This window comes from Actinoplanes sp. NPDC048988, assembly GCF_043197815.1.
Taxonomy (GTDB): domain Bacteria; phylum Actinomycetota; class Actinomycetes; order Mycobacteriales; family Micromonosporaceae; genus Actinoplanes.
Genome location: NZ_JBICTW010000012.1, coordinates 1 through 113,243, shown reverse-complemented (window position 1 = coordinate 113,243; position 113,243 = coordinate 1). Strand labels below are relative to the sequence as shown.

At 71.2% G+C, this 113,243-nt stretch carries 100 protein-coding genes and 1 pseudogene (1 of these 101 running past the window's edge); 53 read left to right on the top strand and 48 right to left on the bottom strand.

The genetic code is table 11. The features are described from left to right. Together ACGFJ7_RS31035 and ACGFJ7_RS31030 are read left to right on the top strand one after the other, a co-directional pair. Positions 1-618, top strand: partial view of an ATP-binding cassette domain-containing protein gene (locus ACGFJ7_RS31035; protein WP_360260962.1) — the 3' portion only. Its footprint begins 261 nt before the window's first position; only the last 618 of its 879 coding nucleotides appear in the window; its start codon lies off the left edge, out of view; its stop codon occupies positions 616-618. Next, positions 615-2,207 (top strand): hypothetical protein, encoded by a 1,593-nt coding sequence (locus tag ACGFJ7_RS31030; protein ID WP_392645259.1) that lies wholly within the window; start codon positions 615-617, stop codon positions 2,205-2,207. The genes ACGFJ7_RS31035 and ACGFJ7_RS31030 overlap by 4 nt, the downstream gene beginning before the upstream one ends. A 194-nt stretch (positions 2,208-2,401) precedes the next feature. Here the strand turns inward: ACGFJ7_RS31030 and ACGFJ7_RS31025 are convergent, their stop codons facing one another. Both ACGFJ7_RS31025 and ACGFJ7_RS31020 read right to left on the bottom strand, forming a co-directional pair. Further along, the gene (locus tag ACGFJ7_RS31025; protein ID WP_392645257.1) at positions 2,402-3,190 is read right to left on the bottom strand and encodes a maleylpyruvate isomerase family mycothiol-dependent enzyme; all 789 of its coding nucleotides are present in this window, start codon (positions 3,188-3,190) and stop codon (positions 2,402-2,404) included. Positions 3,191-3,199: 9 nt separating this feature from the next. Then, positions 3,200-3,820, bottom strand: a complete 621-nt coding sequence (locus ACGFJ7_RS31020; RefSeq protein ID WP_392645256.1) for a hypothetical protein — start codon at positions 3,818-3,820, stop codon at positions 3,200-3,202. A 212-nt stretch (positions 3,821-4,032) separates the two neighbouring features. Between ACGFJ7_RS31020 and ACGFJ7_RS31015 the strand changes: the two genes are divergently transcribed. The 3 genes from ACGFJ7_RS31015 (at position 4,033) to pepN (ending at position 9,417) form a co-directional block, all read left to right on the top strand. Beyond that, positions 4,033-5,244: an anti-sigma factor RsbA family regulatory protein gene (locus ACGFJ7_RS31015; RefSeq protein WP_392645254.1), complete on the top strand. Its 1,212-nt coding sequence runs from the start codon at positions 4,033-4,035 to the stop codon at positions 5,242-5,244. A 129-nt stretch (positions 5,245-5,373) separates the two neighbouring features. Next, positions 5,374-6,948, top strand: a complete 1,575-nt coding sequence (locus ACGFJ7_RS31010; RefSeq protein ID WP_392645252.1) for a cellulase family glycosylhydrolase — start codon at positions 5,374-5,376, stop codon at positions 6,946-6,948. A gap of 54 nt (positions 6,949-7,002) precedes the next feature. Beyond that, positions 7,003-9,417, top strand: coding sequence for an aminopeptidase N (gene pepN / locus ACGFJ7_RS31005; protein WP_392645250.1), 2,415 nt, complete (start codon positions 7,003-7,005; stop codon positions 9,415-9,417). A gap of 2 nt (positions 9,418-9,419) precedes the next feature. Here pepN and ACGFJ7_RS31000 read toward each other — a convergent pair whose 3' ends face one another. Together ACGFJ7_RS31000 and ACGFJ7_RS30995 are read right to left on the bottom strand one after the other, a co-directional pair. Next, the gene (locus ACGFJ7_RS31000) at positions 9,420-11,798 is read right to left on the bottom strand and encodes a tetratricopeptide repeat protein (RefSeq protein WP_392645248.1); all 2,379 of its coding nucleotides are present in this window, start codon (positions 11,796-11,798) and stop codon (positions 9,420-9,422) included. Between the two features lie 22 nt (positions 11,799-11,820). Further along, complete coding sequence (locus ACGFJ7_RS30995) at positions 11,821-12,192, bottom strand: hypothetical protein (RefSeq protein ID WP_360260947.1); 372 nt, start codon at positions 12,190-12,192, stop codon at positions 11,821-11,823. Positions 12,193-12,572: 380 nt separating this feature from the next. On the opposite strand from ACGFJ7_RS30995, the gene ACGFJ7_RS30990 reads away from it, so the two are divergent. After that, positions 12,573-15,698, top strand: coding sequence for a N,N-dimethylformamidase beta subunit family domain-containing protein (locus tag ACGFJ7_RS30990; RefSeq protein ID WP_392645246.1), 3,126 nt, complete (start codon positions 12,573-12,575; stop codon positions 15,696-15,698). Between the two features lie 157 nt (positions 15,699-15,855). After that, positions 15,856-16,212: a nuclear transport factor 2 family protein gene (locus tag ACGFJ7_RS30985; RefSeq protein ID WP_360260943.1), complete on the top strand. Its 357-nt coding sequence runs from the start codon at positions 15,856-15,858 to the stop codon at positions 16,210-16,212. Here ACGFJ7_RS30985 and ACGFJ7_RS30980 read toward each other — a convergent pair. Beyond that, positions 16,209-16,814, bottom strand: a complete 606-nt coding sequence (locus tag ACGFJ7_RS30980; protein WP_360260941.1) for a TetR family transcriptional regulator — start codon at positions 16,812-16,814, stop codon at positions 16,209-16,211. The genes ACGFJ7_RS30985 and ACGFJ7_RS30980 overlap by 4 nt on opposite strands. 85 nt (positions 16,815-16,899) lie before the next feature. Between ACGFJ7_RS30980 and ACGFJ7_RS30975 the strand changes: the two genes are divergently transcribed. From ACGFJ7_RS30975 to ACGFJ7_RS30955, 5 genes are all read left to right on the top strand, one after another. Beyond that, positions 16,900-18,051, top strand: coding sequence for a glycosyltransferase (locus ACGFJ7_RS30975; RefSeq protein ID WP_392645244.1), 1,152 nt, complete (start codon positions 16,900-16,902; stop codon positions 18,049-18,051). A 12-nt stretch (positions 18,052-18,063) separates the two neighbouring features. Further along, positions 18,064-18,372 (top strand): PadR family transcriptional regulator, encoded by a 309-nt coding sequence (locus ACGFJ7_RS30970; protein WP_392645460.1) that lies wholly within the window; start codon positions 18,064-18,066, stop codon positions 18,370-18,372. Then, positions 18,369-19,259, top strand: a complete 891-nt coding sequence (locus ACGFJ7_RS30965) for a hypothetical protein (RefSeq protein WP_392645242.1) — start codon at positions 18,369-18,371, stop codon at positions 19,257-19,259. Before ACGFJ7_RS30970 ends, ACGFJ7_RS30965 begins: the two co-directional genes overlap by 4 nt. A gap of 144 nt (positions 19,260-19,403) precedes the next feature. Further along, positions 19,404-20,099, top strand: coding sequence for a hypothetical protein (locus tag ACGFJ7_RS30960; RefSeq protein ID WP_392645241.1), 696 nt, complete (start codon positions 19,404-19,406; stop codon positions 20,097-20,099). Continuing rightward, positions 20,014-21,315, top strand: coding sequence for a glutamate decarboxylase (locus tag ACGFJ7_RS30955; RefSeq protein WP_392645459.1), 1,302 nt, complete (start codon positions 20,014-20,016; stop codon positions 21,313-21,315). Before ACGFJ7_RS30960 ends, ACGFJ7_RS30955 begins: the two co-directional genes overlap by 86 nt. A gap of 11 nt (positions 21,316-21,326) precedes the next feature. Here the strand turns inward: ACGFJ7_RS30955 and ACGFJ7_RS30950 are convergent, their stop codons facing one another. Next, entirely contained in the window at positions 21,327-22,844 is a 1,518-nt protein-coding gene (locus tag ACGFJ7_RS30950) for a hypothetical protein (protein ID WP_360260934.1), read from the bottom strand. Position 22,845: 1 nt separating this feature from the next. Next, entirely contained in the window at positions 22,846-24,882 is a 2,037-nt protein-coding gene (locus tag ACGFJ7_RS30945; RefSeq protein WP_360260932.1) for a hypothetical protein, read from the bottom strand. Between the two features lie 120 nt (positions 24,883-25,002). Here ACGFJ7_RS30945 and ligD point away from each other — a divergent pair, with 120 nt between their 5' ends. Then, positions 25,003-25,953, top strand: a complete 951-nt coding sequence (gene ligD, locus ACGFJ7_RS30940; RefSeq protein WP_392645239.1) for a non-homologous end-joining DNA ligase — start codon at positions 25,003-25,005, stop codon at positions 25,951-25,953. Between the two features lie 4 nt (positions 25,954-25,957). On the opposite strand, the gene ACGFJ7_RS30935 is transcribed toward ligD, so the two are convergent. The 5 genes from ACGFJ7_RS30935 to ACGFJ7_RS30915 form a co-directional block, all read right to left on the bottom strand. Further along, positions 25,958-27,259 (bottom strand): lipase family protein, encoded by a 1,302-nt coding sequence (locus tag ACGFJ7_RS30935; RefSeq protein WP_392645237.1) that lies wholly within the window; start codon positions 27,257-27,259, stop codon positions 25,958-25,960. A 98-nt stretch (positions 27,260-27,357) separates the two neighbouring features. Continuing rightward, on the bottom strand, positions 27,358-28,509 hold the full coding sequence (locus ACGFJ7_RS30930; RefSeq protein ID WP_392645235.1) for a cellulose-binding domain-containing protein: 1,152 nt from the start codon (positions 28,507-28,509) through the stop codon (positions 27,358-27,360). A gap of 73 nt (positions 28,510-28,582) precedes the next feature. Then, positions 28,583-29,542, bottom strand: coding sequence for an ABC transporter substrate-binding protein (locus ACGFJ7_RS30925; protein WP_392645233.1), 960 nt, complete (start codon positions 29,540-29,542; stop codon positions 28,583-28,585). A 54-nt stretch (positions 29,543-29,596) separates the two neighbouring features. Continuing rightward, a complete protein-coding gene (gene murQ / locus ACGFJ7_RS30920; RefSeq protein WP_360260921.1) occupies positions 29,597-30,502 on the bottom strand; it encodes an N-acetylmuramic acid 6-phosphate etherase in 906 nt (301 codons plus the stop codon). Then, positions 30,499-31,380, bottom strand: a complete 882-nt coding sequence (locus tag ACGFJ7_RS30915) for a MurR/RpiR family transcriptional regulator (protein ID WP_360260919.1) — start codon at positions 31,378-31,380, stop codon at positions 30,499-30,501. The genes murQ and ACGFJ7_RS30915 overlap by 4 nt, the downstream gene beginning before the upstream one ends. A 38-nt stretch (positions 31,381-31,418) precedes the next feature. Here ACGFJ7_RS30915 and ACGFJ7_RS30910 point away from each other — a divergent pair, with 38 nt between their 5' ends. Beyond that, positions 31,419-32,450, top strand: coding sequence for a BadF/BadG/BcrA/BcrD ATPase family protein (locus ACGFJ7_RS30910; RefSeq protein ID WP_392645231.1), 1,032 nt, complete (start codon positions 31,419-31,421; stop codon positions 32,448-32,450). On the opposite strand, the gene ACGFJ7_RS30905 is transcribed toward ACGFJ7_RS30910, so the two are convergent. Both ACGFJ7_RS30905 and ACGFJ7_RS30900 read right to left on the bottom strand, forming a co-directional pair. Next, on the bottom strand, positions 32,390-33,682 hold the full coding sequence (locus ACGFJ7_RS30905) for an exo-beta-N-acetylmuramidase NamZ domain-containing protein (RefSeq protein WP_392645229.1): 1,293 nt from the start codon (positions 33,680-33,682) through the stop codon (positions 32,390-32,392). The genes ACGFJ7_RS30910 and ACGFJ7_RS30905 overlap by 61 nt on opposite strands. Continuing rightward, the gene (locus ACGFJ7_RS30900; RefSeq protein ID WP_360260912.1) at positions 33,679-35,397 is read right to left on the bottom strand and encodes a glycoside hydrolase family 3 N-terminal domain-containing protein; all 1,719 of its coding nucleotides are present in this window, start codon (positions 35,395-35,397) and stop codon (positions 33,679-33,681) included. Before ACGFJ7_RS30900 ends, ACGFJ7_RS30905 begins: the two co-directional genes overlap by 4 nt. Before the next feature lie 109 nt (positions 35,398-35,506). Between ACGFJ7_RS30900 and ACGFJ7_RS30895 the strand changes: the two genes are divergently transcribed. From ACGFJ7_RS30895 to ACGFJ7_RS30870, 6 genes are all read left to right on the top strand, one after another. After that, a complete protein-coding gene (locus ACGFJ7_RS30895) occupies positions 35,507-37,156 on the top strand; it encodes a serine hydrolase (RefSeq protein WP_360260910.1) in 1,650 nt (549 codons plus the stop codon). A 9-nt stretch (positions 37,157-37,165) separates the two neighbouring features. Next, positions 37,166-38,566, top strand: a complete 1,401-nt coding sequence (ngcE, locus tag ACGFJ7_RS30890) for an N-acetylglucosamine/diacetylchitobiose ABC transporter substrate-binding protein (RefSeq protein WP_392645227.1) — start codon at positions 37,166-37,168, stop codon at positions 38,564-38,566. A gap of 1 nt (position 38,567) precedes the next feature. Further along, positions 38,568-39,473, top strand: coding sequence for a carbohydrate ABC transporter permease (locus ACGFJ7_RS30885; protein WP_392645226.1), 906 nt, complete (start codon positions 38,568-38,570; stop codon positions 39,471-39,473). Beyond that, positions 39,474-40,358 (top strand): carbohydrate ABC transporter permease, encoded by an 885-nt coding sequence (locus ACGFJ7_RS30880; protein ID WP_392645224.1) that lies wholly within the window; start codon positions 39,474-39,476, stop codon positions 40,356-40,358. 424 nt (positions 40,359-40,782) lie between these two features. Further along, positions 40,783-41,517 carry a DUF6082 family protein gene (locus tag ACGFJ7_RS30875; protein WP_392645222.1) on the top strand — a complete coding sequence of 245 codons (735 nt, stop codon included), beginning with the start codon at positions 40,783-40,785 and terminating at the stop codon, positions 41,515-41,517. 152 nt (positions 41,518-41,669) lie between these two features. Further along, positions 41,670-43,052, top strand: a complete 1,383-nt coding sequence (locus ACGFJ7_RS30870; protein WP_360254803.1) for a hypothetical protein — start codon at positions 41,670-41,672, stop codon at positions 43,050-43,052. Between the two features lie 58 nt (positions 43,053-43,110). Here the strand turns inward: ACGFJ7_RS30870 and ACGFJ7_RS30865 are convergent, their stop codons facing one another. After that, complete coding sequence (locus tag ACGFJ7_RS30865) at positions 43,111-43,497, bottom strand: TipAS antibiotic-recognition domain-containing protein (protein ID WP_392645220.1); 387 nt, start codon at positions 43,495-43,497, stop codon at positions 43,111-43,113. A gap of 279 nt (positions 43,498-43,776) precedes the next feature. Between ACGFJ7_RS30865 and bla the strand changes: the two genes are divergently transcribed. Together bla and ACGFJ7_RS30855 are read left to right on the top strand one after the other, a co-directional pair. Continuing rightward, positions 43,777-44,700, top strand: a complete 924-nt coding sequence (gene bla, locus ACGFJ7_RS30860; protein WP_392645457.1) for a class A beta-lactamase — start codon at positions 43,777-43,779, stop codon at positions 44,698-44,700. A gap of 150 nt (positions 44,701-44,850) precedes the next feature. Then, a complete protein-coding gene (locus ACGFJ7_RS30855; RefSeq protein ID WP_360254810.1) occupies positions 44,851-45,291 on the top strand; it encodes a nuclear transport factor 2 family protein in 441 nt (146 codons plus the stop codon). A 210-nt stretch (positions 45,292-45,501) separates the two neighbouring features. Here ACGFJ7_RS30855 and ACGFJ7_RS30850 read toward each other — a convergent pair whose 3' ends face one another. From ACGFJ7_RS30850 to ACGFJ7_RS30840, 3 genes are all read right to left on the bottom strand, one after another. Beyond that, the gene (locus ACGFJ7_RS30850; RefSeq protein WP_392645218.1) at positions 45,502-46,059 is read right to left on the bottom strand and encodes a hypothetical protein; all 558 of its coding nucleotides are present in this window, start codon (positions 46,057-46,059) and stop codon (positions 45,502-45,504) included. A gap of 125 nt (positions 46,060-46,184) precedes the next feature. Further along, a complete protein-coding gene (locus ACGFJ7_RS30845; RefSeq protein ID WP_392645216.1) occupies positions 46,185-46,403 on the bottom strand; it encodes a hypothetical protein in 219 nt (72 codons plus the stop codon). After that, positions 46,400-47,299, bottom strand: a complete 900-nt coding sequence (locus ACGFJ7_RS30840; protein WP_392645214.1) for an alpha/beta fold hydrolase — start codon at positions 47,297-47,299, stop codon at positions 46,400-46,402. The genes ACGFJ7_RS30845 and ACGFJ7_RS30840 overlap by 4 nt, the downstream gene beginning before the upstream one ends. Positions 47,300-47,389: 90 nt before the next feature. Between ACGFJ7_RS30840 and ACGFJ7_RS30835 the strand changes: the two genes are divergently transcribed. Further along, complete coding sequence (locus ACGFJ7_RS30835; RefSeq protein WP_360254818.1) at positions 47,390-47,848, top strand: MarR family transcriptional regulator; 459 nt, start codon at positions 47,390-47,392, stop codon at positions 47,846-47,848. Here the strand turns inward: ACGFJ7_RS30835 and ACGFJ7_RS30830 are convergent. Then, positions 47,845-49,425 (bottom strand): peptide chain release factor 3, encoded by a 1,581-nt coding sequence (locus tag ACGFJ7_RS30830; protein ID WP_360254820.1) that lies wholly within the window; start codon positions 49,423-49,425, stop codon positions 47,845-47,847. The genes ACGFJ7_RS30835 and ACGFJ7_RS30830 overlap by 4 nt on opposite strands. Positions 49,426-49,534: 109 nt before the next feature. On the opposite strand from ACGFJ7_RS30830, the gene ACGFJ7_RS30825 reads away from it, so the two are divergent. From ACGFJ7_RS30825 to ACGFJ7_RS30810, 4 genes are all read left to right on the top strand, one after another. After that, the gene (locus ACGFJ7_RS30825) at positions 49,535-50,089 is read left to right on the top strand and encodes a PadR family transcriptional regulator (protein WP_392645212.1); all 555 of its coding nucleotides are present in this window, start codon (positions 49,535-49,537) and stop codon (positions 50,087-50,089) included. Positions 50,090-50,608: 519 nt separating this feature from the next. Further along, complete coding sequence (locus ACGFJ7_RS30820) at positions 50,609-51,781, top strand: FAD-dependent monooxygenase (RefSeq protein WP_392645210.1); 1,173 nt, start codon at positions 50,609-50,611, stop codon at positions 51,779-51,781. Between the two features lie 11 nt (positions 51,782-51,792). Then, positions 51,793-52,407 (top strand): TetR family transcriptional regulator, encoded by a 615-nt coding sequence (locus tag ACGFJ7_RS30815; protein ID WP_360254826.1) that lies wholly within the window; start codon positions 51,793-51,795, stop codon positions 52,405-52,407. A gap of 53 nt (positions 52,408-52,460) precedes the next feature. Continuing rightward, positions 52,461-54,221, top strand: a complete 1,761-nt coding sequence (locus ACGFJ7_RS30810; protein WP_360254828.1) for an NAD(P)/FAD-dependent oxidoreductase — start codon at positions 52,461-52,463, stop codon at positions 54,219-54,221. Positions 54,222-54,310: 89 nt separating this feature from the next. Here ACGFJ7_RS30810 and ACGFJ7_RS30805 read toward each other — a convergent pair whose 3' ends face one another. The 9 genes from ACGFJ7_RS30805 to ACGFJ7_RS30765 form a co-directional block, all read right to left on the bottom strand. After that, positions 54,311-55,441, bottom strand: coding sequence for a hypothetical protein (locus ACGFJ7_RS30805; protein ID WP_392645209.1), 1,131 nt, complete (start codon positions 55,439-55,441; stop codon positions 54,311-54,313). A 10-nt stretch (positions 55,442-55,451) separates the two neighbouring features. Next, positions 55,452-55,859 (bottom strand): HIT family protein, encoded by a 408-nt coding sequence (locus ACGFJ7_RS30800; RefSeq protein WP_392645456.1) that lies wholly within the window; start codon positions 55,857-55,859, stop codon positions 55,452-55,454. Between the two features lie 41 nt (positions 55,860-55,900). Next, a complete protein-coding gene (locus ACGFJ7_RS30795) occupies positions 55,901-57,178 on the bottom strand; it encodes a cytochrome P450 (protein ID WP_392645207.1) in 1,278 nt (425 codons plus the stop codon). An 87-nt stretch (positions 57,179-57,265) separates the two neighbouring features. Beyond that, on the bottom strand, positions 57,266-59,878 hold the full coding sequence (locus ACGFJ7_RS30790) for an Ig-like domain-containing protein (protein ID WP_392645205.1): 2,613 nt from the start codon (positions 59,876-59,878) through the stop codon (positions 57,266-57,268). Positions 59,879-60,294: 416 nt separating this feature from the next. Beyond that, on the bottom strand, positions 60,295-61,005 hold the full coding sequence (locus ACGFJ7_RS30785) for an SDR family oxidoreductase (protein WP_360254838.1): 711 nt from the start codon (positions 61,003-61,005) through the stop codon (positions 60,295-60,297). Positions 61,006-61,058: 53 nt separating this feature from the next. Further along, positions 61,059-61,532 carry a MarR family transcriptional regulator gene (locus tag ACGFJ7_RS30780; protein WP_392645203.1) on the bottom strand — a complete coding sequence of 158 codons (474 nt, stop codon included), beginning with the start codon at positions 61,530-61,532 and terminating at the stop codon, positions 61,059-61,061. An 8-nt stretch (positions 61,533-61,540) separates the two neighbouring features. Continuing rightward, complete coding sequence (locus ACGFJ7_RS30775; RefSeq protein ID WP_360254842.1) at positions 61,541-62,788, bottom strand: NAD(P)/FAD-dependent oxidoreductase; 1,248 nt, start codon at positions 62,786-62,788, stop codon at positions 61,541-61,543. Positions 62,789-62,830: 42 nt separating this feature from the next. After that, a complete protein-coding gene (locus ACGFJ7_RS30770; RefSeq protein WP_392645201.1) occupies positions 62,831-63,508 on the bottom strand; it encodes a DUF899 domain-containing protein in 678 nt (225 codons plus the stop codon). 58 nt (positions 63,509-63,566) lie between these two features. Continuing rightward, entirely contained in the window at positions 63,567-65,093 is a 1,527-nt protein-coding gene (locus ACGFJ7_RS30765) for a hypothetical protein (RefSeq protein ID WP_392645199.1), read from the bottom strand. 203 nt (positions 65,094-65,296) lie between these two features. On the opposite strand from ACGFJ7_RS30765, the gene ACGFJ7_RS30760 reads away from it, so the two are divergent. From ACGFJ7_RS30760 to ACGFJ7_RS30745, 4 genes are all read left to right on the top strand, one after another. Beyond that, positions 65,297-65,680 (top strand): hypothetical protein, encoded by a 384-nt coding sequence (locus ACGFJ7_RS30760; RefSeq protein WP_392645197.1) that lies wholly within the window; start codon positions 65,297-65,299, stop codon positions 65,678-65,680. Continuing rightward, positions 65,673-67,160 (top strand): caspase family protein, encoded by a 1,488-nt coding sequence (locus ACGFJ7_RS30755; RefSeq protein ID WP_392645196.1) that lies wholly within the window; start codon positions 65,673-65,675, stop codon positions 67,158-67,160. Before ACGFJ7_RS30760 ends, ACGFJ7_RS30755 begins: the two co-directional genes overlap by 8 nt. A gap of 52 nt (positions 67,161-67,212) precedes the next feature. Continuing rightward, the gene (locus ACGFJ7_RS30750; RefSeq protein ID WP_392645194.1) at positions 67,213-68,121 is read left to right on the top strand and encodes a TIGR03619 family F420-dependent LLM class oxidoreductase; all 909 of its coding nucleotides are present in this window, start codon (positions 67,213-67,215) and stop codon (positions 68,119-68,121) included. A 77-nt stretch (positions 68,122-68,198) separates the two neighbouring features. After that, positions 68,199-70,244 (top strand): NACHT domain-containing protein, encoded by a 2,046-nt coding sequence (locus tag ACGFJ7_RS30745; RefSeq protein ID WP_392645192.1) that lies wholly within the window; start codon positions 68,199-68,201, stop codon positions 70,242-70,244. 2,298 nt (positions 70,245-72,542) lie between these two features. On the opposite strand, the gene ACGFJ7_RS30740 is transcribed toward ACGFJ7_RS30745, so the two are convergent. Further along, positions 72,543-73,448, bottom strand: a complete 906-nt coding sequence (locus ACGFJ7_RS30740; protein ID WP_392645190.1) for an N-acetylglucosamine kinase — start codon at positions 73,446-73,448, stop codon at positions 72,543-72,545. Between the two features lie 86 nt (positions 73,449-73,534). On the opposite strand from ACGFJ7_RS30740, the gene ACGFJ7_RS30735 reads away from it, so the two are divergent. The 5 genes from ACGFJ7_RS30735 to ACGFJ7_RS30715 are packed head-to-tail and all read left to right on the top strand — an operon-like array spanning position 73,535 to position 79,176. Further along, a complete protein-coding gene (locus tag ACGFJ7_RS30735; protein ID WP_360254858.1) occupies positions 73,535-74,455 on the top strand; it encodes a MurR/RpiR family transcriptional regulator in 921 nt (306 codons plus the stop codon). Between the two features lie 16 nt (positions 74,456-74,471). Beyond that, a complete protein-coding gene (locus ACGFJ7_RS30730) occupies positions 74,472-75,803 on the top strand; it encodes an extracellular solute-binding protein (protein WP_392645188.1) in 1,332 nt (443 codons plus the stop codon). A gap of 5 nt (positions 75,804-75,808) precedes the next feature. Then, positions 75,809-76,765: a carbohydrate ABC transporter permease gene (locus ACGFJ7_RS30725; protein WP_392645186.1), complete on the top strand. Its 957-nt coding sequence runs from the start codon at positions 75,809-75,811 to the stop codon at positions 76,763-76,765. Continuing rightward, positions 76,762-77,577 carry a carbohydrate ABC transporter permease gene (locus ACGFJ7_RS30720; protein WP_392645185.1) on the top strand — a complete coding sequence of 272 codons (816 nt, stop codon included), beginning with the start codon at positions 76,762-76,764 and terminating at the stop codon, positions 77,575-77,577. The genes ACGFJ7_RS30725 and ACGFJ7_RS30720 overlap by 4 nt, the downstream gene beginning before the upstream one ends. 3 nt (positions 77,578-77,580) lie before the next feature. Beyond that, positions 77,581-79,176 carry a beta-N-acetylhexosaminidase gene (locus ACGFJ7_RS30715; protein WP_360254866.1) on the top strand — a complete coding sequence of 532 codons (1,596 nt, stop codon included), beginning with the start codon at positions 77,581-77,583 and terminating at the stop codon, positions 79,174-79,176. A 268-nt stretch (positions 79,177-79,444) separates the two neighbouring features. Here ACGFJ7_RS30715 and ACGFJ7_RS30710 read toward each other — a convergent pair whose 3' ends face one another. After that, positions 79,445-80,629 carry a spore photoproduct lyase family protein gene (locus ACGFJ7_RS30710; RefSeq protein WP_360254872.1) on the bottom strand — a complete coding sequence of 395 codons (1,185 nt, stop codon included), beginning with the start codon at positions 80,627-80,629 and terminating at the stop codon, positions 79,445-79,447. 210 nt (positions 80,630-80,839) lie between these two features. Here ACGFJ7_RS30710 and ACGFJ7_RS30705 point away from each other — a divergent pair, with 210 nt between their 5' ends. Further along, positions 80,840-83,698 (top strand): BTAD domain-containing putative transcriptional regulator, encoded by a 2,859-nt coding sequence (locus tag ACGFJ7_RS30705; protein ID WP_392645183.1) that lies wholly within the window; start codon positions 80,840-80,842, stop codon positions 83,696-83,698. Here ACGFJ7_RS30705 and ACGFJ7_RS30700 read toward each other — a convergent pair whose 3' ends face one another. Further along, positions 83,699-84,172, bottom strand: a complete 474-nt coding sequence (locus ACGFJ7_RS30700) for a hypothetical protein (RefSeq protein WP_392645181.1) — start codon at positions 84,170-84,172, stop codon at positions 83,699-83,701. Between the two features lie 125 nt (positions 84,173-84,297). Here ACGFJ7_RS30700 and ACGFJ7_RS30695 point away from each other — a divergent pair, with 125 nt between their 5' ends. After that, a complete protein-coding gene (locus ACGFJ7_RS30695; protein ID WP_392645179.1) occupies positions 84,298-87,576 on the top strand; it encodes a TIR domain-containing protein in 3,279 nt (1,092 codons plus the stop codon). Positions 87,577-87,639: 63 nt separating this feature from the next. Further along, positions 87,640-87,885 (top strand): sigma factor-like helix-turn-helix DNA-binding protein, encoded by a 246-nt coding sequence (locus tag ACGFJ7_RS30690; RefSeq protein ID WP_360254881.1) that lies wholly within the window; start codon positions 87,640-87,642, stop codon positions 87,883-87,885. On the opposite strand, the gene ACGFJ7_RS30685 is transcribed toward ACGFJ7_RS30690, so the two are convergent. Then, positions 87,845-88,159 (bottom strand): hypothetical protein, encoded by a 315-nt coding sequence (locus ACGFJ7_RS30685; RefSeq protein WP_392645177.1) that lies wholly within the window; start codon positions 88,157-88,159, stop codon positions 87,845-87,847. The two genes, ACGFJ7_RS30690 and ACGFJ7_RS30685, sit on opposite strands and share 41 nt — an antisense overlap. Before the next feature lie 137 nt (positions 88,160-88,296). On the opposite strand from ACGFJ7_RS30685, the gene ACGFJ7_RS30680 reads away from it, so the two are divergent. The 4 genes from ACGFJ7_RS30680 (at position 88,297) to ACGFJ7_RS30665 (ending at position 90,002) form a co-directional block, all read left to right on the top strand. After that, complete coding sequence (locus ACGFJ7_RS30680) at positions 88,297-89,082, top strand: endonuclease I family protein (RefSeq protein ID WP_392645175.1); 786 nt, start codon at positions 88,297-88,299, stop codon at positions 89,080-89,082. Positions 89,083-89,167: 85 nt separating this feature from the next. Beyond that, positions 89,168-89,428 carry a hypothetical protein gene (locus tag ACGFJ7_RS30675; protein ID WP_360254887.1) on the top strand — a complete coding sequence of 87 codons (261 nt, stop codon included), beginning with the start codon at positions 89,168-89,170 and terminating at the stop codon, positions 89,426-89,428. 120 nt (positions 89,429-89,548) lie between these two features. After that, the gene (locus tag ACGFJ7_RS30670) at positions 89,549-89,758 is read left to right on the top strand and encodes a hypothetical protein (protein WP_392645173.1); all 210 of its coding nucleotides are present in this window, start codon (positions 89,549-89,551) and stop codon (positions 89,756-89,758) included. Beyond that, entirely contained in the window at positions 89,751-90,002 is a 252-nt protein-coding gene (locus ACGFJ7_RS30665) for a hypothetical protein (protein ID WP_360254889.1), read from the top strand. Before ACGFJ7_RS30670 ends, ACGFJ7_RS30665 begins: the two co-directional genes overlap by 8 nt. A gap of 1 nt (position 90,003) precedes the next feature. Here ACGFJ7_RS30665 and ACGFJ7_RS30660 read toward each other — a convergent pair whose 3' ends face one another. The 3 genes from ACGFJ7_RS30660 to ACGFJ7_RS30650 all read right to left on the bottom strand — a co-directional run bounded on the left by ACGFJ7_RS30660 (position 90,004) and on the right by ACGFJ7_RS30650 (position 93,773). Beyond that, positions 90,004-90,321, bottom strand: a complete 318-nt coding sequence (locus tag ACGFJ7_RS30660; RefSeq protein WP_360254891.1) for a MerR family transcriptional regulator — start codon at positions 90,319-90,321, stop codon at positions 90,004-90,006. Positions 90,322-91,009: 688 nt separating this feature from the next. Further along, entirely contained in the window at positions 91,010-92,077 is a 1,068-nt protein-coding gene (locus tag ACGFJ7_RS30655; RefSeq protein ID WP_360254893.1) for a magnesium and cobalt transport protein CorA, read from the bottom strand. A 4-nt stretch (positions 92,078-92,081) separates the two neighbouring features. Beyond that, the gene (locus tag ACGFJ7_RS30650; RefSeq protein WP_392645171.1) at positions 92,082-93,773 is read right to left on the bottom strand and encodes a long-chain-fatty-acid--CoA ligase; all 1,692 of its coding nucleotides are present in this window, start codon (positions 93,771-93,773) and stop codon (positions 92,082-92,084) included. Positions 93,774-93,903: 130 nt separating this feature from the next. Between ACGFJ7_RS30650 and ACGFJ7_RS30645 the strand changes: the two genes are divergently transcribed. After that, on the top strand, positions 93,904-95,295 hold the full coding sequence (locus ACGFJ7_RS30645; RefSeq protein ID WP_392645169.1) for an alpha/beta hydrolase family protein: 1,392 nt from the start codon (positions 93,904-93,906) through the stop codon (positions 95,293-95,295). Between the two features lie 851 nt (positions 95,296-96,146). Here ACGFJ7_RS30645 and ACGFJ7_RS30640 read toward each other — a convergent pair. Further along, a complete protein-coding gene (locus ACGFJ7_RS30640) occupies positions 96,147-96,374 on the bottom strand; it encodes a hypothetical protein (RefSeq protein WP_392645168.1) in 228 nt (75 codons plus the stop codon). Between the two features lie 132 nt (positions 96,375-96,506). Here ACGFJ7_RS30640 and ACGFJ7_RS30635 point away from each other — a divergent pair, with 132 nt between their 5' ends. Further along, positions 96,507-97,001, top strand: a complete 495-nt coding sequence (locus ACGFJ7_RS30635) for an RNA polymerase sigma factor (protein WP_392645166.1) — start codon at positions 96,507-96,509, stop codon at positions 96,999-97,001. After that, positions 96,988-97,599, top strand: coding sequence for a hypothetical protein (locus ACGFJ7_RS30630; RefSeq protein WP_360254903.1), 612 nt, complete (start codon positions 96,988-96,990; stop codon positions 97,597-97,599). The genes ACGFJ7_RS30635 and ACGFJ7_RS30630 overlap by 14 nt, the downstream gene beginning before the upstream one ends. Here the strand turns inward: ACGFJ7_RS30630 and ACGFJ7_RS30625 are convergent. The 3 genes from ACGFJ7_RS30625 to ACGFJ7_RS30615 form a co-directional block, all read right to left on the bottom strand. Next, entirely contained in the window at positions 97,556-97,951 is a 396-nt protein-coding gene (locus ACGFJ7_RS30625; RefSeq protein ID WP_360254905.1) for a DUF6069 family protein, read from the bottom strand. The two genes, ACGFJ7_RS30630 and ACGFJ7_RS30625, sit on opposite strands and share 44 nt — an antisense overlap. Before the next feature lie 5 nt (positions 97,952-97,956). Next, the gene (locus ACGFJ7_RS30620; protein ID WP_360254907.1) at positions 97,957-98,922 is read right to left on the bottom strand and encodes an RNA polymerase subunit sigma-70; all 966 of its coding nucleotides are present in this window, start codon (positions 98,920-98,922) and stop codon (positions 97,957-97,959) included. A gap of 64 nt (positions 98,923-98,986) precedes the next feature. After that, a complete protein-coding gene (locus ACGFJ7_RS30615; RefSeq protein WP_360254909.1) occupies positions 98,987-99,502 on the bottom strand; it encodes a GNAT family N-acetyltransferase in 516 nt (171 codons plus the stop codon). A gap of 17 nt (positions 99,503-99,519) precedes the next feature. Between ACGFJ7_RS30615 and ACGFJ7_RS30610 the strand changes: the two genes are divergently transcribed. The 5 genes and pseudogenes from ACGFJ7_RS30610 (at position 99,520) to ACGFJ7_RS30590 (ending at position 104,206) form a co-directional block, all read left to right on the top strand. Next, positions 99,520-100,800 carry an alpha-hydroxy-acid oxidizing protein gene (locus tag ACGFJ7_RS30610; RefSeq protein ID WP_392645164.1) on the top strand — a complete coding sequence of 427 codons (1,281 nt, stop codon included), beginning with the start codon at positions 99,520-99,522 and terminating at the stop codon, positions 100,798-100,800. A 129-nt stretch (positions 100,801-100,929) separates the two neighbouring features. Beyond that, the gene (locus ACGFJ7_RS30605) at positions 100,930-102,177 is read left to right on the top strand and encodes a PQQ-binding-like beta-propeller repeat protein (protein WP_360254913.1); all 1,248 of its coding nucleotides are present in this window, start codon (positions 100,930-100,932) and stop codon (positions 102,175-102,177) included. 7 nt (positions 102,178-102,184) lie between these two features. After that, a pseudogene (locus ACGFJ7_RS30600) lies at positions 102,185-102,547 on the top strand (acetamidase/formamidase family protein); the annotation flags it as partial. A gap of 4 nt (positions 102,548-102,551) precedes the next feature. Further along, entirely contained in the window at positions 102,552-102,869 is a 318-nt protein-coding gene (locus ACGFJ7_RS30595; RefSeq protein ID WP_360254915.1) for an acetamidase/formamidase family protein, read from the top strand. A 341-nt stretch (positions 102,870-103,210) separates the two neighbouring features. Next, positions 103,211-104,206 (top strand): SGNH/GDSL hydrolase family protein, encoded by a 996-nt coding sequence (locus tag ACGFJ7_RS30590; RefSeq protein WP_360254917.1) that lies wholly within the window; start codon positions 103,211-103,213, stop codon positions 104,204-104,206. Here ACGFJ7_RS30590 and ACGFJ7_RS30585 read toward each other — a convergent pair. From ACGFJ7_RS30585 to ACGFJ7_RS30545, 9 genes are read right to left on the bottom strand one after another with little or no spacing between them, the layout of a single operon-like run. Next, positions 104,175-104,813, bottom strand: coding sequence for a PilZ domain-containing protein (locus ACGFJ7_RS30585; protein ID WP_360254919.1), 639 nt, complete (start codon positions 104,811-104,813; stop codon positions 104,175-104,177). The genes ACGFJ7_RS30590 and ACGFJ7_RS30585 overlap by 32 nt on opposite strands. A 51-nt stretch (positions 104,814-104,864) precedes the next feature. Beyond that, positions 104,865-105,146, bottom strand: coding sequence for a YciI family protein (locus tag ACGFJ7_RS30580; RefSeq protein WP_360254921.1), 282 nt, complete (start codon positions 105,144-105,146; stop codon positions 104,865-104,867). Then, positions 105,143-106,057: an amidohydrolase family protein gene (locus tag ACGFJ7_RS30575; RefSeq protein WP_360254923.1), complete on the bottom strand. Its 915-nt coding sequence runs from the start codon at positions 106,055-106,057 to the stop codon at positions 105,143-105,145. Before ACGFJ7_RS30575 ends, ACGFJ7_RS30580 begins: the two co-directional genes overlap by 4 nt. Next, on the bottom strand, positions 106,044-107,120 hold the full coding sequence (locus ACGFJ7_RS30570) for a VWA domain-containing protein (protein WP_392645162.1): 1,077 nt from the start codon (positions 107,118-107,120) through the stop codon (positions 106,044-106,046). The genes ACGFJ7_RS30575 and ACGFJ7_RS30570 overlap by 14 nt, the downstream gene beginning before the upstream one ends. Further along, positions 107,107-107,973, bottom strand: a complete 867-nt coding sequence (locus ACGFJ7_RS30565) for a MoxR family ATPase (protein ID WP_360254927.1) — start codon at positions 107,971-107,973, stop codon at positions 107,107-107,109. The genes ACGFJ7_RS30570 and ACGFJ7_RS30565 overlap by 14 nt, the downstream gene beginning before the upstream one ends. Beyond that, complete coding sequence (locus tag ACGFJ7_RS30560; RefSeq protein WP_360254929.1) at positions 107,970-108,974, bottom strand: molybdopterin cofactor-binding domain-containing protein; 1,005 nt, start codon at positions 108,972-108,974, stop codon at positions 107,970-107,972. The genes ACGFJ7_RS30565 and ACGFJ7_RS30560 overlap by 4 nt, the downstream gene beginning before the upstream one ends. A 3-nt stretch (positions 108,975-108,977) precedes the next feature. Next, complete coding sequence (locus ACGFJ7_RS30555; protein WP_360254931.1) at positions 108,978-110,357, bottom strand: molybdopterin cofactor-binding domain-containing protein; 1,380 nt, start codon at positions 110,355-110,357, stop codon at positions 108,978-108,980. Further along, positions 110,357-110,824: a (2Fe-2S)-binding protein gene (locus ACGFJ7_RS30550; RefSeq protein WP_360254933.1), complete on the bottom strand. Its 468-nt coding sequence runs from the start codon at positions 110,822-110,824 to the stop codon at positions 110,357-110,359. The genes ACGFJ7_RS30555 and ACGFJ7_RS30550 overlap by 1 nt, the downstream gene beginning before the upstream one ends. Before the next feature lie 17 nt (positions 110,825-110,841). Further along, positions 110,842-111,609 (bottom strand): FAD binding domain-containing protein, encoded by a 768-nt coding sequence (locus ACGFJ7_RS30545; protein ID WP_392645160.1) that lies wholly within the window; start codon positions 111,607-111,609, stop codon positions 110,842-110,844. A gap of 49 nt (positions 111,610-111,658) precedes the next feature. Here ACGFJ7_RS30545 and ACGFJ7_RS30540 point away from each other — a divergent pair, with 49 nt between their 5' ends. Beyond that, positions 111,659-112,366, top strand: a complete 708-nt coding sequence (locus ACGFJ7_RS30540; RefSeq protein ID WP_360254937.1) for a GntR family transcriptional regulator — start codon at positions 111,659-111,661, stop codon at positions 112,364-112,366. A gap of 324 nt (positions 112,367-112,690) precedes the next feature. Next, positions 112,691-113,152: a hypothetical protein gene (locus ACGFJ7_RS30535; protein ID WP_392645158.1), complete on the top strand. Its 462-nt coding sequence runs from the start codon at positions 112,691-112,693 to the stop codon at positions 113,150-113,152. Positions 113,153-113,243 lie beyond the last annotated feature (91 nt).

Sequence of the window (113,243 nt, the reverse complement as noted above, 5' to 3'; positions counted from 1 at the left end):
CACCTGACCGCGCGGGAGTTCCTGTCCTACCTGGCAGCGGTCAAGGGCTTGTCCGCCCGGGTGGCCCGCGCCCGTATCGACGAGCTGCTGACACTGATGCATCTCACCGAGGCGGCCAAGCGCCCGCTCGGCGGTTACTCGGGCGGCATGCTGCGCCGGGTGGGCATAGCGCAGACGCTGCTGACCGACCCACGGGTGCTGATCATCGACGAGCCCACCGCCGGTCTCGACCCGGAGGAGCGCGTCCGGTTCCGTAACCTGCTCAGCGAGCTCGCGGCCGACCGGCTCGTGCTGCTGTCCACCCATATCGTCTCCGATATCGAGTCGGTGGCCGGTGACATCGCCATCGTGGCCCACGGACGCGTCCTCCGCCGGGGCAGTCCGGGCGATCTGGTGCAGACCGTGGCCGGCCAAGTGTGGGAGTTGATCGTCCCGCCGTCGGCACTTGCCGCGGTCCAGGCCCGGCACACGGTCAGCCGAATGGTGCGTACGGCCGAGGGTGTGCGGCTCCGGCTGCTCTCCCCCGATCCGCCGGCGCCCGATGCCGTGTCGATCCGGCCCGACCTCGAGGATGCCTACCTGGCCGTGATCGGCGACGTCCGCGAGGTGGTCCGATGAGGCCGGGGACGTGGGCCGCGCTGGCTGTCGCCGACTTCCGTGAGCGGGCGCGACGCCCGGCCTACGCCATCGTTCTTCTCGCGGCCGTCGGGCTCGGCTATCTCGCCGTGCCGGCCGCCGGCGACCACTGGACGATCGTCAACGCCGGCTCCTACCGCGGGGTCTACAACAGCGCGTACGTCGGTACTGTCACCGCGCTGGCCGGAGCACTGTGGCTTTCCGCCGGGGGCTTCTACGTCATACGTACGGCCGTCGCCCGTGACCGGCAGACCGGTGTGGGCGAGCTGTTGGCCGCTACCCCGATGCGTACCGTCGACTATCTGATCGGCAAGTTCCTCAGCAACTTCCTGGTGCTCGCCTCGATGGCCGCCGCACTGGCCGTCGCCGCGCTGGCCATGCAGTTGGCGCGTGGCGAGTCCCGCGCCGTCGACGTGGTCGCCCTGCTGACACCGTTCCTGCTCTGCACCCTGCCCGTGCTGGCGGTGTGCGCGGCGGCGGCGATCGTCTTCGAGACCACGCCTGTGCTGCGTGGCGGTCTGGGCAACATCATCTGGCTCTTCGTGTCTCTGGTCGCCGTCATCGCAGGTCAATCGGGGAACGCTCCCCTGGGCGGCCTGGGCGTCAACGCCTTCGCCGAGTCCCTGCGCGGCGACCTGGCCGCTCAGGGGTTCAAAGTCACCGACCTGGCGCTCGGTTTGATGTACCTGGACAGTCCACCCCGCCCGGTCCCCTGGTCCGGTGTTGACTTCACGGCGGCTTTCGCCGCCCAGCGTCTTCTGCTGGTGACTCTGGCTGCTGCCGTCGCTCTGCTGCCGGCCTTCTGGTTCGACCGCTTCGACCGGGCTCGCCGCCACACCGGCACACCCCGGTTCACCATGACGCCGCCGGATCACGGAGCAGCACTGACCGCCGGGATCGCACCACCTGACGTGACACAGCCGCCCGCTACCACCGTGCAGGTTCCGGGCATCACCCGGCTGGCCCAGCTCGAAGGCGGTCCGGCTCGGCGTGGATGGGGCTTCGGGCGGGTGGTCGTCGGTGAGGTACGCATTCTCATCGGCGGTGTATCGAAGTGGTGGTGGCTCGCGACGCTGGCGCTCGTCGTGGCCGGTATTGCCGCGCCGGCAGCGTCGTCGGGGCTTCTCGCGGCGGCATGGATCTGGCCGGTGCTGATCTGGTCACGGCTCGGCTGCCAAGCCCGCGAGCATGGCGCCGAGGGGTTGCTCGATGCCTGCCCCGGGCCGGTGGTCCGCGTGCTGGCGCAATGGTTGAGCGGTGTCGCGCTGACAGCCGTGGTGGGGATCGGTCCGGGTCTCGCCATGGCGGTGGACGGTCGCCTCGCGGAGTGGCTGGCCGGGGCGCTCTTCATCCCGGCGCTGGCCTTGGCCCTGGGCGTCATCAGCCGGACGCAACGCTTCTTCCAAGCCGTCTACCCACTGCTCTGGTACCTGGTGATCAACGATGTCGGGGGTCTCGACTACATGGGACTCCTGCCCGACGGACCTCGCCCCGGCACGGTCGTGACCGCGACGACGCTCCTGCTGGTGTCGGCGCTTACCGCTGTCGGTGTCCGGCAGCGCCTCCGCTGAACGGCATGCCGCGGCGTTAGCTGCCCCGCACCGATCCGATCAGTTTGGCTCCAGCGCGGCCGAGCGGGAGGACGCCACCTTCCGCGTCTCTGACCCGGCAGGAGGCACCGCCAGCAGCCGCCGGGCGCGCTCGGCACAGCGCACCGACGGCCGCACCCGTGTCCGCGCCTGTACCCACGGCGCTCTGCGTGGTGTCAGAAGCCGGGGAAGACGGCGCGCAGGTCGTCGAGGGTGATGTTGCCGGTCACCTTCACGGCAGTGGGGGTGTGTGGTGGGGTCAGGCGGCCTACGAGTAGGCGCATGGCGGCCTCCAGCGGGCCCTCGAACGTTGCCGTTGCGGGGGTCTCGTCAGTGGTGAAGTGGGCGCCGTCGTTCAGGACGATGCGGTACGGGGTTGTGCTGATCTCGATGACGGCGGGGGTGGTTACCGCGTCGGTCTTCGCGATGAAGCCCAGGAAGAAGCTCAGGCCGCCGGCCAGGTGCTCGGCCAGCAGGGCGGCCGGGGCGTCGGCCAGGGCGGCCGTGGGGTCGGCGGCCACGCGGACGTCCCAGTCGTGGTGGACGACTTCGGTGAGGCGCATGGCGGCGAAGGAGGCGAGCGGAATGGGCTGCGGCAGGAAGCCGAGGTTGATCGTCAGCTTGTCGTGCTGTTCCGGCGTCAGGGCCTCGAAGGCGGCTACCAACGTGGCGTTCGACTCGATCGCGCCGGTGGCCTGGGCTTCGGGGGTCAGGGCGTTCCACCGGTCCCACACGCTCTGGTTGAAGCCGGGGCCGGGGGCCTCGGCCTCGCCGGTGGCGCCTCGGAGGACGGCCAGGTTGATCTCGGCGCCGCTGCCCAGGTGCGACAGCACCTCGGCGACGGTCCAGTTGGAGGCGCCGGACGGGCCCTCGATCTGGGCGGGCGTGAAAGCGGCGACGGCCGCCGCGAGGTCGTCGTGCTCGGTGCGGAGGGCTGCGATGGTGCGGGCAGCAAGAGAAGTCATGAACGAAGCCTAAATCGGCCCCACCTGGAAGAGAGTGCGACCGTTGGCGGTGATGGCCATGGAACCGTTGGCCCTCAGGAGCAGGAGCGCCCCGGGGTTGCCGGCGGTGCCGCTGCTCCACACGGTGCTGTTCGCGGCGTCGTACAGGACCAGGTGTCCGTCGTTCTGCATGACCAGCTTGACGCCGGTTGTCGTGTTGGTTCGCCAGACCGGACGGCCCTGGTCGCGGAGCACCAGATCGCCGCCGGGGGTCACGGTGAGGGCCAAACGGTTCGTGGACCAGCTCTGGCCGGAGGTGAGAACGCTGGTGCTCGTGATCGTCCGCTCCGTCCAGGCCGGGAGGGCGGGCCGCCGTGTGGTGGGCGCGGTGGAAGGCGACGTGGGTGGCGAACCGGGCGATGGGGACAACCGGGCGGAGGACGCTGGTGGTGGTGACAACCGGACCGCGGAGGAAGCGGAGGGGGACGCCGGCGCCGGGGCCACGGAGACCGGGACCGATGGGTAGCCGGCCGGTTCGATCGGGGACGGCACGGGCTGGGTGGTGACGCCCAGAGTGCGGTCGTCGTCGTGACCGAGCTGGAAACCCGCGTACACCGACACGCCGAGGCTGAGAACGATGGCTGACGCCAAAAGGACCACCGTCCCGTTGACGCTCCGGTCGTGGCGATTCATGAGATCCTTTCGCGTCCGGGCGCTCAGGAGCGTACGTCGCCGTGTGGCACGCCCACTCCGCCGTTCGGACGATGCCGATCGTGTGACCTGGTTGCATAGGAGCCGGGTATCGGGCAGCGTGGCCGCATAGACGTCGCCGACAGGGCGACACGACCTCCGGACGTAGCCACATGGGATCGGGCGCAGCCGCAGGGCAAGGCCACACGGGAGAAGACCCAGCCGCAGGGCACAGCCGCACAGGAGAAGACCCAGCCGCCGGGCACAGCCACACAGGAGAAGACCCAGCCGCAGGGCACAGCCGCACAGGAGAAGACCCAGCCGCCGGGCACAGCCACACGGGACAAGACCCAGCCGCCGGGCACAGCCACACAGGAGAAGACCCAGCCGCCGGGCACAGCCGCACGGGAGCGGGTGCGGGGCGTGGCCGCATAAGGTCGGGGGCGGCGGCCGGGTATCGCGGGTGTTTTCACGAAGCCGCCTTCTATGACTCCGACCAGGCTTTTCTTGACGTCGTCGTTCCGTTTCTGGCCGGGGGGCTCGAAGCCGGTGAGCCGGTTGTCGCGGCGTTTGCGAGCCATAACCAGGCGCTGGTCGCCGACGTCTTCGGCGGCGGGATCAGATATGTCGACGCCGAGCTTCAGTTCGCGCGGCCGGCCTCCGCCATCGACCGCTACCAGCGGATGCTCAGGGAATACGCGAATGCCGGGTCCGCGCAGGTTCGCGTCGCCGGTGAGGTGCCGCATCCGGGGACCGGGGTGCCGTGGGAATGGTGGGCTCGGTACGAGGCGGCCGTCAACCGGGCGTTCGACGACTTTCCCGTCTGGGGTCTCTGCCCGTACGACACGCGCATCGCTCCGGCCGAGGTGATGGCTGACGTGCGGAGCACACATCCGTTCCTCGTCGAGGGCTCGGCGCATGAGGAAAATCCCGGCTTCGTCGTTCCTGAAACGTTTCTGGGCGGGCGCCGGTCGGCCTGGCGTGACCCGTTGGAGGGCACCGCGCCGGTGGCGACGTTCCGCGACCCGTTTCCCGCGCAGGTGCGGGCCGCGATCGCCCGGGCCGGCCGGGCGACGGCGCTGGCCGAGAACGACGTCCGCGGGCTCGTGCTGGGTGCCTCCGAGGCGGTGTCCAACGCGATCCACCACGGGACGCCACCGATGACGGTCCGGCTGTGGAGCTCACCGCAACGGATGCTCGTCACCGTGGCCGACGCCGGGAACGGGCCCGACGCGCCGTTCGCCGGCCTCTTCCCCACCTCGGCCGCCGCCTCCCGCGGCGGGCTGGGCCTGTGGCTCGCCTTCCAGTCCTGCAGCCTCGTCACCTTCGGTCAGAGTCCCGACGGGTTCACCATCCGCCTCGTCGCCGGACAGGCCCGGCCGTAGCCGGCCGACGCCGGCCTGGCCACCCTCGAAGCCGCCGCCCCCGGGCCTTGGCGCGCCGCCGCACGTTCCTATTGCCCTGGGAGCGCTCCCATGTAACGATGCCTATCACTGGATTGAATGGAGTGACCAGTGTCAGCATTGAAGAGGAAGCTCGCCCTCGTCTGTCTGGTCGCGGCCGGCCTCACGGCCGTGCCCGCCGCCGCGCCCGCTGTCGCCGCGGCCGGCGGGACCGGCACCGGCTACCTGCACACCAGCGGAAACAAGATCGTGGACAGTACGGGCGCCACCGTCCGGCTGACCGGTATCAACTGGTTCGGCATGGAGACCGACAACAAGACCTTCCACGGTCTGTGGTCGAGCAACCCGTGGCGTTCCCAGCTCGACACCATGGCCCGCCTCGGCTACAACACGCTGCGGGTGCCGTTCTCCGACGACGCGCTCAAGAGCGGCGCCACCGCGAGCGGCGTCAACGACTTCGTGAACCCCGACCTGGTCGGGCTGTCGCCGCTGCAGATCCTCGACAAGGTCGTCGACTACGCCGGCGGCAAGGGCATGCGGATCATCCTCGACCGGCACCGGCCGACCGCCGCCGGGCAGACCGCCCTCTGGTACACCTCGGCCGTTCCCGAGTCGACCTGGATCGCCAACTGGCAGGCGCTGGCCCGCCGCTACGCCGGGAACACCACCGTCATCGGCGCCGACCTGCACAACGAGCCGCACGCCGAGGGCACCAACCCGGCCGCCACCGGTTCCTGCTGGGGTTGTGGCGACCCGGCCCGCGACTGGCGGCTCGCCGCCGAACGGGCGGGCAACGCCATTCTGTCCGTACAACCCAATTGGCTCATTTTCGTGGAGGGTGTGAGCTGTCCGAGCGGTGGCCTCTCGAACGTCTGGGACAACGACCCCAGCAATGACGAGGACTGCGGCTGGTGGGGCGGCAATCTTTCCAAGGCCGGGCAATTTCCCGTACGTCTCGACGTCGCCAACCGCCTGGTCTACTCGCCGCACGAATACGCGACTTCCGTCTTCCACCAGAAGTGGTTCGACGATCCGTCCTATCCCGCCAACATGCCGGCGATCTGGGACCGGTACTGGGGTTATCTGTACAAGCAGAACATCGCCCCCATCATGATCGGCGAATTCGGCAGTACCCTGCAGAGCGACGTCGACAAGGTGTGGCTGCAGCGTCTGCTCGCCTACACCGGCACCGGCGCCGACGGGATGTCGTTCACCTACTGGTCGTGGAACCCGAACTCGGGGGACACCGGCGGTATCGCCAACGACGACTGGACGACCATCAACACCGCCAAGCAGGCGATCATCCAGCCGTACCTGATCGCGCCCGTGGGCGGCGGCGGTGACGGCGGCCCGACCACGCCGCCGCCGGTGCCGGCCGGGGCCTGCACGGCCACCTACAAGCAGGACAACGCGTGGCCGGGCGGCTTCCAGGGCTCCCTGACGATCAAGAACACCGGCACCGCGGCGGTCAACCCGTGGACGGCGACCTGGGCGTGGCCGGCCGGCGTGACCCTGGGCAGCGGCTGGAACGCCACCGTCACCCAGTCCGGCACCACCGTCACCGCGGCCGCTCCCGGCAGCAGCCCGGCCCTGGCCGCCGGGGCCTCCGTGACGATCGGCTTCGTCGCCAACGGAACCGCCACGCCGCCGAGCACGGTCAAGCTGGGAACCGCGGCCTGCGGATGACGGCCGCGTTTAAAGGGGCGCGAGACTCCGGGGGTGCCGCCTAATATCGGGCGGATGGACCCCCGGAGTCTCACCCAGGCCGAAGCCGAGCAGCGGGCCGCGCTGATCGCCGTCGAGCGGTACGACATCGCGATCGACTTCACCGAGCTGCCCACCGGACCCGGCGTGACCTGCGTGTCCACGGTGACCTTCACCTGTCGTGAGCCCGGCGCGTCCACCTTCGCCGACTGCGTCGCACCGGTCCTCTCGGCGACCCTGAACGGCAAGCCGCTGCCCGAGGCGGAGGAGGGCCGGATCCTCCTGTCCGATCTGGCCCAGCGCAACACGCTGCGCGTCGAGACCCGGCAGACCGACACGGCCGACGGGCCCGGTGTGCACAAGTCGGTCGACCCGGCCGACGGCGAGGTCTACGTCTGGACCACCTTCGCCCCGGACGAGGCCCGCCACCTGTTCGCCTGCTTCGACCAGCCCGACCTCAAGGCGCCGCACGCCTTCACCGTGACCGCTCCCGATCAGTGGATCGTCGGCTCCAACACCGGCGACCCCGAGATTCACGAGCTTGCGGGGGTACGCGTGTGGGCCTTCCCCGACACTCCGCCGCTGGCCACGTACAACACTGTCGTCAACGCCGGCCCGCTGCACGAGATACGGCGGGAGGCCGGTGGCCACGACCTCGGGTTGTTCTGCCGGCGCTCGCTCGCCGCGGTGCTCGACCGGGACGCGGATGAGATCTTCACCGTCACCGAGCAGGGTCTGGCCTTCTTCGCCGACGTCTTCGGCATGCCGTTCCCCCAGCGCAAGTACGACCAGATGTTCATGCCCGACTTCGGCGGCGCCATGGAGAACTGGGGCTGCGTCACCTGGGAGGACTCGTTCCTGCGGCGCTCCGAGCCGACCCCGGCCGAGCGGGAGACGCTGGCCGTCGTGCTGCTGCACGAACTGTCGCACATGTGGTTCGGCAACATCGTCACCATGCGCTGGTGGGACGACCTGTGGCTGAACGAGGCGTTCGCCGAGTTCGCCTGCTACTGGGCGGCCGAGCGCGCCACCCGCCACACCGACGCCCGGGTGGGCATGCTGGCCAGCGACAAGCTCATCGCGTACCTGGCCGACCAGGGCCCGATGTCGCATCCGATCCGCCAGCCGATGCGCGACGTGGCCGAGGCCGCGTCCATCTTCGACGCCATCACGTACCCCAAGGGCGCCGCGGTCCTCTACCAGCTCATGGTCTACGTGGGCGAGGAGCGGTTCGTGGCGGGCATGAAAAGCTACTTCGCCCGGTACGCGTGGGGCAGCACCACCCTGCAAGATTTGATGGACGCCCTGGCCGAGGCGTCCGGTCGCGACCTCGACGCGTGGCGGGCCGGATGGCTCGAGACGGCCGGCACCGACCGTTTCACCTTCGACGGCCGGACGCTGACCGGGACGGGCCCGGCCGGTCCCCCGCGTCCTCAGGTACTGGCCGTCGGGGCGTACGACCGGGGTCCGGCGGGTTTGACCCGGACCGCTCTGGCCCGGGTCGACGTGCGGGGCGGAAGCACCCCGGTGACGCTGCCCGAGGGAGCGGACCTCTACCTGGTGAACGACGAGGACCTGACGTTCGCCACCACCCGCCCGTCGGCCACCGACCGGCCGACCTTGATCGACGACGCCGGCGCGCTGCCGACGCCGGTGTCGCGCGGCGTCGCCGTGGCCACCGTCTGGGACATGCTGACGAACGCCGAGGCGACCCCGGCCGAGACGGTCCGCTGCGTCGCGTCCGTGCTGGCCGTCGAAACGGCCGACACGGTGGTCGAGCCGTACCTGCGCCTGGCCGGCGACGCCGCCGAGTACTGGGCCGGCGACACCGACCGCCCGGCGCTGATGGCCGAGTTCTTCGCGCTCTGCGCCCGCCTGGCCGAGCAGCCGGCCCGCCGCCAGGTGGCCCTGCGCGGCCTGGCCCGCTCGGCCCCCGACCTCGACGCGGTGGCCATGCTGCAGTCCGGCGCCGACGTCGACCTGTCGTGGCGCCTGCTGATCCGCAAGGCCGAGCTGGGCGGCGACACCCGGGCCGAGGTGGACGACCTGCTCAAGCGCGACCCCGACCCGGACGCCTCGCACCGCGCCCTGGCCGTGCGGGCGGCCCGCCCCGACGCCGCCGAGAAGTCCGCGATGTGGCAGATGCTGGCCGTCGACCGGGCCGTCCCGCTCAGCGCCGTGCGCACGGTGACCACCGCTTTCTGGCGGCCCGGCCAGAACCATCTGCTGTCCGGCTTCGGCCCGAGCTACCTGTCCCTGCTGCCCACCTTCGACCGCGGCGGCATGGTTCCGTCCATGGTCTACTCGGGACGCCTGCTCCCCCGCTTCGCCATCGACGCCGACTTCCTGACCCGAGCCGACCAGACCGCCGCCGGCGTATCCCCGGTGGTACGCCAGACGGTCCTGGAGGTCACCGACGAACTGCGCCGCATGCTCCGCACCCGGCGCTGACATCACAGAGTGTGGTCTGAGTCCTCCCCGGCTTGGCCGCGCCAGTAATCGAGGTTGTCGAGGGTGTTCAGGGTGCCGGGGTGGTCGGGTCCGAGCACGCGCACTTGGTCGTTCAGGAGCTGTTGGAAGGCGGTGGCGGCGCCGACCGCGTCCCCGGCGCGGCCGCGCCAGGTGGCGAGGTTGCTGCGGGTGACCAGGGTGTCGGGGTGGTCGGGTCCTTGCACGCGCAGCTGGTCGCCGAGCAACTCCTCGGTGGCGGTGGCGGCACCCGCCGGGTCCCCGGCCTCGCCGCGCCAGGTGGCCAGGTTGCCCCGAGTGGCCAGGGTGCCGGGATGGTCGGGTCCGAGCACGCGCAGCTGGTCGCCGAGCAACTCCTCGGTCGCGGTGGCGGCGCCGGCCGGGTCCCCGGCGCGGCCGCGCCAGGTGGCGAGGTTGCTGCGGGTGTCCAGAGTGTCGGGGTGGTCGGGTCCCTGCACGCGCAGCTGGTCCTCGAGTAGGTGTCGGAAGGCGGCGACGGCGCCGGCGGTGTCCCCGGTCCAGCCGCGCCAAGAGGCAAGATTCTTGCGGGTGTGCAGGGTGGCCGGATGGTCGGGTCCGAGCACCCACAGTTGATCGTCGAGCAACTCCTCGGTGGCAGTGGCGGCGCCGGCCGCGTCCCCGGCCTCGCCGCGCCAGTGGGCGAGGTTGCCCCGAGTGGCCAGGGTGTCGGGGTGGTCCGGTCCGAGCACGCGCAGCTGGTCCTCGAGCAACTCCTCGGCGGCGGTGGCGGCGCCGGCCGGGTCGCCGGCCTTGCCGCGCCAATGGGCGAGGTTGTTGCGGATGGTCAGAGTGTGGCGGTGGTCGGGTCCGACCACCCGCAGCAGGTCGTTCAGTAGCTGGTGGAAGGCGGAGGCGGCACCAGCGGCGTCGCCGGCCTCGCCGCGCCAGTGGGCGAGATTGCTACGGGTGGTCAGGGTGTCGAGGTGGTCAGGTCCGAGTACCCGCAGCAGGTCGTCACGAAGTTGCTCAAAGGCTTTCATCGCGGCAGCCGGGTTCCCCGATTCGCCGAGGCTGCGGTTGACTCGATTGACGACCGGGTGAGGGCTGGGTTGAACCAGGCTGTCGCCGGCGTGGTGGCGCACGGTTGTGGTGTTGCTGCGCAGGCGTTGAGCGTGGGCGGTGTCGCGTTCCACGTCCGGCCAGATTTCGGTGAGGGCGTCGGCGGCTGCCCAGGCGGTGTCGGCCAGGGTGTCTTGAGTACAGGTGTCGCGGGTGGCGCGTTGGACCAGGGCGTGCACGGTCACCGCTTCGGCAGTGGCGGTGATGAGGTTGAGCCGGTGCAGGACTTGCAGGCCGGAGCGCACCGTCCTCTCGTCGACGAGGGGTGAGGTGCGGCCGCACCGGTAGCTCAGCCAGTTGCCGGCCGCGGTGGTGGTGAACACCGAGGTGGGGATGCCGGCGGGATCGAGCACGCTGGCCAGCTCCAGTAGTGGGCGGGCCAGGCCGGCCGGGCGGGTGGCGTCGGCGGCGTCGATGGACAGGGCGAGGGTGGCGGCGACGGTGCGCTGGTAGTCATCCGGCAGCCCGGTCGACCCGCTCGGATCGGGGACCAGGTCGTCGAGGCGGGCGCGGCTGTCGGCGAAACGCCGCCGGTATTCCGAACAGGTCACCCGTTCGTCGCGCAGGAACGCGGCGGCCTGGGCCAGGGCGAGGGGCAGGCGGCCGAGATCGGCGGCGACGCCGGCCGGGTCATCGGCCAGGCGGGTGTCGCCGAGCCTGGCTCGGAGGTAATGGACGGCCTCCTCGTGGGAGAAGGTGCCGACCGCGATCAGCCGACGTTCGGGGCCGTCGAGTCCGGCGCCGCGCAACCGGGTCGTGACCACGGTACGACCGGAGCGTCGGCCGGGCGGCCACAGCTGCTGCAGGTCGGCCGTGGCGGTCAGGTCGTCGAGCACGACCAGCCACCGCCGGTCCGTGCTGGCCAGCCAGGCATGGAAACGAGCCGCGTCCTGCTCGATGTCGGCACCGGTCACACCGCGCAGCGCCAAGTCGGCCGCGGCCTGGGCGTATCCGGTGATGATCGATTGCCGGGAACCGGCCGCTACCCATAGCAGCAGATCAATCTGGTTGCCGCTCCACAATCGCTCGGCGAGATGAATCGCCAGCTGGGTCTTGCCGACCCCGCCCAGACCGGACAACAGCCGGGTGCCCGCCCCAGCCGCTGGGGAGGTGTGGAGTTCGCCGGCCGTCGACCGGCCCTGAAAGGAGGCGGCCGGTTGCGGGACGATCCCGACCCGGACCGGCCACTCGACTGGCTCTTGACCGGAGAAGAAGTTGTTCTGGGTGTTGCCGTCACCGACCTGCACGCCCTTCGCGTCCCGGGCGTCCACCTCGGCCCGCATCGGCGGAGGCGATGGTTCGGAATCAGGAGAAGGTGTTGTGCTGGGTGTTGTGGTCACCGACCTGCACACCCTTCGCCTCGCGCGCGTCCACCAGGAACTTGCCGGCCGCCGAGCCGTCCGGATCGACCAGTGCCAGCAACCGCCGCGCCACGGTCAGGACCTCTTCGTCCTCGACAGCGCCGGACGCGTCCAGTTCGTCGCCGATCAGGGCCTCCCACACGTCCGGCTCGGTCTCGTCGGCCTCCAACGCCTGCCGCGCGTCGCCGCGCAACCACGGCCGCAGCACGCGTTTCAACCCGGAGTAGGCATCCTTCACCGCCGCCGACGCGGTGTCTTTCATCCCCGCCGTCGCCCCGGCGGCCAGCGCCGCCGCAATCACCTCACCCGCCGGCATCTCCACTCCTTCCCATCGACACTACCCATTCTCACCGGCGACGGCCGCTTGATCGCAACAGGCAGGCGCCTACCCGACGCAGCCGCACGGTAGGGCGAGACCGAAGACTGAGCGTCCCCCGCGAGAAGAGAAGCGGAGATCCAGGCCGACGCGCTCGGCCTGTCCGAGACGAAGGACCACTGTGGGGCCGCCGGCGCGCCCCGAGAAAAGGCGGAATCCTCTGATCGGCGGTAATTGGGTCCGGTCCGGTCAGCGCCGCGGCGCTGACCGGGCCGACTAGTTGCGCACTTCGCCCACGCCGGACACGCGTGTCGCCGAGCCGACAGTTCGGGGGTCGGCGCGTTCGCATGCTTTGCGTCTGCGTTTGGGAGGCGATACGCGTGCGTACACTCAGGACGTTTCTAGTTCTCGCCCTCGCCGTCACGGGGTTGTCCGTGGCCGGGGCCGAGCCGGCCGCCGCTGACGCGTGTGCGCCGCTGATCAATCCGATCGCTTGTGAGAACAGCAAAGCGGGCACGCCGAAGAGCACCTGGGACATTTCCGGGTACGGCAGTTCGGCCCTGCAGGGCTTCCCGACGCAGATCAGCGTCAACGTGGGCGAGACCGTGCAGTTCAAGATCGACTCGTCGGCCGCCTCGTACCGGGTCGACATCTACCGGATGGGCTATTACGGCGGGAACGGCGCGCGGCTCATCACGTCGGTCAATCCGGTCGGGGCGCAGAGCCAGCCGGGCTGCATGAGCCAGGCCGCGACCGGGCTCGTCGACTGCGGGAACTGGGCGGTCTCGGCCTCCTGGCCGGTGCCGGCGAACGCCGTCTCCGGCATCTACTTCGCCCGGCTCGTCCGGACCGACGGCACCTCCGGGGCCAGCCACATCCACTTCGTGGTGCGTGACGACGCGAGCCACTCCGGGATCGTCTTCCAGACCTCGGACTCGACCTGGCAGGCGTACAACCAATATGGGGGTAACAGCCTTTACGTCGGCTCGCCGGTGGGGCGTGCCTACAAGGTGAGCTACAACCGGCCGATCACCACGCGCGGGACCGGGGCCGAGGACTACGTCTACAACGCCGAATATCCGATGGTGCGCTGGCTCGAGGCCAACGGGTACGACGTCAGCTACATCGCCGGGGTCGACGCCGACCGCAACGGGGCGCTGCTCCGGAACCACCAGGCGTTCCTGTCGGTCGGTCATGACGAGTACTGGTCGGGGCAGCAGCGGGCCAACGTGGAGGCCGCCCGCGACGCCGGGGTCAACCTCGCGTTCCTCAGCGGCAACGAGGTGTTCTGGAAGACGCGCTGGGAGAACTCGTACCGGACCATGGTCACCTACAAGGAGACCCACGCCAACGGGAAGATCGACCCGGATCCGGCCTGGACCGGCTCGTGGCGTGACCCGCGGTTCAGCCCGCCGGCCGACGGCGGCCGGCCCGAGAACGGGCTGACCGGCACGATCTTCAAGGTGAACGCGGGCACGGTGAACCTTCAGGTGCCGGCCGCGGACGGCAAGATGCGGCTCTGGCGCGGCACGACCGTGGCCACGCAGGCGGCCGGCGCGACCGCGACGCTGGGCACCGGGACCGTCGGCTACGAGTGGGACGAGGACGCCGACAACGGCGCGAGGCCGCGCGGGCTGATCAAGCTGTCCACGACCACGGCGTCGGGCCTGGACGTGTTGCAGGACTACGGTTCGACGTACGCGACGGGCAGCGCCACCCACAATCTGACGCTCTACCGCGCGCCCAGCGGCGCCCTGGTCTTCGGCGCCGGCACCGTGCAGTGGTCGTGGGGCCTGGACAGCAACCACGACCGGGGTTCGGGCGCGGCCAGCACACCGATGAGGCAGGCCACGGTCAACCTGCTGGCCGACATGGGCGTGCAGCCCGGCACCCCGCAGCCGGGGCTGACCGTGGCCACCGCCTCGACCGACACCGTCGGGCCGGCGGCGGTCGTGACCGCGCCCGCCGCCGGGGCGACCGTGCCGGTGGGTTCGCCGACCGTCGTCTCGGGCACCGCCACCGACACCGGCGGCGGGGTGGTCGGCGGCGTCGAGATCTCCACCGACAACGGCGCGACCTGGCATCCGGCGTCCGGGCGAGCCACCTGGTCCTACACGTGGCGGCCGGGCACGACCGGGGCGGCCACGATCCGGGTCCGGGCCACCGACGACAGCGGCAACGTCGGTGCCGACGCGACCCGCGCGGTGACCGTCGGCTCGCGGACCTGCCCGTGCGGCATCTGGAACGCCACCGTCACCCCGGCCACCCCGGCCGATCCGGACAGCACCGGCACCGAGATCGGCACCCGGTTCCGCACCGACGTGGCCGGGCAGGTGACGGCGATCCGGTTCTACAAGAGCAGCGCCAACACCGGCACCCATGTGGGGCGGCTCTGGTCCAACACGGGCACGCAGCTGGCGCAGGTCACCTTCACCGGCGAGTCCGCGTCGGGCTGGCAGCAGGCGAACCTGTCGGCGCCGGTGACGCTGACGCCGAACACGACGTACGTGGTCTCGTACTACGCGCCGAACGGCCACTACGCCGCCGACACCGACTACTTCGCGTCGCAGGCGTACGACAACGCGCCGCTGCACGCCCTGCGGGACGGCGCCGACGGGGTCAACGGCGTCTACCGCTTCGGCACCGGCTTCCCGACGCTGGCCTGGCGCAGCGCGAACTACTACGTGGACGTGGCCTTCACCCCGGGCACCGCCGCGCCCGACACCACCCCGCCGGCCGTGACCAGCCGCAGCCCCGAGCCCAACGCGACCGGCGTGGCCACGTCCATCAGGCCGAGCGCCACCTTCAACGAGCCCGTGTCCGGCGCCGTGATGGCGATCGCGGGCGTCAGCGGCGCCACCACCTACAGCGATGGCGTGGCGACGTTCACCCCGTCCACAAGCCTCGCCCCGAATACGACATATACGATTTCGATCAGCGGGGCGCGCGACACGGCGGGCAACACGATGAGTTCGACAAGCTGGTCGTTCACCACCGGCGCCGCGCCTACGACCACCACGTACTCGGTCTGGCCGGCCACGGCGGTTCCCGGAACCCCGGCCGATCCGGAGACCTCGGCCGTCGAGCTCGGCCTGCGCTTCCGCTCCGACGTCGCCGGCCAGGTCACCGGCGTCCGCTTCTACAAGGGCAGTGGCAACACCGGCACGCACCTGGGCCGGCTCTGGTCGAACAGCGGCACCCAGCTGGCGACCGTCACCTTCGCCGGCGAGTCGGCGTCCGGCTGGCAGACCGCCACCTTCTCGTCGCCGGTGACGATCACTACGAACACCACGTACGTCGTCTCCTACTACGCGCCGGTGGGCCGCTACGCCGCCGACACCGGCTACTTCGCGAACAACGGCGCCGACAACGGCCCGCTGCACGCCCTGGCGAACGGCGTCGACGGTGCCAACGGCCTGTACCGGTACGGCACGGGCGGGGGCTTCCCCACCAACACCTGGCAGTCGGCCAACTACTGGGTCGACGTCGTATTCGCCGCCTCCTGAAGGGGAGCACGTCGAGAAAACTGGCGATGGTCCTGGCAGTTCCAGCGTCGGCGTTCCTGTCAGCCGGTGCGTTCCGTCGACGGCCCACGCGCTACGTGAGCAGCGCAACCCCCCGATCGAAGGCCATGACGGCATTGTGCCGCCTATTGTGTCTGCCATGGCCGACCAGAGGATCGAACTCGCCTTTCGCAATCTGCTCGAGGTCTTCGGAGAGCGTGACCCCGAGAAGAGGGCCACGGCCATTCGGGAGATTTACGCCGAGGACGTGACCTTCGCCGACCCGGACGAGGTGGTCGTGGGGTGGGACGCGCTGGACCGGAAGGCGCAGGGGCTGCTCGACAAGGCGCCCGGGTTCGTCTTCGCGGCGGTCGGTGAGGTCCGGGTCGTGCAGGATCTGACCATGCTCGCCTGGCAGTTCGGGCCCGAAGGGGCGGCGCCCGCGGTCAGCGGGGTCGACATCTGCCTCGTGGCCGACGGGCGCATCACGAGCCTTTACACGATGCTGGACGCTTAGTCGTTCAGCAGGGCACGGACGGCGGTCTCGTACAGCCAGGCCGCCGCCTCGCCGGGGGTCCACGTCGCGTCCCGCAGGACGCGCGGCCAGGCGTACAGGCCGAAGAAGTACCAGAGCACGTCGGTGGCCCGCTCCCGGTCGACGCGCAGGACGCCGAGCTCGTCCAGGCGCTCGGCGGCCTTGGCCAGGGCCGAGCGGAAGGACTCGACGGCCTCCTCCCGCAGGCGCTGGGCCACGGGCTCGTGCGACGCGGTGTCGATCAGCAGGGCGATCACGGTGTCGTGCCGGCGGTAGGCCGCGCCGGTGCCCTCGGCGATGGCCAGCACCACCTCCTCGCCGGTCTCGGCCCGGGCGACCCGGTCGAGGCTCTCGGCGACCGCCGCGTCCCGCATGCCCCGGCGCACCAGTTGTTCCAGGAGTACGGGCTTGCCGCCGACGCTGGTGTAGACCGTGGCCACCGCGACGCCGGCCGCGGCCGCGATGTCGTTGACGGTCGCGCCCGCGTACCCGTCCTCGGCGAAGCAGCGCCGGGCCGCGCCCAGAATCAGTTCCCGCGTCTCGGCCGCCGCCTGCGCGCGCCGGGTGCCTCGTGCCGTGGTCATGGGGCCCTTTCCTCGCCGCTCATGGTAGCTGTTCCCTCGATCACAAGAACGTCATTCTGATGAACGCAACAATATGCTGATGAGCATGAAGGTTCTCTTCTCAGCCGTGCCTTCCCAGGGGCACTTCTATCCACTGCTCTCCCTCGCCCGCGCGTTCGCCCGCCGCGGTGACCAGGTCGCCGTCCTGTCCGCCGCGGCGCTGGCGGACGACGTGGCGGCCGAGGGATTCGAGCACCTCCAGGCCGGCCCCGCCCCCGACGCCCTCTTCCTGGAGGCCGCCCGCCGCACCGGAACCGACGCGGCCGCCGGCACCTCGCCGGCCGCGGTGGCCGAGTTCTTCGCCGGCGCGCGCCTGGACCTGGGCGGGGACGCCGCCCTCGAACTGGCCCGCGCCTGGCAGCCCGACCTGATCGTCAACGAGATGTTCGACCTGGTCGGCGTGTTCGTCGCGGCGGGCCTGGACGTGCCGCTGGCCACGGTCTCGACCGGACCGGGCGTCCCGCCGGAATTCCTGGGCGCCATCGCCGCCAACGCCGCGCCGCGCTTCGACGCGCGCGGTTTCACCGCGCCGACGGCGCTGCCGGCCGGCCGCTGGCTCCTCGAGACCTGCCCGCCCGACCTGGGCGCCTCCCGGACGCCGACCACGGCCGAGCGGTGGACCCTGCGCCCCGAACCCCACCAGGGCCCGGCCACCGCCGGACCGGTTCCGGCCCCGACGCCCGGCCGGCCCCGCGTGCTGGTCACGCTCGGATCGCACTTCGCCGCGCCGGACGTCGTCGGCAAACTGCTGGACGACCTCACCGGCGGCGACGACCCGCTGGCGGTCGACTTCCTCGCGACGACGCTGCCCGGAACGGACGCGTCGGCGGTTCCGCACAAGTCTCCGCACGCGACCGTCCTGCCCTTCCAGCCGCTGGCCCAGCTGCTCCCGGGGGTCTCGGCGGCGCTGATCCACGGCGGCGCGGGAACCACCCTCGGCAGCCTCGCCGCGGGCGTGCCGCTGGTGGTGTGGCCGCAGGGCGCCGACCAGCCGGTGCAGGCCGCCGCCGTGAACCAGGCCGGCTGCGGCATCGGCCTGGCCCCCGGCCCGGTCGACCCGGAGACACTGCGCGAAGCCGTCCGCAAGGTGGTGACGGACCCGGCCTACGCCGCCGGAGCCGCCCGCATCCAGGGGCAGATCGCCGACATGACAGCGCCCGAGCAGGTGGCGGCCGACCTGACAGCACGGTTGACGTAACCCACCTTCCTCATCCTGACCGCGCTCGCAGCCCAGCCGCTGCACGGGTACGGGATCGTCCAATCCGTCGCCGAGCTCTCCGAGGGCGAGGTGAAACTGCGTCCCGGCACGCTGTACGGAGCCCTCGACCGGCTCGACCAGCAGGGCCTGATCGCCGTCGACCGGGAAGAGGCGGTCAACGACCGCCTGCGCCGCTACTACCGCCTGAGCGACAGCGGCGCGGCGGCCCTGACCGCCCAGGCCGACCGCCTGCGCCGCCGCTCGGCCGCCGTCGACCGCCAGCTCGCCCTGCGCCCGCGCCCGGCCGGCGGTGCGGCGTGACGTACAAGGCTCTGCTGGTCGCGTATCCGGCCTGCCTCCGCCGCAAGCACGGCCCCGAACTGATCGAGACGATGCTGGAGATGGCCGGCCCCGGCGGCGCCCCCGCCCGGGCCGACCGGCGCCGCCTGGTCCTCGACGGCCTGCGCGAGCGCTTCCGCCCACCGGTCCACCGTCCGCTGGCCCGGGCCGCTGTCGTCGTGTCGCTGCTGATCGGGGCCGCGCTGGGCGCTGCCGCCGGCTCCGGGCTGGCCACCCTGGCCTACGCCCCGCGGCCTCAGCCGACCACGCTGGGCTTCACCACGGGCCCCACGTCGGACCACTACCTGTGGGGCGAGAACCACCTTTTCCCAAGCGCGGACGCCAAATCGCTCGCCCCCGGCGCGAACGCCGGGTCACTCGCTCCCGGTGCGAACGCCGAGCTGGACGCCGGATCACTCGCCCCTGGAGCGAACGCCGGATCGCTCACCCCCGGTGCGGACGCCGGGCAGGACGCCGGATCGCTCGCCCTCGGTGCGAACGCCGGATCGCAGGCCGGCGGATCGGGCGCTCGGCAGGCCGCCGAGCGGAGCCGGGGAGCGGCTGGCCGCCGAGGGGTGGGCGACCGGGCCGCTCGTCGACGGGGACGGCTCGGACGGCGTTCTGGCCAACGTCCACTTCGCGGCCGAGGCCAACGGCGTTCATCTCGACGTCTAAGTAGCCGGCTCGGGAAACACGCTGCGGCGGCCGGCTCGCGAAGCGCCCCGCGGCAACCAGCTCGGTCTCAGCCGAGTCGGGAAGCGGGCTGCGGCGGCCGGCTCGGCTGGAAACGCGCCGTGGTGGGCGGCTCGGGAAGCGGGCTGCGGTGGGCGGCGGGGTGGAGCGCGACGCGGGTCATCCGTGAGGGGTGATGCGGCGGTGGGGGTGGCGGCATTGCATTGAGGGGACGAAGCTGTCGACGACGTGGGGGCGGGAGTGCGGATTCGTCCGAAGCGTCTCGACGCTGCGATCGGTGGGCTCTTCGTGGCCGGGGGGCCTGCTTCGTTGTGGCGTCGGTGCCCGCGTACGCCGATGCGGTCGGGGCCGACGCCGATGCTCTGACGTACTTCGTGGGGTCGATCTTTTTTACCGGGGCCTCGTTTCTTCAGTTGCTTCAGGCTCAGACGCCCGCTGGTGACGGTGGGCCGTTGCGGCTCGTGTTCTGGGGGCCCCGGCCCCATGACCGGAACTGGCTGGCGGCGGCCGTTCAGTTTCCGGGGACGCTTCTTTTCAACGTCAGCACTCTGGTCGCGCTGGCCCATAATCTCTCCGTTCAGCAGCAGGATCGGCACGTCTGGCGGCCCGACGTGTTCGGATCGACGCTGTTTCTCGTCGCCAGTGTGTTCGGGGTGCTCGCCGTCGCCGGTGTTCCCCGGTGGCGGCGGGCCTGGTGGATCGCCTGGCTCACCATGGCCGGCTCGGTTCTTTTCATGGGCGCGGCGCTGGCCGCCTTCGTACTGCCCAGCACCGGCGATGTGATCGACCTGCGCGCCGATCTCGCCGGGACCCTGCTCGGCGCCCTCTGTTTCCTGGTCGGGGCCGCACTGTTGATTCCGTTCCCAAGGAGAGCACATGACCGGCATGAGCGACGCCGACCTGTACGGCAACCAGTTCGCCACGCACGAGGTGCCGACCCGGACGTTTCCGGTGGAGGGGATGACGGCGCAGGACGCCTTCCGTCTCGTCGCCGAGGATCTGGCCCTGGAAGGTGACCCGGCCCGGAATCTGGCCACCTTTGTGACCACCTGGATGGAGCCGGAGGCGCAGCGGATCATCGCCGAGAACCTGCACCGCAACTTCATCGACCACGCCGAGTATCCGCGGACGGCCGAGATCGAGCAGCGGTGCATCCGGATGCTGGCCGACCTGTTCCACGCCCCGGGCGCGACCACCGGAGCGCGGACCCAGGGGTCGTCCGAGGCGATCATGCTGGGTGGGCTGTCGCTGAAGTGGAACTGGCGTAAACGGCGGGGCGCCGCCACCGCCGTACCCAATCTGGTCTTCGGTGGTGACGTGCATGTCGTGTGGGAGAAGTTCTGCCGGTACTTCGACGTCGAGCCGCGGATCGTGCCGCTGCGGCCGGGCAAGTACACGATCGGGCCCGACGATGTGGAACCGTTCGTCGACGAGAACACCATCGGGGTCGCGGCCGTCCTCGGCACGACGTTCACCGGGCACAAGGACGACATCGCCGGCATCAACGAGCTCCTGCTGCGGATCAAGAGCGAGCGCGGGCTCGACGTGCCACTTCATGTGGACGGGGCGAGCGGCGGTTTCGTGTGGCCGTTCCTGTACCCGGACACCGCCTGGGATTTCCGGCTCGAGCAGGTCCGCTCGATAAACGTGTCGGGGCACAAGTTCGGGCTGGTCTACCCGGGCATCGGATGGCTGATCTTCCGGGAGAGCGCCGACCTGGCCGACGAGCTGGTCTTCAAGGAGAACTACCTCGGCAAGACCGACTCGACCTTCACCCTGAACTTCTCCACCGGCTCGGCCATGGTGCTGGCCCAGTATTACAACCTGGTGCGCTACGGCCGGACCGGCTACGCGTACATCATGAAGAACATGCAGGCCAACGCCCGGGTGCTGGGCGAGAAGCTGGCCGCGATGGGCCTGTTCGAGCTGATCGGGCCGGACGAGGAGCAGCTGCCGCTGGTGGCGTTCCGGCTGGCCGCCGACAACGGGTTCGACGAGTTCGACGTGGCCTGGCAGCTGGCCGCCGAGCGGGGCTGGATGGTGCCCGCCTACACGCTGCCGCCGAACGCGCAGCGCGTGACGATCATGCGCGCTCTGGTCAAGGAGACGATGAGCCGCGAGCATGTCGACACGCTGGCCCGCGACATCGAGGAGGCGTGCGCGACGCTGGCCAAGAAGGGCGGCGCGCACGAGCTCGAACGGCACAGGATGGTGCAGGGGCCGGGGCACTGAGCTCCGGCCGGTCAGGTGGAGACGCCGGCGTAGGTGAGCCAGCGCTCGCGCGGTGACAGGCGCAGGCGGATCTTGCTGGGGTCGAGGCAGCCGAGCAGGGGCAGGCGCTCGCGGACGCGGTACTGGGCCGCCTCGGTGGCGTCGGTCAGCAGGCGCTGCACGGCGGCGTGGTCGCGGTGTTCCTCCGAGAGCATCACGACCAGTTTGGCCCGGCCCCGTACGACGTCACCCCGGCACAGGCGCGACTGGGCGTAGGCGACCTCGCACCGCCGGGTGTGCGGGCGCAGCGCGGCCTGGACCTCGGAGAGCAGGGCCGGGGTGTCGACCGTGCGGTGCGGCAGCTGCCACCACAGCCAGATCGGGTAGGGGACGCGGCCCGTGATGGTGGCGCCGGTCTGCTGGCTCGACGGCGGGTAGGTGCAGCGCATGGCCGGGCTGACCGCGACCTTCCAGTCGTCGATCAGACTGTCGCCGGTCTCCTCGGCCGCCGGCGGGTGGCCGGTGCAGGCGCTCAGCCGGGGCAGCGCGTCGAGCCAGCCGCCCGACCACTGCGGCATCAGGCGGGGCGCGCCGGCCGCGACCGGCAGCATCAGGTTGATGAAGGTGGTCTTGCGCATGCTCGAGATGGAGGCGGCCAGCACACCGATCCCCCGGGCCCGCAGCGCGGCCACCGCGGCCGCCGTCGTGCCGGTGCGGGAGGGGCCGACCACGCTGGCGATGACCGCGCGGCGCGGGGTCAGCGCGGCGGCGTCCGGGAAGAGGCGGTTGCGGGCCTGGCGGTAGCGCTCGCGGTCGAATCCGCGGATCGTGAACCACTCACCCCGTACCCGGTTGAACCGCTGGTCGCTCAGTTTCAGGCCGAAGCCGTACTCCTCGGCCAGCGCCGCCAGCTCGGTCTCGAAGTCGAGCCGGGTGCCGGACAGCGCCGGGTCGACCCCGACCGAGAACCGCAGGCAGGGGCCGATCGCGTCGCGCAGCCGCTCGATCGAGCCGTCGCCGCGCTCGGCCTTGCTGGTCTGCGGCACCGGGGCGACCGGGGTGTGCAGGTGCAGCACCGGGGCGTCGCGTTCGGCGGCCAGGCCGGTCAGCTTCTCGATGATCAGCGCCTGCATCAGGGCCTCGCGGTAGGTCGGTGACCAGTGCGTGGTGCCCAGCGTGATGATGACCTCGACCTTGCGGGTGGACTGGTTGAGGAACCCGGGGTTCGGCACGGCGTAGCCCGAGTACGAGTACGTGTCCCGCTGGCCGGCGCCCTCCTCGAGGCCGATCTGGACCCGGCCGCTGAACGCGGTCATGGCCGACGGCCAGGTCGACGTGGACACCGACAGGCCGGCCGCCGAGAAGTGGCAGAAGTCGGTGGGCCAGCCGTTCGGGTCCTCCTTGTCCGGTTCGATGGCCGGCGCCGGCACCGACCCGTTGGCGGCCCGGTGGGTGAGGGTGAACTGCACCGAGGAGAAGTGGGTGCCGGCCGCCTCGGCCGCGATCCGGGCCAGTTCCGACGACTTGGTGGAGCTCGCGGGCTGGGTCATCTCACACCTCGCCGCGCGCGTCGAAGAAGTCGTCCGGCTCGACCGGATGGCGGGTGGAGCGGCGGGCGTCGCGCAGCCAGCGCGGCACCTTCGTCGAGCGGGGCACCGAGCTGCCCCGGTGGATCCGCCGGGCGTAGAACTCGCACAGGCAGCAGACCAGGATGCCGAGCAGGACGGCCAGGGCGAGCTGGAACATCCGGGTCATCTCCCGGTCGGACTGCACCGTGCCGACCACGATGGCCAGCGCGGTGGTCACCACCACCGAGGCGGCGGCCAGGGTCCGCTGGAACCGGTGCAGCTGACCCAGCACCGATTTCGTGCTCGGCAGGTCGAGCCGGGCCAACAACAGGCCGGGCACCAGCAGCAGGACCGCGACCACGGCGTCGGCCTGCTCGGGCACGAACTGCTCGGACACCTCGGCCGAGTACAGCCACGCTGTCCCGCCCGACAGCAGCGTCCCGATGCCCAGGACGACCAGGGCCAGCCCGGCCACCATGCGGGTGATGCTCTCGATCAGGGCCGGCGCCTCGTCGGCCAGGGCCATGTAGGCGAACACGCGCACCGGCTCGGTCGACTGCGGGCTGAGCTCCACCGAGGGCCGCCGCCAGTGCGCGTGGGCGCCGTGCTCGCGCGGATCGTTGTCGGTGATGACGTCCCGGCCCACCTGGGACGCGCGCAGGCCGGCCGCGATGTTCAGCAGAGCCGGCCCGGCCAGCAGGCTCTTGGCCAGATGTTGCAGGCCGTCGGCGGCGTAGTGGGCGCAGAACGCGGCCAGCACGTCGAGCGAGCAGTCGCCGCGTGACAGCGCCTCGAGCACCTGGGCCGAGGTCAGCCGGGCCGGCGGCGGCACCGAGCCCGGGCCGACCGGGATCGGCAGCCGGGCCAGGTAGGCCTCGTAGCCGGTCAGGTCGACCAGGCGCCGGCGGCCCAGCTCGGCCAGCCGCGAGGCGATGCTCTGCATCTCCAGTTCGAGCAGCTTGTGGTGGTCGCCGAGCCGGGCCGCGCGCCGGGCCACCGACTCCAGGTCCTGGGCCAGCACCTCGACGAACTCCTCGTCGACGTCACTGGACATCAGGAACCGGCGCACGCTGATCTCCTGCCGGACCTCCAAGGTCAGGTGGTACGCCTTGACCGAGCGCGGGATCTCGGTCTGGTACTCCACCACGAACTCGCGGTTGACCGGCAGCACGTTCTTGGCCAGTGTCTGCAGCGGGGCCGGCCGGTGCTGCGCCGGCAGCAGCGGCGCCTCCCAGGTCAGGAACCGGCGCGGGCGGTCCAGGCCGAGCTGAGCGACCAGGATGTCCTGCCGTACGGCCAATTGCAGCAGCCGCGCGAACGGCACCTGTTCCTCGCCGGGGAAGAGCACGTCAAGACCGGCGAGCGCCAGGTCCCGTACGGAATGAGAGCCGCCCTCACGCGCGACCGGCGCCGCCAGCTCCGCGTGGTCGACCGGCGTGCGCAGCCGGGGCCCGGCCGGCGAACCCACCATGATCAGCTCGGTGATCGCCGTCTCGATCAGCCACCGCGAGCGCTGATGGGTGTGCCGCAGCTGGTGGATGGGGCTGGCCGGCGCCGACACGTCCTCATGCGCGTTGATCAGCATGAACAGCAGCTTCACGAAGGCGGCCGCGGTGACCCGGTTGGCGTCGCGGTGCGACAGCCGCGGCACGACCTCACCGTTCGACTCGCGGATGACCACCGGCGCCAGGTCGCGCCGGCTGTACCGGGACACCGGCACCCACAGCGACGACCCCTCGCCCGGCACCATCAGGGTGTCGCGCAGCCGCCCCGAGATGAGGTCGAGGTCGACGTCGACGCTGATGGTCCGGCTCATGTGCCCGCGGTCCATCAGCGTCAGATGCTCGGACAGCCGGGGCAGATGGTCGAGCCGGAACGACAGGTCCATCAGGGCCAGCCCGAGCGCCGCCTCCCGGCTCGGAAAGGTCACCGGCGCGGTCGGCACCGGCAGCGCCCGGATCATCGTGCGCAGATGATCGAGCGGCCCGTCCCCGGCCCGCCCCCGCAGTTGGACGCTCATGTCCCTCCCTCATCGTCATCTTGGTCGCGCCGGGCGGATCGACGGCTGATCTGTCGCCATGACGACTGGATTCCGCCGGTTCGCCTGCGGTACGCCGGACCTCCGCCCGACGATCACGGGGTGCCGACCCCGATCGCTCCCATGCTGGCCACGCCGGGGCCGGTCCCGACGGGCGAGGGCTGGGCGGCGGAGATCAAACACGACGGGATGCGGGCCTGCGTGACGGCGAACGGCGACCGGTGGCGCGTGCACAGCCGCACCGGCCGGGACGTGACGGGAAACTTCCCCGAGCTGGCCGCGCTGCCGGAGCTGCTGGGCGGGCGGCGGGCCGCGCTCGACGGCGAACTGGTGTGCCTGGACGCGGCCGGTGTCACCGATTTCTCCCGGCTCCAGCAGCGGATCGGCGTGCGCGATCCCGGCCCCCGGCTGCTCCGGGCGGCGCCGGTCACCCTGTACCTGTTCGACCTGCTGGTGCTCGGCGACGAGGAGCTGCTGGAGACGCCGTACAGCAATCGCCGGGGTCTGCTCGAGGAGCTCGACCTGCGGGGCGCCGGAGTCCAGACGCCGCCCTCCTTCCCCGGAGCCACGGCCGAGGTGTACGCGGCCGCCCGGGAACACGGGCTGGAAGGCGTCGTCTGTAAGCGGCTGGCCTCGCCGTACACGCCGGGTCTGCGCAGCAAGACGTGGGTCAAGACGGTCATCCCGCACACTGCGGACGTGGTGGTGTGCGGATGGCTGCCCGGCCGGGGCCGGCTGCGCGACACGATCGGCGCCCTGATCGTGGGCGCCTACGACCGGTCCGGGCGCCTGCACCTGGTCGGCCGCGTCGGCAGTGGACTGTCCGGCGCCGCACGACAGCAGCTCGAGCGCCGGCTCACCCCGCTGCGCCGGGTCCGCCCACCCGCGAGCCACGCCGAGCTGACGGCGATGGCCGAGGCCACCTGGGTCGAACCCGAGGTGGTGGCCCGCATCGCGTACCGCTCGTGGACGGGCGGAACCCAGCTGCGCCACCCGGTCTACCGGGGAGTGCTCGACGACCACGACCCGTCGTGCGCTCAACTTCCCGACTGAGGGCTCACGGCTGTACGGGCAGGATCGCGCAGGTGGAGAGGGCGGGGAGGCCGGACAGGCGGTGGGTGAGCCAGTCGACGGCGGTGCCCTGGTCGGTCAGCAGGGGGCCGAAGTGGTTCAGCAGGGCGCTGCCCGACTCGAGCTGGGCGATCGGGGCGTAGACGACATTGCCGCCGAGGCGGCACCAGTCGGCGGCCATGGTGCGGGCCTGGCCGTGCGGCACGAGGTTGTCCCGGACGCCGGTGGCGACCCGGACGACGCCCGTGGGCTTGCGGGTGCCGATGCGCTGGTCGTCGATGAAGGCGCGCAGGACGGGCTCGGCTGCGGTGACCTCGGCCAGGGACTGGCCGGACGTGGTCCACGACGAGCTCTTCCGGCCGGCGTAGCCGAAGATGCCGTCCCCGACACACATCGTCGACATGGACTTCAGCGCGGCCCGGCCGGCGTCGCTCAGGTACTTGTCGACCAGCGGCCGCAGGGCCGGCTCCGACTGCACGAAACCGTTCACCGACCAGCCCAGGGCGGCCGCGAGCTCACTGCCGTCGATGGCCGCCGTGACCGCGGCCAGGTCGGCCGGCGGAGCACCCGAGTAGGTGGCCTTCAGGCGGACGTCCGGCGCGTACGCCGACTGGAGCTCCGCCGCCGAGGCGACCGCACCGCCGCCCTGGCTGTATCCGTAGAGGCCGACGAGGGACGCCGCCGTGAGCGAGGTGTTCGGGAGCGCCCGGGCCGCGCGGGCCGCGTCCAGCACGGCGTGCCCCTGGTCGACGCGGTTGACGTACGTGTGCACCCGGTCGGGCGTGCCCAGCCCCGGATAGTCGGTCTGCACGACGGCGATGCCCTTGGCCAGGAGCCGGTACAGGGCCAGCACCTCGTACCCGATGGAAATGGTCGTCTGCCCCTGCTCCTGCCCCAGGATCAGGCCCCGTTGCAGGGCCAGGGAGGTGGAGCACTGGTCGCCCTGCCCCATCGTGCCGGGCGCGAGGACCACCAGCGGCCGGGCGCCCGGCCCGCGCCAGGCCGTGGCCGGTTCGACGTAGGCGCCGGTCACGGCGACGGGCCGGCCGGACGCGTCGGTCGACTTGTACATGATCCGGGTCGCGCTGCCGGGCAGGGTTCCACTGATCCCCGGCAGCGACAGGGCGAGCGGCAGCGGCTCGGTGCGAACGAGCGCGCCGTCGGCCGCCGGCAGCGTCGCCGGCGGCGTGTAGAAGGCGGGAATCGTGACGGCGGCGGCCCGCGCGGGCGTGGGCACGGCGATCGAGACGGTGAGCAGAACGGCGGCGGTGAGGGTGCATTTGAGCATGTCCGGCCTCCACGGGGCTCTGGTTACCGGAAGGTAACTAGAGCACCCGAGACAAACCAGGAGGCGGAACTCTCACTTGCTTTCCCGTACGGCGGTGGTCAGCAGCCGTTTCGTGCGGCGCTGACGGCCACGTCGTCGTACCACAAGGTGTCGGCGCCCTCGCCGTAGCTTTCCCAGCCCAGGCGCAGGTCGGTCAGGGCCGGGCGCCAGGTGCGGTTGAGCCACTGGCTGTCGATGTCGTGGGTCGGTACGCCGTCCTCCCGGAGGCCGGGGACCGAAGTGCCGTTCAGCCAGGTCTCGATGGTGCCGTTGGCGCCGTCCACCTTGTACTCGACGCAGTTCCAGGTGTTCACCGGCAGCGGGGCGGAGAGGGCGACGCCGGCCGGGCTCTGCTCGGGCAGGGTGGCGTCGTCGGAGGCGCGGTTGAACTGCAGCGCGCCGTTCTGGCCGCCGAAGCGCAGGTCGCGGCCGCCGTCCGCCGAGTCCCGCATGGCCACGGCGGTGACGTGCGAGGCCGGGAGGGCGGTGGTGTGCCGCACCCAGAAGCGCACGTACCAGGCTGTTCCGGCGCCGGCGAGGAGCTGGGTGTTGCGGACGAAGACGTGGTTGCAGTAGCCGGCGGCGCCGTTCACGCGCAGGGACGCCGAGCCGCTGTGCGCGACCGCGCGGTCGATGGCGGCGGTGCCCGCGCCGGAGCAGTCCGGGTAGGTGACGGCCCAGTCCCCCGACGGGACGCTGCCGGCCTGGTTCTCGAACCCGTCGCCGGGGCCGGTCGAGGTCGGCGGCGGCGAGGTGGGCGGTGGGGTGGTGGGCGGCGGGGTGGTCGGCGGCGGGGTGGTCGGCGGTGGCGTGGTGGTCTCCTCGTTACAGGAGACGCCGTTGAAGGTGAAGGCGGTGGGTGCGGTGTTGGTTCCGGAGTACGAGGCCTGGAAGCCGAACCGGGCCGACGCGCCCGTCGCCAGCGGGCCGTTCCAGCCGGCGCTGGTCGCGGTGACGACCGGGCCGGACTGGGAGACCGTGGCGTTCCAGCCGTTGGTGATCCGCTGGTCGCCGGCGAAGGTCCAGGACAGGGTCCACGACGTGACCGGCGCCCCGCCGTTGGTGACCTGGACGTCGGCCGTGAATCCGGTGGACCACTGGTTGGCGGTCCATCCCACCGTGCACGCGGGCGCCGCCGACGCGGCCGGCGCCCGTACCACCACCAAGCCCGCCGCGGCCAGAACCACCGCCATCGCGATCCGAGTCCTCACGACTACCTCCTCAACATTGGGAGCGCTCCCATACATTGATGACTGTAGTTGTGTCGAGTGGTTCGGGGAAGCGTCAGGGCAGCAGGGCGTCGAGGTTCGGCGGCGCGGTCAGCAGGCCGTCGGTCTGAGCCAGGCCGGCCAGGGTCTCGACCGAGGCGCGGTTCACCTCGGACGGCCAGCGGGGCAGGACCAGGGCGGCCCGGGCCTCGGGCGGGATCTTGGTGTAGTCGCCCAGGGCCGCGCGCACCTCGTCCGGGTGCTCGTCGGCGTACGCCAACGACTCCTTCATCGCCTCGGTGAACCGCCGGACCAGGTCGGGATCGCGGGCCAGGAGCTCCTGCGAGGTGAAGTACATGGCCACGGTGAGGTCGGGCGCGACGTCGACATAACTGGAGGCGATCCGGCGGGCGCCCGCGGCCAGCGCCGCCTGCTGGAACGGCTCCACCACGAAGATGGCGTCGACCTGCCCGCTCTGCAGGGCCGGCAACTGGTCGGGGAAGGCCAGCTCGGCGAAGCCGACCTTCGCGGCGTCGCCGCCGGCCTTGCGGACCGAGGCGCGCACGCTCGTCTCGACGATGTTCTTCAAGGTGTTGGCGGCGACCTTGCGGCCGGCGAGGTCCTTGGCCGTACGGATCGGGCTGTCGGCCTTGACGAACAGCCCGGCGAAGTCCTTCCCGTCCACGCCGGTGGAGTTGTTGCCGTTCGAGATGGCCTTGATCGGCACCTTGCGGCTCTGGGCGAGCAGCAGCGAGATCGTGTTGCTGAAGCCGAACTGGAACTCGCCGCTGAGCACGGCCGGCACGATGGCCGAGCCGCCCTGGGCGGTGGTCAGGGTGAGGTCGATGTCGCGCTTGCTGAAGAAGCCCTTGGCCTTGCCCAGATAGATGGGCGCGACGTCGACGATGGCGATGACGCCCGCGTTGACCTTGTCCGGCCCGGCCGAGGCGTCGTCGGGATCGTCGCCGGAGCCGCCGCACGCGGTGACCACGAGGACCGTCGCGACCAGTGCCGCGAGAAGAGGTGAGCGTCGCATCGGAACTCCGTCCAGCCGGCTCCCTGGCAACTTAGATCGACGCGTACCGATCGGTCAACGCAGATGGCGCAACGCCCGGTGAATGTGGCCGCCCGTCTCGGCCAGCGCCCGGCCGGCCGCCTCGGCGGTGACCCCGGCGATCAGCGTCACCACGGCCACCTTCGCGTCGCCGCCGGCCTCGCCCAGCGCCCGCCGGCACGCCTCCGCGTCGGCGCCGGTCGCCTCGGCCAGGATGCGCAGCTGCCGGTCGCGCAGCTTGGCGTTGCTGGCCAGCATGTCGGTCATCAGATTGGAGTACGTGCGCCCGAGCCGGACCATCGTCGCGGTGGAGAAGGCGTTCAGGACCAGCTTCTGCGCGGTGCCGGCCTTCATCCGGGTCGAGCCGGTCAGCACCTCGGGCCCGGTGTCCGGCGCGATGTGCACGTCCACGCCGGAGGCGAGCGGCGAGGCCGGGTTGGCCGACACCAGCACGGTGTGCGCCCCGCAGGCGCGCGCGGCGGCCAGGGCGGCCCGGACGTACGGCGTACGGCCGCTGGCCGTGACCCCGACGACCAGATCACCCGGCACGATCTCGCCGGCCGTGGCCGCCCCCGCGATCTCGTCGTCCTCGGCGTCCTCGGCCGGCCGGGTCAGCGCGTGCGCCCCGCCGGCGATGTGCGCCACGACCCGGCCCGGCTCCAGCCCGAAGGTGGGGATCAGCTCGGCCGCGTCCAGCACGGCCATCCGCCCCGAGGTGCCGGCCCCGACATAGTGCACCCGGCCGCCGCCGGCGAGCGCGGTCACGGCCAGCTCGACCGCCGCCGCCAGCTCGGGCAGCACCTCGGCCACCGCGGCCGGCACCCGCTGGTCCTCGTCGTTGATCAGCGTCAGCAGGTCGAGGGTGGCCATCTGGTCGATCGCGGCGCTGTGCGGGTTGCGCTGCTCGGTGCGCGACAGCGGCACCTCGTCCACCGGCCTCACCCGCGGCTCCGCTCGGCGCCGATCCGCCGGCCCCGCACCGCCGCGTAGGTGGCGTCGAGCGCGGTGCGGGTCTCGGCGTACGTGCGCTGGGCGACGCCGACGAAGACGCAGTCGATGACGGTGAGCTGGGCCAGGCGGCTGGCCATGGCGCCGGAACGGAACGTGGTCTCGCGGGCCGCGGTGGTCAGCACCAGATCGGCGGCCCGGGTGATGGGCGACTTGGGAAAATTGGTGAGCGCGACCGTCCGGGCGCCGCGCCGGCCGGCCTCGGTGAACGCGTCGATGGTGTCGGAGGTCGTGCCGGTGTGCGAGATGCCGAACGCCACGTCCCGCTCGTCGAGCAGGGCGGCGCTGGTCAGGGCCAGGTGGGTGTCGCTCCAGGCGTAGGCGACCCGCCCGATCCGGTACAGCTTCTGCTGGAAGTCGGTGGCCACGAAGGCGCTCGCCCCGACACCGTAGATGTCCACCCGCCGTGCCCCGGCGACCAGGTCGACCACCTGCTCCAGCACGGCGATGTCGATCTGCGAGGCGGTCTCCTCGACCGCGCGGGCGTCGGCGAAGGCGATCTTCTTGACCACCTGGGCCAGATCGTCGCTCGCGCTGATGTCGCTGCCGACCGGCTCCCCGCCGGGAACCGAGCGACCGGCCTCGGCGGCCAAAGTCAGCCGCAGCTGCGAATAGCCGGCGAAGCCCATGGCCCGGCAGAACCGGATCACGGTGGTCTCGCTGGCGCCGGCCCGCACGGCCAGATCGGTGATGGTGAGCCCGGCCGCGGTGGCCGCCTCGTCGATCACCACCCGGGCCACCCGCTGCTCGGCCGGGGACAGCGACGGCAGCAGCCCGCGCGCCCGGACGATCGTTTCCGCTCCTGATGGCATCGTCAGTCTCTCCACGGGCGAGGTACGGTCAGCGGACTATGAGCGCGACGACGGTCGCCGGCCTCGACGCGGGCGCCACGACGACAAGATGCGTGATAGCCACCCTCGACGGCACGGTGGTGGGCCGCGGCACGTCCGGCGGCGCCAACCGGAACAGCAGCCACGGCGAGATCGGCGCGACGTTGGCGGCGGCGCTCACCGGGGCGCTGGCCACAGTCGACCGCTCGGCGGTACGGATCGGCGTGCTGGGCGGGGCCGGCTCGGCGGGCGCCGGCCGGGAGGCGTTCCGGGCCGCCGCCCGCCGGGCTTGGCACAGTGCCGGCCTGACCGGCGAGGTGGTCACGGTGACCGACCTCGAGGTGGCGTACGCGGCGGGCACCACCGCCCCCGACGGCGTGCTCCTGCTCGCGGGCACGGGCGCCCTGGCCGCCCGCTTCACGAACGGGATCCTCGCCCACCGCTGCGACGGTTACGGCTGGCTCCTGGGCGACGAGGGCTCCGCGGTGTGGATCGGCGTACGGGCTTTGCGGGCCGCCCTGGCCGCCCTGGACGGCCGAGGCGAGGTGACCGCGATGGTGGAGGCCGCCGAGGCCCACTTCGGGGTGGGAACAACACAGAACGCCAGCGCCGAGCGGCGGGCGCAAGCCCTGGTGGCCGCGGGATTCGCCGCCGCCCCGGCGCGGCTCGGTGTGCTGGCGCCGGCGGTCGGTGCGGCGGCGGAGGCCGGGGATGCCGTGGCGGCGCGGATCTGCGCCGAGGCGGCGAATCGGCTGTTGCACACCTACGACAGCGTCGGGCCGCCACCCGGCGCTGTCGTGGTGCTGGCCGGGTCCGTGCTGCTCGGGCCCGGACCGGTCGGTCGCGCGGTGCGGGCCGGCCTGACGGCCCGTGGTGTCACACGGCCCCGGCCGGCGCTCGACGGCGCCGGCGGGGCCGCGGCCCTGGCCCTCGGACGGCTCACCGGCGCCCCCGTGCCCCCGGTGGTGCACGCCCGCCTGACCAGCAGCCTTCACGACCCGGACCGCGCGCCGAGCGAACCAGACCCGGTGGGCGAGGAGGGGCGCGGGTAGAGCAGGTAGGGGCGGCGCTGTTTCTCGAAGGCGGCCAACTCCGCCGCCCAGGCGCCGGTCACCTCGGCCGGGGTGGCGCCGGCGTCGATCATGGTGCGGAGGCGGGCGGAGCCGGTCAGCAGGTCGATCCAGTGCCGGGTGCCGTCCAGGCGCCAGCTGAAGGCCGGCTCCTTGCGGGCCTCGACCAACATGGCCACCGCCGTACGGATGGGGTCGAACCCGGCTCTGCCGGTTACCTTCACCTCGACGCCGGCGCACAGGACGTTCGTGAACTTGTTGAAGGTCGGGGTGAAGTACGCCTCGCGGAACTCCACGCCGGGCAGGCCGTGCGCGGCCACCCGGTCGCCCCAGCGGTGGTCGAAGCCGGGGCCGCCGATCAGTTCGAACGGGCGGGTCGTGCCGCGGCCCTCGGACAGGGCCGACACCCCCTCGACCATGCCGGTGCCGGGGTAGACCTCCGCCGTGTCCGGCGTCGGCATGTTCGGGCTCGGCAGGACCCACGGGACGTCGGTGTCGCTCGCGTGCAGGCCACCGTGCCAGCCCGTGCAGGTGATCACCTCGAGGTTCACCGCGCCGGACAGGAACTCGCCGTTGTAGAAGCGGGCCAGTTCGCCGACCGTCAGGCCGTGCTGCTGGACGATCTTCAGGCGGCCCACCCCGGACGTGTAGCCGTCGGTCATCATCGGGCCGTGGGCGCGCCCGCCGATCGGGTTCGGCCGGTCCAGCACCACGTAGCGCAGGCCGAGCCGGGCGGCCGCGGCCATCGAGTCGTACAGCGTGTAGATGTAGGTGTAGAAGCGGGCGCCGACGTCCTGGATGTCGAAGACGACCGTTCGCACCGCCGAGGCGGTGAACATCGACATCCACTTCTCGAGCGAGGCCAGGTACGCGTCGTAGACCGTCAAGCCGGTGCGCGCGTCGACGCCGGTACCCTCGCTGCCACCGGCCTGCGCCGAGCCGCGGAAACCGTGTTCGGGCCCGAAGACGCCCCCGATGGTCACGCCGTCCTCGTGCATCCGGTCGACCAGATGCCGGTAGTCGCGGTCCACTCCGGTCGGGTTGGAGACGACGCCGACGCGCGAGCCCTTCAGCCTGTCCCAGCCGGAGGCGGCCAGCCGGTCCATGCCGGTCCGCACCCGCGCCCGTGTCCCGGCCGGTGGAGAAGCATCGGCCGCGGCCGGAACCGACACCGCCGCCAGCCCGGCCACGGTGAAGACCGACCGGCGCCTCACCGGACGCTCCAGGTCAGCCCGTGCCCGAACGGGTAGGCGCCGGGAATCTCGACCGGCAGTTTGCCGCGCGGCGGCACCACCCCGAGCAGCACCTTGGCCAGCGACTCCATGGAGACCACCGAATAGCTGTACGTGGCCAGGGACGTACGCGCCTCGGGCAGCGCGGCGACGTCGTACGGATCGCGGACCGGTACCAGAACGACCGGCTTGCCCGTCGCCACCAGGGCCCGGACCAGGGCCTGCTGCCGCCCGCCCGGATCGGCCGTGGTGGTGTCCCAGGCCCGGCTGGTCAGCACCACCGTCAGATCGTGCGTCCCCGCCGCCGCCACCGCCTCGGCGATCTTCGCGTCGTTCGGGACGCCCGTGACCAGACCGGTGCCGCCCAGCGCCGTGGCGAGCACCCCGATGTTGTTCGTCGCGCTGGAGTTCCACCCGGTCACCAGCACCGACGTGCCGCGCGTGAACGGCAGCACCCCGTCGTCGTTGCGGATCGCCGTGATCGTGCGGTCGGTGACGCTCCGCGCGACCCTCAGGTGCCCGGCCGATCCGACGATCCGCGCGGCGGCGGCCGGGTCGACCGGTTGCCACGACAGCAGGCCGCGCTTCTGCTTGAGCTTGAGGATCCGGCGTACGGACTCGTCGATCCGGGCCTCGGTCAGCTCACCCGACGCCACCGCCGCGAGCACCGCGTCGTAGGCCACCGGCATGTTCGGCGGCATCAGCAGCATGTCCACGCCGGCCTTCAGGGCCAGCACCGGCACCCGCTCGTCGCCGTACTTCTGCCGTACCCCGGCCATCTCCAGCGAGTCGGTGACCACCACGCCCCGGTAGCCCAGCTCGCCCCGGAGCAGCCCGGTGATGATCGGCTTGGACAGGGTGGCCGGGTCGCCGGCGGGGTCGAGCGCCGGCACCACGATGTGCGCGCTCATGATCGCGTCGGCGCCGGCGGCGATGGCGGCCTTGAACGGCGGCGCGTCGATCCTCTCCCACTCGGCCCGGGTGTGGGTGATCACCGGCAGGCCGGTGTGGCTGTCGGTGGCCGTGTCGCCGTGTCCCGGGAAGTGCTTGGCCGCGGCCGACGTGTTCGCGCCCGTCTGGAGTCCGGCGATCTGGCTCACGGTGAGCGCCGCCGCCAGCCTCGGATCGCTGCTGAACGAGCGCACCCCGATCACCGGGTTGGCCGGGTTGACGTTCACGTCGGCGTCCGGGGCCCAGGCCTGGGTGATGCCGACGGCGCGCAGCTCGGCCCCGGTGACCTGCCCGGTACGGTAGGCGTCGATCGGGTTGCGCCCGGCCCCCAGGGCCATCCCGCCCGGGAACTGGGTGGCCGGCGCCGGCATCCGGGTGACCACGCCGTGTTCCTGGTCGGTCGAGATGGACAGCGGCACCCCGGTGGCCGCCGCCTGGAGCCCGTTGCTGAGCGTGGCGATCTGGCTCGGGTTCTGCAGGCTGTTCGTCCAGGCGAAGTAGATGACCCCGCCGAGGTGGTATTTGGCGACGACCTCGGCCGGCGTGCTCACCCCGTACAGCCGCTGGTTCTCGGCTGACGGCGTCGACGCGTCGCCGCCGTAGACGTACGTGGTGAAGAGCTGCCCGACCTTCTCCGGCAGCGTCATCCGGGCCAGCGCGGCCTCGACCGGTGAGGCCGTCGGCACCCCGGCGGCCGGCACCCCGAGGGCGGCAACGGCGAGAAAAGCGACCGTACGCGTTCGCATGTTGTCGGAAGGTAGCCGGGTCACGGAGCGATGGCAATAACCTTCGCCCCTCTTGCAAGTCACGAAGGAAACCTCCATCCTCGACGAATCGACGTATTGAGGAGCGTTGATGATTACAGCTCTCGTCGCACCCCTTCTGCTGGTGGCGTGCCTGGTCACACCGGCCGACATCCACTTCCGGCACGACGTGCTGCGCCCCGGCACGGCACGCCAGGCCGGCCTGTCGCCCGGCCCGATCGCCGCCCTGCCCGGCATCGCCGAGTCGTATTTGCGACCCACGGCCGACCACCCCGATCACCCCACGTACGCGGGCGCCACCGTGCTCGCCGCGCACCACGGGGTCGTGGTGTCACGCTTCGCGGTCGGTGACGCGGTCCGCTACACCGCGGGCCCCTCCGAGCTTCCCCCCCAGCAGCGCGTCCCCGCCCGTACCGACACGCTCTGGGACCTGGCTTCGATCTCCAAGCTCTTCACCACGATCGTCGTGCTCCAGCAGGCCGAGGCGGGCCGGGTCGATCTGGACGCGCCGGTCGCGAACTACGTCCCGGAGTTCGCGGCCGGCGGCAAAGAGGCAGTGACCATCAAGCAATTGCTGACGCACACCTCGGGCCTGCCCGCCTTTCTGCCGTTCTATTCGCTGTACAAGACTCCCGAGGAACGTTTCGCGGCCGCGCTGGCCACGCCGATCACCCCCGGCCGGAAATACGTCTACTCGGACATCGGGCTCATCGCGCTCGGCGTTCTGGTCGAGCGGGTCACCGGCAAGACCCTCGACCGGGCCGTACGGGACGGCGTGACCGGCCCGCTGCGGATGCGCGACACCGGATACAACCCGGGGCCGGAGCTTCGCCCGCGTATCGCGGCCACCGAATACCAGCCGTACGTCGATCGGGGTCTGGTCTGGGGTGAGGTGCACGACGAGAACGCGTGGTCGCTGGGCGGCGTGGCCGGGCACGCGGGTGTCTTCTCCACCGCGGACGATCTCGCGATTCTGTGTCAGACCCTGCTCAACGGCGGCAGTTACCGGGGAAAGCGGATCCTCTCCACCGCAATGGTCCGGCGGGCGCTGGTCAACTACAACGCCGACCTGCTCGAGCAGAATCCGGAAAGCGCGCGCGGGCTCGGCTTCGAGCTGTCCAAGTACTGGTACATGGACGGCATGACCTCGCCGGTCACGTTCGGGCACACCGGATTCACCGGTACGTCGATCGTCATCGACCCGCTCGACCAGTCGTTCCTCATTCTGCTCAGCAACCGCGTCCACCCGGACCGCGCCTGGGGAAGCAACAATGTCGCCCGGCGCGCTCTCGCCCGCACCTTCGCCGGCGCCCATCCCGTCAAAGGCCACGGCTGGCGTACGGAATTACGCGACAACGCCACCATGACGCTTACCGCCCCTCTGCGGCAGCCGGCGGGCGAGCGGGCCCGAGCCTCCTTCCATTTGTGGTACGACACGGAGCCGAACCGCGACATCCTGACCGTCGAGTCGTCGGCGGACGGCGTGGCCTGGACGCCTCTGCCCTTCAGCCTGAGCGGCGACGGCACGCTCAGCGGTTTCGGCGGCCGCCGCTGGTGGCCGGCCGGCGCCGCCATTCCGGCCGGCACGACTCAGGTGCGTTTCACCTACCGCACCGACGCCAATTCGCAGGGCCGCGGCGTCCGGCTCGACCGGCTCCGCGTTCACGAGCCCGGCACGATTCTCGTCGACGGCCGCACTCCCCTGATCGCCGACGGCTGGACCTCGTCACCGACCGCATAGGAGCCGAGCATGGAACACACGATCAGCCGGCGTGGGCTTCTCCAGGGCGCGGCGGGCGTCACCGCCGCGAGCGCGCTCGCCGGGTGCGCGATGGGCGGCGACGACTCCGAGGGCGACGCCAAGGGTTCGGTGAGCGCGGGCAACCCGCTCGGCGTGAAGGAGGACGCCCCGCTCGAGGTGGTCATCTTCAACGGCGGCTTCGGCGAGGACTACGCCAAGGCCCACGAGGCCATGTACAAGCAGCGCTACCCCCAGGCGGAGATCAAGCACTCGGCCACCCAGCAGATCGCCGAGACGCTTCAGCCCCGTTTCGTGGCCGGCGATCCGCCCGACGTCGTCAACAACTCGGGCGGCAGCCAGATCGACTTCAACGGCCTGGTCTCGCAGGGCGCCCTGGCCGACCTCGGCGAGCTGCTGGACGCGCCGAGCCTCGACGTCCCGGACAAGAAAGTGCGGGACACCCTGCTTCCCGGCATCGTCGACGTCGGTTCGTACGACGGGAAGTTCCTGTCGTTGAATTACGCCTATTCCGCGTACGGCATCTGGTATTCGCAGAAGCTGTTCGACGCCCACGGCTGGACGTATCCGAAGACCTGGGACGAGATGATCGCCCTGTGCCAGCAGATCAAGGCGGCCGGCATCGCGCCCTGGACCTATCCGGGTAAACACGCGCGTTACCTGAGCTGGCCGATCATCGCGGCCGCCGGGAAGATGGGCGGCCTCGAGGTCATCAAGGCCATCGACAACCTCGAGCCGAACGCCTGGAAACACGAGGCGGTCAAGACCGCGGCCGAGGCGTACTACCAACTCGCCGTCGACGGATTCCTCGAACCCGGCGCCGAGGGCATGGACCACGTCCAGTCGCAGACCGAATGGTGCCGGGGCAAGGCCGCCTTCCTCTCCTGCGGATCGTGGCTCGAGAACGAGCAGAAAGCCGTCACCCCGCCCGATTTCCGGATGGCGGTCGCGCCTACGCCGAGCCTCACCACGAGCGACAAGATGCCGTACGAGGCGTTCCGCGGCACCGGCAGCGAACCGTTCGTCGTGCCGTCCAAGGGCAAGAACGTGCGCGGCGGCCTCGAATACCTGCGCGTCATGCTCTCGAAGAAGGGCGCCTCCGATTTCACCCGCAAGGTCAGCAGCCTCACGGCGGTTCAGGGCTCCAGCGCCGGCATCGAACTCGGCCCGGGCCTGACCTCGGTCCAGAAACTGATCGACGCGTCCCAGGGCACCGCGTTCACATGGCTCTACTCGTCGTATTACCGCAAGCTCGAACGGGAACGGGTCGACGCGGCCAGCGCCGAACTGTTCGCCAAGCGCATCACGGCCGCCCAGTGGTGCGACAAAATCCAGAAATCGGCCGACGAGTTCGCCCAGGACCCCGCGATCAAGAAGTACAAGCGGTCCTGACGTGCCCGGCAAACGCCTGTTCATCGCCGTCTTCCTGCTACCACCCCTGCTGCTGTACGGGATTTTCGTCGTCTCGCCGTACGCGCAGGCGTTTCCGATCGCGGGAACGAACTGGAGCGGGCTCTCCCCCACGTACGACTTCGTCGGGCTCGACAATTTCCGGCGGCTGCTGAACGACGGCTATTTCTGGAACGCGCTGCGGCACAACGGATTGCTGCTCGTGCTGCTGCCGGTGGCGACGATCCTGCTCGGCCTCTTCTTCGCCTCGATGATCAGCGTGGGCGGGCGGGCCGACCGGGTGGGCGTCCACGGCGTACGGGGGGCGGGTTTCTACCGGGTCGTCTACTTCTTTCCGCAGGTGCTGTCGGTGGCGATCGTCGGCGTCCTCTGGAAGGAGATGTACGCCCCGCACACCGGCCTGATCAACGGCTTCCTCCGCGCGGCCGGCCTGGACGGCCTGGCGGTGGCCTGGCTGGGCGACCCGCGGTTCTCCTTCTGGTGCGTGATGGCCGTGATGATCTGGATGAACGTGGGTTTCTACGTGGTCCTGTTCAGCGCGGCCATGCAATCCCTACCCCGCGACCTGTACGAGGCCGCCCTGCTCGACGGCGCCGGCCGGCTCACCACGCTGGTGCGGCTGACCGTGCCGCTGGTGTGGGACACGATCCAGGTCGCCTGGGTGTACCTGGCCGTCATCGCCATCGACGGCTTCGCCATCGTGCAGATCGTCACCGACGGCGGCCCGTCGTCCTCGTCGGACGTGGTGGGGTTGCGGCTCTACACGACGGCGTTCGCCGACGGCCAGTTCGGCTACGCGTCGGCCATCGGGGTCGCGATGTTCTTCCTGACCCTCACCGTGGCGGCGATGTTCCTGCGGGTGACCCGGCGGGAACGGGTGGAGTTGTAGATGGCCGTGCTGACCCGCCCGCGGGCGCCCGTTCAGTCGCCCGCCCGGCCTCGCTCCTCGCCGCCCGTGCTGTTGTCCCACCTGTTCCTCGCCGGCTGGGCGTTGCTGACCACGCTGCCGCTGCTGTGGGCGGTGGTGAGCTCGTTCAAGAGCGACGACGAGATCCTCACCAGCCCGTGGAGCCTGCCGTCGAGGCCGCGCTGGGAGAACTGGGCGCGGGCCTGGAACGAGGCCCACATCGGCCGCTACTTCCTGAACAGCGCGATCGTGGTGACCGGCGCCCTCATCCTGACCATGCTGTTCGGCGCCATGGCGGCGTACGTGCTGGCCCGCTACAAATTCCGGGGCGGCCGGGTCGTCTACTACGCCTTCGTGGGCGGCATGATGTTCCCGGTCTTCCTGGCGCTGGTGCCGCTGTTCTTCGTCGTACGAGATCTGGGAATGCTCGGCACGTTGCCCGGCCTCACACTGGTGTACGCCGCGTACTCCCTGCCGTTCACGGTCTTCTTCCTGACCGCGTTCTTCCGCACCCTGCCGACCGCGGTAGCCGAGGCGGCGATGGTCGACGGGTGCGGCCACTTCGGCCTGTTCTTCCGCGTCATGTTGCCGATGGCCCGCCCCGGCCTGGTCAGCGTCGGCATCTTCAACTTCCTGTTCCAGTGGAACCAGTACGTCCTGCCCATAGTCCTGATGCAGGGCGAGGGCGCCGACCAGAACTGGGTGCTGGCCCAGGGCTTGACCGCGCTGGCCGTCAACGAGGGCTACCAGGGCGACTTCAGCGGCCTGTTCGCCGGCATGACCATAGCCATGCTCCCCGTCCTGGCCGGCTACCTCCTCTTCCACCGCCAGGTCCAGAGCGGCCTGGCCGCCGGCCAGCTCCGCTGAGAACGGCGGCGCTCGCGCGGTTCCGAGGTGGCCGGCCGGTCGGTGCCCAGAACGAACGTGGTCTGCCCGATTGCCACGGCGAGGTGCTTCACGCGCCCGGTGTCCGGTTGCCTTCCTCCCACCACAGCACGCCTACGACGGCGCGATATCCGCCCTCGTCACGGCCGTCCGAGCACATCTCGGACAGGCGACGCCGTAGCACGGCACCGATGCGGCCGGTCCGGGTGCATGATGTTCCTGGGTCTTCCCGGCCGCGTTCCCCCGCAGCCTGCCCACCGCCGTGGCCGAAGCGGCGCCGCCTTCCCGCCCAGGTGCCGGGGCGCCGGTCGCCCAGACACCTCGACTACAACGGGTCGCGCTTGGCGTCGCATGACATCGTTGGCTCTGGAGTCCGTGGCGGTACAGGCCTCAGCCAGGAGATCGCATGAATCGTCGAAGCCCTTTCTTCAGGATTGCAGCATTGGTGATGGCAGGGCTGTCCGGATTCCTTGCGATAATCTTCTCCCCGTTGATTTTGTCAAGGCTTAACCGCCTTGATCGAGGGCACTGGGAGACGCTCAGCAACGTCGGGCAGGCCTACGGTGGGATATCGGCCATCCTGACCGCACTGGCGTTGATCGGAGTCGTCGCTTCGCTCTTCCTGCAACGGCATCAGGCCGAAATAGCTCGGACCCAGGCGATCCGAGCCTTCCAGCTTCAAATGCTTGCCCTGTGTCTCGACCGTCCGGAAACGTACTACCCGCTCATGGGGCATGAAGTCTTCGGTACGGCCGAGGACGTGCGGCGGCAGATCTTTGGCACCTACTTCTTGAACTATGTGCATGCCGGCTACTCAGTAGGGTTCTTCGAAGATAAATACCTGGCCGCCGACGTTTTCCCTCGATTCTTCAAGTTTGACACGGGCCGCGAGTATTGGGAGGCGATGCGGCCTGTCTGGGTTGCCCGTTATATAACCAAAAGGTCGCGGAAGTTTGTCGCCATGCTGGACGCGAGCTATGGCCAAGCCGTTCTGGCAGGACCTCCGGTCATCGCCGGAGCGCCGACCGCCACAGCCGTTGAAGCCAAGAAGGGATCCTCCCGCCCGGCGTCTGTCTTACTCGCCGGCGGATTGGTTGCTGGAGCACTCATAGGAGGCTGGCTAGCTCGCCGAAACACCTAGCCTTGTCACGCACCGGGACCCTGGCTTGGCTCCGCTGAACTGTCCCCCACGCCGGCCATCCGTCTTCCGAGGCCGGCGAGGGACAGCTATCTGTATCGACAGACTGCGATGTGTTGCACGCTCGGCGGCAGCGTCTACCCCCAGGAGTGCTCATGCGAAGAACCCTGACCCTCGCCGCCATCGCGTCCCTGCTGGTCACCGGGGTGGCCGGGGTGCCCGCCCAGGCCGTCGCGGCGCCGTCCGAGGTGGCCAAGGCGCCCGACTCGGTGGCGTACCTCGTCGACACCTACGGTGTCACGCAGGCCGAGGCCGTACGCCGGTTGAAGGTGCAGGCCGCGTCCCGGGACCTCGGCCGGCAGCTGCGCCAAGATCTCCCGGACCGGTACGCCGGTATGTGGCTGGACCAGAAGAACGGCGGTGAACTCGTCGTCGGCCTGACCGCCGGGGACAAGTCCGACGTGGCCGCGAAGCTGCCGAGTTTCGTCCGGCTCCGCACACAACCGGCCACGTACTCGATGGCCCAGTTGGAGGCGATGAAGGCGCGGATCGAGCCCTCCCTCGGTGACGGCGAGGCCGCCGTGATCGACGTGCACCGCAACCGGCTGGCCGTCTGGACGCCGGGGACCGCGACCGTGACACGGATGAGTTCGCTGACCCGGCTGACGGCGGCCGAACCCGGCGTCGTGGTCGCCCGCCGGCAGCAGGGCCGGCTCGCGACCGAGGACAAGGCGGAGGCGACCACGGCCCCGACGGCCAAGGCGGGGCCGCCCTGCCACGTGCTGATCTGCGGCCCGGCCCCGATGCGCGGCGGATACCGGCTCGACGTGCCCCGCGACGACGGCACCACCGGTCCGTGCACCGCCGGTTTCAACATCCGGGGCAGCAACGGCTGGCAGTACATCATCACGGCCGGGCACTGCTTCCGCGGAAGCAACCACACGCACATCGACAAGACCTCGCACAACGGCATCGCCGTCGGCTACGAGGACACCGTGCTCACCAACTCCAGCTATCCCAAGGACTACGCGATCTCGCCCTACCAGACCAAACCCGACCAGGTCGACTACTGGGGCGGCACGCCGCGCAACCTGGTCCGGCACCAGTGCGCCTCGTCCCACGTGTCCTGCGTCAGCAAGGACTGGCCGGTCTGGGACCAGTGGAACTACGAGGACATCCTGCTCGGCTTCATCGCGTGCCGCACCGGTTCGGCCGACACCGCGAGCGGCGGCGGCGGGTGGCTCACCGGCACCTACTGCGGAGAGGTGACCGACTTCAACGGCGGCATCGTGACGAACCACTGCGGCCGCAAGGGCGACAGTGGCGGCCCGCTCTTCAGCCAGTTCGACAACAGCGCGTACGGCATCCTGCACGACGGCACCGACGTGAAGGGCCCGTGCTACGGCGCGAACGGCACCAACGAGGAGTGGAGCGACTTCACCGCGCTCTCGGTCGCCCTCGACGACGCCTGGCTGCAGAACTGGCTCAACGGCGGCGGCGACATCGACTACGAGCTGATCACCTCCGCCAACGGCTGACCCCACCACCGGCCGCCGCCCGAGTGTCCTTCCGACGGCGGCCGGTGCGCCCGGCGGGTCAGCGGCGGGCGTCGGTGTAGTACCGCATCGCCGTGCCGAGGAATTCGACCATCCGCGGGTGGTAGGAGGTGTGCCAGGTGCGCATGCTCTCGTCCTCGGCGTAGAGCAGGGCCATCCCGAGGTAGGCGTCCGGGCTCGGGTGGTAGAACCGGCTGACGACGGCGTGGTGCCGGTCGATCAGCTCCTGTACCGCCTCGTCGCCCGGCTGGGCGCCCGCCTTGATGGCGGCGGCGATCTCGCCGTACAGGTCGTGCCAGTCGCGGTGGACCTGCTCCTTGTCGACATGGGCCCAGCCGGCGGTCGCGGCGAGGCTGGCGGCCTGCTCGTCGGCGAGCGCGCGGCGGCAGCGGTCGGCATCCTCGGCGGCGAAAGTGGAACTACTCATCTGCGGTGTCATGCCCTGTCGTGAGGGGGGTACGGATCCGCCGCCCGGCCGGTGGGCACGAACGGCATCGGACCTTCCCACACCAGCCCGGACCCGGTAAATCGATTTTGTGATCGAACCTCATGAGTTCTTCACAGGAATCGGGGTCGGTTGTTCTAAGTGGTTCGGTACATTCCCCGGCATGACTCTCGACGCGCTGTTCCGGCCGGTGGCCGAGACCGCGAAAAGCCACGGCCGGTGATCACCCGAAGAGCCGCGATCGGTGTCGCGGCGCTCCTGATGGCCGGATGCGTCAGGCATGACGAGAAGACGACCCGGCCACAGCAGCAGCCGAGTTCGGCCCCCGCGTCGCCCTCGGCCCCCGCGTCGCCCTCGGTCGCCGCGTCCCGCCCGGCGGAACGTCACGCGCGGCTCCTCGAGCTGGAGCGAGCGTACGGCGCACGGCTCGGGGTATTCGCGGTGTCGGCCGGCAGCGGTGTCACAGTCGAGCACCGGGCGGACGACAGGTTCCCGTTCTGCTCGGCGTTCAAAGGCCTGGCCGCCGCCGCCGTCCTGCACGCCACACCACTGGCCGGGCTGGGCAAGCGCGTCCGGTTCACCCAGGCCGATGTGGATCCGAACCGGAAAAACGCGGTCAAGACCCGGGACCGGGTGGCCACCGGGATGACGCTCGGCGAGCTGTGCGACGCGGCGATCCGCTTCAGCGACGGCACGGCGGGAAACCTCCTGCTGCGCCAGATCGGCGGCCCGGCCCAGCTGACGGCCTACCTGCGGACGCTGGGCGACACGGTGACACGATCCGTGCGGACCGAACCGGGCCTCCACCGCGACTGGAAACCCGGCGACCAGCGCGACACCACCTCCGCCCGGGCCATCGGCACGGACTACCAGAAGATCATCGTGGGCGGCGCCCTCCCCGGCGAGGCCCGCGCCTACCTTCGTGACCTGATGGAACGCGCCGACCGGAACCTCAACAGCAAGAAACGGATCCGGGCGGCCGTGCCGCGCGGCTGGACCGTGGCCGACAAGACCGGCACCGGCAGCTTCTACGGCATCGCGAACGACATCGGCCTCGTGTGGCCCGCACCGTCCGCCGATCCCGTCCTCGTCTCCATCATGTCGAGCCGCGCCGACCGCAACGCCGTGCCCGACAACGATCTCGTCGCCGAAGCGGCACGCTACGCACTGGAAAGAATCACCTGAGCGCGATCGTCGCCAGCACCACGTTGACCACACGCCGTTTATGGCCGGTGCGCATCTACAAGATCGGCGCAACGAAGTTCGGGACGGCCACGGTTGCCGGCAAGTGCTAGCGTCGGCCGCCGCATGCCTCCGACGTACGAGGAGTTCCTGGTGCACGTGACCGCCGAAGATCGATTGCAGATCCAGGAGGTGATCGCACTGCACGGTCACCTGTGCGACGCCGGCGCCTACGACCGCTTCGACCTGGTGTTCACCCCGGATCTGGTGGTCGATACGAGCGATCTCGGCCTCGCGCCGGTGCACCCGAGTGATGAGCACGAGTCTCGGCTCGCCATGTACATCGCGGTCGCGCACCGCCGGGGGCCTGGAAACATCCTGGGCATGCATGTCACCAACGTCGTGGTGCGGGAGGACGGCGACGGAGCCCGAGCGTGGTCGAAGGGTTTGACCGTCGACGTGGAGGGCTCGGTTGCCAGCTTCGTCTATGCGGATGAGCTGGTGCGGACCCCTCACGGATGGCGCATCCGACACCGGAAGGTCTCGCCTCGCCGCGAGCCCGGCCGCGGGCCCGAACTGCCTCTCCCCCGCTGACTGCTGCGTATGAGGCGCGCGCCCGGCTACCGGACTCGAACCGGCTCATACCTCGCGGTCGGCAGCACGGAAGTGCTGGCACGGAATTTCCCACCCGCCTTTGCCCGGCGCGCCGCACCAGGTTAGCGGCCGGCCATCGCCGATGCACGCGAGCTTTCTGGGCGTGCGCTCTCACCGCCGCAAATTCGCACTCCGGCTTGCCCGGTGGCGTCACGTAGGGTCGGTGCCTCGGGGTCGGCCCGCGGCCACCGCCAAACCGGCCACGACCATGCCGGCGAGCCCCACCCACAAGCCCCATCCCAGACCGACGTCGAGACCATCACTTCGATACGGCACCAGGTGATCACGCTTCATCCAGTCCGCCGCGATATCGGCGCCCGGTTCGGACTCGGGCTTCCCGTCCACGTCCAGCTCGATTGTCATAGTGGTCTCTGTCTCGGGGTCGTTCATCGGTTCGATGTCGCTGCGTTGAACAAGGGTCAGGAACACCGACACCGTCACCGCCGCCAGGACGGCCAGCCATACCGGCAACGGGACCCGTCCCCGAACGAACCGCCAGACCAGCCAAACGGCGACCGCCGCCACGGCGATCACGATGGCCGCGCTCCACCGGGACGACATCTGCCATGCCGTTCCGGCGAACGTCGCCACCCGCGTACCGCTGTCGTCGCTCACCCGAACGCGGACCAGCCACCACGGCAGCCACCCGCTCGCCACCACGAGAAGGCCGGATCCCGCTGCCACCGGTTCCTGCCACCTGATGGTCATGCAAGAAATGTAGGCACCTCCTCGCACTACGGCAGGCATACAGCGCGGCACCAGCTCTCCGGCCCTCCGGTTTGCCGCGATCCGGCCGTGCGGCCGTGCCGCCCACGCCGCTCTTCGCTGGCTCGTCAGGCGAAGGTGTGGCCGGGTGCCCGAGCGGCGCACACCATGCTCGGCGCGCCGGGCTCGCCGTGCTCGATCTCGTATCCGCACTCGCCGCAGCCCCGGTCGGGATGGTGCTCCCGCCAGTCGTGACCGCACTCGGCACACACGCCGTAGAAGGCGTGAGCCGCGCGTTGCCGCATGAGGTCCCGGTAGCGCTCAGCCACCCGGTTCGTCCAGGTCATTCAGCCAAAGTAACCGAGCTCTCTTTGTCGACGCCGTCGACGAAGCTCAGTATCGCGGCCGCCAGCTTCTCGGGGGCTTCGAGGGCTACGTAATGGCCGACACCCGCCAGTTGGACGTCGCTGATCTCCGTGGATGCCGCCTGAGACATGGTGTCGCGGGTGAAAGGGCCGCCTCCGGCGCCGACGGCGAGTACGGGCTGGTGAAGGCCGGGCGACTCGGCGAGGCTTCTGATCTCGGGGCCTTCCCGCAGCATCGACCGGTAGAGGCCGGCGGCGCCGCGCCAGCCGTCGGATCGGGCGTAGCCGCGAGCGAACTCCTCGATGTCGGTGTCGGTGATCGCCTGGGGTACGGCGGTCATCGACGGGAATGCGTACCGGCCGAGGAACTCTTTCTCTCGTCCCGTGAGCAGTAGCTCGGGGGCGTCCGGGGCTGCGAGGACGCCGATGTGCCAGGCGCCTCCGTGGGTTACGTCGGCCAGCGCTTCCAAGCCGAATCCGGGTAGGCCCATCTCGATCGCGGTGAGGCTTCGCACCTGCTCGGGGTGCGTGGTGGCCAGGCGGAAGACGGTCGCTCCGCTGATGTCCTGCCCGGTGAGGTGGACCGGTCCGACGTCGAGGTGAGCGATCAGGTGGTGCAGGTCGGCGGCTGAGGTCGCGCTGTCGTAGGCGCCCGGCCCGGTGCCGGAGTCGCCGAAGCCGCGCAGGTCGACTGCGAAGACGCGGTGGGTGGCGGCCAGCCGGGGGATCAGCTTGTGGAAGGCCCACCAGCTTTCCGGGAAGCCGTGGACCAGCAGGATCGGTGAGCCGCCGGCGCCGGCACTGACGTAGTGGAGGCTGGTGCCGTTGACGTCGGCTCGGTGATGCGTGATGTCTTGGGGCGAACGGGCGGAAGTCATGCGTCTCCTCAAAAGGACAGCCAGGGTGTCCATCTCGACGATAGACACCCTGGCTGTCCTTGTCCAGGGGTGGTGCCGTAGCCTTCCCGCATGTCCCGTTCTGGCGCTGATCTTGCGTTGTTGCTGCTGGGAGGCTTCCGGGGCCTCGTCGACGCGGCCACCGAAGAACTGGCCCGCCGGGGTTACGAGGACGTGCGGCCCGTCCACGACTTCGCCATGCGGGCCATCGCGGCCGGCGCCGACAGCACCTCCGACCTGGCCCGAAGCCTCTCGGTCGCCAAACAATCGGCGGCCAAGACCGTCGCCGTTCTCCTGGAACGCGGGTACGTCAGTCGCGAACCCGATCCCGGCGACGCCCGCCGCAAACGCCTCCAGGTCACTCCGCTCGGATTCGACGTCATGCGTGAAGGAGAAGCAATCTTCGACGAGTTGCGTCTCCGGTGGGAACGACAGCTGGGCACCGCCGAGTTCGCGCAGTTCGAGGGGCAGCTGGCGGCACTGGTGAGCGCGGCTCCCATCCGCTTCGACACCGCGGGATGGTTCGGCTAATCGAGCTTGAGGTCCGGGTGGCGGCCGGCGACGGTGCGCATACGCCAGCGGTGGGGGAAGACGGCCAGCAGGGCGCCGTCGCGTACCCGGGTCATGACCTCGACGTTCGACTCGGAGCGGAGGATTTCGCGGCCGGCCGCGTCGGTGCGGGCGGCCACCTCGTACGGCAAATGGTCCAGTTGGACCTTGACCCCGAATTCGGCCTCCAGGCGGTGGGTGGCCACCTCGAACTGCATCGGGCCGACCGCGGCCAGCACCGGGGCCTGGTCGCCTCGCTGCTCCGAGCGCAGCACCTGCACGACGCCCTCGCCGTCCAGTTGCTCGATGCCCCGGCGGAAGCGCTTGAAGGCGGTGGTGTCGTTCGTCCGTACGACCGCGAAATGCTCCGGGGGGAACGACGGCAGCTGCGGGTAGCGCACCGCGCCGCCCGTGTAGAGGGTGTCGCCGATGCCGAGCGCTGTCGCGTTCACCAGGCCGACCACGTCGCCCGGGAAGGCCTCGTCGATGGTCTCCCGGCCCCGGCCGAAGATCTGCTGGGCGTACTTGGTGGCGAACGGCTTACCGGTGTCGGCGTGCGTGACCACCATGCCGCGTTCGAACTTGCCCGAGCAGACCCGCATGAAGGCCACCTGGTCGCGGTGGGCGCGGTTCATGTTGGCCTGCATCTTGAACACGAAGCCGGAGAACGTGCCGTCGACCGGCTGCTCGCCGCCGTCCGCGGTGGGGCGGGCCGACGGCGGCGGGGCCAGCTCGACCAGGATGTCCAGCAGCTGCCGTACGCCCAGGTTGGCCACCGCCGCCCCGAACAGCACCGGCGTCGAGGTCGCGGCCAGGAACGTCTTCTGGTCGTGGTCGGCCTCGGTCATCGCCAGCAGTTCGAGCTCCTCGGCGGCGGTGGCCCAGTCGGCGCCGAACCGCTCGGCCGCCTCCTCGGCGCTCATCTCCTCCTCGATGGCCAGCTCGGCGCCGCCCGGTGATCGCTGCATCCGGATGAAGACGCCGGTCCGGCGGTCGATCACGCCCTGGAAGTGCCCGGCGATGCCGACCGGCCAGGTCAGCGGGGTCGGCTTGAGCCCGATCCGCTGCTCGATCTCGTCCATCAGGGCGAGGGCGTCGTTGCCGGGCCGGTCCCACTTGTTGATGAAGGTCATCACCGGGATGCCGCGCTGGCGGCACACCTCGAACAGCTTCAGCGTCTGCGGCTCCAGGCCCTTGGCCGCGTCGAGCAGCATGACCGCGCTGTCGACGGCGGTCAGTACGCGGTACGTGTCCTCGGAGAAGTCGGCGTGCCCGGGCGTGTCGAGCAGGTTGATCACGACGTCGCGGTACGAGAACTGGAGGGCGGCCGAGGTGACCGAGATGCCGCGCTGCTGCTCCATCTCCATCCAGTCGGAGACGACGCCCTTGCGGTCGCCCTTGCCGTGCACCGCGCCGGCCGACCCGATCACCCGCGCGTGCAGGGCCAGGGCCTCGGTCATGGTCGACTTGCCGGCGTCCGGGTGTGAGATCACGGCGAACGTACGCCTCCGGCCCGCCTCCACGGCGACTGCCGACGACGCCAGCGCGTTCTGACTCACGATCCGCTCCCTACCACCCGGTGGACAACCTGACGACGTTATCTCAACAACAGCCGTTCGGCGCGGTCCCCCGGCGTGATCGCTCTCACCTCTTGCTTGATAAACGCCGTTGGACGCTTCCCGCAACAGCCTGGTCATGCCGTTGCTCGGCCTCCTGGTCGAACAACCGGCGCACGCCTACGACCTCACCGCCCGCCTGCAATCGCGGTATACGCACCTGCGCGTCACCCGCAGCACCGTCACCACGCTGTTGAAAAGCATGGAACGGGCGGGCACGGTCGCTCCCCGCGCGCCGGCCCAGGTGGAGGGCCGCCCACCGCGCACGGCGTACGAGCTGACCGGCGCGGGCGTCGCCGACCTCAGCCGCCGAGTCGAAGCGGGCCTGCGTGACGCGCGGCCCGCCTCCATCGACTTCGTCCTGGCCGTCTCCTACGCCGGCCTCCTGGCGGCCTGCCAGGTGGCCGCGATCCTCCAGACCCGGCTGGACCGCCTGGTCGAGGAGGCCGTGCGTTACGAGAGGGCGGACGGGATTCCCGAGGTGTACATGCTGGAGACGGATTACTGGCGGGCCGTCCTCACCGCCGAGATGGAGTGGATCAGACGGCTGACCGCGCGGATCCGTTCGCACGACATCCTCTGGCCGAGCGAAGGGAACGCCTCGTGAAGTTCGGCATCTACCCCGGCGGACGGGCGGGAACCACGTGTTCCCATCCGGCCGACCAACCTGCAGGTGACGCTCGAACCCAATTTCCCGGTCCCGCTGATCGACGGCAGCTCGCCGGGGGTGCTCGACGCGCTGACGCGGGGTATCCCCCACGCCCGGGCCGTTCTGGACAGCCGCGGCCGCGATGACGTCCGGATCGGGTTCTCGGTGGCCGTGACCGTTGTCTTCCGCTCGCCCACGTCTCGGCGAACACCCCGATCCACATCGTCGAGAACGGATCGCCCAGCGGGCCACCCCGCACGGAAGACAGCCAGTCGCAATCGCTGTCCGACATGGTCGGCACGATTCTGGAGCTCGAGACCTCGGCGAACATCGCGCTGTACGACTTGTTCAGTCTCCGCGACGCCGGCAGCCGCTCGCCGGAGCCGCGCCTTCACCGTGTACCGGGACCTGATCAGGGGTGCCGGATTGTCCGCTACCCGGCAGTGACGCCGCCGGCGGCGGTGAACGATCGGGGGCATGGCCGGTTCGTTGTCGGTGGGTGTCGTCGGTGGGGGCGTCGGCGGGTTGTCGGCCGCGCTGAGCCTGCTCCGGGCGGGGCTGGACGTGCACGTCTACGAGCAGGCCGGCCGGCTGTCCGAAGTGGGGGCGGGGGTTCAGGTCAGCCCGAACGCGTCCCGGGTGCTGCACGGGCTGGGGCTGGCCGATGCGCTGGCCGCCACGGGCGTACGGCCGCTGGCCTGGCATCAGCGGCGGTGGGACGACGGGCGGACGCTGCTGCGGGCCCCGCTGGCCGAGGCGTCCTTTCCGCACTATCAGATGCACCGGGCCGACCTGCTCGCCGCGCTGGCCGCCGCCCTGCCGGCCGAGCGGATCCACCTCGGGCGGCGTCTCAGCGGCATCGTTCAGGACGACGACGGGGTGGACGCGGCCTTCGGCGACGGCGAGCGGACCCGGTTCGATGTGCTGGTAGGGGCGGACGGCATCCACTCGACGGTGGCCCGGCTGCTGTTCGGGCCGGGCGAGGCCCGGTTCACCGGCTGCGTCGCGTACCGGGCGGTCGTTCCGGCCGAGCGCCTGCGCCACCTCGGCCTGGAGGTGACCGCGCAGATCTGGATGGGCCCGGGCCGGCATTTCGTGCACTACTTCATCAGCGGCCGGCGGTCGGTCAACTTCGTGGCGGTGGTCGAGCAGGACCGCTGGACGCGCGAGTCGTGGACCGACCGGGCCGGCGTGGCCGACGCGTGCGAGGCCTTCGCCGGGTGGCATCCGCAGGTCCTCCAGATCATCGGGGCGGCCGGCGCGATGTACGTGTGGGCGCTGTTCGACCGGCCGCCCCGGCCGGCCTGGTCGCGCGGGCGGGTCACCCTGCTCGGCGACGCCGCCCACGCGATGCTGCCGTTCATGGCGCAGGGCGCGGCGCAGGCCGTCGAGGACGGCGCCGCCCTGGCCGCCTTGCTGCGGGAGACGCCGGACGTGGCCGGGGCTCTCACGGCGTACGAGCGAATCCGCCTGCCCCGGACGTCGCGCCTGCAGGAGATGTCGGCCGGCAACAAGACCCGGTTCCACCTGCCGGACGGGCCGGCTCAGCGCGAGCGGGACAGCCAGATGGCGGCCGGCTCCCGGTCATGGTCGTTCAACGCCCTGGACTGGCTGTACGAGCACGATGCCTCGGCGGCGCCCCGTCGGTAGGCTCCCCAAGGGTGAGCGGGACCAGAGCGCACCTTCTCGCCGTGGCCGAGCGGCTCTTCGCCGAGCACGGCGTCTTCTCGATCTCCAACCGGCAGATCAGCGAGGCCGCGGGCCAGGGCAACACGGCCGCCGTCGGCTACCATTTCGGGTCGAAAGCCGATTTGGTACGGGCGATAGTGCGCCACCATTCGACGCCGACCGAACAGATCCGCGCCGCCCTGCTGGCCCGCTTCGCCGGGAGCACCGTCCTGCGCGAGCGGGTCGCGTGCCTGGTCCTGCCGTACACCCGGCATCTCGCCTCTCTCGGGACCCCCAGCTGGTACGGCCGTTTCGCCGCCCAGCTGATGACCGAGCCGAAGCTGCGGGAGCTGGCGGCGGCCGAGGTCGGCGAGGCCCCGGCCCTGCGCGCCGCCACCGACGCGGTGCACGCCTGCCTGCCCGGGCTGCCCGACCGGGTCCGCCGCGAACGCGACGACATGGCGCACACCCTGATCGTCCATTTCTGTGCGCAGCGTGAACGTTCCATGACCCCGGAGTGGCCGGCGGCCGCGAGCGGTCTGATCGATGCGGTCGAAGGGCTCTATCAGGCCCCGTACACCTCCCAAGAAGTCAATCAGTTGGTTTAATCTTGGGCCCCGGCTGGTCTCCACACCGGACGGTCTCCGCGAAAGGGCCCCGCATGTTCCCCTCCTCCCCCCACCGCTACTCCCCCGAGGAGCTGGAGTGGCTGCGCTCCCGCTACCGGCAGGAGCGGGATCGCCGCATCCGCGACGAGGGCAACGCCCAGTACCGGCGGGCGGCCGGCGAGATCGCCACCGACCCGTACACCGAGCGGACCGAGCGGGCGCCCCTGCGGGACCGGGTCGAGGCGCTGGTCATCGGCGGCGGCTTCGGCGGCCTGCTGGCCGGCGCCCGGCTGCGCCAGGCCGGGGTCCGCGACCTGCGGATGATCGACGAGGGCGGCGACTTCGGCGGCACCTGGTACTGGAACCGCTACCCCGGCGTCCAGTGCGACATCGAGTCCACCGTCTACCTGCCGCTGCTGGAGGAGGTCGGCTACGTCCCCAAGTGGCGCTACGCCCCCGGCGACGAGATCCGCGGCCACGCCGTCGCCATCGCCAAGCAGTTCGAGTTGTACGCCGACGCGCTGTTCCACACCAGGGTCACCGAGCTGCGCTGGGACGACGAGGCCGCCGAGTGGACGGTGACCACCGACCGCGGCGACGAGTTCCGCACGCGTTACGTGGTGATCTCCTCCGGCACCCTCACCCAGCCGAAACTGCCCGGCATCCCCGGCGTCGACGAGTTCGCCGGCCACGTCATGCACACCAGCCGCTGGGACGCCTCGTACGACCTGACCGGCAAGCGGGTGGCAGTGGTCGGCACGGGCGCCAGTGGCATCCAGGTGATACCCCAGATCGCCGAAAAAGCGTCCCGGTTGTACGTCTTCCAGCGCACCCCGTCGTCGGTGGACGTCCGTGACAACCGCCCGATCGACCCGGCCTGGGCGGAAACGCTGAAGCCCGGCTGGCAGCGGGAACGGATGGAGAACTTCCTGACCCTGGTCACCGGCGGCCACGTCGCCGAAGACCTGATCAACGACGGCTGGACGGCGACCGCCGCCCTGCAACGCCAGATGCTCACCGGCACGGTCGACCCGACCATCTCGGCCGAGGACCGCGCGTTCCTCGACGAGCGGGCCGACTTCCGCAAGATGGACGAGATCCGGGCCCGGGTGTCCGAGGTGGTCGAGGACGCCGACACCGCGGAGAAGCTGAAGCCCTGGTACCGCTACATGTGCAAGCGCCCCACGTTCAGCGACAACTACCTGCCCACCTTCAACCGCCCGAACGTCACCCTGATCGACACGGCCGACTCCGGCGGCATCACGGCGATGACCCCGTCGGCGGTAGTGGTCGGCGAGCAGTCGTACGAGGTGGACTGCGTCATCTTCGCCACCGGCTTCGAGACGGGCATCTCGGGCGTGCTTTCGGGGACCCTTCCCGTGTACGGCCGGGGCGGCCTGCCCCTGCTCGGCCACTGGCGCAACGGCCCCCGTACCCTGCACGGCTTCGCCAGCCACGGCTTCCCCAACCTGTTCCACATGGGCTCCCTGCAGAACGCGGCCGCCGTGAACTTCACCCACGTCCTGCAGGAACAGGCCACCCACATCGGCGAAATGGTGGCCGAGGCGTCCCGCCGGGGAGCCCACCGCATCGAGCCCACCGCCGAGGCGGAACAGGCGTGGGTGGCCACCATCCGCGAAACGGCCCCGAACAACTTCGACTTCCAGTCCGAGTGCACCCCCGGCTACTACAACGGCGAGGGCAAGCCGCGCCCGGTGAACAACTCGTTCGGCCCCGGCCCGGTCGTCTTCCACGACCTCCTGCGCGCCTGGCGCACCTCCGGCGGCATGGACGAGGTCATGCATCAGTCCTGAGATCGCCGTTCACCCGGCAGTGCCCCGCCGTCTCCGCCATCACCTCAGCGCCGCCGGCGGCCCACCCGCAGCACTCGGAGGGGCGGCGGTCAGAAGTCGCGGGCCGCGTCGAACCACGCGGCGGCGTCCGCGCTGAGGTCACCGGCCGGGGTGGCCGTGGTCAGCAGCTGGACGGCCACCTGCGCGTCCTCCCGTTCGGTCGTCTCCATCCGGGGCAGCCGGTTGAGCGCCCCGACGAAGGCGCGCACCGCCTCCTCGACCGCGGCCGCCGTGCCCGCCACCGCGATCGTCGCCTCGGCCGCACGGAACGCCTTGACCGCGGCCCGCGCGGACCGGGCCGGCCACGCGGCGAACGGCAGCCCGTACTCGGTGGCGAACCATTCCGGCTTACGCAGCCGCGAGACGTTGGAGTCGCGCCACTGGCGGTCGGGGCGGCGCAGCCGGGACCGCAGTTGTCTCCCGACGTTCTCGTCGACGTTCCAGGCGATCAGATGCTCCAAGCCGGGCCAGGTCTCCAACGGCGGCAGGCCCGCGAGATCGGGCACGAAGCGCAGTTGCAGCGCGGTCAGGCCGGGCAGGGCGGCCAGCGCGTCCAGGCCGGTGAGGCTGCCGGCGAGCTCCAGGCTGCGCAGGCCGGCGAACTGCCGCAGGCTGGAGCAGTCGAACGGCTGCCGCAGCGGCGGCACGGACACCGCGAGCGAGGTCGCGCCGGCCAGCGCCGGCATGTCCGGCAACCGGTACGGTGTCGCCGGCGCGGCCGCGACGTCCGGCTGGAAGCCCAGCGGCGGGCACGTCGCGCCGGCGGCGAGTCGGGGCGTCAGCAGGCTGAGGTCGCCGGCGGCGGAGAACCGTCCGGTGGCCGGTAGGACCAGGCGCAGGGGCGCCCGGCGCACGGTGACGCCCAGCCCACCGATGTCGGCCCGGCTCGCGTCCAGGTCGTGCGCGGTGTGGGGGGTCCAGGAGAAGCCCTCGATCGGCCGGCGGGCCGCCCAGTCCACCCAGCCGGTGTCGTCGCCCTCATAGGCGATCCAGCGCGGCCACGGTGAACCGGCAGGGGTGTGGAAGTCATCGAAGACGGCCCAGTTCAGCCGATCGTCCGGGGCAACCGTCAGGTCCGGCCGCGCGTCGCCGGGCACCCGTGGGCCGATCGAGCAGCTTCCGACGCCGAGCTTCCGCTCGAGGCGATGGCTGTCCGGGCCGGTCAGCGAGATGAGTTCCATCGCCTCATGATCACAGAGCTACGGCAGTTGCCAGGGCGGCGCCTGGATCACCGGTGATGCCTCGACGAGAACGTTGTTTCGGCCAGGTGGTGAAGCCGTCGTCGGGCCACCTGGGGACCACGTGGAAATGAAGGTGCGGCACCGACTGCTCGGAGCCCGGGCCGCTGGCGTTCAGCACGTTGACCCCGGTTGCGCCCAAGCCCACGGCCATGGCACGAGCGACCTTCTGGACGAGAGCCGTCACGCGCACCAGCGCTCGAGGGCTCACGTCATGAAGGCCCACGGCGTGCTCGGTAGGGATGACCAATGTGTGTCCCGGAGCCAGCGCCCCCTCCGGGAGCGTCAGGAAGGCGGCAGCTCCGTCCTCGCGGGCCACCCATCTGGCGGGGGCGCGCCCCTCCACGAGATCACAGAACACGCAGTGCACACCGGCCAGTATGTCGGCTGGACGCTTCCGTGTCAGTGCGTGGCCGGCCCGACCAGGGCCACCGGCAGCGCCTCAAGACCGAACACAATGGACGCGCGGCGCATCGGCAGGCTCGCCGGGTCGAGGGCTGGGCGCATCTCGGGGAAACGCCGGACCAGCGCCGGGTAGGCGATGCGCAGCTCCATCCGGGCCAGTTCGGCGCCGACGCAGCGGTGCAGGCCATGACCGAACGCCAGGTGGGAGCGGCTGGTGGCCCGGCCGGCGTCGATGACGTCCATTCCGGGTCCGAGTACGCCGTCGCGGTCGGCGCCGATGAGCGAGCACATGACGATGTCGCCCTCCTTGATCGAGGCGCCGTCCAGTTCGAGGTCGCGCACGGCGAAACGCGGGAAGCCGACCTGCACCACGGTCAGGTAGCGCAGCAGTTCCTCGACCAGCGCGTCGGCCGGCTCGCCGGCGCGTAACGGCGCGGCCAGCCCGGGCTGCGTCATCAGGACCAGGGCGCCCAGCGCGAGCATGCTGGCGCTGGTCTCGAGGCCGCCGGTGAGCACGCCGTCGGCCAGGCCGGCCAGTTCCTGGTCGCTGAGCTCGTCGCCGTGGGCCGCGATGAGCGATCCGATCAGGCCGTCGCCCGGGCGGCGGCGCTGGTCGGCGACCAGGTCGCGCAGGTAGGCGCGGGACTCGTTTATCGCGTCGAGCGGCGCGTACGCCCCGTCGCCCAGGTCGAAGCGGGCCGCGCTGAACTTCTGGACCAGGTCCCGGTCCTCGTACGGGACGCCGAGCAGCTCACAGATGGTCAGCGCCGGCACCGGCAGGGCGAACTCCTGCCACAGGTCGACCGGTCCGCCGGTGGCCGCCATGGCGTCGAGCCGGTCGTCGACGATCGCCTCGATGCGCGGCCGCAGCCGGGCCAGCCGGTGCATGGTGAACTCCGGCATGACCATCCGCCGCAGCCTGGTGTGCATCGGCGGGTCGGTCATGCCGAGCCCGCCCGGCTGCTCCCCCGCGGTCAGCCCGACCTTGGCCGCGAACTTGCCGAAGTCGTTGCTGAAGGCGCCGCCGTCACCGAGCACCGCCCGCACCTGCTCATGGCCGGTCACCAGCCAGGCCCGGATGCCCAGCGGCAAAGGAAGCCGGCTCACGGGAGGCTTTTCTGTCAATTGAGGTACGGGGTCGAGCCCGTCCCGATAGAGCGGGAACAGTGAGCTGTCCGGCAGCATCGCCAGCGTTCCCTCGAGATTCATGGCGCGGGGCTTGCTGCCGCCGAATCGACGGGCCATCCAGCCCAGCAAGCGCAGGCGGGTTTGCACGTCGCCCTCCAGACAGCCGTTGTTCTCCCCCGTGGGAACGGCTGTTCTGATAGTCGTCGCGGGATCTTGTCAACGCAGTGAGGGGCGTCACGACCGCGCTTTCAGCAGGGTGATGCGGGAGGCGCCGAGCTCGGTGACGTACAGGAAACCGGTCGTCGGATCCTGAGTCAGGTCGAGGGGCTGGCTGAATCCGGTGAAACCGGTGATCCCGGTGGTCCGATTCGACAGGGCGCCCGCCGGGCTGACGTCGAAGGTCTCGATGTCCTGACCGGAGGAGTAGCGCACGACCAGCAATTTGCCGTCGAGAACGCCGCCGCGGTATTCGATGGCGCCGTTGGCCGAGGCGTGCAGACCGGCGTCGGTGATCCCGGCCAGATGCAGATTCGGGTCGGGCCGCGTGCCCACCGGATAGGCGCCGACCTGGAACGGATCGGTGCCGGAGGTGGGATTGCCGCAGGCCAGCACCCATTCGCACCGGACCGGATTGGGGTGGCCGTAATAGCGTCCCGGGAGAACGTCGAAGACGTAGTCGGTCTCGGCCGTCGGCACATTCGACAGCGCGGGAACGGCCGGTCCCGTGTAGCCGCGCCGCGCGCACGAGGCGGGCAGGGTGGCCGGGGTCGCCGGGGTGTTCCCGCCGGCCGCCGAGCCGTTCGTCGGCGCGTACAGATGCCCGTTGCGGTGCCAGACCAGGTCGTACGCATTCCTGACACCCGTGGCGTAAATGGTCAGAGGAGCGTTCGCGGCGTACGGATCGTACGTGCCGCCCTCCTCGGTCTTGACGTTCAGCGTCCCGGTGAGTTTGGCCGGATCCAGGCGCAGGACGGCCGCGCTGAGAAGGCGCTCGGGACGGTTGCCCCAGGTCGAATCGGCGGCGCCCATGGCGTTGTTGGCGCCCTGGCTCACGTAAAGGGCGCCGTCCGGGCCGAACGCCAGCGAATTGGTCTCGTGGTCTTTCACCGACCTCGGGAGATTGACGACCATCGGTGTGTACGTGGTCAGGTCGGCCCCGCTGAGCCGTCCTATCCGCCCGGACCAGTCGGGAACGTTGAGCGGCCCCACGTATTCGTCATTGTCGGTGACCCAGAGGATCGGCGCGGCCGCCGTGGACGCGGGGTCGAAGGCCATGCCGATGACGGTCCGGGTCGTACCGGCGTTGTCCCGCACCGTATTGATGACTGTCGGGCTTCCGAGGGTGCCGCCGGTGGTGATGGGGAAACGGAAGACGCGGCCGTCGAGCGTACCGGCGTAAAGGCGGCCGTCGGGGCCCTTGACCACCGTGGTGAAAGGCGCGCCGGTGGCCACGCCGACGGTTTTGTCGAAGGCGGCCGGGCCGCCGGTCGGGCCGCCGGTGCCGGTGGTGAAGACGATGGAATACGGGGCGAACGGCTTTCCGGTGACGTCGGTGACGCCGCTGGTGACGGTGAACCGGTAGGCGGTCGAAGGCGCGAGCGGGGCCGTCGGCGAAAGGTTGATGACGTCCCCGCCGCCGCTGGTGATGACCGTGGCCGCGACGGCGGCGCCGTCGGTGAGCCGGGTCAGCGTGACGGTCGAGGCGGTCAGGGAGGCGGCTCTGACACCGCCGTTGGGCAGCACCAGATCCTCGACGACGCTGGCGGTCACGGGAACGTTCGTGGCGCCGTTGGCCGGGGTGCCGGCCCGAACGGCCGGGATGGTCTCGGCCGCGGCGACGGCGGCGATGTCCGCGTACGCGAACTTGGTGTTGACCCCGCCGGCCGGGCTGATCGTCAGGGCACCGTCGGTCACCCGAACGGTCCGGGTGGCGGTCGCGAACTTGGTGGTGGCGGTGGGCCCGAAGGCGGCGATCGCGTTCTGGTCCTCGATGGACACCCAATGCGTGCTGTCGACGGCGGTGCCCGCGTCCCCGACGGCCACGGTGACGGCGTAGAGCCCGGCCGGGACGGCGGCCTCCCACGAGCCGGTCCCGCCGGAGAGCTGCGCGTGCATGAAGGTGGCGAGCCGCGGATCGGCCTGCCCGGCGGCCGGGTTCCGGTTACGGCCGTTGCCGGTGAGGTCGACCGGCGTACGCGTCCCGATCCGCACCCAGCCGTAGCCGCGGGCGGTGGTGAAGGCACCGCCCGAGTCGCGCACATAGCCGGCCGCGGGCGCGGTGGCGGCGTCGGAGAAGTCCACCTTCAGGGAGAAGTCCCGGGCGATGTCCACATAGTTCAGCTTCGTGTTGACGCCACCGACGGCGTCGACGGTGAGCCGCCCATCGGTGACCGCCACGGCCACGGTCGCCGCCCGGAACTCGGCCCCGGCGGTGGACACGAAACCGTCGACGGCCGGAACCCCCTCGACGCGGACGGTGTGCCGGCTGTCGTACGGCGCCTGGTCGCCCACCGAAACGGTGACCTGATAGGTGCCGTCGGCCACGGCGTACTCCCAGGCGCCCTCGGTCAGAACCCCGTTGGCGCCGCCCACATCCCCGTACTGCATGTGCACGATCGTGTTGAGCCGAGAATCGACGCCGGCCCGCCCCCGGTCCCGCGTGTTACGCGCGAGGTCGAGGGCTTCGGCGGTCCCCCGCCGCACCCAGCCGTAGCCACGCCCGGCGTCGAACCCGGCCCCGGTGTCCGCGACGTACCCCGCCGGCGCCGCGGACCCGGCCGGCTGAAAGTTGACCCGCCCCACCGTAGCCGCAACGGCGGGCGCCCCCGGAACCACAATCCCGGCCATCACAAGAACCGCGGCAACCGTCCACGACCGACCACGCATGAAAGCCAACGTCGCACACGGATCCGCTCCCACAGCAGTCGGAAATCAGCGCCCCCACCGTTTTCCGCCCAGCCGAACATAGCGACGAACCCCGCTATCCGCCGACAGAACTGACCGGAACCGCCCCGGCTCGCGTTCTTTACAGCGTTCACCGGAGGCTTCCTGGTTACCCGTTCACTTCCGAGCCGCGGCGCTGCCACCAGGCGGTGAAGATCTGGTGCCGCCGCCTCTCACGCTCTTCGCGCCGGTCGGCGGCGACGGGCGCCGCTTCGGGTTCGGCGCCGAACGGTGGATGTGGTGGCCCGGGCCGGAAGGGGAGGTCGACTCCGCCGGGGTGCCCGGGCCGCCGGGTTGGCGCGTTGGAGACTCGGCGGTGTTCAGCCGAAAAGGGCGCCGGGGATGTCGGCGTAGAAGAGGGCGGGGTCGGCGGAGAGGGAGGCCTTGACGTTGGCGGTGGGCTTGTCGGCGATCACCTCGAGCTTGCCGGCCTCCAAGCCGTCCAGGGCCTGGGCGATGACCTCGTGGGGCGGGAGCTTGGGGATGTCGTAGCCGGCCATCATGTCGGTGTCGGCGATGGCCAGGGCGAGGGCGGTGACCTGGGTCTTCTGGTCGGCCAGCTCGAGGCGGATGCCGTTGGTGAGGGACCACTCGGCGGCCTTCGAGGCGGCGTAGCCGTTGCTCGACGGGGCGAACGCGTACCAGCTCAGGGCCGAGATGACGTTGAGGATGGCGCCGCCGGCGAGGCGGGGGGCGAAGGCGCGGGTGACGTTGAGGGTGCCCCAGAAGTTGGTGTCGAACTCGCGGCGGATGTTGTCGGTCGACGGGGCGAGCAGTGGGGCGTCGGTGGAGATGCCGGCGTTGTTGATCAGGATGTCGAGGTCGCCCACCTCGGCCGCCGCGGCGTCGATCGAGGCCTGGTCGGTGATGTCCAGGCGCAGCGGGATGGCGCCGGGGATCTCGATGCTGTCGGGGCGGCGGGCGGCGGCGTAGACGGTGGCGGCGCCGCGGGCTACGAGCGCCTCGGCGAAGGCCTTGCCGAGACCGCGGTTGGCGCCGGTGACGAGGACTTTGGCTCCGTTGATCTGCATGCCTTCACGGTAAAACCTCACGCTGACGTCAGAGGCAAGTATTGCGAGATGGGTCACTCGTCGCCGCTGCGGAGCCGGTCCAGTTCGTCGAGGTACATCGCCTGCATGCGGCCGAAATGGCGGACCAGGAGCAGGAGCTCGTCGACGCTGTAGCCCTCGATGAGCCGTTCGGCCCGGCCGGCGAACCGCTCGTACGGCCGCTCCAACTCGGCCGCCCGCTCGGGCCGCAGGGTGACGATAACCCGTCGCCGGTCGGCCGGGTCGCGTTCGGCCGTGACGTAGCCGGCCTGCTGGAGCCGGCGGAGCATGCTGGTGACGGCGCCGGTGGTGAGGTTGGTGCGCTCGGCGACCTGCCCGGCGGTGGCGGAACCGGCGTCGGCCAGGAAATCCAGGCACTCCAGGTCGCTCACGGTCAGGCCGAGCCGGTCGGCGATGGCGTACCGGAACACCATCGACAGCCGTGAGGTCTCCCGTCCGGCGCGCATGAGGTCGGCGATCGCGGACGCACGGGCCGGCTTGTGGGACATGCCCGCAATCATGCCTCCGGTACGGTCACCCGGTGCAGCCGCGGTAGCACGCGGGTCAGCACCCAGTGCGGCGCGGCCGCGCCCCCGGTCAGCCGGCGCATCAGCTTGGCCGCGGTGTCGACGGCGCGGAAGGCGTACGGCACCATCTCGTCCTGATACGCGGTGATCGCGTCCTCCACCGGCGTGCCGTTCGCGCGGGCCTCGACGAGTTTCTGGCCGAGCAGGGCGGCGTCGCGCAGAGCGGTGTTGCCGCCGTGCGCGCCGAAGGGCGGCATGACGTGGACGGCGTCGCCCATCATCGTGGCCCGCGGCACCGCCCATCGGGTCGGGCGGCGGCCGGTGGCGAACGGGTTGAGCACCGTGGCGTCGAGCTCGGCCGTGTCGACCAGCCGCCGGATGAGCGGGTGGAAATCGGCGCTCTTGTGCGCGGCCAGGTCCCGCAGCGCGAGCAGGTTGCCGCGGAGGCCGAGGGGGACCTCGTCTTGGCCGAGCAGCAGACCCCACATGACGTAGTCGTCGCCGATCGGCGCATAGCTGCCGGGGGCCATCCGCGCGAACGCCTCCCGGGGGTCCTCGCCGAACCGCATGGAGGTGAAGAAGAAGGCGCGGCCGGGCTGGTCGGCGATGGCCAGCACCCCGCTGGTCCGTAGCGCGCCCGGAATGACGTCGCGGCCGTCGAACCGCAGGGGCGACCGGCCGTAGACGCCGGCCATCGGGGTGTTCGCCGGGCCCGCGTCCGGCATGAGCTGCTCCCGCAGGGCCGAGCCGACGCCGTCCGCGCCGACGACGACCGACGCCGCGACGGCCCCGCCGTCGGCGAAGCGCAGCCGCAACCCGGCCGGGCCGCCGTCGTCCACCGCGACGGCGGCCTTGCCGTAGTGGATCCGCCCCTCCAGCCCGGACATCAGGATCGAGCGCAGGGTCAGCCGGTCGACCTGGCGGGTCGCGTGCGCCTCCTGCTTGAAGGTGATGACGAAGGCGTCGCGCAGCCCGCTGTCGGTGAAGCGCAGGTGCCCTCCGGGCTCGTCGCCGGTGGCCAGGGCCAGGCGGTACAGCGGGCGCGGCAGACTCTCCCGCAGCGCCTCCAGCCCGTACCGGTCAAGAATGATCCGGTAGCCCTGCTGCCGGACGAAAGGCCCCGGGTCGCGCTCGTAGACGTGCACGTCGATGCCCGCGCGCGTCAGGTATTGGGCGAGGCAGAGGCCGGAGAGCCCGGCACCGGAGATCGCCACGGTGAAGTCGGTCGATATGCCCATCCGGTTATCTTAGTGACTAAGATGATTTGGGCAAGGCCGTCGTCAGGACGCGGGGCCGTACAGGCGGGCGATGTCGGGCGAGTCGAGCCAGCCGCTGTACGCCGGGGCCTGCGGCCATCCCTCAGGCGAGTCCTGCCAGCCCTCCCGGCGGCCGTACGGCAGCACGTCGACCAGGGCGAACGTGTGGGTGAGCTGCTCGACGCCGCGGCCCGACGTGTGCCAGGTGCGGTAGACGGCGTCCCCGTCGCGCAGGAAGACGTTCACCGCGAAGCCGCCGCCGGCCGGGGCGTCGACGTCGGCGCCGAAGGGGCTGTCCGCGGTGGAGTACCAGGTCATCTTGTTGCCGACGCGGTCGGCGTACGCAAGCGCCTCCTCGATCGGGCCCTGAGTGACGATCACGAATCGCGCGTCGTAGTTGTCGAGGAAGCCCAGCCGGGTGAAGACCGAGGTGAAACTCGTGCAGCCACCGCACTGCCACTCGGCGCCCGGATGCCACATGTGGTTGTAGACGATCAGCTGCGACTTTCCGTCGAAGACGTCGGCCAGCCGGACCGGACCGTCCGCCCCGGCCAGGGTGTACTCGGGCATCCGCACCATCGGCAACCGCCGCCTCTGCGCGGCGATCGCGTCGAGTTCGCGGGTGGCCGCCTTCTCGCGGGCGCGCAGCGCGTCCAGTTCCGCACGCCAGGCCGCGTGCTCGACGACAGGAGGCTTCGTCATGGTCAGGTTCCCTTCGAAGAGTTTTCGGTACCTGTCAGACCTGACGGGCCGCCCGAACTCATCGGTGAGCTGTACGGCGGCGCAGCGCCGCGACGACGGCCGCCCCGGCCAGCACGAGGACGATCCCCCAGCCGGCGATCGTGGCCGCGGCGGCGCCGGTGATCGGTAGTCCACCGCCGCCACCGCCGCCGGGGATTTCCGTCACCCTGATCTCGGCGAGGTTGTTGCGCAGGTCGCGGTCGACGCTCTCGCCGTCGGTGAACAGGTCGACCTGGACGAGCCCCTTGTCGTCGTGGACGGCCTCCGCCATCCGTACAGTGAAGGCGAATTTGACCTGTTGCCCCGGCCGCAGCGTCAGCGAGCGCAGGTTGCACGAGTACTCGTCCGGAAGGACGGCGGCCGACGGCGGCGCCGCGTACTCGCCGGCCAGCGAGGTGCAGCGCTCGTCGGCGGTGACGACGGACATCGGTGCGGGCAGGCTCACCCGTACGAAGGCCGCGTTGTTCAGGAAGGGCGGGTAGCGCAACGTTCCGGGGCCCTGATTGACGAACCCGACCGCGATGGTGTGGTTCCCGGCCGTGCCCGGAACGGTCGCGCCGAGCGCCACCACGTCGGTGCGCCGGCCGCCGGTGACGGTCACTGTGGTGGACGAGCCGTTGTCGTCCTTGTCGGTGTCGGCCTGGGGCACCCCGGCGGCGGACACGGAGACCTCCTCGAGCTCGAGGTCGGGCCCGGTGCCCGGCCGCTCGCCCTCGCCGCCCTGCCAGTCCTCCCATTCGGCGGCGGTCAGCCACTGCACCCCGAGCGACGTCTGGCTGCCCGCCACGGCGTCCTTGGGCACGCTGAGCGTGAAAGGCTCGGAGATTCGGTACGTGGCACCCGGGGTCAACCTGGTGTCGAAGGTGCAGACCATGGCGTACCCGTAAACGCAGTTGCCGAAGTTGGTGCCGGCCAGAGCCTCGTCGTCACCGTGGAAAAGGGCGGTCAGCCCGTCGACCGGCGTGGGGCCGCTGTTGCGCACCCGGGGCCGCAGCGTCACGGACCCGCCGGGCGCGACGGTCATGGGCTCGTCGTCGACGGCCGTCAGATCGACACCCTCACCGATGCGGATCGTGGCGGTCTCGGTGGTCGCGGCCCCACCGTCGACGGACGTCGCGACGGACAGGGTGCCGCTGTCGCCGGCCGCCGCGCCCGCCTTGGGAGTGAGGCTGAGCCACAACGGGGAAAGTGTCGAATAGCCGTAGACGCCATCCTCGCCGGGACGCTCGTAGACCCGGTGCGGACCGGGCACCACGCACCGCAGGACAGCCCCGGTGTCGCAATCCGGCCCGACCTCGACCTCGGCCACATTCACCTGGGACGTGTCGAAGGTCAGGGTGACGCTGTCGGCCCAGCCCGCCTCGTCGGCGAACAGGAGCACGGGCAGCCCCTCCTCGACGGTGCCCCCGCCGGCCGCCAGCGTGAGGTTCCGAAGCTGAACCTCACCCTCGACATCGGCCGGGGCCGCCCCGGCCGGCCCGGGAAGCAGCGCCAGCGCCACGGCGACAAGCATGGTCAGGGCAGCAAGACGGCGTGGCCGGATCATCCCCCATGCCTACCAAAAGCCGCAAAGCACCACATGCCGTATGCGGCAATCGGCCCGGCGTTCCGGCGGCACGCCACCGGACCATCAGCCTTTCCATCGCGGCGAATGCACGATTGCGCCGGCCGCGAATTGCGGGTAAATATCCGCTGAAACGGGCGGGTGGGCTGCCGGTGGCATAATTCCCTCGTTCAGAGCGACGCTGGATGGGAGCGGCTTCCTTGGACGTAAGAATGTGGATCAATAGCGATGAAAACGGATCCGCGGCGGCGTTGTTCACCTGGCTCCAGGACGACGAAGTCTCCCGAGAAAGCAAGATCGGCATCGTCCGGGGCGACGCCGCGCACGAGATGTCGGCCGGCTCATTCGAATTGATCACGGCCTTGGTCAGCAACGGGATCGCTCTGGTCAATCTGCTGGTCGCCGTCGCGGCTTGGCGCAACACCCGCCAGACGCCGACATCGGTGCACATCGAGCACGAAGGCACCGTGGTGGTCATCGAGGGTGGCTCGCCCGAACAGGTGGCCGAGCTGGCGGCCCGGCTCGAGAAACCGCCGGGCGCCGCCGGAACCGGGGAGGCCCATGAGTGATGACAGTGTCCTGCCCGACCTCGGCGGCTCGCGGGCCATCCTGGTCGGCGTCGACGCGTACCAGAAACTCGAAGCACTGCCCTCGGTCAGGGAAAATTTGACCCGGCTGGCGTCGCTGTTCCAAGATCCGAGCCGATGGGGACTGCCCGCGTCGAACTGCGTCGAGATCCGCAATCCAGCCGCGAGCGCGGCGGTGTACGACGCGCTGGAGGAAGCGGCGGCCGAGGTGACGGACACCCTGGTCTTCTACTACGCCGGTCACGGGCTGATCGACGCCGACGCGACGGACGACGAGCTCTATCTCGCGCTGCCCGACTCCCGGCCCGACTCCGCCTACCGGACGGGCATGCCGTACAGCTGGATCCGCCGCGAGATTCTCAAGGCGCGGAAGGCCCGCCGCAAAGTCGTCATCCTCGACTGCTGCTACAGCGGGCGCGCCCTGGCCCGGATGGGCTCGCAAACCGGCGACGACGCCATCCGGCGCCTCCTCGACATCGACGGCACCTGCGTGTTGACCGCCTCGGCGCGCACCCGGACGGCCCTCGCCCCACCCGACGAAGATCTCACCGCCTTCACCGGCGTGCTGGTCGAGGCTCTGACCACCGGCATCCCGGATGGTCCGGAACTGCTCGACGTCGAGACCCTTTACCGGTACGCCTGGCAGCGCCTGCTGGCCAAGGAACGCCCGCGTCCGCAGAAGGCGGAAACAGGGCTGGGTGGCCGCATCGCCCTGAGCCGCAATCCGGCTCACCGCGCCTTCCTGGTCCACGAGGTCGCGCGCCTGACATCCGAACGCGATGCGGCGCTCGCCCGCAGCGCCCGCCTCAAAGCCAATCTGGACGATGATCAGAGCGAGCTGGTCAAGAATTTACGTGCGGAAATCACCGCAAACCAGACAGAGCTGAGTGAGCTTCGCAAGGAGCTGGCCGCAAAGCAAGGCTTCGCGGACCAGCTTGAGGACCACGTGGATCGGCTGCGCTCCGAGGCCGCCACTTTACGAGAGAGCCTCGAGTCCGCCCGATCAGACGCCCGCGACCTCGGCAGACAGGCAGACCTGCGCATCGCGGCCATGGCCCGTGACGTACGCGCCGCGCAGGACGCCCGGGCCGTTGCGGAACGGGAGCAGCGGACGGCGGAGGCCGACCGTACGGCGGCCCGATCCGCCCTACTGCAGGTGACCGGCGAACTCGACCGCGCCCGAGCCGGCGAAGCTCGTACCGAGGCTCTCGTCAAGCAACTCCGCGCGGAGATCCTCGACTCCAAGCGGCAGGTGAGGACAGCCACGACGCCGGACCCGCCGAAGCCGGAAAGCGGCTCGGTCACGCCGCCGACGGTTCACGTCGGCGGCCGGTTCGCCGGGCTGGCCGCGTTCTTCTCACGAAAGGGCCGGCGTGCGGTGGCCTGGCTCCTGCTGTTGATCTTTGTGTTCTCGAACGTCATGTACGTGCTCATCGCCTGGAAGGGTTTCCTCAAGCCGTAAGCAGTCGGATTGCCGCTTAACGAGGAGAGGTCCCACACGTAAAGTGACGGGGATGGAACTGGGAATGGCACTGCCGACATCAGGTTCGCTGGCCTCCAAGACCAACATCCTCCGGGTGGCGCGGGAGGCGGAACAGCTCGGGTACGCGGCACTGTGGACGTACGAACGTCTGCTGCGGCCGCTGGCGCCCCTCATGCCCGGCGCGGACGGGAAGCTGCAACGCATCCCCGAGGACTACCGGCTCACGTACGAACCGATCGAGACGCTGTCGTTCGTGGCCGCGGTGACCGAGCGGATCAAGCTGGGCACCAGTATCGTCGACGCCCTGTTCCATCCGCCCGTGGTGCTGGCCCGGCGGTTCGCCACCCTCGACCAGTTCAGTGAGGGCCGGGTCATCGCCGGTCTCGGCCAGGGCTGGATGCCGCAGGAGTTCGCCACCGCCAACGTGCCCCTCAAACGGCGCGGCGCCGGCCTGGACGAGGTCGTCGAGGCCATGCGCGCGTGCTGGGGACCCGACCCGGTCGAATACGCGGGACGCTTCTACGAGATCGAGGCGTCCGAGGTGAACCCCAAACCGGTCCAGCCCCACCTGCCCATCATCATCGGCGCCGCCACCCCCGCCGGCCAGGCCCGGGCGGCACGGATCGCCGACGGCGTCAACCCCAACGCGTTCTCGTACGAACAACTCACCGAGGCCGCCCGCACGTTCCGCGACACCGCCCGCGAGAACGGCCGCGACCCGGCCACCCTGACCGTCACCGCCCGAGCCAACGTCCCGATCACCGCCGACCCCTTGGGCGACGCCCGCCCGTTCCTCGGCGGCTCCCCCACCGAGATCGCCGAAGACCTCAAACGCCTCGAGGGCACCGGCGTCGACCACGTCCTGTTCTACAACCTGGCCCCGGACGGCATCGACAGCCACCTCCGCCTGATCGCCGAACTGAAGTCCCTCGCCGGCTGAAACCGCCCCGTCAGCGATTCCCGTCGATCGTCCGTCTCTCCCGTGGCCGCCCGGCCGCTCATGCGCAATCATGAGGCGTGGGCATACCCCGGCGGGTCAGCGTCACGGCCAAGTGGACGATCTGCGGGGTCGCCGTGGCGGTGTCCCTGGCCGCCTTCCTGCTGAGTCTCGGATTCGGCCCCGCCAATGTGCGCGCCGCCACCGACGCGCTCGCCAGCGCGGGTTCGGCCGTCGTGGGCTTCCTGTCGTTGGTCGTGGCGATCTATTTCGGAGTGCGGGCGCAGACGTCCGCGGCGGCGCCGGCCGACCGCTTGACCGCCGCCGCCGACGTGCTTCGTCATCGGGTCCGCCGGCAGTGGGAGCAGGAAATCGCCACCCGGCGGCTCGAGCATCCCCGGCCACTGCGCCTGCGCTGGATACTCACCGAGCGGCCGGCTGGCGAGACGGCCGCCGTGGTGACCGACGGGCAACTGCTGGAGCCGGCCGACCGGGTACCGGCGGCCGGAATGGTGCGGCAGTTCCGCGCGCTGACCACCCGGCAACTGCTGATTCTCGGCGCGCCGGGCTCAGGCAAGACCACCCTGGCCCTGCTGTTCACCATGGCGGCGCTGGAGCCGGGCGAAAAGGTCCCGGTGCTGCTGCCGTTGGCCGGATGGCGCCCCGACAGACAAGACCTTCGCGGCTGGGCGGCCGAGTGGATCAGCGACACGTATCCGGAGCTGGCCAACGAGCAGAAGTACGGTCCGGACGCCGCCCGGGCGCTGGTCGACCATGACCGTGTACTCCTCGTGCTCGACGGCCTGGACGAAATGCCGCGGGCGCTGCGCGCGGCGGCGGCGCGCAAGCTCGGCGACGTGGCCACCCGCAACGGCTTGAACACTGTGGTGTCCTGCCGGGCGGCCCAGTACGAGGAGATCGAGGCCGAGGTCGGCCGTCTGCCGATGGCCGCCGAGGTCACAATCAGCCCGGTGACGGTCGAGGACGCCATCGAGTTCCTGACCGGCGCCGAGCCGGCCGGCAGCCGCCGGTGGGAGAAGGTCACCCGAATCATGCGGGCCTCGCCGGGCGGCTGGCTCTCCGAGGCGCTGTCGACCCCATTGATGATCGCCTTGGCGCGAGCGGTCTACGGTCCCAGCGCGAGCGACCCGGACGAGCTGACGCATCTGACGTCGCGGGCCGAGGCCGAAAGCCACCTGCTCGACCAGTTCGTCGTCGGCGCCTACGGCGGCCGGGAGAAGGCCCGCGGCCCGGAGCGGTGGCTGGCGACCCTGGCCCGCCATCTGGAACATCGCCTGTTCAGCCCGACCCTGGCCTGGTGGGACCTGCCACGGGCCGTACCGACGGCGGTGATCGTCGGCACGGTGACCTTCGTGATCGGCTTGGTGGGGGCGGTCAGCTGTGCCCTGATCAAGCCGTTCCCGGTTGACGCGGTCGACAACGCCGAGTTGGGTGCCGCCCTCGGCCTGGGTGCGGGCATCGTCTCGGGCCTCGGCGCGGGCCGCAGCCGGGTCCGGCGCGACGTGGACGACATGGCACGGCTTCGCCGCGCCGGCCACGTGCTGGCGACCACAGCCCGCGACGCTCTGGCCGCCGTCGTGCTTGTCACCACCGTCGCCGAGGTCGCCCGGCGCGTCGAGAGCGGCGTGTCCGTCAACCCAGTCGGGATGGTCGCTGACACGATCGACGCCTTCGACCTCGGCGGCTCGGTCGACCCGCTCACGGCAATCGAGGACGCGATCTTCGTCGCGGCCCTGGCGAGCGCGTTCAGCTTGATTAACACCGTGCTGAGCACCTGGCGCAAGGCACTGCCGACCCGGCCCTCATGGAATCTGCGCACCCTGCCGCACAGCTGCTGTCCGGGATCGTCACCGGGCTCGCCCTGGCGGTTCCCGTCGGTGCGCTGGTCGGACTGTTCATCGGTGTCGACGAGCTTGCCACCGATACCAACCCGTGGGTCACCGTCGTGGTCACCGGCGGCCCGCTCGCCCTGTGGACCCTCTTGGCCATCACCGTGGGTATCGGCGTTCCGATCGGCATCGGGCGATGGCTTACCACCCCGTTGGACGATCAGGCGCCGGTCTCACCACGCTCGGTGCTGCGCAGCGACCGCGTCACCTGCCTGACCGTCGCCTTGGCGGCCGGAGTCTCGGCGGGAGCCGGACTCGCGATCGTGCACCGGGTAGATCCCGAACTGCTGGTCTTCTCGGGCCATTGGGGCGGACCGTCCACAGGCCCGGCCGGGTTCGGCGGGCTGGCCGTCTTCGGCTCGGTTCTGCTGGGCGCCGGATCGCCGTGGACGTCGTACACAGTGGCCCGGGCATGGCTGGCGGTCTGGGGACGCCTGCCGTGGCGGCTGATGGGATTCCTCGACGGCGCGCACCAGCGCGGCATCCTGCGGCAGGTGGGACCGGTCTACCAGTTCCGCCACGACCTGGTGCAACGTCACCTGGCCGGTGAACCGAAAGTCCGCCATCGGATGCGGCCCGCTCGGGAGGCACGCGAATTCCAGGACCTCGAGACTCAATCGAGTTCTGAGCGCGCACGGGTCTGGCGCTCACGGGCCGGCACGGCGGTGGCCTGCGTTGTCGTGCCCCTGGTCATCGGCACACTGACCGTGCCGGTGGTTCGCGAACAGGTCACCGGATATATCGAGCGCACGCACAGCACGCAGGCCTACAAGCTCGATCTCGCGGCCGACAGGATCGAGGCGATCGCCCCCGACGACGCCCTGCGACTGCGCATCGCCGGGGCCGAGATCGATCCCGATCCCAGCGCGAAGAACGAACTGGGCACCGTCCTGCAAACGCCGGCCGGTGTACCCCGCATGCGTTCGCCCGGTGTGACGAAGGTCGGACATTGGGCGATCACGAGCGGCGCGGGGCAACCGGCGCGGGCCTGGGACTTGAGCGCCGTCCGGCCTACTTCCATCGTCCTGTCCGCGGGGCCGGCGACCGAGGCAGCGGTCGACGACCGCTTCGCGGTGCTGGCGGTCGACGGTGGTGGCGGCTACCTGATGGTCGACTTCGAAAAAGCGCTGCCGTCCGCGACCGTTCTGTCGGCCGACGTCGAGAAGGTCACCCTTTTACAATCCTTTTGGATGGTCTACAAAGGTGCCGACGGGTTCACCTACGTGTCCGACCTTCGCCGCCCCCGAGCCGCGCCTGTCAAGATCGGGCTGACGGACGACAACAAAACGCTGCCGAACGTCACCGGCGAATGGATCGTCTATCAGCGACCCGGCGGCGACATGGAGGTTCAACGGCTCGACGGGTCCGGTCCGCCACAGCACATAGGCGAGTTCAGCTGGTTGCAGGATCACCCGTTGCGGTCAGCCGGACTGGTGGAGTCCCTGAGCAACGACGTTCCCACGGTTCGGATTCTCAGATCAGGCCGGGACATCGCTCTGGGGGCGCTCGCCACCGACGACGCGAAGCTCGGCTCCGCATGGTTCGCCATCTCCCAGGCCGGCGGCATGGCGGCGCTCTACGAGCAGGGGGCGCGACAGCGCGACATCCCTCTCGGCGACGACGTTGAAGATCTCGTCGAATTGCCGGATGAATCGCTTGCGGTGGTGCACCACTCGGGACTGGTGGATCGGTGGCTGATCGACGAACACACCGCCCGGCCGGCCGAAGAGGAGTTTCTGGCCGGCGTCGACGAGGTAGTGGCCGGCGAAAGTGACCATGTGGTCGCCGCTGTCCGGACCGATGGCAGCATCGCGCTGGTCGACATACGGCCGGATCCGCCCAAGGTCCATGACGTAGGGGCCGTCGGCACCGGCTCCGAGCCCTGGATCGCCCTGACCCGGCAATGGGCTTTCATGGCCGCTGACCATGAGGCACCGACGACGATCCTATGGGACATCGCGAGCGACCCACGAGAGGTCGCCGAGCTTGCCGGCAACCCGATCTCCGGGGAAGCCAGCGAATTCATCGAATCGGATCAGATCGACGCGACGCAATCCTGGGTGTTGCTGGAGCAGCAGGTGAAGGACGACTTCACGGTCGATCTGTGGCATCTCCGCGGAAGGCCGAGGGTCACCTCCCTGGGCGCCCTGTACGACGGTAAGTGGGCCTCGATCACGGGACGCCACGTCGTCTACGCCGACGACCGAGCGGCGACCATCGTGTACGACCTGCCGGACCGGGGCGACACCCCGCAGGAGCGGTCCCGACGGTACTACGTCTCCGCGGTCACTCTCGCGGACGGTGGCGGGTGGGGCCTCATGGAACACGGCACTGCGTCCTGGGACGATTCGGGAACCATGATGTCCGCCCAGCCATTCGAACCACAGCCGCGGCTCCCCGAGAGAGAACCCCGGGATGTGGCCTGCGAGCTGGTCAAGACGCCGCTCAGCCAGAAGCGATGGCAGGAGATCGCGCCGGCCGACGTGCCCTATCGGGAAATATGCCGAAGGAAGCTCAGCTAGGCCGCGAGCCGAGCAGGGTCTCGTGCAGAGCTGTGGGGGTCAGAGGGCTCAGTGGGCGGGCGGCCAGCCAGGCGGCGCCGGCGGCGGGGTCGTGGGCGGTTCGGGGGGTCAGGCCCCGGGACTGCAGGACCTTGAGGACGCCGTCGCGGACGGGGGTGTCGCCGGTCAGGAGGCCGCCGCCCAGGACTACCGGCCCGTCCGCGGCCAGGTTGTCGAGGGTGGCCACCAAGTGGGTCACGGCTTCGTCCACTATGGCCTTCGCGTGAGGGTCGCCTGTGCGGGCCGCGGCGCAGACCAAGGGGGCCAGGTCGCCGATCTCGTTCCAGGGCAGGGACTGGGCCCAGTAGACCATCTCGTCGGCGGTGCCCACGCCGGCTTGGGTGGCGATCCGGGTGGCGAACGGGGCCGACCACGTGCGTACGGCCGTGCGGATCGCTTGCAGGCCGAGCCAGCGGCCTGAGCCCTCGTCGCCCAGCAGCCAGCCCAGGCCGTCCGATGTTCGTTCCACCGCGTCGGCTCGCACCGAGGCCGCGATCGCTCCGGTGCCCGCTATCAGGACCGCGCCGGCCGGGGCGGGGGTGCCCGAGGCGAACGCCGTCACCACGTCGCCGACGAGCGTGACCGGGGCCCGCACGCCCAACGCGGCCAGCGACGGCGCGAACTGGGTGGCCGTGGCCGGGCCGGCGATGCCCAACGTGGCCGCGACCACCGACTCCGGCGGGTGGTCGCCCAAGGCCGCGAGCACCGCGGCGGCCACGGCCGCGGCGGCGTGGGCGGGGCCGGCCGTCAGCGGGTTGCCGGGGCCGGCCAGGCCGCGGCCGACGACGGAGCCGGTGGTGGTGGCGACCACCGCGCGCGACGACGTGCCGCCCGCGTCGACTCCGACCACCAAATTCATGAGCCTGATAGAAGCACAGACAAAAGTTGTTGACTAGTTCACTCTTCGGTCGTAATTTTCATCGGCAACAGCAAACGATGAAAAGGATGACCGACGTGACCGGTGAGAGCGGAGGCCTGCTCGGCCGCCTGCGGATCGAGGGGCCCGGCATGCCGGAGGCTCTGGCCCGGATCGCCGAGGCGATTCTGGCCGACCCGGAGGCGGCCGCCAACGCGAGCATCGTCGACCTGGCCGAGCGGTCCGGCACGTCGACCGCGACGGTCACCCGGTTCAGCCGCACGCTGGGCTTCAAGGGCTACGCCAACCTGCGCGTGGCCGTCGCGACCGAGACCGGCCGGGCCGAGCAGGCCCGGTGGGAGACCGACATCAGCGGCGACATCGCGCCCAGCGATCCGCTGACCGACGTGCTGGGTGTCGTCACCGCCGCCGACACCCGGGCCATCCACGACACCGCCGCCGCGCTCGACATGGCCGCCATCGACCGGGTCGCGGCCGCGATCGCCGGCGCGAAACGGGTCGAGCTGTTCGGCCTGGGCAGCAGCGGCACCTCGGCGCGGGAGATGGCGTTCCGCCTCGAGCGCATCCGGGTGCCGGTGTGGCACCGGCTCGACAGCCACACCGCGCTCACCAACGCCGCCCTGCTGCTCCCGGGTGACGTGGCGATCGGCCTGTCCCACTCGGGCCGCACCCGGGAGGTCATCGAGACCCTGGCCGAGGCCGCCGACCACGGCGCGCTCACGGTCGCGGTCACCAGTTACAGCCGGTCCCCGCTGGCCGAGGTGGCCGACGTCGTCTTCACCACGGCGGTGCAGGAGACCACGTTCCGGCTGGCGGCGCTCGCGGCTCTGCACTCGCAGCTGCTCGTGCTCGACATGATCTACGTCGCCGTCGCCCAGCGCACGTACGAGCGTACGGCCGAGGCCCTGGAATTGACCGTTCGCGCGGTCGACGCCCATCGGCTCCCCGAGAAGAACCCCACCCGCAATCGCGGGAGAAGCAAGCCCTGACCCCTGAGGAGTCACCATGCGGTCCCACCGCTATATCGCGGCCGTCGCCCTGAGCGCCGCCGCCCTTCTGACAGTGAGCGCCTGCAGCAGCGACGGGAACGGCGGTGACAGCGGCGGTGGTACGCCGGGGGCCGTGCCCACGGCCCGCGGCGAGGGCAAGACCCTCACGGTCTGGGTCATGGTCGACGACTACACCGACGAGACCCTGAACGCCATCAACGCGAAGTTCACCGAGGCCACCGGGGCCAAGGTCGATCTCCAGGTGCAGCAGTGGGAGGGCATCACCACCAAGATCAGTACGGCTCTGTCCACGTCGGGCACGCCGGATGTGCTCGACCTCGGCAACACCCAGGTGCCCGGCTTCGCCGCCAACGGTGGCCTGCTCGACCTGACGAAGTACAAGGACGATCTGAAGCAGGGCCGCACCTGGCTGGCCGGTCTGGAGGAGCCAGCGACGGTCGACGGCGCGCTGTACGCCGTGCCCGGCTTCGCCGGCGCCCGCGCGGTCATCTACAACAAGAAGACGTGGGCCGCCGCCGGCGTCACGGCCGCGCCCACCTCGTACACCGAACTCACCGCCGCCCTCGACAAGGTGAAGGCCAAGAACCCGGCCGCCGACTTCTCCCCCTTCTACCTGCCCGGCCAGTACTGGTACGCGGGCCTGCAGTTCCTGTGGGACGCCGGCGGCGACATCGCGACCGACGAGGGCGGCGACTGGAAGGGCGGCTTCTCCACGCCGGCCGGCCAGAAGGGCCTGACCGAGTTCAAGACCTTCCAGAACGCGTACTCCACCGAAGCCTCCCGCACTCTCGACACCGACAAGCCCGACCAGGTCCAGCTGTTCGCCGACGGCAAGACCTCGGCCATCCTGGCCTCCGGCGGCGCGGTCGGCCTGATCCAGAAGGCCAACCCGGCCATCAAGGCCGACGACCTCGGCACCTTCCCGCTGCCCGGCGTCTCGGGCAAGAACCAGCCGGTGATGCTGGGCGGATCGGTCTGGGGCATCGCCACCAAGAGCGACGACCAGGACCTGGCACTGCAGTGGGCGAAGATCGCCGGCAGCCCGGAGACGCAGGACAAGTGGGTCTTCGGCAAGGACGGCTGGATCCCGAACAGCACCGAGGCGATCAAGGCGGCCGAGCCGGCCCTGAAGGAGCAGCAGAGGGCCTTCTTCACCGCGGCCCTGGTGTCCAAGGCGACCCCGGCCGCCGCGCAGTGGCCCACCCTCGAGGGCGACAAGAGCGTCAACCAGGTCTTCTCGGCGGTCGCCTCCGGCGCCAAGACGCCGGAGGTGGCCGGTAAGGAATTCGACGCCCACCTCGGCGAGACTCTCGCCGGCGGTAAGTGACCACCGTGATCACCGACGCGGCCGGCGCCCCGCCGGTCGCGCCGGCCCCTCCCTCGCCGGCGAACGGCCGCAAACGGCGCGACCTCGCCCCACTGTTCCTGCTGAGCCCGGCCGGGCTGGTGCTGGCCGTCGTGACGCTGGCCCCGATCGGGTTCCTGGTCTTCACCTCGTTCACCGACTACAACCAGCGGAGCCTGTTCACCGGCGCCTACCGTTCGGTCGGCCTCGACCAGTACACGGATCTGCTCAGCAGCGGCGCCTTCTGGGCCGCGCTGGTCCGCACGGTGCTGTTCACGGCGGCCATGGTGGCCGGCAGCGTGCTGATCGGCATGGGCGTCTCCCACCTGCTGACCCGCCTGGGGCGCCGGATGCGCTACACCGTCACGGTGGTGCTCATCGTCGCCTGGGCCATGCCGAACGTGGCGTCGTCGCTGGTGTGGAACTGGCTCTTCCAGCCCGGCTACGGCGTCGTCAACTGGGGTCTCGACCAGCTGCGGGTCTTCGGCGACACCACGAGCGCCGACTGGACGCAGGACCCCGCACGGGCGTACGCCGTCATCTGGCTTCTGATCGTCTGGCAGGCCGTGCCGTTCATCGCGCTGACCCTGAACGCGGCCGAGACGCAGGTCCCGCGCGAATATCTGGAGGCGGCCCGGATGGACGGCGCCACCGAGCTCACCGTCTACCGCCTGATCACCCTCACCCATCTACGGCCGACGCTGCTGCTGGTCACCATCCTGTCGGTGATCTGGGACTACAACGTGTTCAACCAGATCTGGCTGATCTCCCGCGGCGGGCCGGGCGACGCCACGTCGACGCTCGGCGTCTACACGTACAAGACGGCGTTCGTCGGCTTCCACATCGGACAGGGCGCGGCCATCTCGGTCGTCACCACGCTGCTGCTGCTCGGCCTGACCGCCCTCTACATCCGCCGGCTGCTCCGATCCGGGGAGGACCTGTGAAACGCGCCGCCAACACGATCGCGATCGTCTTCTGCCTGGTCTGGGCGTTCCCGGTCTACTGGATGGTCAACACCGCCTTCAAGCCGCGCCCGGAGGTGATGACGCCGACGCCGCACTTCGTGCCGGAGCACCCGACCCTCGACAACTTCGTCAACGCGGTCACCCAGGAGCACTTCCTGACCAACCTGCGCAACAGCGTCATCGTGGTGGTGGCGACGGTGCTGGTCTCCATCGTGCTGGGCATCTTCGCGGCGGCGGCGCTGTCCCGGTTCCGGTTCCGGGGGCGGCGGCTGCTCATGGTGGTGATCCTCGCCGTGCAGATGCTGCCCGGGACGGCCCTGCTCATCCCGATGTTCGTCATGTTCAACCAATTGGACCTTCTGGGCACGTACGTGGCCCTGGTGCTCGCCTACGTGGCGACCGTCCTGCCGTTCTCGATCTGGGTGATGCGCGGCTTCTTCGTCACCATCCCGGCCGAGATCGAGGAGGCGGCCCGGATGGACGGCGCGAGCACCTGGCGTGTCCTCACCAGCGTCCTGTTCCCGCTGGTGGCGCCGGGCGTCATCTCGACCGGCATCTTCGCGTTCATCGCGGCCTGGAACGACTACCTGTTCGCGTACACGTTCATGCAGGACCAGAGCCGCTACACCCTGCCGGTCTGGCTGGCCTCGTTCACCAACCCGCACACCGGCACCGACTTCGGCGGCCAGATGGCGGCCTCCGTGCTGTTCTCCGTGCCCGTCGTCGTGTTCTTCCTGATCATCCAGCGCAATCTGGTGGCCGGCATGTCGGCCGGCGCCGTGAAGGGCTAGACCTTGCTGATCCCGGCTCCGCTCTCGTTCGTCCCCGGTCAGGGTTCGCTCACCCTCGACCACAGCTCCACCATCTCCGCTTCCGCCGAATTGCCCGAAGTTCTCACCTGGTTGCGGCAGGCGCTGCGGCTGCCCCTGCGGGAAACGGCGACCGGCACCATCGCGCTTGACCTCGATGATGATCTCGCCGCGGAGGAGTTCCGGTTGGACGTCACCTCGTCCGGCGTCACGATCACCGGTGGCGGCGCGGCGGGGGTGTTCTACGGCGGCCAGACTCTCCTCCAGTTGCTGCCGCCTTCGGTCTACCGGCGATCTCCGCAGGGTCAGATATGGATAATTCCGGCATGCCGGGTGCACGACAAGCCCCGTTTCGCCTGGCGAGGGGCGATGCTTGATGTCGTACGCCATTTCATGCCCAAGCACGACGTCATGCGCTTCATCGACCTGATGGCGATGCACCGGCTCAACACCCTGCACTGGCACCTCACCGACGACCAGGGCTGGCGCCTGGAGATCAAACGCTATCCCCGGCTCACCGAGGTCGGCGCGTGGCGGCGGGAAAGCCAGGTCGGCGCGGGCAAGGACGCCCCCGGCGACGGCCGTCCGCACGGCGGGTTCTACACGCAGGAGGACGTACGCGAGATCGTCGCCTACGCCGCGGAACGGTTCATCACCGTCGTCCCCGAGGTGGAGTCTCCCGGGCACGTGCAGGCCGCCCTGGCCGCGTACCCCCACTTGGGGGTCGACGGCGAGCCGCTGGAGGTCTGGACGCGCTGGGGCATCAGCGACAACATCCTCAACGCCTCGGAGTCCACCGTGGACTTCTTCCGGGGCGTGCTCGACGAGGTGCTCGAGCTGTTTCCGTCACGGTACATCGGCGTGGGCGGCGACGAATGCCCGAAGGACCAGTGGCGGGCCGACCCGCGCACCCAGCAGCGCATGGCCGAGCTGGGTGTGACCACCGAGGAGGGCTTGCAGGCCTGGTTCATCGGCCGCCTCGGCGAACACCTGAACGCGGCCGGCCGCCGCCTGTTCGGCTGGGACGAGATTCTGGAGGGCGACCTGGCGCCGGGCGCGGCCATCGCCTCCTGGCGGGGCCTGACCGGGGCACTGGCGGCGGCCCGGCGCGGGTACGACGTGGTCGCCTGCCCCGACGACATGGCCTACCTGGACTACCGCCAGTCGGAGTCGCCCGACGAGCCCATCCCGGTGTCGATCCCGCTGACCCTGCGCGACGTGTACGCCCTCGAACCGGTGCCCCCGGGCCTGACCGAGGACGAGGCGAGGCATGTTCTCGGCGGCCAGGCCAACATCTGGACGGAGCACGCGGACTCCCCCCGCACGGTCGACTACCTGGTCTTCCCCCGCCTGTGCGCGATAGCGGAGGCGCTGTGGGGCCCACCCGGCCGGGACTTCGACGACTTCGAACGCCGCCTGCGGCACCACCTGCTCCGCTTGGACGCCCTCGGCGTCGAATACCGCCGGGCCGACGGACCACTCCCCTGGCAGCGCCGCCCCGGCGTACCCGGCCGCCCCGACACCCGCGACCAGCGGGCCGCGCACATCGCCCGCCTGGTCGCCACCATCAGCGTCCCGTGAAGAGTCCCCGTACCCGCCCCGGGCCTTTCACGCGCCGTCAACACGCCGCGCATCATGCCGGCGCGGGCCTGCCCATCACCGTGCTCGACCAGAAATACCTTGTCACGCTGCCGCGGCTGCCCAGTCGGCCCGGCGAGGACCGCGGTCCGGTCGCCGGGCTGAGCGCCGCTGAAGCGCGTCGCGGGTACCCCGGGCGAGGTGGTTGATGTGGTCGTAGGCCGAGCCTCGCCGCCCGGCGGCGGGCCGCCCGAGGGCGACCACGACACCGTCACGTCCAGTAGAGGATGCGGGCGGCGGTCAGGCGGGCGGCGATTTCCGCGTGGAACCACGAGCGGAGCTCGGCCATCGTCTCGGGTGGGTAGACGTATTTCAGCGCGCCGAACTTGCCGTGCTTGCGGCTGCGGGACTCCTCGTCCATCTCCAGCTTCGTTCGTGGGTACCAGCTCAGCAGCACCTCTTTGCTGCCGGGGGTGAACCTGTGGGTGATGAGCTCCGCCGTCAGATCCAGGCCGGGCACGTCGCCGACGGCGGCGGCGATCCCGTCGAGCAGGTCGCCGTAGTGCGCGCGCCAGTCGGGGACGGCGATGATCGGGGCGATGGTGACTCCCACCGGATAGCCGTCCAGGGCGAGCCGGCGCAGGGCGGCCAGCCGGTCCTCCAGGCGGCTCGTCCCGCCCTCGACGCGGGTGGTGACCGGGCGGCAGTTGACGCTCAGCCGCACCCTCGTACGGCCGCGGTGGGCCAGGCCCACGAAGCCGCCGACGTCGTCGAACTTGGTGGTCCAGCGCAGCTGGACCGGCGCGTCCCAGGCCCCGAAATGCTCGACGGCGCGGCGCCAGCTGCCGGTCAGGTGTTCCAGGGCCAGCGGGTCGGTGTAGCAGGACGCCTCGAACGTGGTTCCCTCGTCGCGCCGGGCCTCGCGGCGGCTGGTGATCGTGCCCCGGCCCACGTAGTCGCCGAGGCCGGCCAGGATGTCGTCGAGGTCGGCGTAGACCCGGGTGACCGGCGGGCCGGAGAGCGAGCCGGCCAGATAGCAGTACTGGCAGTGTGCGGGGCAGCCCTCGGCCAGGTCGAACCGCCAGTCCGCGCTGGGTGCGATCGGCTGGAGTTTGCGGCGCGACGGCGGGCTCACCACGATCGCCATGGTGGCTTTGGCCCGGGCGTACGTCTCGCGGTCGCTGTCCCCGCGCAGCCCGGTCAGCCGGTTGCCGTTCAGCCGTTCGACCTCGAGACCGTGCGCCTCGACCAGCTCCATGATCCGCCGGCCGTGCGGATGGTCGTACGCGGCGGGCGTGGCCACCACTCGCTTCGGCGTCCACCGCCTCGATGGTCGCGCGGGCGGCGCGACGTCACCGAGGTCATGGGTGGCGACCGCCTCGCCGCTGGCGCTGTGCGGCGCCGCCGGCGTTTCCGGGGCCAGGGTCCGGGTCAGGTCGACCGAGTCGAAGGACACCGCCCGTACGTACCCTGGCCTGGGCCTTTGAAGCACGCGAGGCAGGTCGCCCGTCCCGTCCCGATTCCCCCGTGCGCTTGCGCGCCGTCGGGTCAGGGCGGGCGACCTGCTTCCCCCGTACTGGATCTATGGTCGTGGCTGGACCTTGTACGAAGCGTGCGAGACTTGTCGCTCACCTTGTGAATGTCTTGAATCCCCAGCGGAGGGCAGTTGACGGCGGAGTTCGGCGTGCTCGGCGTGGTGGAGGCCCGGATCACCGGGCAGCCGGTCGGGCTGGGGCACGCCCGGCAGCGCAGCGTGCTGGCCGCGCTGCTGGTCGAGGTGGGCCGCCCGGTCACGGTGGACCAGCTGATCGACCGGGTCTGGGGTGCCGAGGCGCCGCAGCGGGCCGCCGGCGCGCTCTACAGCTATCTGTCGCGGCTGCGGACGGCCCTCGCCGACGCCGGCGTCGGGATCGAGAGACGGCCGGGTGGGTACGCCCTGACGGCCGACCCGGAAGCAGTCGATCTGCACCGGTTCCGCCGGCTTGTCGCGCTGGCCCGCGGCGCCGAGTCCGACCGGTCGGCCGCCGAGCAGATCACGAAGGCGCTCGAGCTGTGGCGGGGCGAGCCGTTCGCCGGCCTCGACACGCCCTGGCTGTCGGCGACGCGGGAGCTGCTGCTCGGCGAGCGGTTCGCGGCCGAGCTCGACCACCACGACGTCCTGCTGCGGCTCGGGCGGCACGGCGAGCTGCTGCCGTCGCTGACCGCGGCCGTGGCCGAGCATCCGCTCGACGAGCGCCTGGCCGAGCAGTTCATGCTGACCCTCTACCGGTGCGGGCGGCAGGCCGACGCCGACGAGCAGTACCGCCGGATCCGCCACAGCCTGGCCGAGGAGCTGGGCAGCGACCCCGGTCCGGGGCTGCGCCGGCTCCACGAGCGCATCCTCGCCGCCGATCCCACCCTCGGCGTCGCCGTCTCCCCGGTCCAGGTCTCCGCGCCCCGGTCGGTGCCCGCTCAGCTGCCGGCCGACGTGCGCGCCTTCACCGGCCGGGACAGCGAGCTCGCCGCCCTGGACCGCACGCTGGCCCAGGGTGACGAGCCGCCGCTGACCGTGGTGCTGCTGTCCGGCACGGCCGGGGTGGGCAAGTCCGCCCTGGCCGTCCGCTGGGCCCACCGGGTCCGGGAGGCGTTCGGAGACGGGCAGCTCTACGTGAACCTGCGCGGCTACGACTGCGAGCAGCCGGTCGCCGTCGGCGACGCGCTGGCCGGCTTTCTCACGGCTTTGGGGGTACGGGGTTCCGAGATCCCGCCGGGCGTCGACGAGCGGGCCGGCCGGTACCGCTCGGAGCTGACCGGCCGCCGGATGCTCGTGCTGCTCGACAACGCCTCCTCGGTCGAGCAGGTACGGCCGCTGCTGCCCGGCAGCGGGTCGTGCCTGGTGCTGGTCACCAGCCGGGACGCGCTGCCGGGGATGGTGGCGATCCACGGCGCCGAGCGGATCAACCTGGACCTGCTGCCGCTCGCCGACGCGGTCGGGTTGCTGCGCCGCCTGATCGGCGACCGGGTCGACCGCGAGGCGCCGGTCGCCGAGCGCCTGGCCGCGGCCTGCGCCCGGCTGCCGCTGGCCCTGCGGATCGCGGCCGAGCTGGCCGCCGCCCGGGCCGACGTCTCGCTGGAGGAGCTGGTCGGCGAGCTCAGCGACCACCGGATGCGGCTCGACCTGCTCGACGCGGGCGATCCCCGGGCCGAGGTCCGGGCCGTGTTCTCCTGGTCGTACCAGAACCTGCCGGCCGACGCGGCCCGAGTGTTCCGGCTGCTCGGCCTGCATCCGGGCGAGACCGCGCAGGTCGAGGCGGTGGCCGCGCTGACCGGCGCCGCGGTGGGCGAGGCCCGGCGGCTGCTCGGCGTGCTCGTCCGGGCCAGCCTGGTGCAGGCCGCCCGGGGCGGGCGGTACGGCATGCACGACCTGCTGCGGGCGTACGCGGCCGAGCTCGCCGCCGAGCACGACCCGGCGCCCGAGCGCGAGGCCGCGCTGACCCGGCTGTTCGACCACTACCTGGCCGGTTCCGTGGCGGCGATGGCCACGCTGTACCCGGCCGTTCCGGGCGCCGCCGGTGACTCCGAGGCGGCCCGGGGCTGGATCGAGGCCGAGCGGCCCAACCTGGCCGCCGTCTGCGCGTACGCGGCCGCCCACGGCCGCCACCGGCTCGCCGTCGACCTCGCGGGCACGCTGTTTCGCTACCTCGACGCGGGCGGGCCGGTCGCCGAGGCGGTCGCCGTCACCTCGTGCGCCGTGTCGGCCGCCCTGGCCCTCGGCGACCACGCCGCGCAGGCCCGGGCGCTGTCCGATCTGGGCCGGCTGCACCGGCGGCAGGGCCGCCTGACCGAGTCGGCCGGCACGTACCAGCGGGCCTTGGCCCTCTACGCCGAGTTGGACGATCCCGCGGCCGAGGCCGTGGTGCTGCGCAACCTGGGCAGCGTGCACTGGCGACGGGGCGACTACCAGCGGGCGGCCGACCACTACGAGCGGGCCTGGACGCTCTACCAGCGGCTCGGCGACGACGCCGGGCAGGCCGACGCGTCGGTCCGGCTCGGCCTGGTCGACGCCCGGCTCGGCGACGACGCCCAGGCCACCAAGCGGTTCCAGTCGGCCCTCGAGCTGGCCGCCCGCACCGGCGACCGGTTCAGCGAGGCGTACGTCCTGTCGCTGCTGGCCCGGCTCTCCGGCGACCCGGCCGAGCTGGACCGGGCCGCCGCCCAGCTCGAGCAGAGCCTGGCCGTGGCCCGGCAGAACGAGGACCGGACGGCCGAGGCGTACGTGCTGACCGACCTGGCCGCGGTGTACGCCCGCGGCGACCGGCACGCCGAGGCCGCGGCCCACCTGCGCCGGGCCCTGGTGCTGCACCGGCGGATCGGCGACCGGGCCAGCGAGGCCGAGGCGCTCAACGACCTCGGCCAGGCGCTGCGGGCCACCGGCGACATCGCCGAGGCGCGCGCCCACCACGAGCAGGCGCTGATCCTGGCCCGGGAGATCGGCGACCGGTACGAGCAGGAGCGGGCCGGCGCGGGCCTGCCCGACGGGCCCTGATCAGACCCGGATCACGCCCTCGACCCACAGCACGGTGACCGGGCGGCCCCGGGCCCGCGCGTAGGTGACGATGTCGGCGGTGCCGCCCAGCCCGCGGGCCGGTTCACCGTCCCACACGGCGAACAGGTGGTCGCAGCGGTCGACCAGGGCCTGCCCGGCGGCGAGGTACGCCTGGTCGCTGGGCTCCGGGTAGGGCAACGTGGTCACCTTCGCCGCCGCGCGGCACAGCTCCCGCAGGCGGGCCCGGCTGTCGTCGGTGATCAGGGAGGTCGCGTAGCCCTCGCACGGCAGCACCGCCTCCAGGGTGCCGCCGGCCGCCAGGACGTGGGCCGCGAACAGCTGGTCGGCCCCGTCGGCCAGGCTCGACACCCCGTACGGGAAAGAGCCTGTGGGAAGCACCCGGCGCCAATGCCGCAGCGCGCGCTCGGCGATGGCCGGAGGGAGGTGCCGATGGCCTGTCACACCGAACCGCACATGGGCCTCCGTCTCGCCCCACCGATGAACGCAGGAGAACGATACGGCCTCCCGCCTTTGCTCAGGGGTCCGGTGCCAGGCAGAATCTGTCGCCGCAGCACGTGCCGATCACCGGAGGACCCCCCATGACCTTCGATGGGTTTATCTCGTACAGCCACTCCGGTGACGGACGGCTGGCTCCGGCTGTCCAACGTGGCCTGCACCGCCTGGCCAAGCCGTGGCATCGGCGGCGCGCACTGTGGATCTTCCGCGACCAGACCGGCCTGGCGGTGACGCCGGGCCTGTGGTCCTCCATCCAGACCGCCCTCGACGGCTCCGAGCACTTCGTGCTGATGGCCTCGCCCGAGGCGGCCCGGTCGCCCTGGGTGAACAAGGAGATCGAGCACTGGATCGCCACCAAGTCGGCCGACCGGATCCTGCCCGTGGTCACCGACGGCGAGTGGGCGTGGGACGAACAGCGCGGTGACTTCACCGAGGAGTCGACGGCCGTGCCGCCGGCGCTGCGGAAGGTGTTCACCGAGGAGCCGTTCTTCCTCGACCTGCGCTGGGCGCGCGGCACCGAGCACCTGAGCCTGCGGCACTCCCGTTTCCGGGACGCGATCGCCCAGCTCGCCGCCCCGATGCACGGGATCAGCAAGGACGAGCTCGAGGGCGAGGACGTGCGGCAGCACCGCCGGGCCCGGCGGCTGCTCTCCGGGGCCGCGGTGACCCTGGTCGTGCTGGCCGTGCTGGCCTCGGTCACCGGGCTGTCGGCGGTCCGCAACGGCGAGCGGGCGCGGGCGGCGGCGGCCGAGTCGCTGCGCCAGCAGCAGCTCGCCGGCGACCAGCGCACCCTGGCCGAGCGGTCGGCGGCCGAGGCCCGGCGCCAGCAGGGCCTGGCCCAGGAGCAGCAGAGCCGGGCGGCCCGGGCCGGCGCCGCGGCCGAGGCGTCCGAGCGGATGGCCCGGGAGCAGCAGGAGCTGGCCGACGAGGCGGCCGCCCTGGCCAAGCGCCAGCGGCAACTGGCCGACCGCGCGGCCGTACGGACCGAGCAGCAGCAGCGGCTGGCGGCGCAGGCGTCCGAGCTGGCCCAGCAGCTCCAGCAGGAGGCGCTGGGACTCAAACAGGAGGCGCGGCGGCAGGCCGCGATCGCGGCCGAGCAGCAGCGGCTGGCCCGGCAGGCGGCCGGCGAGGCCAAGGCGCAGCAGGTCAAGGCCGAGCAGCAGCAGCGCATCGCGGTCAGCCGGCGGCTGATGAACCAGGCCACCACGATGATCACCGACGACCCGCGGACGGCTCTGATGCTGGGCGCGGCGGCGCAGAAGCTCAACCCGGACACGGCGACCCGCCGGCAGCTCACCGGCGTGGTCACGGCCACCAGCTGGGCGGGCGCGCTCGGCGGGGCGGTGGCCTCGGCGTACGGACCGGACGGGGTCCTGGCCTCTCTCGACGCCGACGGCCGGGTCGCGCTGTGGAAGGTGACCGATCCGCGCCGGCCGGTCAAGATCGCCAAGCTGCCGGAGACCGCGGCCGGCCGCGTCCTGGCGCTCAGCCCGGACGGGCGCACCCTGGCCGTGGTGAGCCCGGGCGGCCAGGCGGTCCTGTGGGACGTCACCAAACGGTCCGCACCGGTACGGCTGACCGCGCTGCCCACCAGCCGCACGACCACCGCGTTCGCGTTCAGCGGCGACGGGAACCGGCTGGTCACCGGGGACGACGGCGGCGGCACGGCGGTCTGGGACACCACCGACCGGGCCAAGCCCACGCTGCTGTCGGAGCCCACCAGCCGCGACACCTACCCGGTGCTGCACCTCGCCCTCAGCCCCGACGGGCGCCTCCTGATCGTCGACAAGGCGCGGTTCGTCCCCGTGTTCGACCTGAGCGAGCCGGTCGACCCGGCGTCGCTCCCCGGCTTCCTCAGCTTCGGCGCGTCACCGATGGCGTTCAGCCCGGACGGCGCCACCCTGGCCGTCGGCGGCGAGGGCGCGGTGGCCCTGTGGAACATGAAGAACCGGACCCCTCGGGTGGCCGCCCGGGCGGCGGTCACACCGGACGATCCCGCCGACGGCGGCCCGCCGCCGGGCTTCCCCGACATGCCGGACGAGGACGACGACCCGTTCGACTCCCGGACCGGCCTGAGTGGACAGGTCACCTCGCTCGCCTTCAGCGCCGACGGCAGCCTGCTGGCCGCCGGCGACGAGACCGGCACGGCGGCCCTGTGGGACCAGTCCCCCACGGGCAGCCCCGGCATCATGGCCACGGTGAAGGCGCACGGCCCGATCACGACGCTGTCGATCGCCCCGAACTCCGGCACCCTCGTCACCGCCGACGGCACCGCCACGGCGACCCTGTGGCGGGTGAGCGCGTCCGGCGCGCCGAACCGGCTGGCCACCCTGGCCGTCCCGGGCGGCAGCGCCGAGGGCACGGTCTTCGGCCCGGACGGGCGGTCGCTCGTCGCGGCCGGCTCCAACGGTACGGCGAGCACGTGGAACACGGCCAACCCGGGCCGGCCCGTGCGCGGCGCCGACCGGACCCTGCACGGCGAGGCCGTCCGGTCGGTGGCGTTCGGCCCCGACCGCCGTACGGCCGCGACGGTCACCGCGAAGAGCGGCACCCTGCGGGTGGGCGCCACCACGCTCACCACCCTGCCCGGCGAGGTGCGGGGAACGAACGCGATGGCGTTCAGCCCGGACGGGCGCACCCTGGCCGTGGTCGCCGACTCCACCACGCTGATGGTGTGGGACGTGGCCGACCGGTCCCGCCCGGTCCTGCGGGCCCGGCTCACCGGCAGCTTCGGCACGGCCGTGGCGTTCAGCCCCGACGGGCGCGCGCTGGCCACCGCGGGCGACGAGGACCCGGTCATCACGCTGTGGAGCCTGCCCGCCCACGCGGCGCCGGCCCGGGTGGGCACGCTGACCGGGCACAGCGACGTCGTCGAGTCGATCGCCTTCAGCCCCGACGGGCGCACCCTGGCCAGCGGCGGCTTCGACCGCACCACGCTGCTGTGGGACGTCGCCGACCGGTCCCGCCCGCAGCGGCTGGCCAGCCTGCCCAGCCAGGGCCGGTGGGTACGGTCGGTGGCCTTCAGCCCCGACGGGCGCACCCTGGCCACCGGCGACGCGGGATATACGGCGACGCTGTGGGACACCGCCGTCCCGGCCGCGCCGATCCGGCTCGCCACGGTCCGCACCAGCAAGGGCGCCGAGGTGCGCGAGGTGACCTTCGGCGGTGACGGCCGCACGCTGGCGGTCACCGCCCAGTCGGTCCGCGAGCCGGCGACCGTGACGCTGTGGGGCTACGCCAAGCTCAACGGGCTGCGCGCCGACCCGGCCGAGTACGCGTGCGCGATCACCGGCCGGGGCCTGAACGCGTCCGAGTGGGGCCGTTTCGTGCCGGAGCTGAAATACCGGCGCACCTGCGAGTGACGGGGCGAATACGCCGCATCTGCGCACTGGAGTTGGCCGCCGCGGTTGACCAAAGTACCGGTCATGCCGACCACCCAGGCCGACGCGACCCGGCGGCCCCCCATGGAGCTGCTGTTGCGGGATCTCCCGGAGCCCCACCGGGAGATCCTCGTCGCGACGTACTTCCGCCGCCGCACGCCCGAGGAGGCGGCGAAGGCCCTCGGGCTGCCTCAGGCCGAGGTCAGGGCCCGGCTGTACGAGGCCATGCGGACCCTGTCGGCGGTGGTGTCTAGTAACCGCCGGCCGGATCGAAGCCCAGGCCGTGGATGATGCCGGACAGCACCAGGGCGGCGCCCATGGCCGTGCCGATGAGAACGGCCCCGAAGATCAGCAGGATCAGCACGGTCTTGCTCATACCGCCCAGACCCTCGGCCAGCACCTGCCCGACGGTGGGCTTGGGCCAGGTCAGCGGCGGGTAGACGTGGGCCTTTTCCAGCAGCTCCGGCTGCGGCACGGCGGGTTCGTGCGCCGGCTCGACCGGGGTGACGATGACGCCGGTGGTGCGCTGCGGCCGTTCGGTCGCCTTGGATCCCTGGAGCAACATGATCGAACTCCTTTGCCTCTTAGCCGAAGCATGATCCTCAGCGAAGCCCGCGGTCACGGCCGATTGGCCAGTCTTTTCCCCCTAATTCCGGTCATATCCGGATTACGGCGAAGCGGACCTGGCCCTACGCTGACGACGTGCTCACTTGCCGGACGGCACGTGTCCTGACAGCCTTGCTGGCCCTGGGAATCACCCTTCTCTGGGCGCCGGCGACCATGTCGGCGGCCACTTCCGATGACTCCTATTACGCGGCCGCCCAGGACCAAACCGGCGAAGCTCTGAAGAGCGCGCTGCACACGATCGTCTCGAGCGGGACGACCAGGCTGTCGTACGACGCCGTGTGGAACGCCCTCAAGGTCACCGACCAGGACCCGGCGAACCCGGCCAACGTGATCCTGCTGTACTCCGGGGCCAGCCGGGCCAAGACCCTCAACGGCGGCCACGCCGGCAACTGGAACCGCGAACACGTCTGGGCCAAGTCCCACGGCGACTTCGGCACCGCCACCGGCCCCGGCACCGACCTGCACCACCTGCGCCCCGAGGACGTGACGGTGAACGCCCTGCGCGACAACAAGGACTTCGACACCGGCGGCAGCGCGGCCACCGGCGCCCCCGGCAACTACACCGACGCCGACTCCTGGGAGCCCCGCAACGCCGTCAAGGGCGACGTGGCCCGCATGATCTTCTACATGGCCGTCCGCTACGAGGGCGACGACGCCTGGCCCGACCTCGAGGTCGACAACGCCACCACCGGCGGCCGCGCCCCGCGCCTGGGCAAGCTCTCAGCCCTGCTCCAGTGGAACACCCAGGACCCGCCGGACGCCACCGAGCGCCACCGCAACCAGATCATCCACACCACGTACCAGCACAACCGAAACCCATTCATCGACCACCCCGAGTGGGCCGCCGCGGTCTTCGGATAACGCGTCCCCGCTTGGCGACGCTGCTGGCCGGCACTGACGATTCGACGCGGTGGCGGCCGATAGCCGAGTTCCTGGAGGAATACGGGTGGGAGCCGCGCACCGGCGCAAGACACTGCTCGAAAAGGAGCCCACCGACACCGGCGACGAGCACTGGGACGTGTTCCTAGCCGCGCTGACCGAACATCTGGCCGCCCAGGACGGGCACGCGCCTCCGCCATGGTCCGAGTCGCGCGCGCTGCGCCGCTTCTGGTCCCCCTCCAACACCCGTTCCGCGAGAGTCGACGCCCCCGCCGCGTTCCGGCGCCGGGGAGTGTTCGTCGCCGCTCAAGAGCTGAAGGTGGCATGAGCACCGACGACGATCCATTACTCGACCGGCACGCCATCGAGGACGCCTTCCGAAGCGCCTCGTATCCTTGATCACCCCGGGCTCCGGGTGTCGGCTGCCTCACCTGAGCACCTGCTCGCCATGAAAGTGCTGGCCGCGCGGCGTCGTGACGCAGAAGACATTCGCTTCCTGGTCGATCACCTCAAACTTCACAACGCGGACGCCGTGGTGGCGTTGTGTGCGCAAGTCTTCCCCGAAGAGCCCGTTCCCGACCGTGCGCGAATGATCTCGGAGCGATCCGGTGCCGGGCGGCTCGGGCGGGGGCGTTCGTATGATGGCGGGCATGACTGATCAAGCGACACCCGAGCAGCTGCGCCAGGAACTCCAGGACATCGACGCGGAGCTTGCTGAGCTGCGCCGGGTCGCCGGGGACGCGCAGGGGCGGCGGGGCGAGGACGGCGACAACTCCGAGGGGTTCCAGGAGCCGGAGGACATCGCCACCGAGCTGACCGGCATCAACGAGACCGAGGCGGTCATCGACGTTCTGGTGCAGCGCCGCGAGCGCGTCGAGGCGCAGCTCAAGAAGCTGGGCTGATTCAGGCGCCGGCCTCGTGCCGGCGCCGGTACTCGTCGTTCTGTCGAAGAGCCTCCTCGAGCTGGTCCTCGAGGATGATGATGCGGCAGGCGGCCTCCAGGGCGGTGCCGCTCTCGACCATTTCGCGGGCCCGCACGGCCAGGCGCAACTGGTAGCGGGAGTACCGGCGGTGGCCGCCGGCCGACCGCAACGGGGTGAACAGTTTCGCCTCGCCGAGGCGGCGCAGGAAGTCCTGCGAGGCGCCGGTGATCTCCGCGGCGCGGCCCATTGTGTAGGCCGGGTAGTCCTCGTCTCCGAACATGTCGTCGGGTTGGGCCATGCAACTCCTCTTCTCCATGACGAGGGCCCCGGCGGAACGCCGGGGCCCAGGGTTACGGGTTCAAACACCATTTCCGGCAGGTTCGCCGGTTTGTCGTATCCGCACCTGTGGGGTGCGAGGATCGCATATGCGTGACCGGAGACCACCTCTCGTTCGATGGAAACTGCGGTGACCGCCCAGAACCGAACTGCGTCCTGACGGCGGACGATCCAACGGTGTTCGACCCTCCCTTTCCTCTGAATCCTTCACTTGCCGTGCTGTCGTGCTGCCCGCCGGCGCCGGAGCCCTACGCGATTCCCTGGCCCCGACACGTGCGACGAGCTCTTCCTCGTGCGGCGTCGGCCGCTTATGCCGAGCGAGCCCACGACATGGGTCCGGGCCCTGCTTGACGCTCGGTCATTTCGTCGGCGTCTCTCACGATCTCTTCGTTCAACACCAGGAACATTAACCGGTCCCGCCGAGAAAATCTAGTCAGCCGATCATAGATTTTCTCGGCGTGTCGCCCACGTTCCGGAAGTGGAGCGCAGCCGCCACCACGAATCTCCCTCCGGCGAAGGCCGTCAGACGTGCCGGATGCGGCGATGCGAAGTCCGGGCGGCCGGGTGCGCATCCGGCCGCGGCCAGGCACGGTGCGGCGGAGGGGTTCGCGTCGAGAAGGGCGAGACGGCGCCGAGCACGGCGCCGTGGCTCACAGCCAGCCGGCGCGGCGGAGGAGGCGGTAAAGGATGCCCGCGCTCAGCAGCATGAGCAGCATCAAGGTGGGGTAGCTGTAGCGCCAGCCCAGCTCGGGCATGTGGGTGAAGTTCATGCCGTAGACACCGGCGATGGCGGTCGGCAGCGCGGCGATGGCCGCCCACGAGGCGATTTTGCGCATGTCGTTGTTCTGGTCGACCGTCAGCTGGGTCAGGCGGGCCTGGAGCAGGGCGTTCAGCACGTCGTCGAAGGCCAGCACCTGTTCCACGGCGGCCGTGTGGTGGTCGGCCACGTCGCCGAAGTAGCGGCGGATCTCCTTGGGCAGGTCGGCGAACTGTTTGCCGGCCAGCGCGGCCAGCGGGCGCTGCAACGGCAGCACGGCCGACTTGAACTTCATCATCTGGCGTTTGAGCTGATAGATCTGCTCGATCGTGACCGGGGTGCGCGCGTCGAACACGGCCGCCTCGGTCAGGTCGAGGTCGGTCTGCACGGCGGCCGCGATGTCGGCGTAGCCGTCCACCAGCCGGTCCAGGACGGCGTGCACGACCGCCCACGGGCCGCCCTGGGCCAGCGCCCGCGGGTCGGCGCTCAGGTCGGCCCGCAGCGAGCTGAGCTCCATGACCCGGCCCTGCCGCACGGTGATGACGAAACGCGGGCCGACGAACAGCCGGACGAAACCGGTGCTGACGATCTCGCTGGTGGCGGTGATCCGTTCGTGTTCCACGTACTGGGCGGCCCGGACGACGAGGAACAGCACATCCTCGTACCGCTCAATTTTGACCCTCTGCTCCCGATGCAGGATGTCCTCGACCGCCAGCGGGTGGAGCCCGAACACCTCGGCCACGTGGGTGAGGGCGGCCTCGGTCGGCTCGTGCAGCCCCAGCCACACGAAGGCGCCGTCCCGCTCGCGGGCCCGCTCGTAGAGCTGCGCGAGGTCGGCCGCCGGGCCGGGGCTCTCGACCTCGACCCCGTCCACGAACAGGCTGCAACCCACGATCGCCGTGTGATCGGCCCGCCCTCGCCAGGCCGGCCGCGGCGGCTGCCAGACGCGCCGGCCCTCCACGAAGCTACTTCGCTTCCCCGAGCAGGTCGTCCCGCACCCGGCGGCGCAGGACCTTGCCGATCTGACTGTACGGGAGCTCGCCCACCACTTCGATCCGGCGCGGCGCCTTGTATCCGGACAGCCGCTCGCGCGCCCACTTCAGCATGGCGGCCGGGTCCACGGTCGCGCCTTCGGCGGCGACGACAACGGCGACGACCTCTTCCCCCGTACGCTCCGACGGCAGCCCGACGACAGCGACCTCCGCCACGTCGGGATGGTCGCGAACCACGTCCTCGACCTCCGACGGGTAGACGTTGAAACCACCCGTGATGATCAGCTCCTTGACCCGGTCCACGATCGACAGGTAGCCGTCGTCGCTCATCACCGCGACGTCGCCGGTGCGGATCCAGCCGTCCGGCAGCAGCACCGCCTCGGTCTCCTCGGGCAGGTTCCAATAGCCGGAGAAGACCTGCGGGCCCTTCAGCAGCAGCTCGCCCGGCTCCCCGGCCGGCATGTCGCGGGTGACGTCGTCGCGGTCGGCGATCCGGACGTACGTCGAGGGAAACGGCAAGCCGATCGAGCCGGCCCGGCGCCGCTCGGACATCGGGTTGCCGACCGTGATCGGTGAGGTCTCCGTCATCCCGTACCCCTCGATGAGAAGCCCGCCGGTCATGGCCTCCCAGGTCCGTACGGTCTCGGCCGGCAACGGCATGGCCCCGCTGAAGGAGAACCTGATCGAGCTCAGGTCGGCGCCGCGTTCGCGGGCGGCCGCGGCCAGCCGGTCGTACATCGGGGGAACGCCCGGGAAGAACGTCGGCGGGCGCCGCTTCACCGCGTCGAGCACCATGCCCGGGTCGAAGCGGGGCAGCAGGACGATCGTCGCCGCGATCCGCACGGCGGTGGTCAGGCAGAGGGTCAGGCCGTACGCGTGGAACAGCGGCAGAATCGCGGGGAACGTCTCCCCGCCGTCACGCAGCCCCGGCACCCACACACGGCTCTGCTCGGCGTTGGCCACCAGGTTCCGGTGGGTGAGGATCGCGCCCTTGGGGGTGCCGCTGGTGCCGCCCGTGTACTGCAGGAGCGCGGTGTCGTCGACGCCCGGCCCGGGAACGGAGGCGTCGATCGGCGGCGCCGCGTCGACCAGCGCTTCCCACAGCAGCGTGCCGCCGGGCACCGTCCCGCGCATCTCGTCGCGCGTCCTGCGGGCGGCCGGCAGCGGAAGCTTGAGGGCGAGCCGCTTGAGCAGGGGCAGCGCGGCGGTCAGGTCGACGCCGACGATCGTGGTGATCGAGGTGCGTTCGGCGGTGGCGGCCACCGTCGCGGCGACCTTCTCCCAGCAGATGGCGACCGTGGCGCCGTGGTCGGCCAGCTGGTGGGCGAGCTCGTCGGCGGTGTACAGCGGATTGTGCTCGACGACGACGGCGCCGAGGCGCAGCACCGCGTAGAAGGCGACCACATGCTGCGGGCAGTTGGGCAGGATCAGCGCGACCCGGTCCCCCGGCCCCACGCCGAGGCCGCGCAACGCCTCCGCGGCCCGGGCGACCTGGTCACCGAGTTGGGCGTACGTGGTGGTGGCACCGAGGAAGTCGAGCGCGATCCGGTCCGGGAAGCGCTCGACCGCGCCGTCCAGGTTCGCGGTCAGCGCCCGCTCGGGCTCGGCGATGTCGGCCGGAACGCCTTCCGGATAGGCCGCCAGCCAGGGCCGCTCGTCCGCCATGCCGGCCTCCTTACCTACGGTTGCGTAACCTCACCGAGGCTACCCTTCCCCACTCAGCAAGATCACCTGGGCGATCGACCTTGACACCCGTCGATGTACGGCGTGAAGTGTTACCGGGAGGTAACACGCCATGCTCGGTTTTCGCGCCGCCGTCGCCCTCGCCCTGCTGATTCCCCTGGCCGGCCCACCCTCACCCGCTCTCGCCTCGGCCACGGTCGCCGCTTGCACCGCGCCCACGCCGAGCACGACGCAGCCCGGATATCTCGTGGCCGACCCCGACTGCGAGCTCGACGGGACGCCGTTCGCCGCGCTGCCCGGTGCGCAGGTGCGCACCGGCGTCATCGGCGGCGCCGCCTATCGGATCGAGGTACCGCGCAAGTGGAACGGCGGGCTCGTCGTCTGGGCCCACGGCTATCGGGGCACCGGCACCACGGTCTACGTCAACAGTCCCGACCTGCGCGCCCACTATGTGTCCCGCGGCTACGCGTGGGCGGCCTCCAGCTACGCCACCAACGGCTACGACGTCGGCCAGGGTGTCCGGGACTCGGTCGCCCTGATCGACGTGTTCCACAAGGTCACCGGCTCCCGCGCCCGGCAGGTGATCATGTCCGGCGCGTCGATGGGCGGCCACATCACCGCGGTGGCGATCGAGGAGCGCCCGCGGGCTTTCGCCGGCGCCATGCCGTACTGCGGGGTGCTCGGCGACACCGCCCTGTACGACTACTTCCTCGACGCGAACGTCACGGCGGCCGCCCTCACCGGCGCCGACATCGAGTTCCCGCTCCAGCCCGGCGCCGACTACCAGCAGGTGTGGCGCTCGCAGGTGGGCCAGATCGTGCCGAAGCTGGGCCTGCCCACCGGTTCCACACCGGCCGGCCGCACCTGGTCGGCCGTCCTGGAACGTTCCAGCGGGGGCGATCGCCCCGGCTTCGACAGCGCGTTCGCGTACTGGAACTCCGCCCGTTCCCTCCCGCCGCTGAACGACCTGCCCTTCCTTTTCGGCCTTTATCCGGGTTTGCAGGGCGGCACCGGCGGCATCGCCCCCGGCAACGTCACCGACAACCGCCGCACCTTCTACCGCAGCACCGACCGCCTGTGGCCCACCACCGAGGAGCTGCGCCTCAACCGCGACGTCCTCCGCGTCCGCCGCACCGCGACCGCCGACCCCGGCCTGGCCGGCATCCCCCGCGTCGACGGCAACCCCCGAGTGCCGGTCCTCTCCCTGCACGACATAGGCGACCTTTTCGTGCCTTTCAAAATGGAGCAGGTGTACGCCGCCCGAGCCGCCCACAACGGCAAGTCACGGCTGTTCGTCTCCCGAGCGATCCGAGGCGTCGGCCACTGCGACTTCACCGCCCCGGAACTGACCGAGGGCTTCGACGACCTGACCACTTGGCTGCACACCGGCCACCGCCCCGCAGGCGACGCCATCCTCAACCGCCGAGCCGTGGCCGCCCCCACCTTCGGCTGCCGCTGGACCCGAGGCACCCACCCCGGCTTCGTAGCCCCGGCCTGCCCCTAGCCCCGCTCGCACCCAGCCCCACTTGCCGTCGGCCCGCTCGCCGTCAGCCCCGCTCGCACCCAGTCCACTTTGCCGTCAGCCCGACTCGCACCTAGCCCCGCTTGCCGTCAGCCCCGCTCGCCGTCAGCCCAACTCACACCCAGCCCCGCTCGCCGTCAGCCCAACTCACACCCAGCCCCGCTCGCCGTCAGCCCGCCTGCCCTCAGGCCAGCCTGCCCCTAGTCCCGTCTGTCATCAGGCCAACCCGCCCTCAGGCCCGCGAGGGCAACAGGCGAGCGGAAGCGGGCGTGCGCGAGTGGGCGAGCGGGAGGGCGCGGCAGGGCGCGGGCCCGCGCGGGCGGGCCAGCGCGGTTGGGCGAGCGGGCGCCAACGAGGGCGGGGTGGGCGAGCAGGCGCCAGCGAGGGCGGGATGGGCGAGCAGGCGCCAGCCGAGGGCGGGATGGGCGCGGGCGCCTTCGACGGCACGATCTGGCAGGTCGCTGGGGTGCCAGCTCGCGAACGTGGTCGACGGTCGACCTCTACCGCTCCCCGGCAGCCCATCTGGCCCACCGGCCCGCCTCTGGTCGGTGCCGGACCGAAGGCAGCCATCCCGCCTTCGCAGCCCGCCGCCCAACCGCAAGCCGCAGTCCTCCGCCCAACCGCAAGCCGCAGTCTCCGCTCAGCCGCAAGCCGCCGCCCGCCACCCGACCGGAGCCCTCCGCCCAGCCGTAAGCCGACCGGAGCCCTCCGCCCAGCCGCAAGCTGCGGCCGCGGCCTCAACGAGTTGCTGCGGCCGCTACCCGCTGCCGCGCCTTACCGGTGCCCTTGCTGCCGCGGGGCTTCGGACTGCTGCCACCGGTGGTTCGGGCTGGTCAGTCGCTGCTGCTGCTGTCTCCGAAGCCGCTGTCGCCGGTGGTCGTGGTGGTGGTGGCGTCTGTGCTGTGTGGAGCGCTGAACCAACCTCCGGAGCCGGAGCGGCGGCGGGTGGGGCCGATCCCGCGGCGGTAGCCGTCGTCGAAGCCCCGGCGTACGCCGATGACCAGGGCGGCGACCAGCACGACGATCACGGCGACGGACGCGGCCGCGAGAAGGATGTCCATGTCCGTAGTGTGACCGATGGGTGCTGTCGTTCCCCCGCCCGTGGGCCGGGCTCGGCGGCCGTTTCCGCGGTTCGCGAAAGCGGCGGTAAGGATCGGGGCTTCAGCCGACATGTACCGGTCGAGGAGGGACCGATGGGCGACGCTCCACCCGAACAGAGATTCACCGAGCTCTACCGGACCAGTCACGGGCGGGTTCTGCGGTTCGTCGCGCGCCGGGTCGACGACGACGCCGAGGCCGAGGATCTGACCGCTGAGGTGTTCCGGATCGCGTGGGACAAGACCACGGGCGGCGACGTTCTCACGCCGGCCTGGCTTTTCGTGACGGCCCGGCATGTGCTGAGCAATCACCATCGGTCGGTACGGCGGGGCGACTCGGCCTACCGCAAGGCGGCCGTCACCGGGCCACGGGCCGACGAGCGGACCGCCGATCTGGTCGCCGAGGTGCTGGAACGGCTGCCGGAGGCGCATCGGGACGTCCTGGTCCACCGGTACTGGGACGATCTGACCGCCGGCGAGATCGCCGCGCTCACCGGGCTGTCGGCGTCGGCGGTGTGGGTGCGGCTCCATCGGGCCCGGCAGGCTTTCAAGAGGTCGTACGGAGCGGAGGTCCGTCATGCCCAGCGTTAAGCGACTGATGCGGGACGCCAACCCGGTGCCCGGCGACCGCCCCGGGACCGAGGCGCGGGCCGAGGCGCGGCTGGCCGAACTGCTGGGTGGTCCGGCGCGGACGGCCGCTCCCCGGCGCCGGATCCTGGTCGGGGTGGCCGCCGCCGCAGTCGTGCTGGCCGGGGCGGTGACCGTGGGCGCGGTGGTGCTCCGGGACGCGGCGCCGCCCTCGTCGCCGGCGTCGGACCAGCCGTTCTATCCGACCGCCGGCGAGCTGGAGGGCAGTGCCGAGGCCATCGTCCGGGGGACGGTCGGCGCGACCCGCGCCAGTGCGGGCGAGACCGTGGCCACCTTCGCGGTGAGCCGGGTGGCCACGGGCACCCCGCGACCGGGCTCGTCGATCCGGGTCGTCTTCTCCGCCTCCGGACCGGAACAGGCCGACGGCATCCGCCAAGGCGGCGAGTACGTCCTGCTCCTCCAGGCCCGCGACGCCACCTCGTGGAACCTGGTCAACACCACCCAGGGCTACTACACCGTCGACCGGGGCCGGCTCGTTCCCACCGCCGGCAACCCGGTCACCCTCGGGCCGCCGACAACGACGGCGCTGGGGCTCTCCTGAGCATCCGGAGCGTCAGCGCCGGAATCATCACCGCGGCCGCGACGAGATGAAGCGCGACCAGGGTGGCCACGGTGGCCGCGTCCGCGCCGGAGAGGAAGGGCGGGATCAGCGAGATCGCGGTCAGCGCGCCCGCCGTCCACCCGAACCGCTCGGCCGGGCGCGTGCTCCAGCGGCGGAAGGCGTAGGCGAGCGCTACGCCCACGAGGGAGAAGAAGCCGGTGACGACGGCGATCCCGGACAGCGGGATGGTCTCGCCATCGTTCGGGACCTCGAAGTCCACCCCGAGAGCCTGGGCGAGCGCGGCGGTGAGTGTGGTGGCCAGTACGGCGGCGAGTGTGGCGACGAAGGGCATCGGTGTCACTCCGTGCCGTCGGCGGGCAGGTGGGCGGGCAGGCCGAAGCGCGGGAAGCGGTCGGCGTGGAACGTGTAGATCTCGGTGATCGCGCCGGCCGTGAGGCGCAGGACGTCCATGGTCAGGGGCAGGTACGCGCCCTCCGCCGGGCGCCAGTGGTAGTAGGCGATCGCGGGCTGGCGGTTGGCCGAGGTGGGTACGGCGCGCAGGCCGGTCATGCCCTCGTAGCCGCTCTCCTTCCAGTACCTCACCACCGTGTCGCGGCCGGCGTACAGGCCCGGGGTGGGTGGCATGGCGCTGCGGACGTCGTCGCGCACCATCGACGCGAGGACCGGGATGTTCGCGGTCACGCTGGCCTCGGTGTACCGGCGTACGAGATCAAGCGTCTCGGGGTTCTCCTCGCCGCCGGTCCAGTCCTGCCGTTCGGCCGGCAGATGCTCCCGCATGCCGGCCCGGGCGCGCTGAAGCGCGCTGTTCACCGAGTTGACCGAGTCGCCCAGAAGGTCGGCGACGTCCTTGGCCGGCCAGCCGAGCACGTCCCGCAGGATCAGCACGGCCCGCGGGCGCGGGGCCAGATGCTGGACCGCGATCAGGTACGCCAGTTCGACCGTCTCCCGCGCCACGGCTCGCACCTCGGGCGCGTCGGCGTCGCCGGCCGGCAGCTCGTCGAGCAGCCGGTCCGGGTAGGGCTGCAACCACAGCACCTCGCCGCCGGCGGCCGGTTCCGGGCGGACCTTGGCCAGCAGGTCGAGGCAGGCGTTGGTGGCGATCCGGTACAGCCAGGCCCGTACGGTCGACCGCCCCTCGAAGGTCTCCCGCCGGCGCCAGGCCCGCAGGAACGTCTCCTGCACGGTGTCCTCGGCGTCCTCGAACGATCCGAGCATCCGATAGCAGTGCACGTGCAGTTCCCGTCGGTGCCGTTCGGCCAGCCCCGAGAAGGCCGGCTCCTCCAGCCGCGTCTCCGCGCTCATCACGTCATCCTTCCGCCTCAGCGTGTCCAGTCGTAGGTATGACGGCCGTGGCGGCGGGAACTCATCACAGCTGCTTGTGGAGGATCAGCAAGTGGCAGGGCACGGCCAGCAACGGTGACAGCTCCGGATGGTCGCCGGCCAGCGATTCCGTGCCCACCTGGCGGTAGCCGATCCGGGTGTACCAGCCGCGCAGGAACTCCTTGACCGGATGTTCCCCGTCCAGCGGCACCAGCAGTTCCAGCCGCATCGCCGGCGCCCCGGCCGCCCGCGCGTGCTCCTCGGCGTACCGCACCAGTTCCCGGCCCACGCCGCGGCCGCGCTCGGCCGGGTCGGCCGCCAGCATGCCCAGCTGGAAGAGCCCGGGCGCGAACGGCTGAACCCGTACGGAACCCAGAATGTGATCCCCCCGCCGCGCGACCGCGAGTTTCCCGCCGAGCCCGGCCATCTCCGCCGCCGACGTTCGCCGCATGCCCTCGCGCCAGAGGCCCTTCTCCCCTTCGGCGTACGCGTCGTTGACGATCCGGGCCAGCCGTTCGGCGGTCGCGGCATCGGGTTCCGCCTCCAGCATCGCGATCTCCATGCCACTAGCATGCGGCCATGTCCACCACCGCGGGCGCCGGGCTGAGCCGGCTGAACACGATCTACCGGGCCGGCGTTCTCGGGCGCCGGCCGCGCGTACCGGCCGACTTCGCCGAGCTCGAGCGCCGGGCCCGGCGCGTCAGCAGCGCTGTGGCCTGGGCTTATGTGGCCGGCGGGGCGGGTGCGGGGCGGACCATGCGCCGCAACCGGGAGGCGTTCGACGGCTGGGCGATCGTGCCGCGGATGGCCTCGGGCGCCGTCGACCGCGACCTGTCGGTGGAGTTGCTCGGGCGGCGGCACCCCACGCCGGTGCTGCTGGCGCCGGTGGGCGCCGGGGCGCTGATGGGCGCGGACAGCGATCTGCACATCGCGCGGGCCGCGGCCGCGACCGGCACCACGTACATCCTCTCCAACCAGGGCTGTAACCCGATGGAGGACTGCGCGGCGGCGATGGGCGACGCCTCGCGCTGGTTCCAGCTGTACTGGAGCAAGGACGAGGACCTGGTCGACAGCCTCATCGGCCGGGCCGAGGCGGCCGGGGCGGGGGCGCTGGTCGTCACGCTCGACACGACGGTGCTCGGCTGGCGGCCGCAGGACCTCAATCTCGGGTCGCTGCCGTTCAGCCGAGGGCAGGGCATCGCGCAGTACACGTCCGACCCGCGGTTCCGGCAGATCGTCGCCGAGCGGCTCGGCCGGCCGGCGGCGCGGCCCCAGGTGACCCTGGGCGCGATCCGGACGCTGCTGGCGATGTCGCGCAACCATCCGGGGCGGTTCCTGGCCAACCTCCGCTCGCCGGTGCCGCGGGCGTCGGTCGAGACGTTCCTCGACATCTACTCCAACCCGGGGCTGAGCTGGGACCACCTGGCCACGCTGCGCGAGCGCACCCGGCTGCCGGTGGTGCTCAAGGGCATCCTGCACCCGGACGACGCCCGCCGCGCCCTCGACCTGGGGGCCGACGCGATAGTCGTCTCCAACCACGGCGGCCGCCAGGTCGACAACGCCGTGGCCTCCCTCGACGCGCTGATCACCATCCGCGACGCGGTCGGTCCCGATCCGGTGCTGCTGCTCGACAGCGGCGTCCGCGGCGGGGCCGACGTGTTCACCGCGCTCGCCCTGGGGGCGAACGCCGTCCTGCTCGGCCGCCCCTACATGTACGGGCTGGCCCTCGACGGCGGCCGTGGCGTCGAGGACGTCATCCGCAACGTGATCGCCGAGCTCGACCTGACCATGGCCCTGGCCGGCACGCCGGACATCGCCTCGATCACCGGAGATCTGCTGACCAACACTCAAGTACGGTGATCGGCGCCCGACCCGGCAGTCCGTGCCACCGGCTACCGGCCGGCCCAGGGCTTTCACCTCGCCGGGCCGATGCCGGGCGAGGACGTGTCCCTGCTGTTCGAGAGGGCCACCAGCTACATTGCCTGAACGATGGCTCTGATCGACCTCGGTGACACCGCGGCGCCCGCCCCGCCGGCGGCCGCGCCGGTGAACCTGCCACGGCTGCGCCGGACGGCGCTGGCCGGGCTCACCGTGGCCGGGCTGCTGGCGGTGGGCGCCTCGGCGGCGCCGGCGCCGGCGCCGGTGCGGACCGCCTGGACGGCGACGTTCCGGCCGAGCGACACCATGGCGATCGACGGCCGTACGGTCTACCTCAACCGCGACAGCGACGCCGGGCCGACCGTGGTCACCGCCTACGACCTGGCCACTGGGCGGCAACGGTGGTCCACCCCGGCCGGCGACGGTCCGGCCGACCGGGGCGTGCGAACGGCCGGCGACGTCGTGCTGGTCTCCACCGAAACGCCGGGACCGGGCACGATCGCGCTCGACGCGGCCACCGGCGCCGAACTCTGGCGGGCGAACGGCGACGCCCGGCCGTCGGCGGCGAGCGGCGACGTGCTGCTGGCCGGGACGGGCCGGCTGCGCCTGGTGAGGTTGCGCGACGGTCGCGAGGTGTGGCGGCACCCGCTCTCGCCGGCCGATCAGTGGACCATGCTGACCGAGGGCGGCCGGCCCTCGACGATCGTCACGGTCTCCGCCCAGGGCGACGCCACCGTCTACCGCTACGCGGACGGCGAGGTGCTGCACCGCGGCCGGATCCCGTGGAACGGGGTGTACTCGGCCGGGCTCACCCCCGCCGGCCCCTACCTGGTGGTGGTGCGGACGGCCTCGGCCCAGACCGTGGCCACCGTCTACCGCCCGGCCGACCTGCGGCCGCTGTGGCGGACCGGCGAGCTGATCGGTTCGGTGACGGGCTGCGGGGTGCTGATCTGCGCGGCCGGTGTACGCGGGGTGGCCGCCCACGACGCGGCCACCGGCCGCGAGGTCTGGCGGCGGGACGACATGACGTACGTCTGGGACCTCGGCGGCGGCCGCCTGCTGCTCTCGGCGGCCGACCCGGCCCGGACGGCGCTGGCCGACACCGCCACCGGCCGGGCCGTCGGCCGCCCGCTCGACGGGCAGCCCGTGACCGACAAGGCCGGTTCGATCCTCCTGCTACGGGCGACCGGCACGCCGGTTGCCCGCACGGCGGTGACCCGGGTCGACCTGGCCACCGGCCGGACCGTCCCGCTCGGCACCATCGGCTCGTCCCCGGCGCCGGACTGCCGGGGAGCGCCCGGCCACCTGCTCTGCGCCCGCGACGACACATTGACGGTTACCCTCGTCACAGGGAGGTAGGCGACCGATGGTCGACATCCTCGACGTGGGGCCGATCCCGCAGGAGGACTCGGGGCCGCTGGCCGGGCAGGGCTGGGGTTACACCGGCATCTTCGCCACCGCGAACGGTGGCGGTTTCCTGACCGAGCAGTTCCCCGACGCGTACAAGGTGATCTGGGACTTCGCCGGCCAGACGGCGACCTCGCGGCACATCCCGCACGTCTCGTTCACCGGCATCGTGCATCCGGGCCTGATGGGTACCGCCCCGTCGGCCGCCCTGCTGGCGAAATGGAACCAGCGGGAGGGCGCCCTGATCGCGACCGACCCGAACCGGGTGCCGCCGCTGGCCTTGCCGCCGGAGCCGCGCGACGCCGTACTGGGAAGCCTCCCGCAAAGTGACTACGCGCGGGTGGCGGCCGAGGCCGCGCGGACCGCACCACGACGGCGAGCAGCGCTACCTCGACTCGCACCTGTCCTACCAGCGGGCCTGCCTGCACGCGATCGACTATCTGACCGCCTTCGGCTACACCCCCGAGCAGGCCTACATGATCCTGGGCGCCGCCCCCATCGAGGGCCGGCTCTCCGGCGTCGTCGACATCCCCAACGCGTGCGCCACGGTCTACCTGCCGACGGCCATCTTCGACTTCGACATCCGCCCCTCCGCCGCCGGCCCCACCCGCGTCAACCCGGGCCCGGGCGTACCCCGCTCGTGACCTCGAACGCGGGCACGGCCTCGGCCGTGGGGATGGAGAAGAACAGCGCCGAGAACTACGTCCCGGCGACGTTGACGGAGTACGGCCATCTGGTCGAGACGTTCGCGGTCGTTGAAATCCTCCGTCAGGTGACCTGGCCGGCATCAGAGCGCTGCGCGCCCGCATCGGTGGGCGCCTCGCCGCCGCGGTGGTGTTCTACACCGGGGCGTTGAGCTTCCGATTCGACGACTACACGTTCGTGCTCCCCCTGGACGCGCTCTGGTCGAGCGCGTCATAGTCGGCACCTGGGTTGCACCCGGGGGATGCTTGGGAGAGTGCCTATGCCGGCCGATGCGTTCGGCGTGAAGAGTCGTCTTGCCGGCCGCCTCGCCGGCGTTGTGCTCGCCGCCACTGTTCTGGCCGCGGGGATCTCCGGTCCCGCGGCCGCTGACCGGCTTGTGGCGGAGCCCGTCCGGGTGATGCCGCTCGGGGATTCGATCACCTGGGGTAGTGGGAGCGCCGACTCGCGGGTCGGCAACCGGACCGGGGCCGCGACGGCCAGCGGGTACCGGGTCGATCTGCGGAAGCGGCTCACTGCGGCCGGGATGGACGTCGACTTCGTCGGGTCGCGGCAGGCCGGGCCGTCCGGGACCGACCGCGACAACGAGGGGCACCCGGGGTGGCGGATCGACCAGATCGCGGCCGAGGTGGACGGCTGGCTCGACACCTACCGGCCCGACGTCGTTCTGCTGCACATCGGGACCAACGACATCGCTCAGAACCGGCCGGTCGACGTCTCCGCCGCCGGGTTGTCCGCGCTGATCGATCAGATCCGGGCCGGGCGGCCGGGCGCCGACATCTTCGTGCAGCGGCTCGTCCAGGGGCACGCCGAGCCCGTCAAGAGCCGGATCGCCGCCTACAACCGGATGATCCCGGGCATCGTGGCCGGCAAGGACGCCAAGGTGCACCTGGTCGACCAGTCGTCGGTCGGTGGTCTGTCGCTGTTCGACAACCTGCACCCCAACGACGACGGCTACGCCAAAATGGCCTACAACCTCTACCGCGCCATGGCCCGGGTCTACTCCGGCGGCGGCGCCTGGCCCGCCGGCCGCAACCCGTACACGGCGACCGCCCGGACCCTGTGCTTCCAGATCAACCGGACCGTGGCCGGGCGGCGGACCTGGCACCCCGACTGCCGTACCTGGACCCTGCGCACCGTCTGGCAGCGGCCCGGCACCACCGTCCGGACCTACCGGGTCAAGGTCAAGGGGCATTACGTGACGCGTACGCGGGTGGTGGCCACGTGGCTGTCCGACGACCCGTACCTCACGAGTGTTCGTGCCGGCGGCGTTCGCTGATCTCCCAGCTCATCACGTAGGAGCGGATCGTCCGGGCCGCCTGCTCGGGCGTGGTGAAGGTGACCACGACGTGCCGGCCGGGGTCGCCGTGCGGGGCCTCCCGGACGGTCAGGATCGTGCCGTCCAGGGCCAGCCGGTGGTCGCCGGGCAGGTTCATGGCGGCCCGCAGCCGGTCGCCGGGGGTCAGCGGGGCCGGCTCGTCGATCCAGCAGCGCAGTCCGCCCTCGCTGATGTCGAGCAGGGCGGCCTGCATCTCGTGGCCGTCGCCGGTCAGGCGCACGGCGGCGCCGCCACCACCGCGGACGTACTCCCGGCGGTTGCTGTGCCGCGCGGGGCCGGCCGGGGCCAGGGCCCAGTGGTACGGGGCCTCGCCGTCGACCGCGACCAGGCGGCTGGGGAGAACGATGCGGGTGCTCGGTGACGCCCAGAAGACGTCGAACTCCGCCGCCTGGCCGGCGACCTCGAGCGGGGCGGCGACGGTGAAGGTGTCGCCGCCGGTCGCGACCAGGCGGGAACGGACGTTCGCGCCCTCGCCCAGGGCCAGGTACATCGGGGTGCCGACGGCGGGCAGCTCAGCGAGGGCGGTGGAGGAGGCCGAAGCGATCATGTGCATCCGGATCGGCCGCGGGTGCGGGTACCTGAGCGGTTCGGTTGCGGATCAGGTGTGATCCGTCAGGCCCACCGTGATCTTCCATTCCTTCAGGTCGCGGTCCTTGGTCACCCCGTGTCTGGTGTACGGGTCCTGCTCGACCAGGGCCTGCGCGGCCTCGAGGTCGGGCGCGGACAGGACGATGACGCCGCCGCTGAGGTCGGCCAGCGGCCCGGCCAGCAGGAGGGCACCCGAAGCCTGGAGCTTGGCGAGGTGTTCCAGGTGCTCCGGGCGGCGCGAAGCGCGCTCCGGGGTGTCGTGGTATCCGTACGTGAGAATGAAGTGGCTCATGGCTCTTTCCTTTCGGGGAGGCCGTAGACCCGGCGGGCCGTACGGGAGAAGACGTCCGCCTGTTCGGTGCCGGTGCGGTGGGCGAGGGCCTGTTTCCAGGCGCCGGTCAGCTCGGCGGCGGTGGTCCACAGGGTTTCGACGGGCAGGTTCGTGCCGAACATCGCCCGCTCCGACCCGAATAGGGACAGCACCTCGTCGGTCACCAGCCGCAGCAGCGACGGGTCGACGCGGTGCACGAAGGTGCCCTGCCCGGTCAGCTTGACCACCACGTTCGGCAGCGCGGCCAGCTCGCGCAGGCCGGCCCGCCACTCGGCGAGGACCGCCGGATCCGTGTGGTCGGTCAGCATGCCGGCGTGGACCAGCACGAACGTCACGTCCGGGTGGTCGGCGACGAGGGCCGCCGCGTCGTGCATCTGCCCGGCGAAGACCTGCAGCTCGAACAGCCAGCCCAGGTCCTTCAGGGCCGCGATGTTCGAGCGGAACACCGGGTCCTTCATCCGGTCGGGCGCGTCGGCGAAGCGGAACTCGGGGCGCTCGTGCCAGTGCAGCTGGAGGCGGGTGCCGACGACGAGCGGGCTGATCGACTGCTGCGTCCGCATGACCTCGACCGCGTCCTCGGCGAACAGGTCGGCGCAGCCGACCACGGCCATCGGCCAGCCGGACCGCTCGTGCACCCCGGCGATCCAGTGGATCTCGTCGACGACCCGGTCCATCGGCCAGTTCGGCTGGACGTACACCGACGAGCTGATGCCGGCCGAGATGGCGTCGTTGCGGTACTCCTCGATGAGGTAGTCGCGCCGGATCGGCTCGTACGGGCCGAAGATCCTGGGGACCATCGGCCCGGACAGCCATGGCATGTCGGCCTGTCGCCACACGTGGTGGTGCGAGTCGACGATGTCACCCGTGTACATAGGCAAACCCTTCTCGTACGGCGGTGAGCGCGGTCCCGAGGTCCCGGACCCCGGTCAGCGAGTCGAGGTCGGCCCGCACCGCCGCCATGGCGCGGGTCAGCGGCCGGTACGCGGGGTCGCAGGCCAGCGGCGACCACCAGCAGAGCCGGTGCGCGAGCCGGGACAGCCGGCCGACCGCGTCGGTCATGGCCGCGCAGTCGCCGCGTTCGAGCCCGTCGGAGAGGACGAGCACGAGCGCGCCCCGGGCCATGGTCACGTAGTGCGCGTTGCCGAGGAACGTCAGCAGGCTCTCGCCGATCTGGGTGCCGCCCTCGGCGTCCAGCACCACCCCGGCCAGGGCGCCGAGCGCGGCGTCGAGCGACGGGACCCGCAGCGCCCCGGTCACCCGGGTCAGCCGGGTGCCGAAGGTGAAGACCTCGGCCCGGGCGCAGGTGGCGACGACCGCGTGCGCGAACCGGAGGTAGTCGGCGCTGTACTGCTTCATCGACCCGGACACGTCGACCAGCACCAGCACGCGGCGCTGCCGGCGGGGCCGGGAAAGCCAGTGCAGCCGGACGACCTCGCCGTAGGTACGCCGGGAGTCCTGACAGGTGGAGCGCAGGTCGACCCGCCGGCGGCGGCCGCCGGGCCGGCTGCGCCGCGACCTGGTGGTGGGCACCGCCCGGGGCAGCGAATCGCGGATCTGCCGCAGCAGGTCGAGCGGGCCGGGCTCGGTGGCCGGGAACCGGACCGTCGTCTCGGGGCTGATCCGGCCGGCCGCGAGTCCTTCGCTGCCGCCCTGCTCGAGGACGAGGTCGCCGGCCTCGCGGGAGCCCGGGACACCGGTCGACTCCTCGCCGGTGTCCGGCGCCGCCGCCACGATCAGCTCCGAGGAGGCGAACACCTCGTCGTAGATCCGCAACTCGGCCTCGGAGGTCACCAGGGTGGCGGCCCCGGCCCAGTAGAAGTGAGACGGCATCAGCTCCACGGCGGCGAAGAAGTCCCGCTGCTTGTCGACCGGCACGGCGAGCCCGCGCGCCCGCAGCTCGCGGACGAAGGCGAACAGGACGTCAACGGGGGTCATCGGGGAAGACCTCACCGGCGTGCGCGGTGATCAGGGCGACGTCCTCCTCGTTCTTCAGCACGAGCCCGAGCGACGCGCGCAGGGCGTCACCGGGTGACGCGCCCTCGGCGGTCAGCGCGAGGGAGCCTTGAGCCCACGCGATCGACTCGGCGATGCCGGGCCGCTTCAGCGGGCCCAGCGACCGGATGACGTTCACCGAGTGGACCAGCCGGGCCGCCGCCCGCGCGCTGAGCCCGGGCGCCTGGGCCTCGACGATCGTGCGTTCGCGGTCCGGGTCCGGGAACGGGATCCAGTGGTAGAGGCAGCGCCTTTTGAGCGCGTCGTGCAGTTCCCGCGTCCGGTTGGAGGTGAGCACGACGAGCGGCGGAACGGCGGCGGTGATGGTGCCGATCTCCGGGATGGTGATCTGGAAGCCGTCGAGGAATTCCAGGAGGAACGCCTCGAATTCGCTGTCGGCCCGGTCGATTTCGTCGATCAGGAGCACGGCGCCCGTACGGCTGCGCAGCGCGCGCAGAAGGGGGCGTTCGAGCAGGAACTCGCTCGCGTACAGATCGGCCACCGGCGTGCCCCGGACCTCGGCCGCGCGCAGGCTCAGCAACTGTTTCGGATAGTCCCATTCGTAGAGCACCTGTGCGACGTCGATGCCCTCGTAGCATTGCAACCGGATCAGTTCCCGCCCGAGCGCGCCGGCCAGCACGTGCGAGATCTGCGTCTTGCCGACCCCCGGCTCCCCTTCCAGGAGCAAAGGCTTTTGCAGAGCGATGGCCAGCCGTACGGCGGTGAGCAGCCCCTCGTCGGCGAAATACTTCCGCTCCGCCAACTGCCGGCTGAGAGCGTCGCGATCCGGCGTCATGCGCGCAGCGCGTCGAGCCCGCGCAGGATCGACTCCGGGGTGAACGGCATCGTGGTCAGCCGTACCCCGCAGGCGTCGAAGATGGCGTTCGCGATCGCCGGGATCGGGGCGTTGGCCGTCATCTCGCCGATGCCCTTCGCGCCGAACGGCCCGTTCGACGCCGGACGCTCCAGAATGACGCTTGTCTGTACGGGTATCTCGCCCGGCCCGGGCATCAGATACTCGGTGAAATCGATCGGCCCGTGGTCGCGCGACGCCGGGTAATACGGCTCGGTCGACTCGAAGATGGCGTGCGAAACACCCATCCAGGCGCCACCCTCGACCTGTTGGGTGGCCATGGCCGGATTGAGGGCACGGCCGATCTCGTACGCGTTGTGCAGGCTCAGCACCGTCACCACGCCGGTCTCGTCGTCCACCTCGACCTCGGCCACGCTGCACGCGTGGGCCTGGCACGAGTCCGGGTCCATCTCGCCGGTCTCGGGCACCGGATAGTTGCGCTCCTTGAGGAACATCCCCCGCCCCGAGATCGACCTGCCCTGCTTGAAGTGGGCGGCCAGCGCGACGTCCGAGATGTGGATCTTGGTTCCGGGGCTGCCCTTGAGCCGGACGAAGCCGGTGCCGTCGGTCTCCAGGTCGCCCGCGTCGACCTCGAGCTCGTCGGCCGCCACCCGCAGCATCACGTCGCGGGCTTCGCGAGCGGCCATGATGACGGCGTTGCCGACGCGGTGGGTGCCGCGGCTGGCGAAGGTACCCATGCAGTGCGGGCCGGTGTCGGTGTCGGCGGTGTCGATGATGATGTTCTCCATCGGCATGCCCAGGGTCTCGGCCGCGCACTGGGCCACCACGGTCTTGAGCCCCTGCCCGAGGTCGACCGACGACAGGCTCACCACGAAACCGCCCATGGTGGTGGCGTGGATGAGCGCCTGGGACGGGTCGCCGCCGAGGTTCATGCCGGTCGGGTAATTGACGGAGGCGTATCCCCGCCCGTACCGAAGCGTCATTTCCTATGCCTCTCTCGGGGTTGACGAGGACAGTGCCCGGAACTCGTCGGGAAGCTCGTGGCCGACCAGCGCCGCCGCCCGCTGAATGACCTCGATCAGGGCGGTTCCCTCGGCCACCTTGCGATGGGCCTTCAGGTCGCCGTCGCGATAGGCGTTGATGAGCCGGAACTGCAGCGGGTCGATGTCGAGGGCCAGGGCCAGCCGGTCCATCTGCGATTCGAGCGCGAAATCGGCGATGGTGACCCCGAACCCGCGCATGGCGCTCGACGGCGTCCGGTTCGTGTAGACGCAGTGGCAGTCGGCGTAGACGTTCGGAATCGTGTACGGGCCGGGCAGGTGGGCGCACGCTTTCGTCGTCCCGTACGGCGAATGCCGTGAATAGGCGCCGGCGTCGACGTAGAGCATCACCTTGCGGGCGAGGATGCGGCCGTCGTTCATGACGCCGTCCTTGATGTAGATGCGCTCGGCCGCGCGCGGCGACGAGACCTGCATCTCCTCCTCGCGGGTGTAGACGAATTTGACCGGCCGGTTGGTGAGCATGGCCGCGATGCAGGCCAGCGGCTCGACCATGACGTCGACCTTGCCGCCGAATCCGCCGCCGACCGTGCCGCCCTTGACCTGGAGGTCGGTGAACGGCCGGTCGAGAATCAGCGCCGTGTTGTCGAGCGTGAAGAAAGCGGCCTGCGTATTGCTGTGAATGAGCAGCCGCCCGCTGCTCTGCGGCACGACGATGCAGCCGGTGGTCTCGGTCGGCGCGTGTTCGATCGGGGCCGAGCTGTAGCGCCATTCGAATACGCGGTCGGCCTGCGCGAACCCCTGCTCCACGTCGCCGAAACGCAGCCGGCGCGCGTGGTGGCCCTCGTACACGAAATAGTTCGTACCGGCCCGCTTGATGACCGGCGCGCCCTCGGCGAGGGCTTCCTCGACGTCGAGCACGGCCGGCAGCTCGGTGTAGGTCACCTTCACGCGGCGGGCGCCCTCGAGCGCGGCCGCCTCGGAGTCGGCCACCACGGCCACGATCGGCTCGCCCTTGTAGAGCACCCGGTCCTCGGCCAGGACCGGCTCGTCGTTGGGCTCGATGCCGATCAGCCGCAGCACGACGTACCAGTTCGAGGGCACGTCGGCGTGCGTGATGACCCTCAGCACCCCCGGAACCCGCAACGCCTCGGAACAGTCGACGCTGTCGATCCGGGCGTGGTGGTGGGCCGAGCGATGGATCTTGACGTGGGCGAGGTCGGGGAAGGTCCGATCCTCGAAGAATTCGGTACGGCCGGTGACGTGCCCGAGAGCGTCGGAGCGCTGCACCGTCTTGCCGATGACGGTGAAGTCGCCCCGGCGCTCGTCCTTGAAGTAGTCGGTGTCGATCGGGTTGACCCGCGGCATCAGAGCCTCGCCCGCTCGGCCGCGTCCAGGACGGCGCTGATGATCGGCTCGTAGCCGGTGCACCGGCACACGTTCCCGCTGATCGCCTCGGCCACCTCGTCCCGCGTCGGGTTCGGGTTGCGGTCGAGCAGCGCCTCGGCCGACATGATCATGCCGGGCGTGCAGAACCCGCACTGGGTGGCGAAGCCGTCGAGGAACGCCTGCTGCACGTGGCTGAGCTTGGCCCCGTCGGCCAGCCCCTCGACGGTGGCGACGTCCGCCCCGTCGACGGTCACGGCGGGCACCAGGCAGGACACCACCGGTTCGCCGTCGAGCAGGACCGTGCACGAGCCGCAGGCGCCCTGGGCGCAGCCCCGCTTGGCGCCGGTCAGTCCCAGTTGCTCGCGCAGCGCCAGCAGAAGGGTCGTCTCCGGTCTGGCCATGAACGCCTTGCCGATCCCGTTGACCTTGAGATTTACGATCTTCACCGGCTGCCTCGTTCTCCTCAGCGGCCGAGCAGCGCTCGGCGCAGGTGGACAGGGAAGACACGCTTGCGATACCAGGCCGAGGCGTACGCGTCGTCGGCCGGCGTCAGATGAGCGAGCTCGGCCCGCGCGGCCGCCTCGACCGTCTCCTCGGTCAGCGGCCGGCCCCGCAGAACCGCCTCGGCCGCGTGGGCCCGGACCACCCGATCGCTGACGCCGCCGAGCGCGATGGTCACCTCGCCGCTCGCTTCGTGGATCGTCGCCGCGACGGTGACCAGTGAGGCCGAGTTCCAGCGGCGGCGGGCCGCCTTGAGGTACTTGAAGGTCCCTTCTTCCGGGATGCGCACGGTGATGGCGGTGACGAGGCCCGGCCTGGTGAGCGGCAGCTCGCTCGCCCCCTCCCCGGCCAGCACGGCGCGGGCGCCCAGGGCGACCAGGGCGACGGCGAGGTCGCCGTGCGGCTGCCGGGCGAACAGGTTGCCGCCGACGGTGGCCAGGGTCCGCACCGGCACCGAGGCGATCGAGCGGACCACCGGGTTCAGAAAGGCCAGCCGCGGGTCGTGCTCGATCTGGGCCAGGGTCGTCATGGCGCCGATGGTCACGGTGTCGCCGCCGACGTGGACGCCGGTCAGGCCCGCCCGGCGCAGGCTCACCAGTTCGGTGGGTGGTGAAGCGTAGTCGTTGAGCCGCGGCATCAAGCTCGTGCCGCCGCCGATGATCGTCGCGCCCGCCGCGACCAGACTCACAGCCGCGGGCACGTCCTCGGGGACATGAACCTCAGTCAACATGCGAGATCCTTTTATCGATATCGATAATCCAACGTAACGATGACTGACTATGCTGGTCAAGAGAGTGCGCGACCTTGGGGAGGACGAGTTGGCGTCAAGGCCGACTTTGAGCGAGAGCATCCGGGACGGCCTGGTCGAGCTGATCGTCTCGGGCAAGCTCAAGTCCGGCGAACGCCTCATCGAAACCAGGATCGCCGCCGACTTCGGCACCAGCCAGGCCCCCGTCCGCGAGGCCCTGCGCGAGCTCGAAGGCCTGGGCCTCGTCGAGAGCCGGCCCCGGCGCGGCCGGCATGTGCTCCCCTTCGTCGAGCAGACCATCCGGGAGGCGTACGTCGTCCGCGCGGCCCTGGAGGAGACGGCGACCCGCCTGGCCATGCTGAACGGGAAGCTGCCCCTGCAGGACATGCGCGCCGACGTCGACGAGATGTACCGCTGCGCGCGGGCCGCCGACATTCGCGGCATCGGCCTGGCCAGCGCCCGCTTCCACCGCCGGGTCGTGCTGGCCGGCCGCAACTTCCTGCTCGAGCGGGCCTGGGAGGGCCTGCAGATCGAGGCCCGCACGGCCATCACCCTGGTCGTGGCCAACCCCGACCTCACCCACGTGGCCGACGAACACGCCACCCTGCTGGAGGTTTTGGAGTCGGGCGACGTGGAGGCCGCCTGCCTGCACGCCCGCTCCCACCAGTGGGCATACGCCGACCTCCCGCACGACATGCACGGCGCCGCCCGCGCGCTGCGCTTCCCCGTGGCGGATTGAGGACGGCTCAGGCCGCCCAGTCGCGCGGAGTCAGGAAGCGCTCGCGCATCCGGGCCTCTCCCCCGCCGCCGCCCGGCCGCTCGGCGTAATGTCCGGCCGAGGCCGAGGAGATGCGCGACCGGATCAGGCAGGTTCGGCGCGGCCTACCCGAGCCGGTTACCGCCGGCTTACGGACGCCGTTCACGCTTGCCTCGCCCGATCCGAAGTGAGCGGGGTGGTACCGGCTGGCGGGTAGTGGAGTTTGCAGGCTGGCGGTGATGCCGGGGCGGGCGGCGAGGACGACCGTGAGAGGTGACAGAGTCCTCCGAAACAGGGAGCGGTCCGATGACCGAGCATGTTCTTCCCACGGACGCTCGCGTGGCGTGGCGTGATGTGCCGGTGGCCCAGCGGGTGCTCAGCGTGCTGACCGCGGCGCTGCTCGGGGTCGACGCCTTCGTGCACCTGCACGACGCCGGGCGGTACGACCAGTTCCGGACGTCGGTGCTCAGCGAGGGCACGCTCTTCGAGGTCCAGGCCATCGTCGCCGTTCTGGTCGCCATCGCCCTGCTCCTGCGTCTGGGCGTGCTCACCTGGGCCGTCTCGCTGCTCGTGGCGGGCAGCGCCGCCGTCGCGGTGACGCTCTACACGTACGTCAATGTGGGTGCGCTCGGGCCCGTACCCAATCTTTACGAGAACACCTGGCATGGGCCGGGCAAGGTCGGTTCGGCGGTGGCCGAGACCATCGCCGCCCTGCTCGCCGTCGCCGGTCTGGTCCTGGCCGTCCGCGCCCGCCGGCGGCACAGCTAGGCCGTGTTTCGTAGCGGCGTCGATGTTGAGGCGTGTTGGTGATCGATAACAGAAGAGGTCTCCGGTAGTTGGTTCAGCGACCAAGCTAGAA

Coding starts and splice junctions, on each gene's coding strand:
- ACGFJ7_RS31030 (WP_392645259.1), top strand. CDS start 615: ATGAGGCCGGGGACGTGGGCCGCGCTGGCTGTCGCCGACTTCCGTGAG.
- ACGFJ7_RS31025 (WP_392645257.1), bottom strand. CDS start 3,190: ATGACTTCTCTTGCTGCCCGCACCATCGCAGCCCTCCGCACCGAGCAC.
- ACGFJ7_RS31015 (WP_392645254.1), top strand. CDS start 4,033: ATGGGATCGGGCGCAGCCGCAGGGCAAGGCCACACGGGAGAAGACCCA.
- pepN (WP_392645250.1), top strand. CDS start 7,003: ATGGACCCCCGGAGTCTCACCCAGGCCGAAGCCGAGCAGCGGGCCGCG.
- ACGFJ7_RS31000 (WP_392645248.1), bottom strand. CDS start 11,798: ATGCGGGCCGAGGTGGACGCCCGGGACGCGAAGGGCGTGCAGGTCGGT.
- ACGFJ7_RS30995 (WP_360260947.1), bottom strand. CDS start 12,192: ATGCCGGCGGGTGAGGTGATTGCGGCGGCGCTGGCCGCCGGGGCGACG.
- ACGFJ7_RS30985 (WP_360260943.1), top strand. CDS start 15,856: ATGGCCGACCAGAGGATCGAACTCGCCTTTCGCAATCTGCTCGAGGTC.
- ACGFJ7_RS30980 (WP_360260941.1), bottom strand. CDS start 16,814: ATGACCACGGCACGAGGCACCCGGCGCGCGCAGGCGGCGGCCGAGACG.
- ACGFJ7_RS30975 (WP_392645244.1), top strand. CDS start 16,900: ATGAAGGTTCTCTTCTCAGCCGTGCCTTCCCAGGGGCACTTCTATCCA.
- ACGFJ7_RS30950 (WP_360260934.1), bottom strand. CDS start 22,844: ATGACCCAGCCCGCGAGCTCCACCAAGTCGTCGGAACTGGCCCGGATC.
- ACGFJ7_RS30945 (WP_360260932.1), bottom strand. CDS start 24,882: ATGAGCGTCCAACTGCGGGGGCGGGCCGGGGACGGGCCGCTCGATCAT.
- ACGFJ7_RS30935 (WP_392645237.1), bottom strand. CDS start 27,259: ATGCTCAAATGCACCCTCACCGCCGCCGTTCTGCTCACCGTCTCGATC.
- ACGFJ7_RS30925 (WP_392645233.1), bottom strand. CDS start 29,542: ATGCGACGCTCACCTCTTCTCGCGGCACTGGTCGCGACGGTCCTCGTG.
- ACGFJ7_RS30915 (WP_360260919.1), bottom strand. CDS start 31,380: ATGCCATCAGGAGCGGAAACGATCGTCCGGGCGCGCGGGCTGCTGCCG.
- ACGFJ7_RS30910 (WP_392645231.1), top strand. CDS start 31,419: ATGAGCGCGACGACGGTCGCCGGCCTCGACGCGGGCGCCACGACGACA.
- ACGFJ7_RS30900 (WP_360260912.1), bottom strand. CDS start 35,397: ATGCGAACGCGTACGGTCGCTTTTCTCGCCGTTGCCGCCCTCGGGGTG.
- ACGFJ7_RS30895 (WP_360260910.1), top strand. CDS start 35,507: ATGATTACAGCTCTCGTCGCACCCCTTCTGCTGGTGGCGTGCCTGGTC.
- ngcE (WP_392645227.1), top strand. CDS start 37,166: ATGGAACACACGATCAGCCGGCGTGGGCTTCTCCAGGGCGCGGCGGGC.
- ACGFJ7_RS30880 (WP_392645224.1), top strand. CDS start 39,474: ATGGCCGTGCTGACCCGCCCGCGGGCGCCCGTTCAGTCGCCCGCCCGG.
- ACGFJ7_RS30875 (WP_392645222.1), top strand. CDS start 40,783: ATGAATCGTCGAAGCCCTTTCTTCAGGATTGCAGCATTGGTGATGGCA.
- ACGFJ7_RS30870 (WP_360254803.1), top strand. CDS start 41,670: ATGCGAAGAACCCTGACCCTCGCCGCCATCGCGTCCCTGCTGGTCACC.
- ACGFJ7_RS30865 (WP_392645220.1), bottom strand. CDS start 43,497: ATGAGTAGTTCCACTTTCGCCGCCGAGGATGCCGACCGCTGCCGCCGC.
- bla (WP_392645457.1), top strand. CDS start 43,777: ATGGCCGGATGCGTCAGGCATGACGAGAAGACGACCCGGCCACAGCAG.
- ACGFJ7_RS30850 (WP_392645218.1), bottom strand. CDS start 46,059: ATGACCATCAGGTGGCAGGAACCGGTGGCAGCGGGATCCGGCCTTCTC.
- ACGFJ7_RS30845 (WP_392645216.1), bottom strand. CDS start 46,403: ATGACCTGGACGAACCGGGTGGCTGAGCGCTACCGGGACCTCATGCGG.
- ACGFJ7_RS30840 (WP_392645214.1), bottom strand. CDS start 47,299: ATGACTTCCGCCCGTTCGCCCCAAGACATCACGCATCACCGAGCCGAC.
- ACGFJ7_RS30835 (WP_360254818.1), top strand. CDS start 47,390: ATGTCCCGTTCTGGCGCTGATCTTGCGTTGTTGCTGCTGGGAGGCTTC.
- ACGFJ7_RS30820 (WP_392645210.1), top strand. CDS start 50,609: ATGGCCGGTTCGTTGTCGGTGGGTGTCGTCGGTGGGGGCGTCGGCGGG.
- ACGFJ7_RS30810 (WP_360254828.1), top strand. CDS start 52,461: ATGTTCCCCTCCTCCCCCCACCGCTACTCCCCCGAGGAGCTGGAGTGG.
- ACGFJ7_RS30805 (WP_392645209.1), bottom strand. CDS start 55,441: ATGGAACTCATCTCGCTGACCGGCCCGGACAGCCATCGCCTCGAGCGG.
- ACGFJ7_RS30790 (WP_392645205.1), bottom strand. CDS start 59,878: ATGGCCGGGATTGTGGTTCCGGGGGCGCCCGCCGTTGCGGCTACGGTG.
- ACGFJ7_RS30785 (WP_360254838.1), bottom strand. CDS start 61,005: ATGCAGATCAACGGAGCCAAAGTCCTCGTCACCGGCGCCAACCGCGGT.
- ACGFJ7_RS30780 (WP_392645203.1), bottom strand. CDS start 61,532: ATGTCCCACAAGCCGGCCCGTGCGTCCGCGATCGCCGACCTCATGCGC.
- ACGFJ7_RS30775 (WP_360254842.1), bottom strand. CDS start 62,788: ATGGGCATATCGACCGACTTCACCGTGGCGATCTCCGGTGCCGGGCTC.
- ACGFJ7_RS30770 (WP_392645201.1), bottom strand. CDS start 63,508: ATGACGAAGCCTCCTGTCGTCGAGCACGCGGCCTGGCGTGCGGAACTG.
- ACGFJ7_RS30765 (WP_392645199.1), bottom strand. CDS start 65,093: ATGATCCGGCCACGCCGTCTTGCTGCCCTGACCATGCTTGTCGCCGTG.
- ACGFJ7_RS30760 (WP_392645197.1), top strand. CDS start 65,297: ATGGGAGCGGCTTCCTTGGACGTAAGAATGTGGATCAATAGCGATGAA.
- ACGFJ7_RS30755 (WP_392645196.1), top strand. CDS start 65,673: ATGAGTGATGACAGTGTCCTGCCCGACCTCGGCGGCTCGCGGGCCATC.
- ACGFJ7_RS30750 (WP_392645194.1), top strand. CDS start 67,213: ATGGAACTGGGAATGGCACTGCCGACATCAGGTTCGCTGGCCTCCAAG.
- ACGFJ7_RS30740 (WP_392645190.1), bottom strand. CDS start 73,448: ATGAATTTGGTGGTCGGAGTCGACGCGGGCGGCACGTCGTCGCGCGCG.
- ACGFJ7_RS30735 (WP_360254858.1), top strand. CDS start 73,535: ATGACCGACGTGACCGGTGAGAGCGGAGGCCTGCTCGGCCGCCTGCGG.
- ACGFJ7_RS30730 (WP_392645188.1), top strand. CDS start 74,472: ATGCGGTCCCACCGCTATATCGCGGCCGTCGCCCTGAGCGCCGCCGCC.
- ACGFJ7_RS30695 (WP_392645179.1), top strand. CDS start 84,298: ATGACCTTCGATGGGTTTATCTCGTACAGCCACTCCGGTGACGGACGG.
- ACGFJ7_RS30690 (WP_360254881.1), top strand. CDS start 87,640: ATGCCGACCACCCAGGCCGACGCGACCCGGCGGCCCCCCATGGAGCTG.
- ACGFJ7_RS30685 (WP_392645177.1), bottom strand. CDS start 88,159: ATGTTGCTCCAGGGATCCAAGGCGACCGAACGGCCGCAGCGCACCACC.
- ACGFJ7_RS30670 (WP_392645173.1), top strand. CDS start 89,549: ATGAAAGTGCTGGCCGCGCGGCGTCGTGACGCAGAAGACATTCGCTTC.
- ACGFJ7_RS30665 (WP_360254889.1), top strand. CDS start 89,751: ATGACTGATCAAGCGACACCCGAGCAGCTGCGCCAGGAACTCCAGGAC.
- ACGFJ7_RS30660 (WP_360254891.1), bottom strand. CDS start 90,321: ATGGCCCAACCCGACGACATGTTCGGAGACGAGGACTACCCGGCCTAC.
- ACGFJ7_RS30650 (WP_392645171.1), bottom strand. CDS start 93,773: ATGGCGGACGAGCGGCCCTGGCTGGCGGCCTATCCGGAAGGCGTTCCG.
- ACGFJ7_RS30645 (WP_392645169.1), top strand. CDS start 93,904: ATGCTCGGTTTTCGCGCCGCCGTCGCCCTCGCCCTGCTGATTCCCCTG.
- ACGFJ7_RS30640 (WP_392645168.1), bottom strand. CDS start 96,374: ATGGACATCCTTCTCGCGGCCGCGTCCGTCGCCGTGATCGTCGTGCTG.
- ACGFJ7_RS30635 (WP_392645166.1), top strand. CDS start 96,507: ATGGGCGACGCTCCACCCGAACAGAGATTCACCGAGCTCTACCGGACC.
- ACGFJ7_RS30630 (WP_360254903.1), top strand. CDS start 96,988: ATGCCCAGCGTTAAGCGACTGATGCGGGACGCCAACCCGGTGCCCGGC.
- ACGFJ7_RS30625 (WP_360254905.1), bottom strand. CDS start 97,951: ATGCCCTTCGTCGCCACACTCGCCGCCGTACTGGCCACCACACTCACC.
- ACGFJ7_RS30620 (WP_360254907.1), bottom strand. CDS start 98,922: ATGAGCGCGGAGACGCGGCTGGAGGAGCCGGCCTTCTCGGGGCTGGCC.
- ACGFJ7_RS30615 (WP_360254909.1), bottom strand. CDS start 99,502: ATGGAGATCGCGATGCTGGAGGCGGAACCCGATGCCGCGACCGCCGAA.
- ACGFJ7_RS30610 (WP_392645164.1), top strand. CDS start 99,520: ATGTCCACCACCGCGGGCGCCGGGCTGAGCCGGCTGAACACGATCTAC.
- ACGFJ7_RS30605 (WP_360254913.1), top strand. CDS start 100,930: ATGGCTCTGATCGACCTCGGTGACACCGCGGCGCCCGCCCCGCCGGCG.
- ACGFJ7_RS30585 (WP_360254919.1), bottom strand. CDS start 104,813: ATGATCGCTTCGGCCTCCTCCACCGCCCTCGCTGAGCTGCCCGCCGTC.
- ACGFJ7_RS30580 (WP_360254921.1), bottom strand. CDS start 105,146: ATGAGCCACTTCATTCTCACGTACGGATACCACGACACCCCGGAGCGC.
- ACGFJ7_RS30575 (WP_360254923.1), bottom strand. CDS start 106,057: ATGTACACGGGTGACATCGTCGACTCGCACCACCACGTGTGGCGACAG.
- ACGFJ7_RS30570 (WP_392645162.1), bottom strand. CDS start 107,120: ATGACCCCCGTTGACGTCCTGTTCGCCTTCGTCCGCGAGCTGCGGGCG.
- ACGFJ7_RS30565 (WP_360254927.1), bottom strand. CDS start 107,973: ATGACGCCGGATCGCGACGCTCTCAGCCGGCAGTTGGCGGAGCGGAAG.
- ACGFJ7_RS30560 (WP_360254929.1), bottom strand. CDS start 108,974: ATGACGCTTCGGTACGGGCGGGGATACGCCTCCGTCAATTACCCGACC.
- ACGFJ7_RS30555 (WP_360254931.1), bottom strand. CDS start 110,357: ATGCCGCGGGTCAACCCGATCGACACCGACTACTTCAAGGACGAGCGC.
- ACGFJ7_RS30545 (WP_392645160.1), bottom strand. CDS start 111,609: ATGTTGACTGAGGTTCATGTCCCCGAGGACGTGCCCGCGGCTGTGAGT.
- ACGFJ7_RS30540 (WP_360254937.1), top strand. CDS start 111,659: ATGCTGGTCAAGAGAGTGCGCGACCTTGGGGAGGACGAGTTGGCGTCA.
- ACGFJ7_RS30535 (WP_392645158.1), top strand. CDS start 112,691: ATGACCGAGCATGTTCTTCCCACGGACGCTCGCGTGGCGTGGCGTGAT.